Raw genomic sequence first — 115343 nt, 5'->3', positions numbered from 1 at the left:
CGGATGCACGAGGGCCCACACGACGCCGCGGTCCAGCAGCGACAGCCGGGCGACCGAGAACCACGGCGGCAGGGAGACCTCGTAGGACCCGTAGCCGTAGACGCAGCACGGTGCAGTGCCGTCGACGGGGGTGTCGACGTGACGGACGACGTCGACCGGCACCTTGGTGCCGTCGGCGGCCGTGGCCCATCGCCGGGTCGCGGTGTAGTCGCCGAGGTCGACGTTCGGGGTCGGCATCTGCTTCACGACGGTGATGTCGCCGTCGTCGAGCCCGACGTCGATCACCCGCGCCGGCGAGGTCAGGGACTGGTGCGTGAGACGGACGACGCTCGTCAACCACTCCTCGTTGTGCCCGAACTCGATGTCGTGGGGTTCGGGGTCGATGTCGAGCAGTCGGTCGGCCCCGTCGCCGGTGACCACCCGCACCTGCGGCTGAGCTTCGCGCCACTCGAGCAGCGCGAGATGGCCGGCGAACGGTTCGATCGTCACGATTCGGCGTCCCGGCTCGTGGGGCACGAGCTCGGTCCACTCGCCGGGGTCCCCGAGCGACGCCTCCATGACCCGGAAGTCGACCGCGTCGTCGTTGGTGAGGATCACGAAGCGGTCGACCCAGTGGTCGACGCGGTACTCGACGTCGGCGACCCGTGGCCGGACCACGGTCGGCGCCGATGTCGGCGCCGCAGCGGGGATCAACGCGAACTCCGACGACGTCTTGCTGACCGATCCGATCACGATCCACTGGCCGCTGCGCGTCGCCTCGACGCCGACGAAGAACCGCTCGTCGTCGTCGCGGTACACCTCGACGTCGTCGGACTGGCCGGTGCCGACCTCGTGGCGCATGACCCGGAACGGGCGTTCCTGGTCGTCGGGTGCCACGTAGAACACGAACCGACCGTCGGCCGACCACGCAACACCGGCATATGTCGTGTCGTGCACCTCGTCATCGAGGTCGACGCCGCGGCCGAGGTCGCGGATCCGGAGGGTGAAGTGTTCGTCGCCGGCCGTGTCGGCCGACCACGCCAGGCGGCCGTGATCGGGGCTGATCTCGAATGCCGCCAGGTCGAAGAAGTCGTGACCGTCCGCCTCGACGTTCTGATCGAGCAGGACGTCGTCGGTGGCCATCGCCGCCGTCCGACCACGGCTGTGGGTCGGATAGCTCTGACCCTCGTGGGTCTGCGATGCGTAGTACCACTCGCCCTTGCGCACCGGTGCCGACACGTCGTCTTCCTGGACGCGCGACCGGATCTCGCCGAACAACTCGTCGACGAGTGCCGCCCGGTCGGCGAACCAGGCGTCGCAGTAGGCGTTCTCCGCCTGCAGGTAGGCGATGGTCTCCGGGTCGTCGCGGTCGCGCAGCCAGGCGTACGGATCGTCGACCGGCCCGCTCGGGCGACCCCACCGGTGCGGGACCGTCCGGGCGATCGGTTCGGGCGGGCCGGATGGCGGGTCGACGTCGTGCACTGACCCGACGCTACGGCACCCGGGCGCGGGTCAGCGAGCAGCGTGAAAGCGTCGCGGTCAACACCGAGTGCCGGGAACCCGGAACCGACAGTTTGGCGCCCCGAAGCGTGTCAGCCGGCAGAGGTACAGTCTTACCAATGGCCGACAAGTACGAGACCCTCACCGCCGAAGAACTTGATGCCATGACGCCGGATCAGCGGGCCAAGGCGTTCCGTGACCGGATCGTGACTGACCCCGCCGAGATCCCCGAGGAGTTTCGGGGTCGGATCTTCGAGACCGCGAAACGACTCGGCGCCGAACGCGCCGATCAGAAGTGACGCGGCGCCGCGTCACCGTACTTCCCCAGTTCTTCGATCGCCTCGATCAACTACTTCCCGACGAACGATCTGCCAGCGGCGAGCCGTCCACGGCCGACTTCATGCTCCACGACCTGACCGCGATCATCGACACCCTCGCCGAAGACTACGAAGGCACCATGATCCCGGCGCCAGACACCCGCACCCGGATCATGGTCACCGCAGGAATGACCGTGCCCTTCGTCGCCGTCTACGCCGATCTCCGACCCGATGACACTGTCGAGGTCATCTCGTTGGACCTCGAACGCTGAGCACCCGACGACGTCCCCGCGGGGACGTTTTGCCGATTACTCGATGCGCAGACCGGAGATGGCCCGGCTGATCACGAGCTGCTGGATCTGTTCGGTGCCTTCGAAGATGTCGTGGATCTTTGCGTCACGGTGCCAGCGCTCGACGGGGTACTCGCGGGTGTAGCCGTAGCCGCCCAGGATCTGGATGGCCCGTTCGGTCACCCAGGTGGCGGTGCGGCCGGCCTTCATCTTGGCCATGGAGCCCTCGGCGTTCTTGAACTCGCCGTTCTTGCCCATCCAGGCCGCCCGCCAGATCAGCATGCGGCTGGCGTCGATCTCGGTCGCCATGTCGGCGAGCATGAACGCGATCGACTGGTTCATGATGATCGCCCGGCCGAACGCGTGGCGCTCCTTGGCGTACTCGAGCGAGTACTCGTAGGCGGCACGGGCGACGCCGAGCGCCTGGGCTCCCACGGCGGGGCGGGTCGCCTCGAAGGTCTGCATCGCAGCTTGGGAGTTGCCCTTCTCGCCACGGCGGACTCGGGCGAGGCGCTCGTCGAGCTTCTCCTTGCCACCGAGCAGACACGAGCCGGGGACACGGACGTCGTCGAGCACGACCTCGGCGGTGTGCGACGCACGGATGCCGTGCTTCTTGTACTTCTGGCCCATGGACAGGCCCTTGGTGTTGGGCGGCACGATGAAGCTGGCGTGGCCCTTCGTCCCGAGTTCGGGATCGACCACGCCGACGACGACGTGGATGTCGGCGATGCCGCCGTTGGTGATCCACGCCTTGGTGCCGTTGAGGACCCACTCGTCCTTGGCCTCGTCGTAGACGGCCCGGGTGCGGTAGCCGCCGACGTCGGAACCGGCATCGGGCTCGGACGCGGCGAACGCGCCGAGGGCGAGCTTCTCGGGCGTGCCGTAGCACTGCGGCACCCACTCCATGACCTGCTCGGGCGTGCCCGACGCAGCGATTCCGGCGGCGGCGAGTCCGGAGCCCATGATGGCCATGCCGATGCCGGCGTCGCCCCAGAACAGTTCTTCGATGGCGACCGGCATGGTCAGACCGGTGGGGTCGCCCATCATGCCCTCGGCCATGAACTCCCAGCCGTAGAGGCCGATCTCGGCGGCCTGTTGGACGATCGGGTACGGGAACTCTTCACGCTCGTCCCATTCCTCGGCCGCCGGCCGGATGACATCGACAGCGAACTCGTGGATCCACTTCTGGAGTTGGAGCTGGTCTTCATTCAGTTCGAGCGAGAACTCGGCCATGGGGGTCTCCTGGAGATGGGTGGTTACTCACCGGTAACAACAACGAGAGTACGGATCCGGACGGGATCTGGCAACCCCCCGATCCGGCCACCGGCGAGATCCTGCGCCATCGGACGGATTCCAGTCCCGAGCCAACTGCTTCACCTCATCTTCGCCCCGTTTTGTGCGATAGGAGTCCACGTGAAATCCCGACGACGAGACGAACCACGCTGGAGCGACCGCACTGCCATGGTCGCGTTCGTCGTCGCGCTCGCCGTCGCCGTCACTGCGGCCGTCGTGTTCCTCCTCACCAGCGGGCGCGACCTCGTCGACGGTGTCCTCTCGGTCGCGGCCCCGGCCATCGTCGCCGCTGCCGCCACGGCCATCGCCTGTCGATCACTTCTCAGCCGCCGCCATCGCGACCGTGAACGCGAGAGCAATCGCCGACTCTCGGCCGTGAAGAGCGAGCTGCACGACGAGAAGGTCGAACGGGCTGTGCTCCGCGAACTCGACGCCGCGCTCGACCTGGCACCCACCGAAGCCGACGCCATCGACATCGTGCGCGAGGCGTTCAAGAAGCACCTCTCCATGCAGCCGGTGGAACTCCACCTGGTCGACCCGATCGATCCGGTGCTGGAGCTCGCGGTCGCCACCGGCGATCATCAGACCAAGCAAGGCACCCGCAGCTCCCCGTGGGAGTCGCTCGCGGCCAGGACGAACACAACGATCGTCTACGACACCACCGACCGCCTCGACGTCTGTACCCACCTCGTCTCACGCCTGCACCAGCCCATGTCCGCGATCGCGATCCCGGTCAACGTGATGGGACGGCTCCTCGGCGTCATGTACGGCTTCGGTCCCGAGTGCGAGAAGCCCGGCCGCGACGACGTCAAGTTCCTCGAGGACGTCGCCACCCTGGTCGGCGCCCGATTGGCGATCCTGCGCGCCTCGATCTCCACCGCCGCCACCGCGGAGGACATCGACAAGCTGACCGGTCTCCCCGACCGCTCGGCCATGCAGGAACGCGTCCTGCGGATGCTGCGCGACCGCCAGCCCTTCACCGTCGCCGTCGCCGACATCGACCGCTTCAGCCGGCTCAACGAGACCGAGGGCCGCGAGGCCGGCGACCGGGCCCTCCAGCTCATCGCCCGGGTGGCCCGCAAGGCCGTGCGCCCCGGCGACGTCATCGGTCGCATCGGTGGCGACGAGTTCCTGTTCGTGCTCCCGCGCACCAGTCCTGAGGACGCCACCCGCGCCTTCGAACGACTGCGCGAGGAGCTCGTACTGGCCCAGTCGAACAGTGACGATCCCCCGTTCTCGTTGTCGATCGGCGTGATCGGATCGGCCTCCGGCGGCACGATAGAGGAGATCCTCCACCGCGCCGCCGGCGCCCTCGACCACGCAAGGACCCAGGGCGGCAACAGGGTCGTCGTCGCCCACACGACGAAACCGGCGCCGCCCGGCTGATCACTGTTCCAGAAGCGGACTCACCCGTTCGGCCACGACGTCGACACCGGTGTCGTTGTCCACCACCAGATCGGCCGCGGCCTCGTAGAGCGGCCGCCGGCGGGTGTCGATGGCCATCACCTCGGCATCGTCGAGCGGACGTCGGTGCGCCGCTCCAGCAGACCGGACCGCGACGTCGAGTGGCGACCCGTCGATCCACACGACCACCGCATGCTCCGCCATCGCCGATCGGCAGATCGGCGACTCGATCACCGAGGCCGACGCGCTGATCACCAGTGGCTCGGATTCTGCGAGTCGGGCGAGGAACACCTCCGCCTCGGCCTCGTGCAGCGCAGCAAGCCCCAGCTCGTCGAGAATCCCGGTGGCGTTCCGTCCGGTACCGGCCTCGAGTTCATCATCACCGTCGACATGGCGACGATCGAGCGCCGACGCGAGCGCGCGGCCGAGCGTTGACTTGCCCACCCCCATCTGCCCCACGATCGCCACATGCGGTCGGCGGTTCACCATCGCGACAGCGTGCCAGAAGGCCGGGGCGGATACCGTCACGTCCATGCGCTCCTCCACCGCTCGGCGAGTCGTGGCCATCGCACTTGCGATCGTCACGCTGGCCTCGGCCTGCGGGGAGAGCGAACCGGAGGCCGATGCCTTCACCCCCATCGCGGTCCGGGACTTCGACAGCCAGCCCGCGGAACTGCGCCACACTGACGGCCGCCCCTTGGTCATCAACTTCTTCGCCGAGTCGTGTGCGCCCTGCGTGGCCGAGATGCCCGCGTTCGACGCCGTCCACCGGGCCCTCGGCGACACCGTCGACTTCGTGGGTCTGTCCGAGGACGCCACCGCCGCAGCGGGACAACGCATCATTGCCGCCACCGGCATCAGCTACCCGACGCTCTGGGATGCCGATGGCTCGGCGCTCAGTCGCTTCCAGGCGATCGGGCTGCCGACCACCGTCTTCGTGACCGCCACCGGCGAGGTCGTCGACGTCCACACCGGGGTGCTCACCGAGGAGACGCTCACCGCGAAGGTCGACGAACTCGTCGATCGCGGTTAGCCGGGGTCAGCGCCGGGTCAGACGATCAGCCGCAGCGCGCCGACCGTGGCCGCGACCTGGAAGACACGGCCCAGCACGATCGGGTCGAAGCGGCCGATGTGGCGAGCGCCGACCCGGGTGCCGATCACCACGCCGGTACCGGCCAGCACGATCATCGGCAGGTGTTCGCGCCAGACGAACCCGGCCACACCGAACACGACGACCTTCACTGCGTGGTTGATGAACTGCACGAGCGAGAAGGTCGCCACGAAGCCCACATGATCGCTCGTCACCGTCCGAAACGCCGGCGCCAGCAATGGACCCGGGGCGCCGAGCGTCGGGTTGAGCAGACCGGCCACCGCGCCCACCAGGCTGAGCCGCCGCACTCCCCCACCCGGTGGCGCGAGCCACGCCGTGGCGGCCGGCCACCACACCGCGAGCAACGCGAAGACACCGACCACGGCCTTCCCGCTGTCGCGGGGAATGCCGTCGGCGATGAAGTAGCCGGCCACGGTTGCCGGAATCAGGAGCGGCAGGTACCACCGCAACAACGACGTGTCGGCGTCGTGGCGCATGGTGAGCGTGCGGGTGCCGTTGGACACCAGTTGCACCACACCGTGCGCGGGGATCGCCACCGCCGGATCGAGGAACTGGAGCATGACCACGAGCAGGACGACGCCACCGCCTGCCCCCGCCACCGCCGTGAGCGCCGCGGTGAGCACTGCGGCGACGAAGATCACGGCGAGCTCGACCTCGGACACAACTTGTATTTTACTTGTATGTTACTCAACTTGTCCATGACTGCGGTGCGCCATGGCACGAACGGAGGCGAATTCGTCCGAGGATGTCCGGAGCGAGCTGGCACACTGCCTCGGTGTTCAGTCGCCGAACCGCCATGGCCAACGGGGTCCGCCGGATCTTTCCGCTGTCGCTGATCGCATGGCCGTTCGGCATCGTCTACGGCGCCACCGCGGTCGACAAAGGGCTGAGCGATGCGACCGGCATCTTCGCCTCGTTCGCGATCCTCGCCGGCGCAGCCCAGCTCGCGCTCGTCGAACTCATCGACGACGGCGCCCCGTGGTTCGTGGCCGTCATCACTGCGCTCACCATCAACCTGCGCTTCGCCCTCTACTCCGCGTCACTCGCGCCGGCGTATCGCGACTTCTCGTCGCGGTGGCGGTTCGGGCTCGCCTACGTGATGGCCGACCAGACCGCCGTCATCTCGCTGCTCGAATTCGAGACGCAACGGGATCCCGAGTACCGGCGCTGGTTCGCGCTCGGCGCTGCGGCGTGGTTCGTGTTGCCGTGGTGGATCGGCACCACCCTCGGTGTGCTCGTCGGCGGCGACATCCCCGAGAGCTGGCAGATCGGCTTCACCGTGCCGTTGATGTTCATGGCGCTGCTGGTGCCGACGCTGACGACACGCCCGAAGCTGGCGGCGGCCGTCGTCGGGGCCGCGGTGGCGGTGGGCACCCGTGCCGCGCCGGGCGGCATCAACATCATGCTCGGCGCGCTGGCCGGCATCGCGGTGGGCGCGTACCTCTCCGAACGACTCGAGGCCGCGAGATGAGCCCGGTCGCCCAGATCGTCATCGTCGGGATCGGCACCTATCTCCTCCGGCTGAGCTTCGTGGCCCTGGCCGGCCGGATCGGCGAGATCCCGCCCCGGATCAACACCGTGCTGTCGATGATCCCGCCGGCGGTGCTGGCCGCCATCACCGCCAACGCCATCTTCTACGCCGACGACGGGTTCCGCGGCGTCGACGAATGGCACCTGACCATCGTCGTGGTCGCCCTGATCTCCTGGCGCACGAAGAGCGTCGCCCTCTGCCTCTTCATCGGCATGCCCGTCCTCTGGACCCTCGCCGCCCTCGGCTGAGCCAAAACCGCAACGGGCGTGCAGCACTGGGGTCAGACCCCCGTTGCATTCAGGGTCTGACCCCAACTGCAACGGGGGTCTGACCCCGAATGCAACGGTAGTCTCGGCGGTCTATGAGCACGTCCCGCATTCCCGAAAAGCCCGACCTCGCCGGCCTCGAGGACAAGTGGGATGCCGTATGGGACGAGACCGGGATCTACCACTTCGACGCGTCGAAGTCGCGCGACGAAGTCTTCTCCATCGACACACCGCCGCCCACGGTCTCCGGCTCACTCCACGTCGGCCACGTGTTCTCCTACACCCACACCGACACCGTCGCCCGCTACCAGCGCATGGCGGGCAAAGAGGTCTTCTACCCGATGGGGTGGGACGACAACGGGCTGCCCACCGAACGTCGCGTCCAGAACTATTTCGGTGTCCGCTGCGACCCCTCGCTCCTCTACGACCCCGACTTCACCGCGCCCGACGACGCCGGCGACCCCAAGGCCATCGCCAAACGCCCGACCGTCGCGATCAGTCGCCCGAACTTCATCGAGCTCTGCCACGAGCTGGCGGTCGAGGACGAGAAGATCTTCGAGGCGCTCTTCCGGCGGCTCGGCCTCTCCGTCGACTGGACCCGCACTTACGAGACGATCAACGACCACTCCCGGCGCATCAGCCAGCTCGGCTTCCTCGGCAATCTCGAACGGGGCGAGGCCTATCAGGTCGAGGCACCCTCGCTGTGGGACATCACCTTCCAGACCGCGGTCGCCCAGGCCGAGCTCGAGGACAAGGAGATGCCCGGCGCCTACCACAAGCTCAAGTTCGCCGGAACCGATGGCAACCCCGATATCTGGATCGACACCACGCGGCCCGAGCTGGTCCCATCGTGCGTCGCGCTGGTCGCCCATCCCGACGACGAGCGCTACCAGCCCTACTTCGACACGGCCACGGTCACGTCGCCGGTCTTCGGCGTCGACGTGCCGGTCCTCGCCCACGAGCTCGCCGACCCCGAGAAGGGCACCGGCATTGCCATGATCTGCACCTTCGGCGACACCACCGACGTCACCTGGTGGCGCGAGCTCGACCTTCCCGTCCGCACCGTCATCCAGCGCGACGGCAAGTTCGCCGACGAGACACCCGACTGGATCACCTCTGACACCGGCCGAGCCGCCTACCAGCGCCTCGCCGGTCTTCGCTCGAAGAATGCCCAGGACGAGATCGCAAAGATCTTCGCCGAATCGGGTGACATCGACGGCGAGCCCCGACCCATCACCCACCCGGTCAAGTTCTTCGAGAAGGGCGACAAGCCCCTCGAGATCGTCAGCAGCCGCCAGTGGTATATCCGCAACGGCGGCCGCGACACCGATCTTCGGGATGCGCTCGTCGCTCGCGGCGACGAGATCAACTGGGTCCCCGGCTACATGCAGTCCCGCTTCGCCAGCTGGATCGAGGGCCTCAACGGTGACTGGCTGATCAGTCGCCAGCGCTTCTTCGGTGTGCCCATCCCGCTCTGGTATCCGCTCGACGCATCGGGCGAACCCGACTGGGACGAGGCGATCACGCCCGAGCTCGACAGCCTGCCGATCGACCCGTCCACCGATGTCCCCCCGGGCTACACCGCCGAGCAACGCGGCGAACCGCTGGGGTTCATCGGTGAGCCCGACATCATGGACACGTGGGCCACTTCGTCGCTCACGCCCCAGATCGCGTGCGGGTGGCAGACCGACCCCGAGCTCTACGCCGCCACGTTCCCCATGGACGTCCGGCCGCAGGCCCACGACATCATCCGCACCTGGTTGTTCAGCACCGTCGTGCGGGCCCATTTCGACGAGGGCGTCGCCCCGTGGAGGAACGCCACGCTCTCGGGCTGGATCCTCGACCCCGACCGCAAGAAGATGTCGAAGTCCAAGGGCAACGTCGTCGTTCCCACCGAGCTGCTGGAGCAGTACGGCTCCGACGCGGTGCGCTACTGGGCGTCGTCGGGCCGACCGGGTACCGACACCGCCTTCGACGAGGGCCAGATGAAGATCGGGCGCCGACTGTCGATCAAGCTGCTCAACGCGACCAAGTTCGTGCTCGGCTTCGGCGACGGCGATTCGACGATCGACCCGGCGGCGATCACCGAACCGCTCGACCGGTCGATGCTCGACAAGCTGGCCGACCTCGTCGACGACGCAACGAAGGCCTTCGACGCGTTCGACTACGCCCGTTCGCTCGAACGCACCGAGGCCTTCTTCTGGTGGTTCACCGACAACCACGTCGAGCTCGTGAAGGCCCGTGCCTACGGCGAATTCGGCAACGACCGAGCGGCCTCTGCCCAGCACTCGCTGCGGCTTGCCCTCTCGACCCTGCAGCGACTGTTCGCGCCATTCCTCCCGTTCGTCAGCGAAGAGGTCTGGAACTGGTGGCACGACGGCTCGATCCACACGGCTGAGTGGCCCGCCTCGACCGATCTGCGCGCCGCCGGGGCCGGCACCGGCCCCGGGCCGAGTGACGTTGCCACCGAGGCGCTCGGCATCGTGCGTCGCGAGAAGTCCGAGGCGAAGCGCAAGCTCCGCACCCCGGTCACCTCGGCCACCTTCGCCGCCACGAAGGCGCAACTCGATCTCCTCGATCAGGTCATCGACGACGTCAAGGCCGCCGGCATGATCGAGTCGGTCACCACCGGCACCGTCACCGACCGCACCACGATCGAGGTCATCGCCGAACTGGAGCCCGAAGCCGAGGCGAGCTGATGGCCGCGGGTGACCGCGACCGCTGGAACCGGAAGTGGGCCTCGGCCGGTGTCGGCACGACGCACGGATCGAGGCTGGCCGAGCTGCTCGCGCCGTGGCTGCCGCCATCGGGCACGCTCCTCGAGATCGCCGGCGGCGCCGGATCGGACTCGATCGAATTCGCCCGGCGTGGCCTTCAGGTCACGGTCGCCGACATCAGCGACATCGCACTGGCCCAGGCCCGCGAGCTGGCGGGAACCGAGGGACTCGAACTCGACACACTCGAGATCGATTTCGAGGAGCAGCCGCCACCGGACGGGCCGTGGCAGGTCATCACGGCGGCCAACTACCTCCAGCGCGATCTCTTCCCGGCGATGATCCAGCGGCTCGCCCCGGGAGGTCTGCTGGGTGTGGTGATCGCCACGACCACGAACCTCGAACGCCACGAACGACCCGGTGCGCCGTTCCTGCTCGAACCCGGCGAGCTCCCCGGTCTGGTGGACGGCACGACGATCCTCCACCACTCCGAAGAGTGGCGGGGCAACGGCCGCCACGAGGCCCACCTCGTGGTGCGCGCCTGAGTCCGACCAGACGCTACTCTCGGCCCCTCATGTACCTCGATGACGACGTCGACCCGATTTCGCGAGCCGTGCAGCGAGCGCTCGAGGGTTACCTCGTGTTCTTCTACGATGCCTGGACCAGCCAGAACATCAACGGCATTTCCGGCGACTATGTCGAGTTCGGCTCGTGGGGCGGCAACACGATGAACATGGCCTACCAGGCCATGGTGCTCACCGGTCGATCCGATCGCCACATGTGGGCCTACGACTCGTTCGAACCGCTCCCCGAGGCCAAGGACGACCGCGACTACCACCCAGGGTGGCGACCCGGCGGTCCGATGGGCGGTGGTGGTGTCGGGAAGTTCTACGAGGCCTGCGACCGCCACGGCATTCCGCGAGAGGCCTACACGGCGACCGAGGGCTACTTCGATACCACCCTTCCCCGGCTCGGCACCGACGGCGACCCCACCGACATCGCCGTCTGCCTGATCGACTGCAACATGTACTCGAGCGCCGTGACGGTCTTCGAGTTCCTCGAGTCCCGCCTGAAGCACGGCATGATCCTGGCCTTCGACGACTACTACTGCTGGACGCCGACACGTATCTCCGGCGAGCAGTCGATCATGCTCGAGTTCGCCCGCGATCACCCCCAATGGCACTTCGAGCGCTATCGCGATTTCCATCGCGCCGGCACCTCGTTCGTCGTCCAACACAGCGACCAGATTCCACACCGACTCTGACGCTGGATCGGCGAACTCCTGGCGTAGCTTGACCCGACCAAGCGCTCGTGAAGGAGACGCCCGTGGCGGTGATCGAGGCGATCGGCCTTCGCAAGGAGTACGGACGAGGTGGCGCGACCGTTGCCGTGGACGATCTCGACCTCGTGGTCGAGGGCGGAGGTGTCCACGGCTTCCTCGGCCCCAACGGGTCGGGAAAGACCACGACGATCCGCTGTCTGCTCGGTTTGATCAAGCCCACGGCGGGATCGGTCCGCGTGCTCGATGCCGACGTCGCCGACCTCCACACCGTGATCCACCGGGTGGGTGCACTGGTGGAGACACCGAAGTTCTTCCCCACCTTCTCGGGCCGCAAGAACCTGCGGATGCTCGCGAGCGTGGCCGGCATCGGCGACACCCGCATCGACGAGGTGCTCGAGGTCGTCGGGCTCGACGACCGGGCCCGCGATTCGTTCGGCTCCTACTCGCTCGGCATGAAGCAACGCCTCGCCGTGGGTGCGACGCTGCTGCGTGATCCCGACGTCGTGATCCTCGACGAGCCCGCCAACGGGCTCGACCCCGCCGGCATCGTCGAGATCCGGACGCTGCTCCGAAACCTGGCCGCCGAGGGCAAGACGGTGTTCGTCAGCAGCCACCAACTCGGTGAGGTGCAGCAGACCTGCGACGTGCTGACCATCATCAACAAGGGCCGGGTCATCCGCAGCGGGTCCGTCGACGACGTCGTGCACAGCGTGAGCCGTGGCCGCCTGCGCGTCACGATCGACGATGCCGTCGCGGCGCTGGTGGTCCTGGCCGACGCCGGCATTCCCGCCCGAGCCGGCGGCGCCCCGCACACCCTCGAGGTCGACCTCGCCCCTTCCGAGGGCGCCCGGATCACCGAGACCCTGGCCCGGGCCGGCCTGTACCTGCGGGGCCTCGATGCGCCACAGGGTTCCCTCGAGTCCGCCTTCCTCGAACTCACGGCTTCCCAGAAGCCGAGTTCCGTCGACGACGAGGCGGCATCGTGAGCCGTCTCATCCGCACCGAATTCGCCCGCTTCCGTGGCCGTCGCATCGTCTGGATCACGGCCGGGATCGCCGGCGCGGTCATTCTGCTCGCATTCGGGATCAGCTTCACCCAGACCAGCAGCGAGGCCCCGACCGACGATGGTGCCGTCGAGCAGGCCGCCATTGCGACCGACGACTGCCTGTCCTACTTCGAGTCGCTGACCGACGAACAGTTCCAACGTGACTTCCCCGAGTTCGACGGGTTCGAACAGTCGGAGATCGATCGTCGCCTGCGGGAGGACTACTGCTTCAACGATCCGGTCTGGTTCCGCGGCGAGGACCAGCGCTTCTTCGCAACAGAGCTCCTCACCGAGGGCTACGCCGCCAGCTCGATCACCGACTGGAGCGAACAACGGCCCAGCTCGAATCGGGCCGACGACTTCACGATCGGCGCCGACCGTTTCCGCAACGCCAGCGAGGGGCTGGTCGGCATACTCCCCGCAGTTGCGACGTTCTCGCTGGTGCTCTCCGTGATCATCGGGGCGTCGTTCGTCGGCGCCGAGTACAAGTCGGGCACGGTCGAGAACCTGCTGCTCTGGGAACCGCGGCGAGGGCGCGTACTCACCGCCAAGTTCGTCGCCGGGTTCGTGTCATCGGCAGTGGTCACCACGGTCGTGCTGGCGTGGCTCGCCGGTCTGTTCCTGCTCCTGGCCGATCTCCACGGCACGACCCAGGGCGTCGACACCCGCTTCTGGGTCGACGTGATCTCGGTGATCCTCCGCGCCGCCCTGGTCGGTGGTCTCTTCTTCGTGATCGCCATGTCGGTCGCCGTCATCGCCCGCAACACGACCGCCTCGGTGGGTCTGATCCTCGGCTGGTTCGCGGTGTCGAACATCCTCATCGAATTGCTGGCCCGGAACTTCCGGCATTGGGAGCTCTTCACCAACGCCCTCGCGTTCATCAGCGAGGCCAATGTTCCCCGCTATGTGCGGCTGCGGGGTGAATGGCTCACGGTCTACGCCCACGACTATCTGCGCGGCGGGCTGATCGCCCTGGTCTGGGCGATGGTCATGGCGACGCTCGCCACCTGGCTGTTCGTTCGACGCGACATCGACTGAGCGCGGCGAGACCGGGCAGACTCGGCGGGTGATCGATCTCCGCTCTGACACCGTGACCCGACCGGCGCCGGCCATGCGCACCGCGATGGCCGAGGCCGAGGTGGGCGACGACGTGTTCGGCGACGACCCCACGGTCACCCGGCTCGAAGCCACGGTCGCCGAACGGCTCGGCAAGGAAGCGGCCGTGTTCGTCACCAGTGGGACCCAGTCGAATCTGTGTGCGCTGCTCGCCCACTGTGGGCGCGGCGACGAGTACATCGTCGGCGACATGGCCCACACGTATCGCTGGGAGGGCGGCGGCGGCGCCGTTCTCGGCGGCATCCAGCCCCAGCCCGTGCCGATGCTGGCCGACGGTCTGCCCGACCCGGCCGCCATCGCCGCGGCGGTCAAGCCGAAGGACGACCACTTCGCCCGCACCCGTCTGCTGTGTCTGGAGAACACCAAGGACGGCGCGGCCCAGTCGGTCGACCGCATGAACGAGGCGGTGGGCGTCGCTCGTGCCCACGGCCTCGCCGTGCACCTCGACGGCGCCCGCATGTGGAACGCGGTCACCGAGCTCGGCATCACCGGCGCCGAGCTGGCGGCCCCGTTCGACTCCGTGTCGCTGTGCCTGTCGAAGGGACTCGGCGCCCCGGCGGGATCGGTGCTGAGTGGCTCGGCCGCACTGATCGAGGAGGCCCGACACTGGCGCAAGATGCTGGGCGGCGGCCTCCGCCAGGTCGGTGTGCTGGCGGCGGCCGGCCTCCATGCACTCGACCATCACGTCGACCGGCTGGCCGATGACCACGCCAACGCCGCCCGGCTCGCCGAGGGCCTCGCCGAGATCGGCTCGGTCACCATCGTCGCCCGCAACACGAACATGGTGTTCCTCCGGATCGGCGACGCACCCGTGGACCTCGTCGACCAGCTGGCCGGTGCCGGCGTCCGCGTTCTCGCGTCGTCCAGTGGCGATGGTGGCGCCTCCGCCCGGCTCGTCACCCACCTCGATGTCGACGCCGCCGATGTCGAGACCGCGATCGCCCGCTTCGGCCGGATCCTCGGCTGACCGTGCGGCACGGCGGGTGTGCCGGGTTGATTCAGCGTCGGCGACCCGACGGGTAGATCACTCGTGGAGCACTGCCGCCAGCGGCGGCACGGCACGAATCGCCGACGAGGGCGCGACGATCACCTCGACACCGAGACGCAGCGCGAGGAAGAGCGCGGCGTCGGTCGACACCGCCTCCACACCCTTTGACCCGTCCGGCGCTTCGGGGCCGCTGCGGAACCCGCCGGCGAGGTCGAAGTACGCAGTCGGACGGTCATCTTCGAGGGTGTCGTCGCCGACGATCAGTCGCCGGACGCGCCCCTGCGACAACAGATCCAGGACTTCGTCACCCTCGACACCGCCGCCGCTCTTCACCGCCCCGCGAACCTCCTGCAAGACCTCGGTCATCTGCCGGGCCACGACATCGGCGATCAACGTGTCAGCCGCCGCGAGGAAGGCCTCGTGATCGCTCTGGCGAGACCCGGGCGCGTGGAGTACCGGGCGCAACCTCTCGGGAACGTGTTCCTCGAAGAACCCGACGGCTCGTACGTCGCCACCGACCACCAGCAACTCGACATCGGGATGGGCGGAGAGGATGTCGGCGACCACGTCCTTTGCGTTGTTCTCCCAGGCATTCTCGGCGATCTGTTGGAAGCGACGCTGCGACCATCCCCCCGGGTGGCTCCGTTGGATCCGGGTGTCGTCTCCCTCGCTCTCGTCGATGGCAACCACGGCGCCCGGCCCGGAGCGCAGGAACAGGTCGGCGCCGGTTCGGTCGAGGAGCACTGCGAGATGCGGTAGGTCGTGCTGCGTCGCCGCGATGGCGGGCAGGAGCTGTGGCAGCGGGCCCACCGCGACGTGATCGCCGTCGATGGGTCGGCGGGTCTCGTGCACCAGTACGAGTTCCTCATCGCGAGCGACGACGACGAAACCTTCGCCGTCACCGTGTTCGCAGTTCTCGAGTGCCGTCTCGATGGTCGCGATCGTCGCGGGCGACGCGCCGGCCTTGTCGAGCAGGCCCGCCACGTTGCGCCGTCGAATCGAGAACCGATCGTCGGCCTCGAGGTTGTCGCTGGGCGACGGCAGATACACGGTCGCGGTCCCTGCTCCGTGGTGCTCGAGCGCCTCGGTGAGCGCGACGGGGTGGTTGGTGATCGAAGTCGTGGTGTCCATGCGGGGGGCCTACCCGGTATGCGGCAGCTCCAATCAGGCCGGACCGGGCCCCCGGCGGATCCGGGTCTTTCCGTACATCGACCCGAACAAGAGTCGACCGTCGTCGTCGACCGTCACCCCGGCGCCGATGGTGTTGAACTTGGACCCGCCGAGCACGTAGTGGAATGCGGCCTCGCCGGTCTCCCAGTGCACCGCCTCGATGGTCCACTTCTCGTCGCGAACGCCACAGGTGTACACGAGTCCGCTCGCCTCGGCCACGAAGGGCACCGAGTTCGGCGACGACACCTCGTGGTTCACCCAGGCCTCGCGGAGCTCACGGGCGATCGGGTCCCACACGTACTTGTGCAGCCCGTGGGGCGTGAACTCGGGCTTGTGGCCGAGCATGAAGCAGAGCATGCGAACCCCCTGGGCAGGAAACCCGTCGGGGATCGTGGCCGGCTCGTTGTTGACCGTCATCGCGCCATAGCCCGACACCGTGATCGACTGCTCGGTCTGGATGGTCGGCAGGTCCGGGTCGCCCATGTTGGCGGGGCCGAGGCCGGCGATACGGCGATCGGGAGCGTTCGGGAGCTGCACCCAGTCGGCGGGGATGTCGTCGCGCCAGGCGAGGGTGATGTTGACCACCTCGTCGCCGTCGCCGAACACCACGAACCTGTCCTCGTCGGGACCGAATCCCATGAGTGAGGGTGTCGTGCCCGAGCCGGTGCCGCCGCCGTTGCGGTACGCGATGGTCCAGCCGCCGGCCGATTCGGCGTCGGTGAGCTCGGTGCCCGTCCAGCGCAGCTTGTGATGGTGGTCGTTGGACGAGCAGTAGATGGCGTTGTCGTCGTCCACGCACATGCTGGTGCGCATCCAGCCGTAGCCGACGCGACCGGCGGCCTCCATCTCGGTGCAGTAGCTCTCGGCGTGCTCGGCGCCGCCGGCCACCTGGATGGCGTGGTACTCGCTGAAGTCACGCGCGAGTACGACCACCCAGCCGCGGTCGGTCGACATCACGAGCCGACCGTCGAAGGTGATGTTCATCCCGACGAACGCGCCGGCGATGTGGTCGGGCTTGTACCAGCGGTCGCGCTCGACGATCGCCGACGTGCGATCGGTCGGGTCGACCTCGACATAGGCGACCGCGTGGTCCTTGCGCCCGAGGAAGAGCGTGTGGTCGCAGTCGAGCAGGGCGTAGACGCCGTCGAGCCCGGTCATGTACTTCATCGAGAGTTCGATGGCGTGCTCGATCGCCGGCCAGCCGTCCTTCTCGTCGAGCCCTCGCAGGTTCTCCTCGAGCTCGGACTGTGGCGAGCGGCCGCCACCACCGACGATCTCGTGGTCGGCCAACACCTCGAGCGTGTCGTAGTCGAGCTTGACGATGTTCTGCTTGCCGTTGCTCCAGATCGTGCGCTTGCCGTCGGGGTACGGCCCCGAGATCAGCCCGCCGAAGTGACAGGGGCCGAGCCACGCGTAGTCCACGTCGGTGGTCTCGTCGAGCACCTCGGTGGGGCCCTCCGGGCCTCGCCACGGCACGTTGTCCTGCTGATCGCTGCGCCCGTGGGCAACGCCGTAGGACGACGCGGCGAGATACGGGTTGGTGGGTCCGCTCTGCATCGGTCAGTCCTCGAACGGCTCGGCGTTGAACCCGACCCGGTGAACGACGCGGCGACCCTCGAAGTCGTTGAGCGCGTAGTGCTGCGTACGGCGGTTGTCCCAGACGATCACATCGCCCGCGGCCCACGTGTGGCGATAGGTGAACTCTGGGCGGTGCACATGGCGCTTGAGGAACGGCAGGATCGCGTCGCTCTCGTCGGGCGGAAGGTTCACGATGCCCCGAGTGAAGATGTCGTTGACATAGATCGACTTCCGGCCGGTGACCGGGTGGGTGCGGATCACCGGATGCACTGCGGCGACCGACTCGGAGATCTCGTGCCGGGCCCGGCGGTTCTCCAGCAACGTCTTCATTCCGGTGGAGAGCGCGTCGTAGGCCGCCTCGGTGTTGGTCCACATGGTGTCGCCGCCCACCGTGGGCTTGACCTGCATCGACAGCACGGCGCCGCTCACCGGATGGTCGGTGAACGTCTCGTCGGCGTGCCACTTGTCGGCCTTGTAGCCACCGGCGCTGTCGAAGACACAGACCAGATCGAAGTCGGGATGACGTGGGTTCTGCGGCTGGGGTGGCGCGGGCTCGCCGAACACTCCCGCCAGCGCGATCTGCTGCTCCGGCGTGGGCGACGCGGCGCGCAGCACCAGCACCCCGTGGGTGTGGAGGGCGGCGCGCAGGTCGGCGTGGAGACCCTCGTCGGAGAGCACCACGTCGAGCGGGACGAGCACCTCCGCAGCCAGCCTCCCGCTGAGCGGTTCGACGTCGAGACGAGCAGTGGGGGCAGGAGAGTCGGTCGTGGACATGTGGGTCACCTCGTGGCTGGGGAGCGGTGGGACGAAACGGTGATGCCGGCGACGAAGCCGGAGCTCGACGCCGAGCCTTCGGCTTGCTCGAAACCGTCGACGAGGTCGCGGATGACCTGGTCGGCGAGATCGAGATCGAGGTCGAGGAACGCCCGGCTGACCCGCCGGGTGACGGCATCGATCACACGCTCGTGGAACTCGGCACCGGGGTCGGTGAGCTGCACCAGACGGCCGCGGCCGTCGGCGGGATCGTTGCGCCGCTCGACATACCCGTCGGCCTCGAGGCGGCGCAGTGTTGCGGTGAGGCCTCCGCTCGTCTGCACGACGAAGGCGGCGATGTCGGAGGGGCTGGCCGACCGCTCTGGACGATGCATGAGCAGCGCCATGACCCGCACCTCCGCCGGCGTGGTGCCATGGGTCGCACAGACGTCGGTGACCGCGGCCTCGTTCAGTCGCGAGAGTCGCCCCAACAGGAGGGTGACAGTCGTGAGATCGGCCATGACCTCATGTAACTTTGCAGAAAGCTTTCTGTCAAGACAGATTCGCCACCTCACCGGTCTGCCGGCGACTACCGTGCGGCGGGTGATCATCGGACTCGACGTCGGAGGAACCAAGGCCCTCGGTCTCGCCATCGATGCCGAGACCGGCAGCGTGCGGGGTCGTGCACGCCGACCGAGCGCGGGAACGCCCGACGAGCTGATCGAGACACTGGGGTCGATCGTCGACGAGTTGACGGCTGACGAAGCAGCCACCTCGGTCGGGCTCGGCATCGCCGGCCTTGTCACCCGCGACGGCGTGGTCCGCTACTCCCCGAACCTCGCCGACCTCGTCGAATTCCCGGTGGCCGAGCGACTCTCGAGCGCCACCGGACTTCCGGTCCTGGCGGCCAACGACGCCAGCGCCGGCACCTGGGCCGAGGCGAAGCTGGGCGCCGGTCGCGGCGCCGACGACTTCGCCTATGTCGCACTCGGTACCGGGATCGGGGCGGGGTTCGTGATCAACGGTCGGCTCGCGCTCGGCGCCAACGGGTTCGCCGGCGAGGTCGGCCATGTCGTGATCGACCCGAACGGCCCGACGCACATCACGGGCCGGAACGGGCCGTGGGAGTACTACGCATCGGGCAACGCCCTCGGTCGTATGGGTCGGGAGGCGGCCGCCGCCGGTCGCTTCCCGGACGCCGTCGCCGACGTCGACCGTCTCGACGATCTCGTCGGTCAGCACGTCGTCGAACTCATGCGGGCCGGCGACGACGACGCCCGGATCGTCTTCGACGGTTTCTGTCGGGAAGTCGCCCGCGGCCTCGCCGATCTCGTGCTGACCCTCGACCCCGAGCGCATCGTCATCGGTGGCGGTCTCGTCGACATCGGCGATCCGCTCATCGCCGGCGTCACCCACTGGCTCGGGGAACTGCTCCTCGGCGCCGACCACCGCCCGATCCCCGACGTGGTCGCGGCGGAACTCGGTGCCGACGCCGCCGCCCTCGGTGCCGCTCTGCTCGCTGCGGAGAGATGAGTCCAGCTACTGATCGACGGCGACGCCGTCGATCAGGGTCTCGGCCACGAAGTGTCCCGTCGGGACGAACCGGAACCGCTCGAAGTCTTTCGTGAACTCGAGGTCGAGCGCCGATCGACCCGAACGATTCTTCTCGATGGAGAACACGACCAGTTTTTCGAACGCCTCGATCCGAGTGAGGTCGTAGGCCGTGTGCACCCGGCTCGTGCACAGCGCTTTCTCGTTCATCATGATGGCGATGTCGGCTTCATAGCTGAGCGACGCGGCCGATCGGAGGTGCTCGACACGCACTCGCCTGGACTGCAGGCCGGCGTCATCGACCGCGGCGATCGCCACGACCGCAGACGAGGTCGACATCGCGAGATCCTTCAGGCGGCCCGCCACGATGCGCGCACCATCCGCATCCCAACTCGAGACCGGCCCGGCGATGGGGACCTTCTGGACGTAGTCGATCACCAAGAGCTTGCGCTCCGCGTCAACCGACGCATACGCGCTCTCGAGTCGATCGAGATCCATCCTCAATCGTGCCGCGGGCAGGAGTACGAGGCGGTCGGCATACATCTCGACCCGCGAGATCGCGGCACGCACGAGCGGGTGCCGGCCGGCGTCGGAGTTTGCCGCGAACTCGCCGTTCAGCATCCCGGCCACGAGCGCCTCGGTCTCCATGTCGACCGGCCCGAGGTCGAACATGCCGATCTCCAATGCGATGAGCCGACCCAGAAGGGTCTGCTCGTCGTGCTCGTAGCTGGCCACGAACGCGGTCGCGCCGGACATCGCGACCGCTCGCGCCCACTGCAGCCCGGCGATCGTCTTGCCCACGCCGGGTCGTCCCCCGAGGAGGATGAGGTCGTTGCGGCGGAATCCGCCGCCGAGTACACGGTCCAGGGGATCGAACCCGGTCGGCAGCCTTGCCGTGTCACGCACCACCGTGAGTCCGTCCGTCGCCGGTCGCAGCAGCGATGCCACTGCGAAGTGACGCTCGACCTCATTGATGTCGTCCAGCAGGGCCATCAGCCACCGAACCCTTCCTGGTAGCGGATCACGGCGGGACCGATCAACACGATGAACAAGCACGGCAGCACACAGAGGATGAGGGGAAGGAGGATCTTCACCGGCACCTTGTGGGCTCGCTCCTCCGCTCGGAACTTGCGCTTCTCTCGGGCCTCGGCCGCCTGCGCCCGCAGCACCGAAGCGATCGGCAGGCCGTGGCGACCGGCCTGAGCCATCGAGTTCGCGAACGAGCGAAGATCGGGTGAGTCGGTTCGCTCGGCGAGCGCCTTCAGGGCACCATCGCGCGACAGGCCGAGCCGCATGTCCTGAAGCACACGAGCGAGCTGATCGGTGACCGGGCCGTCGGAACTCTCCGTCATCCGCTTCAGGGCGGAGTCGAACCCGAGACCCGCCTCCACGCTGATGGTCAACTGATCGAGCACGTCGGGCAGCTGGAGATCGAGCTGGAGCTCGCGGGCGCTCGCCTTGCCGCCGACCTGCAGATCGGGCAGGACCCAAGCCCCGAGTCCGGCGACCAGTGGGAAGATCACCGCCAGCGAGCCACCGAGAGCAATTCCCCACAGGCCGCCGGCGAGGACGGCCACGACCACGGCGATCGACTTGATCGCCAGGTAGCTCTCCACCTCGACCTGGAAACCGCCACGATCGAGGCGGCGGCCGACGTCATCGACATAGGCCTTCGGCAGCAGCGTGTTGCGCAGCTTCGGACGCCTCGCCGCAGCCAGCGGCCGGGTGAGCGCCGGGCCGAGATTCCTGCGGATGAGGGTGCTCTGCGAGCGGGTTGACGCCATCGTCCAGCCGAGGACGGGGATCGACAGGGCGATTCCGATGGCTGCGAGAGTGATGTGTATCGGCACAGGTGGCTCCTAGAACTGGATCTTCACGATCTTGCGCATCCACAACCCGCCGGTGACGATCAGGGCCAGCCCCGCCACGAGGGCGATGCGCCCGCCCGGACGACCGGTCAAGAGACCGACGTAGTCGGGATTCGAGAACGACATCCAGGCGAACATCCCCACCGGGAGGGCCAGCAGGATCACAGCCGAAACTCGACCTTCCGCCGACAGCGACGCCACCTGACGCCGGAGCGTGTTTCGCTGGCGGATCGTCTGACTGACATTGCCCAGCACCTCGGCGAGGTTGCCGCCGACCTCGTTGCTGATGGCCATGGCCTGGACCGTCCACGTGTAGTCAGGAGTGTCGATGCGCCGCGCGCTGGCCTCCATCGCTTCGACGAATCCCCGACCCAGGCGGACTTCACCGAGCACACGGGTGAATTCCTCGTTGGTCGGCCATTCGGTCTCGACCGCCACAGTGTTGACCGCCTGCATCACCCCGAATCCCGATCGCAGACTTCCGGCGATGAGCTGCAGGGTCGCGTCGAGCTGCTCCGTGAACAGCTTGCTACGACGCGTTCCTCGGGAATCGACCCATCCCAAGGGGCCGAGAACGCCGATAGCCCCACCGATGAGTAGTCCCAACACGCCGAACAGCCCAAGTCCGAGAAGGGCGAGAATTGCCGTACCGATGACCACGATCGAACCGAATTCACCGGGGCTGATCGACGTTCCCGCTCGATCGAGCCGCAACGCGAGCCCCATCTCCCGGTCGGGATCGCGACGCAGGAAGCGCTCCACCCCGCCGACGATCCGGCGACCGATCCCGGTCAACTCATGGCCATCGGGGATCCGCTGACGGAGTTCCGCGGCCAGGTTGCGTTGGCGCTGCCTCGGCGCGCTGGCGACGACGCCGGCGACGAAGAGTGCGACGGCAACGGAACCGACTCCGACCCAGAGGAACCACGACGGGACCGGATCTGCAGGATCCACCGGCACCGGAGCGCTCACGATCGGCTCGGTGACGACCGGTGGTGGGGGCGCCGTGATGGTGGCCGGGGGCGCGGCCAGCGAGGCAACGAGGTCGTCGTCCAGGTCGAGCAGGCGGGTGGCGACCAGCGCGAGGTCGCCTTGGTCGAAGCGGATCACGACCGATGCGTCATCCTCGACCGTCGAGTCCCAGCGAAGTGTGTACTGATTGACGATGCGCGACGCGACGTCGGAGTACACCGCTGCCAGCGCCACCGGATCTTCCGCCTCGACGACCGCGCCGCCACCCGAAACGAGTCGGGCGAGGGCCGCGACGTCCTGCTCGCCGGTCGTCAGCGAGACGGCATGCACGACGTCGAATCGTGCCGACGCCAGCGCGGCGGCATCGTCGAGCGCAGCGGCGCTCACGGTGTCGGCACCATCGCTCAGAACCACGAGTGCAGTACGCGCCTCGGCGTTCCCACCGACCTGGTCGGCGGCGGCGATCACACCGTCGTGGAGGGCGGTCTCGCCGCCGGCCCGCAGACCGTCGAGCGCGGCAGCGACGACGGCGCGATCCTGTGTGAGCGACGACGCGACGAGTGGTTCCGGACCGAAGCCGACGACGGCGAACCGGGTGTTGACCGGCAATTCGCCGACGAAAGCCGCAGCCGCTCGCCGAGCGGACTCGATAGCCGCACCGGCCATGCTTCCCGAGGTGTCGATGGCGAGGACGACGTCCAGGTCGCCGGCCGCAAGTGAGGTCACACTGGGGGTGACCACGGTGCCATCCTCGGTGACGGTGAAGGCCGAGGGGTCGAGGCCCTCGGCCGCTGCGGCGGGCAACGACACGATCGCTTCCACGGTCGGGAAGTCGACCACCGAGATCTCACCGCTCCCGAGCTCTGTATCTGCAGGAGAGTTCTGCGCGCCCGCTGGTGATCCGAACAGAGTCGCCAACACGAGAGCGGTCGCGCCGAGTCGACCCACGTGCCGTCTCACGACATTGTCCCATTGCCGTTGACGGCAGGTTCGACGTACGAATCGGTGATCGTTGCGGTCGTCTTCAAGCTCGCCTCGAACGAAGGTCGCAAGCCGGTGGGTTGGGCAGTCTCGAGAAGTCGGCCCTCCTCGTCCCGCTCACCGTGCGGATCGAGAAGGAAGAGCTCGTTGAGCTGAATCACCTGGCCCTCCATCCCCGACACCTCGGACACCTCGGTCACCCGCCGTGAGCCGTCGGCCATGCGGCTGACGTGGACGATGACATCGACCGCCGACGCGATCTGCTCCCGGATGGCGTGCAGCGGCAACTCCATTCCGGCCATCAGGATCATCGTCTCCAACCGGGCCAGCGCATCACGAGGCGAATTGGCGTGGAGAGTGGTCAGCGATCCTTCATGGCCCGTGTTCATGGCTTGGAGCATGTCGAGGGCCTCGGGCCCGCGAACCTCGCCGACGATGATCCGATCCGGGCGCATACGCAGGGCGTTGCGAACGAGGTCGCGGATCGTGACCTCGCCCTTGCCCTCGATGTTGGGCGGACGGCTCTCGAGGCGGATCACGTGACGCTGACGAAGTCGGAGCTCGACAGCATCCTCGATGGTGATCAGCCGTTCGGTGGTCGGCACGAATCCCGAGAGCACATTCAGCAGCGTCGTCTTTCCCGAACCGGTACCGCCGCTGACCAGCACACTGGCCCGGCCCCGTACGCACGAGTCGAGAAACGCAGCGAGGCGCGGACTCAGCGTGCGGAAGGCGATCAGATCCTCTGTCCGGAAAGGAACGACCGAGAACTTCCGGATCGTCATCATCGCCCCGTCGACGGACAGCGGTGGGACGATCGCGTTCACACGGGAGCCATCGGGTAGGCGGGCATCCACCATCGGCGACGATTCGTCGATCCGGCGTCCGACCTCGGACACGATGCGATCGATTACGCGCCGAAGGTGTTCGTGAGTCTGGAACCGCCGTCCGGTAGCTTCAACGACACCGTTGCGTTCGACATAGATCTCGTCGGTGGAGTTGACCATCACCTCGGTGACGTTCGGGTCCTCGAGGAACTGCTGGATCGGCCCGTAGCCGAGCACGTCCTCGGTCAGTTGACCGACGAGCTCCGCTCGTTCCTCGGGGGTGAGCGGGATCGACGTCTCACCCAGGAGCTCCTCGAGCCGCTCGACCACCAGGAGCTTCATCTGCTCCGCGCCGAGCGTCGGGTCGAAGATCCGACTGCCGAGTTGGGCGAACAAGAGGTCCTGGACGCTGGCCCGCATGGCGGCAAAGGGATCGGGACCGCTGACCGGGGTGGGCGTGTCGGCGACGGTGCCCGGGCTCGATGGCGGAGGTGGCGGAGCGAGCGACGCTCCCTGTGGCGCCGGGGAGGGCGTGGGCGGCGCGGCCGCGAGTCGGTCCTTCAATGTCATCGCCCGAACCTCCACGATCGATTGCTGTCGCTTGCCGGCATGATGCCGAGGTCCTCGGCGAACCGCTGGAACGACCGGGCGACATTGCTCCTCTGGTCGGCGAGCACCGCCGGCTCACCCAGGTTGAGCGCGCTGGGGATGGATCTCGTCGATGGCAGCGTCATGGTCGCCTTCAACCCGATCGTCTCTTCGATGTCGTTCACGGAGAGGCCCACACGGGCGTCGGCCCGGTTGAGAACCATGTGGTGTCGCCGCTTGTCGAGCAGCCCGAGTCGTCGAAGAATCGCCAGCTCCTTCACTGCAGCACGCACGCTCGGCACGTCGGTCGCCGTGACGAGGACGATGTCGGTCGCCACGTCGAGCACCGTGAGCGTGCGTTCGTCCAGCCCCGCTGGGGTGTCGACGATCACCACGCCGAACAGCCGCGAGAGAGTCTGCACCACCTCTTTGGCGGCCTCGGGGCTGATGTCGTCGGCCTCCTCCGGATGCTCCGGGGCGGCGAGCGCCAGAACCTTCGAGGAGTGGGGCGTCAGGAAGCCCTTCAGGACGGTCGGGGTGACCCCGGGGGCGACGGCGTTGAGCAACGAGTACTCGGGCTCGAGCCGAAACGCATAGCCGATGTCGCCGAACTGCACATCGAGATCGGCGACCACGACATCGTCGGGTCGCTGGAGCGCAACGGTCGCGGCGAGGTTCGCGGCGACAGTGGTCTTGCCGCTACCTCCCTTGGGGGACACCACTGCAAACACCCGACCCGCCGACGGCGAGGAGGGCACGTCGGACGCCGCTCCTCGCAGACGGCGACCGGCCTCGATCGCCCGTTCGAAGCACTCTCTGATCGTGGCACCATTGGACAGCGGTGCCACGATGTCACGAGCGCCGGCGTGGAGACTCTGGGGCCAGAGTTCGACCGTCGGGTTTGCCACCAGTATCGAACTCAGATGGGGCGCGGCGACATCGACCTCGCCGATGATCTTCAGGGCGTCGGACTCGGAGATGGCCGGGCCGACCACCACCAGATCGGGGTCGATCGAAACGATCTCCGCCACGGTCTCGGGATCGAAGCCACTCAGTTCCAGCTGGGTGATCGTGATCGGCGCGCCGCCGGCAAACGCGGCCTCCACGAAGGTGGCGAATTCGGACGTCGATCCGACCAGACAGATCCTGCTCACGATTCCTCCCCGCCGGTTTCGCCGTCGGCCGGGAGGGTGATGGTGCTCGGGGCGTCGCCACCGGGTTCCGGAGAATCCTCGAACACGGAGCCCCGATTCACGCCCGGGGCTTCGTCCGGTCCTCCGGCCGATTCGGGCTGGTAGGACATCCAGATCGTGCCGAACTCGGCGGTGAAGACCAGCCGCTCCACATCCTCGGTCTCGAGGGCCAGCGTGACCAGCAGGTTGCCCGTCGGAGTGAGGATCCCGGTGTCGATCGGGTTTCCGTCCGCGTCGAGCTGCTCCTGCGGCAGCTGTTCCACCTGCACCCTCGTCACCAGCACCTTGTGGAGCAGGAAGTGGGTTTCGGGGACCAGCTTCACATCAGGTCCGATCGACTTCAGTAGCTCGATCTGGGCCAGGAACTCGGCGGGTGGGCTGGTCTCCAGCACGCGGATCTGCTCGCTCGACACGCCATTGATCGACGCCTCGTCGAAGGTCGCCAGGACACCCACGGTGTCGCCGGGCTCCACCTGGCCGCCCAGCAGTCGTTGCGGTTCGAGCGACACCGTGACCTCGTGGAGACCGTCGGGCACCGACGTGAGGCGAGAACGACCCGAGTTGTACGAGGCTTCGTCGATCAGACGGTTCAACAACACCTGCTCACCGGGCACGAGATCGACCGCGGCAACCTTGCCATCGAGCTGGAGGAGGTCGGTGAGCACACCATCGACAACCGTGCTCGCCGCCACCTCGGTCGTGCCGATGGCGCTGCGAAGTTCGGCCTCGTCGGCACCGGCCGACACACCGTCCTCGACGACGAACACCTCCACGAGCTCGGCATCGGCTTGCGCCCGCTCGTCGGCGTCGTTGACGTAGCGAAGGATGACGACCGTTCCGAGGGCGGCGAGCAATGCCGCGACCGCTACCCCGATCAGACGCTTGTTCATGCTGACTCCTTGCAATCTCGAAGTTGGAAGATGGGCTCGGGCGACGGCGGAAATCGGGTCATGGTCAGCTCACCAACCAGATCGTCTTGGCGCCGAAATCGCTTTCGCCGGGGCCGAGCTCTCCGGGAAAGATGAACTCGGTGAAGTAGCCCTTGATGCAGGACTGGTTGTTCTTGCATTCGGCGGTGGACATGTTGATACGCCAGGACGGACCGCCGGGGAATCTGATGCCGGTGATGTGGAATGCGGCAAATCCTTCGATTCGGTAAGAAGCCGGCTGGCCGGTGCCGGTGACGTCGTTGTAGATGGGTAGCAGGACGGTCTGACCGGAGAGCCCCGGGCCGAGGAAGTCCGCCTGTGTGCAGTCGATCGAACCGTTGCCAGGATTCCCGTTGCCCGGATTGGCACCGACGAAGTTGTTCTCATCGATGACGGCTTGGCAAGGGCTGTCGATGTCGAGCCAGCCGAATCCGCCGGGAATGTCCTTGCCGGCGGGGCCGGCAGGGCAGGGCGACGTGGGGTCCTGCGGTCCGCCACTGTGGAAGGAGATGACGACAGGCGCACCGCTGAAGGGCGGGCCGGACGCAAAGTTGCTCCCGTTGGCGGTGGCGGTGTTGAACTCGCACAGGGAGGCGGTGAGCGGGATGCTCGAGCCGCTGCCGACCGAGCCCCAACTGGCCACGGCGACGGCGCTGACCTCCTTGCCGTCGAGTCCCACCACCCGGGCGAACGTGTAGTCGACGGTGGTCGTATCACCGTCGATGTTGGCGCCGGCGTCGTCGGTCGAAACCAACACGCGGACAGTGTTCGTGCCGGGAAACGTGATCCCCCCGCCGGGCACCCGGCTGGCGCCGTCGTTGGCATTGGGATCGGCATACGCCTCGGCAGTCGTATACACGGCACCGCAGGCGCCCTCCACACAGTCGCGGGCGATCGCCAACGCCGCGGCGTCGGCACCGTTCTGTAGTTCGGCGCGCTCCTGGTACAACCTGCTGCCGTCGATCACCAACGCCGCGATCACGGTGATGATCACCAGACACAGCGCCATCACGATCGCAACGGCTCCACGATCGTCGCTCAAACGCGGGTTCAGCCTCCGCATCGCATGACTCCGTCCTCGGAGAACGACCACGTGCCGGTGCCGAACAGCGGGATGTCGTAGTCGTGGTCGTAGTCGAGCGTGACGGAGACCGGATCACCGGGCACGCACGGGTTCGGGATGACGGTGACCGTGATGCTCCCGGGGTCGAGATTCGGGGCCGCGTCGCGAGCGGTCTGTGCCGGATCGCCGGAATCGAGAGCCGCGATGCGGACAGCCTCTCGGGCGGCGTGGGCCAGCGTGGTCTTCACGTGGTAGCCACGACCGAACTCGATGATGCCGAAGAGCAACAAGATCAGGATCGGCATGACGAGCGCGAACTCGACGAGCGCCGCTCCTCGCGAGCGTTCGTGCGTGGATGAGGTGATGGCGCTCACCAGTTCACGCTCGCCCAGAGTCCGGCCACGTCGACGCCGACGGCTTCCACCGTCAGCACGATGAGCGCCGCGATCAGCACGACCAGGATCGAGTACTCAACGGCGGTCGCGCCGCGCTCGGTCGTCGTTTCGCTGCTCTGTGATCGGAAGTTCGTCGTCATTCGAGATCTCCTGCATCGGGAACCTTCTCCATCTCGGTTCGAGATGGTTCACGGAAACGGGCGGTGGCCCGGCCCAGAGGACCGGGCCACGTGCCTTGCCGGCGATGTCTCGCCGGCCTAGCCGACGCAATCCTCTAGATCGCGTCAGCCACTGTTTGGAACGCCGCCTGCACATCGACGCCGACGGTCGTGACCACGGCCACGATGAAGGCAGCGATCAACGCCACGATCATTCCGTACTCGACTGCGGTGGCCCCGCGGTCGTCATTCATTCGGCCGGCTGCGATACGAGCGAACTCTCGCAGTGCCATGGTCATCTTCGTATTCCCGATCATTGTGGACCTCCCGTTCACGTCGTGGATCAGGTGGCCTCACAGGACCAGTCTTTCGGCGACGGAACATCCTCAATATTGGGGAACCTGCGCGCTGAGGTGGTCAATACAGGGGAAAGTTTTGTTGACGGCGAGTGAGTATTTCGACCACACTTCGTGAAGTCCGGGCGAATAATCAGGACATGCGGGAGGACGAAGTGGCGATTGACCCCGTGGAGGGTGCCGGCAGGCATCTCCACCGGTCGCGTTGGCGGCGCGAACAGGAACAGCGGTGGACCTATGGCCTCGGCGCGACCGTGCTCGCCGTCCTCCTCCCTGTCGCATTCGGCTACCCCGATCCGAAGGCCCACATCGGCGACCTTCACGGAGAGATGCTCGTGGCGATCGTCGCCGCCGTGCTCGGGGCCGCGCTCGTACTCGCCATCGCCGCGGCAATCCGCCGAAGCGCTCGGCCGGCTTGGTTCGGTGCCGCGATCGTCGTGCTGATGATCGGTCACCCCATTCTCGACAGCTCGTTCGCGTCGCTCCCCTGGGCTGCCACGCTTGTCCGCACCACCGCCGTCGCCGCCGTCGTTCTCCTCCGAGGGCTGAACCTCTATCATCTGTCGCTGCCGGCACGGGTCGTTCGTGACGCTGCGGCCGGGCTCGCGATCTTCTCCGTCATTCTCGAGCTCGACGGTCGCGCCGACAACGTCTGGCAGGCCGATGCCGCGACCCTCGCGCTGGCGACCGCGGTCGTCGCCATCGGGGGCTTCGACTTCATCCGGGGGCAGCGCAACACCGAGGGCGAGGTGGCCGCAATGGGAATGTGCGCACTCTCGTTCGGTTTCGGGGGCCTGCTCCTGTTGTCCAGCGGCGACGTCCAATTGACCGTGGGCGCTGCTTGTGTGTCGATCGTCGCTGCGATCTGTGCACTTGCAGCATCCACCGTCTCCGTGTTCGAGGCACTCGCCTATCGTGAGGCGCGGGTCGAGACCATCCGCCTATCCGAGGCCCTCGCGCTGACTCGCCTCCACACCCAGTCCTCGCGGCACGCCCAACTCGCACACGACCAGCGGGGCGCCCTGCTGGCCATCGAGGCGGCGGCGCGGCGCCTCCAGCAGAATCCCTCGGGCGACCTCGCCGCGGCCGTCGCCACCGAGGCATCGCGACTCCAGCGCACCCTCACCGACGAACTCGCCGAGCACCGGATCTTCGATCTCCATACCACACTCGAGCCGATGATCACCTGCATCCGGAGCCTGGGTCCGGCAGTGAGCGTCGTCGACCCGAGTGGCGTCGAGGTCTGGGGTTCGCCCGATGAGGTGGTCGAGATCGTCCGGACACTGATCGACAACGCGATTGCCCACGGCGAGGGTTCGATCACGGTCGAAATGTGCCGGGTCGGCGACCGGGGAATGATCGTGGTGGCTGACGAAGGGCCAGGTGTTCCTCTGGCCCTCCACGAGTCGATCTTCGACCGCGGCGTGACCACCGATCCCCGAAACCACTCCGGTCTCGGGCTGTCGGCGGCCCGCAGCGCCGCGGAACGAATCGGTGGCAGCCTTCGCGCGTCCACGGTGCGGCGCGCTGCCTTTGAACTCACGCTGCGCACTCATCCGCCCGAAGTACCACCCACTGTCGACGAGGAACATCTCGCGACACCGCTGGCGATCCCGCTGCGATCGCATGGCTGAGCCCTCGCCGTATGCCGCCGGCCGTGACGTGATCCGCCGATCCGTGGCGCCCCGAGCGAAGGTGATGGTGCTCGACGATCATCGGCTCCTGGCACAAATGTTGGTGGGTCACCTGGTCGAACGCGGTCACGAGGCCCTGACCATCGATGCGACCGATCGACGGCTGGCCGAGCGAGCGATCGAGACCCAGCCCGACCTGCTCCTTCTCGACGCCGTTTTCGGCGACGACGAAGACGCGGGCATGCAGATCCTTCTTCGCATGCGTGTCGAAGCTCCCGAGATCGACGTTGCGATCATCACCGGTGTCGTCGAGCGACTTCGTCATGCCGAGTTCCTCGATGCCGGCGCCTGCGCGGTGATCACGAAGATCGATTCGTTCGACCACGTCACCCATCAGATCGAGGACCTCCTGCACGGACGCGACCCCATGGGCGCTCGCCAGCGCGAGGAGCTTCGCGCCCTTCTCGACTCCCACCGGCGAGCGGAGGACAGCGAGGTCGACGCCTTGTCGTCCCTCACCTCCAGCGAACGATCGACGCTGGAGGGTCTCGTGGCGGGACAGTCGGTCCAGGAGATGGCCGAGGTGCGCACCGTCGCGGTCTCCACTGTCCGGTCACACGTCCGTGCGGTGCTCAGAAAGCTCGGAGTCCACAGCCAGATCGAGGCAGTGGCGGTCGCCGCCAACGCAGGGGTTCGACCCCGCCCGCAGCGATAGTCAGATGTGAGCGAATGCCGGACGGGGATTCCGCGGCGCCGGTTCTGTGGCGATCGCCGCCCAGGCATAGGCGCACACTGCCAGGTGTCGCAATCCCATGATCACGACGCCGCCCGATCCGATGGCGAAGCCCCGGGTGAGCAGGACCATGGCACCGAAGCCACTGACGATGCCGAGGATGAAGAGCAGGGGACCACTCAGTCCGGCGTGATCACGCTGCGCGGTGAAGACAACCGTCATCGCCATCGGCGGCGCGATCGCCAGCTCGATGATGACCGACCCATAGCTCCCCCGCATGATGTCGACCGCCATGTCGGCCGCCATGATCCCGAGCAGGGGCCCGAGGGACGCGATGGGGAGCAGCCGCATCAACATGCGCAGCCGGTACAACGCGATTCCGAGCATCCCGGGAAACTCCACAGTGCCTCCAACCTAGTCGTCATCGACTCCATCGGCCTGCCATGGAGCGATGTGAGCGGTCAGCCCTCCTGGTCGGCGTCGGGGTCCTTCTTGGCCCGGCTCGGACTCACCCGGGGCGGCTCGTTGGGCTGCTTCGGGTAGACGGGCGGCCAGGGCGCGTCCATCAGCCCGTTCGCCCAGTCGCGCTCGTGCCATTCCAGCAGCGCGTCGATCGACTGGAGGTCGTCGTCGATCCCGGCCCACGCATCGCCACGCTCGGCCACCCGAGCGGGCACCGTGGCGATCGTCAACTCCTCGGGCCGGACGTCGCTCACCTCGTCCCAGGTGATCGGGGTCGACACCTGGGCGCCGACACGCGGCCGAGCCGACCACGCGCCGAACACGGTCTTGTGCGGGGCGTTCTGGTTGAAGTCGACGAAGACGCGTTCCCCGCGCTCCTCCTTCCACCATTGGCAGGTGAGCAGGTCGGGACGGCGGCGCTGCAAATCACGGGCCAGGGCGACCGCGGCATAGCGCACCTGGTAGCTGTCCCACCTCGGCTCGAGCCGCACGTAGATGTGGATGCCCTTCGAGCCGCTGGTCTTCGGCCATGCGAGGATGCCCAGCTCGTCGAGGGCAGCTTTCACCTCGAGGGCGGCGGCCCGCACATCGTCGAAGTCAGTGCCGGGTTGGGGGTCGAGGTCGATGCGGAGTTCGTCGGCATGGACCGCGTCGTCGGCGCGATACGGCCACACGTGGAAGCCGAGACACCCCATGTTCACGGCCCACACGATGTGGGCCATGTCGTGAGCGATCAGCGCGTTCGACGTGGTGCCGTTGGGGGTGCTGACCAACGTGGTCCGCAGCCAGTCCGGTGCGCCCTTGGGCACCCGCTTCTGGAAGAAGCTCTTCCCGCTCGCCCCGTCGGGGTAGCGCTCGAGCAGCAGTGGCCGCCCGCCGACCGCCCGCATGAACGGCTCCGCCACGGCGAGGTAGTACTCGACGAGATCGAGCTTGGTCTCGCCCCGCTTCGAGAAGAACACCTTGTCGGGGCTGGTGACCCGCGATTCGACGCCGTCCACATCGAACAGCACGGGATCGGTGGCCATGGCGAGACGCTACCGGTTGGTCTGGCGTCGCTCGACCGCCAGGCTCACCGCGCCACCACCGGCCATCAGCACGCCGCCGACCACGCCGAGTCCCAGGTAGGACCATCCCGACACGAGTGCGCCCCCCAACAGCGGGCCGACGGCACGACCCGCCGCCATCGCCGCCTGGGCGTCGCCGGCCCGTTCCGCAGGATGGGCCGAGCGCTCGGCCAGCAAGGTGAAGATGCCGGGCACCCCGGCCCAGAACGCAAAGCCCCAGACCGTCAACACGAGCCACGCCATCCAGGCCTGAGTGATGATCGGCAGCGCGAGCGCACACGCGGCGGTCACCACCAGCCAGAGCCCGGCCCGAGGCCGCCGCCCCCGCCAGCGCGACGACGGCACGCTCGCCAATGCGTTGGCCGCGTAGATCAACGACAACACTCCGGGGCTCATACCCACCTCGTCGATGAGGATCACCCCGCTGTAGATGAACACCGCCGACCCTCCCAGGGTCAGCAGCGTCAACGAGGCGATCAGCGCAGTGGCCTGCGGTACGGCAACCGAACGGGCCGCCTTCTCCGGCGCAGCCGCAGCATCAGCGAAGTCGGGGGTGAACGCCAACGGCACCAGCGCGGCGACGGCGAGGACGCCGAAGACCCAGCGATCGTCGCCCGCTTCCAGGAGCAGGCCGAAGAGGGGTGAGGCGACGATCCCGGCCAACGGGCCGACCACGGCGATGTCGCCCTGTCGGTCCTCGTCGCCGAAGACCTGCGACCAGGCGAGCCAGGTCAGCACACCCAGCGCCATCCCGGAGAAGCCGCGGACCACGACGAACACGGGGAACGTGTCGGTCACGACGCTGGCCAGGTTCGCTGCCGACAGGACGACCAGCGCAAGGCGGAATCCCCGTGCACTCGCCACCATGAACCGGCCGGCCGACCACGACGCCAGCACGAACATGCCGAGCTGGGCGGCCGAGAAGATGCCCGCGGTGCCCGAACCGACATCGAACCGTTCCGCGATGGACGACAACGAAATCGGCGTGGCCACGAAGACCGCTGTCGAGACGGCGGCCGCCAGCAGCAGGCCCGGCGGGGCACCCATCCGAGCGGCACGGAGAAGCCGGAGAGGTGCCTGCACCCGGCCAGCCTAGGACGAACGCCGAGCGCGATCCGCTGCCAGGTGAGTCCGCTGCTCCCCCGCCCCCGCCCGCACCGCCGGTGCCGCCCGCCCCGGGCGCCACGCCCCCTCCGGCACCGCCGCGGGTCGCGCTCGGTGCCGAGGGCGCCGTCTCGGTGCCTGCGCCGACCGAGTCGCCGTCGCTGCTCCAGCGCGTTCCGAAGAAGCTGCTGATCGGTGGTGGCGTGATCGTGGTGCTGCTGCTCATCGGATGGTTCGCCGGTCGCGGCAAGACCAACGCCGACGACCTCCAAGCCGGCGACTGCTTCGAGGCGCCCACCGGCACCGACGACATCCGCGACGTGAAGGACCAGTCCTGCGACGGCCTCCACGAGGTGGAGATCCTGGTGGTCACGTCCCTGCCCGCCGGCGCCGCGTGGCCCGGCCTCGACCCGTTCGCGCTCAGCGACACCCCGGCCACCGACGCGTGTTTCGATGCCATCGACCCGACCCTTCTCAACCTCGACAACGTCCCCGACGACACGCTCGAGGGCCACTTCTACCCGGCCCAGGACGCGTGGGACGACGGCGACCGCAAGCTCCTCTGCTACGCCCAGTCGGCGACCGGCTTTCCCGGTCCGGTCATGAATCGGGAATAGCGGTACCGAAGGGAACGGGTTCAGGCCCCGGGCTTGAAGACCATCAGGTAGAGCGTGACGAGGAACATGAGTGTGATCAGCATGCCGCCGATCTCTGCTTTCCTGCCGACGGTGTCGTCCCCTGACGCGATGGCCTTCTCGCCCGGGATGACCATGGCGTGGAGCACACCGACCATTGCGAACCAGAGGACCGCGGCGGGCCAGAGCCAGCCGTCGCTCACCGAGTAGAGGAGCTCGTCGCCCACCTTCGACATCCCCGCCAGACCGAATCCGAGGAGACCGCCGATGATCAACATCGTGCTGTGGATCCGCATCGAACGCGTGGCGATGCCGGCGAAGATCGCCTGACGCACCGACGGATTGCCCTGGGTCTCGCGATCGATGAACGGATGGACGAACATCGGCGCGAACGCGGCGAACATCGTGAGGATGTGCACGAACAGCATGATGTTGTAGGGCGTGTCTTGGTAGGCAGCGAGCAGCATTCGGCGAGGATAGACCAGCCCTCCCGAGAAAACTGGGCCGAGCGCCGACGCCAGCCGTAGGCTCGATGCATGCCCGAGTATCGCTCCCGCACCACCACCCACGGCCGCAACATGGCCGGCGCCCGCGCTCTCTGGCGAGCCACCGGCATGGGCGACGACGACTTCGACAAGCCGATCATCGCCATCTCGAACTCGTTCACCCAGTTCGTGCCCGGTCACGTGCACCTGAAGGACCTGGGTCAGCTCGTCGCCCGCGAGATCGAAGCGGCCGGCGGAGTGGCCAAGGAATTCAACACCATCGCCGTCGACGACGGCATCGCGATGGGCCACGGCGGCATGCTCTACAGCCTTCCGAGCCGCGACCTCATCGCCGATTCGGTCGAGTACATGGTCAACGCGCACTGCGCCGATGCTCTCGTCTGCATCTCCAACTGCGACAAGATCACGCCCGGCATGCTCAACGCCGCGATGCGGCTCAACATCCCCACGATCTTCGTGAGCGGCGGCCCGATGGAGGCCGGCAAGACCAAGCTCGCGGGCGTGAGCGTCAAGCTCGATCTCATCAACCCGATGATCGCGGCCGGCGACAGCTCGGTGAGCGACGAGGACCTGCTCCAGATGGAACGGTCGGCCTGCCCCACGTGTGGCTCCTGCTCGGGCATGTTCACCGCCAACTCGATGAACTGTCTCACCGAAGCGCTCGGCCTGTCGTTGCCGGGCAACGGCACCACCCTCGCCACCCACGCCGATCGCGAACAGCTGTTCCTCGAAGCCGGCCGCCGCATCGTCGACATCGCCCGCCGCTACTACGAAAAGGACGACGACACGGTCCTGCCCCGCTCGATCTGCACGAAGGCGGCCTTCGAGAACGCGATGGTTCTCGACATCGCCATGGGTGGCTCGACCAACACCGTGCTCCACATCCTCGCCGCCGCCCAGGAGGGCGGGGTCGATTTCACGATGGCCGACATCGATCGCCTCAGCCGCAATTCACCCAACATCTGCAAGGTCGCCCCGAGCACCGAGAAGTACCACGTCGAGGACGTGCACCGGGCCGGCGGCATCATGGGCATCCTCGGTGAACTCGATCGCGGCGGGCTGCTCGACACCAGCCTCCCGACCGTGCACAGCGAGTCCCTGGCTGCTGCCCTCGACCAGTGGGACGTCATGCGCGACCCGAGCGCCGAGGTGACCGAGTTCTTCCGGGCCGGACCCGCCGGCATCCCCACCCAGGTCGCGTTCAGTCAGGCCGAGCGGTGGCCCACCCTCGACACCGATCGCGACGAGGGCTGCATCCGCACCGTCGCCAAGCCCTACAGCGCCGAGGGCGGACTCGCGGTGCTCTTCGGCAACATCGCCGAAAAGGGCTGCATCGTGAAGACGGCCGGCGTCGACGAGTCGATCCACGTGTTCTCCGGGCCGGCCCGCGTGTTCGAGAGCCAGGACGCCGCCTGCGAGGGCATCCTCGACGAGTCGGTCCTCCAGCCCGGCGACGTCGTCATCGTGCGCTACGAGGGTCCCCGTGGCGGTCCCGGCATGCAGGAGATGCTCTACCCCACGTCCTACATCAAGAGCCGTGGTCTCGGGAAGGAATGCGCGCTCCTCACCGACGGCCGCTTCTCGGGCGGCACCTCGGGGCTCGCCATCGGGCACGCCTCGCCCGAAGCGGCCGAGGGTGGTGCCATCGGCCTCATCGAGGACGGCGACATGATCGACATCGACATCCCGAACCGCTCGATCAACCTGCGCATCAGCGATGACGAACTGGCCGCCCGCCGCTTCGCCATGGATGCCAAGGGCGCCGACGGATGGCAGCCGGTCGGCCGTGACCGTGTCGTCTCCGCGGCGCTCCAGGCCTACGCCGCGATGACCACCTCGGCCGATCGCGGCGCGGTGCGCGACGTCAGCCAGCTCAAACGCTGAGCGAAATCACGTCGCCTCGAGATGATCTGGCCGCTGTTCGTCGCACCCCTGGCGTTCGTCGCAGCCTGGTCGTTCGACCGCCGCCGCCGCGTCTACGCCGATCTCGGCACCACACCAGCGGCCGCCGTCTACGCCGGCCGCAACGAAGTGAAGGGTCGGGCCTGGCACGAGACCCCCCTCTCGAGCCACCTCACGAACACGCCGTCGGTCTGGTGGACCTATCGGCTCGAGGAGGAGCGGCAACACACGCGCACCGTCACCGACACCGACAGTGAGGGGCGCACCAGCACCCGCACCGAGACCTACACGGAGTGGCACGAGATCGACACGAAGTCGGGCGCCCACCCGAGCGTGCACGTCGTCGACGACTCCGGCGCCATCGAGGTCGTGTTCGCCGACGCGTCGATCTCGCCCCGCACGCTGGCCAACGAGACCTTCCGCGACGGGGAGAAGAAGGGGTTTCTCGCTCGCCTCGTCAGCCTCGACGACCGCACCGGCCGCTACCGCCACACCGAGACGGCGATCGCCATCGGTGACGCCCTGTTCGTGGTCGGCGATGCCTCGATGCCCGGCGACGCAGCGGTGCCCCGGATCGATCACGGACGGCCGTTCGTGATCTCGACCCGACCGGAGGAATCGCACACCCGCCGGGCCGGCATCGCGGTGCCGATCTTCCTCGCCGGCGGCGTCGCCCTCGCCATCTGGGGCGCCGGCGGCATCGACGACCCGATCGCACTGCCGTTGACCATCGGCGCGCTCGCGCTGCTGCTCCTGTCCGCCGTGTCGCTCACGGTGTTCAATCAGCTCCAGTCGTTCGTCCAGCGGGCGGCGCGGGCCTGGAGTCTCATCGACGTGCAGCTCGCTCGCCGCCGCGACCTCATTCCCGCCCTGGCGACCGTGGCACGGGAAACGATGGCGCACGAACGCCACACCCAGGAGACCGTGGCGGTTGCCCGGTCCTCGGTGGTGGGCGATGTGCCCGACGCGGCCACGGTCGAGCGGGCCGACGCCGAGGTCCGCGAGCAGACCGATGCCATCCAGAAACTGCTGGTGGTGATCGAGGACCATCCCGAGCTCCGCGCCGACACCACGGTGCACCGACTTCAACAAGAGCTGGCCGACACGGAGAACCGCATCGCCGGCACCCGCGCCTTCTACAACGAGACGGTCACGTTGTTGCGCAACAAGCGGGGCACGTTCCCCGGGGTGTTCATCGCCCGCTTCGCCGACCCGCGGAACTTCGCGCTGTTCGGCGCCGACGGTTTCGAGCGCACCGTTCCCCAGGTCTCGTACGACTTCGGCGATCAGCCGCAGGGTTAGCCTCACCGGATGCGACTGACGACCGTCCGAACCGACACCGGCACCCGCGCCGCCCGGGTCGAGGGCGACGAGCTGGAGCTCCTCGATGCGAGCGACGTGGGCGAGTACCTCCGCGACGGGGGCATCGCCGCGGGCGACGACATGGCCCGACCGGCGGCCGACTTCGCGCTCGCGCCGCTCGTCACCCACCCGGGCAAGATCGTCTGCGTCGGCGTCAACTATCGCGATCACATCGCCGAGATGGGTCGCGACGTCCCGACGGCGCCGACCTACTTCGCGAAGTTCCGCCAGGCCCTCATCGGAGCCCGGGACGACATCATCCTCCCCTCCCCCGACGTGTCGACGCACATCGACTGGGAGGGTGAACTCACCATCGTGATCGGCCGTGAGTTGCGGCACGGATCGGCCCGCGAGGCGATGGCCGCGATCGCCGGCTTCACGGTACTCAACGACGTGTCGGTGCGCGACTATCAGCGTCGCACCACCCAGTTCCTGGCCGGGAAGACCTTCGAGGGCATGACTCCCCTCGGCCCCGATCTCGTCACCACCGACGAGATCGGCGACGGTTCGGGGCTCGCGATCTCCACCGAGGTCGACGGTGTGGTGAAGCAGTCCAGCAACACCAGCGAACTCGTGTTCAACGCCATCGACATCGTCTCGGACCTCAGCACGATCCTCACGCTCGAGCCGGGCGACGTGATCGCCACCGGCACCCCCGGCGGCGTGGGTGCGGCCCGTACCCCGCCGGAATGGCTGCGCGACGGGTCCGTTCTGCGCACGACGATCGACGGCCTCGGCGAATGCGTCAACACCTGCCGACCGGGGTGAAACCCGAGGAAGTGGTCGCCAGCTGCGAGAATGTTCGAATGGGTCTCTTCAGGCGAAGGAAGCGCGCAACGGTCGCTGAGCCCGTCGTCGAACCCCGGACGATCCCGGTGGCCTCTCCCGTCGAAGAGCGACGCAATCCGCCGCTGGAAGTCGAAGGACCGCCGCCACTGGTGGTGTTCGAGATGCTGGTCGACCGCGAATGGACTCGACTCGCCCGACCGGGCACCTGGTGGACGGCCGGGGAGCGGCTCGCCATCGCCGCCGACGCCCGGCGGGCCGCCGGCGGTGAACCACTCTCGGGAGTGCTGCCCGGGCCGGTCGAGGAAGCCACTCGTCGACTGGCGGTCGATGCCTCAACCGTGCGCGGCATCGACGTCGCCCGGTGGGAACACGAGGGCCTCGCCGGTTTCCCCTACGTCGAGGTCGTCGGCATCGTCAGTCGCGTGGTCGGCCTCGACGTGACCGCGTTCGGTCTCGACCAGAAGGCGCCACTCCTTCCCGAACCCGAGGCCGGCGAGCCGACCCGTCAGCGAGGCGAAGGAGCGGCGCTCACCACGGGCTGGGCACCGACCGTCGGACCAACCGACGCCGTCTCGTCGTTGAGTGCGGTGCCGGCCGAGGCCGAGGCGATGTTCGACCTCCAGCGATCGCTCTACCTCACGATCGACGAAATGGCCGAACCCCGGGTCGAACGCAACGGCCTCACCCGTGCCCAGATGGAGCTCGTCGCGGCGCGCACCGCCGCGCTCTGTCGCTGCGCACACGGGCTGCTCGAGCACACCGCGATGCTCCGCGCCGGCGCCTCGATCGGCAAGGCAACCCTCGTACCGGGCCCGATCGTCAGGGGTGTGGGCGACACGGGGATCCATCACGGCGCCGCCATAACTGCGTTCGTCGACGCGGTCGTGCTCCGCGACGAGGAGGAGATCGACGGTGCCCGCGCGACGCTCGAAGAGGCCCTCGGATCGGCGTCCACCGACCGCGTCGCGATGATCGCCGGCAACTTCTCGATGGTGAGCCGGGTTCTCGATGCCGTGGGCGCGCCCATCGATCCGCGCTTGGCGCCGCTCGCCGCCGAGATGGGCATCACCATTCCCGATCACCTCGCCGCCGGGCGCGGCCGGTCGGTGGCGCGCTAGGCGCTCAGACCACGTCGGCGAGGGCAGCGACGAAGCGGTCGTTCTCCTCCGTGGTCCCGATCGTCACCCGGATGCCTTCGCCCGGGAACGGGCGCGTCACCACACCCATACGCTCGAGACCGAGGTGGATGTCGTCGGTTCTCTCGCCGAAGGGCAACCAGACGAAGTTCGCGGTGGGATCGGGGAACTCGTGCCCGGCCGCTCGTAGGGCTTCCACGACGCGGCTGCGTTCGCGCTCGACCAGTGCCACTCGTTCGACGATCTCGGCCGATGCGTCGATCGCGGCGATGGCGGCGGCCTGGGCCAATGCGTTCACCGCGAAGGGGACGAGGGTCTTGTCCACGGCCACGACCACCTCGGGGTCGGCGATCATGTAGCCGACCCGCAGACCCGCGAGTCCGTGGGCCTTCGAGAAGGTCCGCAGCACCACGGCGTTGTCGTGGCGCGGCAGCACCTCGTGCACCGGGTCGCCCACCGCCGGGTCGTTGAACTCGCGATAGGCCTCGTCGATGACCACGAGTACCGACGACGGAACCGCATCGAGGAACTCCTCGAGCTGGGTGGTGGTGACGGCGGTGCCGGTCGGATTGTTGGGCGAAGCGAGAAAGACGAGCCGGGTCCGCTCGTTCACGGCCGCCGCCACCGCATCGAGGTCGAACGCGTGGTCCACCAGGGGAACGGTCACGGCCACTCCCCCGGCGAGCTGGGTGTAGACGGGATAGACCTCGAACGAGCGCCACGGATACACCACCTCGTCGCCGGGATCGACGTAGGTGAGGCAGATCTGCTGGAGGAGGCCGACCGAACCACACCCGACGGTCACCGCGGCCGGATCCACCCGCAGCGATCGGGCCAGCGCAACCCGGAGTTCGGTCGCCCGATGGTCGGCGTAGCGGTTGACGCCCTTCGCCGCCGCTTCGATGGCGGCCGCGACCGACGGCACCGGCGCCCACGGGGTCTCGTTGGACGCGAGCTTGATGGCGTTCGTGATCCCGTGTTCCGCCTCGGCCTCGGCCGCGGCCTTTCCGGGCCGGTACGCGGGAAGCGCGTCGACTGCGGGTCTCGGACGTGGGGTCACGACGTCAGTCCTGGGCGAGCGACTCGGCCAGGTCGCGCAGCTTGTTCTTGGCCACCTTGTCGAGGGTGGCCCGGGGGAAGTCGTCGACGAAGTGCACGGCCCGCGGCACCTTGAAGTCGGCGAGCTGGGCGGCACAGTGCTCGATGATGGCCGCGCCGTGCGCGGCCTCGTCCTCGGGGGCATCGGGGCCCCTGATGACGAACGCCACCGCCACCTGGTCGAGCATCTCGTGGCTGCGCCCGACCACGGCGATGTCGGCGATGCCACCGACGGCCCGACAGGTGTCCTCCACCTGTTTGGCCGACACGTTCTCGCCACCGACCTTTAGCAGGTCCTTGTCGCGCTCCTGGTAGAAGAACTGCCCGTTGCCGTCGACCATCACCATGTCGCCGGTGCGGAACCAGCCGTCGTCGGTGAATGCCTTGGCATTGGCCTCGGGGTTGTCGAGGTACTCGAGGAACAGCTGGATGCCACGGGTGCCACGCAACCAGAGTTCGCCGGTCTGTTCGGGACCACACATCTCGCCGCTGTCGGGGTCGACCACGAGCGCTTCGTAGCCCGGCGTCGGCCAGCCCATCGTGCGGTCGGGGAACGGGTGATGCAGGGGTGCGTGGATGGCGTGGATCACGGTCTCGGTCATGCCGTAGGCGGGCAGGATCCGCAGGTTCAGCATCTTCTCGAGCGCCGGCATGACCAGTCCGAACACGCCGACGCGAATCGTGTGCTCGGGCACCGCCTGCCCGCCGATGGCCTTGAACACGAACGGGATCAGCGAGATGTGGGTGACCGAATGACGCTCGACGACCTCCCAGAACCGGCTGGCCGAGAACTTCGGCTGCAGGACGATCGTGCCGCCGACGCCGAGCACGCTCCACAACGACCAGGTCTGGGCGTTGACGTGGAAGAACGGCAGATAGATGAGGTAGGTGTCGCCCGGGCGGAGGTCGATGTTGCGGGGTCCGACGCGGCTGGTCCAGATGGCGTTGGCGTGGGTGTGCACCACGGCCTTGGGGAGCGATGTGGTGCCGGAGGTGAACATCACCCCCACCGGCAGCATCGGGTCGGCCGGCCGCTCGGGCACCGACGAGGCGTCGCCGAAGAGCGACTCCCACGCGTCGAACCCGTCGGGCACCTCGGCGCTCGCCGGCTCACCGCAGTCGTCGTCGGTCACCACCAGCCAGCCGAGTTGCGGCGCCGCATCCTTCACGAGTGCCGCGTACTGCGGCTGGGTGATCGCGCCGACCGCCTTCGTGTGCGAGGCGAAGTAGGCGACCTCGTTGGCCACCGAGCGAGTGTTGGTGGTGACCCCCACCGCGCCGATGCGGGCGCACGCATACCAGGCCAGCACCATCTCGGGACAGTTGTCGGCGTGGATCAGCACCCGGTCGCCGAGCGACACCCCTCGGGCCACCAGACCGGCGGCGATGCGCAGCGTGTCGTCACGGAACTCGCGATACGTCCAGGTCCGGGTGTGCCCGTCCCGGGGTTCCCACACGAGCAACGGGGTGTCGGGTTGCGCGTCGACCCACTGGTCGATCAGGTGGGGCAGGTCCTGCTCCACCATCTGGAACCGTACGATCGCAGCCTTGTCCATTACGGCCTTGTCCATTGCGTTCTCCTCCTCGATCACGCTGATCACCCGAGGGTGACGACCTCACTGGTCGGCTGTTCCGGGTCCTCGTCGGGCAGCAGAAACCGCCAGAAGACCGTGCCGCGGCGATGCGCGTCGGTGTCGAGCCAGTTGGGGTGACCGGGGTCCTTGGCCGACACCCAGATCTCGAAGGTGCCGTCGTCCTCCAGCTGGATCTGCACACCGTTGAGCGAGCTCTGTCGACCGCGGTACTCGAGCGTCTGCATGTGCGCGTTCCACAACATGACGTTGACGAACACGCCCGGGGGGATCGTGCCCCGCATCACGAGCGCTTCGTCCGGACCGAGGTCCCACCGACACATCGCGTAGTGGATGTCGGCCGCGCCGGGAACGGGAAGTCCCGAATCGCGGAAGCTGAACGGCTTCGGGAGCACGTTGGGCTCGGTGGAGGCGAAGGGCACCCCGACGCCGCTCTCGCCGAAGCGACCCTGCCTGGTCGTGACCTGGCGCAGGAAGGCGAGACCCTCGTTCATCCGTTCGGCCAGGAAACCGTCGGTGAGCGATGGCGGCGGTGTGTCGACATCGAGGCACTCGATGTCGATGTCGACGTGCACCTCGCTGTCATTCTGGGCGGAGACCGGCAGCTGGAAGTAGCCACGAACGATGACGGCGATCGTGCCGGGATCGAGCTCGATCCAATCCCCGCCGTCGGCGTCGGCCTGATCGGCACTGATCGTGAGGGAGTAGCGGCCCTCGGCGTCGACGGTGAGGGCCCGATCGTTGATGTCGCCGAGCAACGGACCGGCCATGCCACCGTCGTCGGCCCGGCCGTGCAACGTGAACGACGTGTAGCACTCGTCGGTGATGTGTCCGGTCACCCGGTACTTCCGGCTGCCGTCGATGCGTGCGTAGTGGTAGATCGCGTCGGGGTTGTCGCCCTGGAGCTTGCGCCCGGGATCCACGATCGACACGAACCGGGGATGCTCAGGCTGCGCTTCCCAGTACAGCGCCGACATCGCTGCGAGCATCTGACCCACGTAGCGGATCGACTCGACCTGCTCGAGCGGTTCGATCCACCGGGCGGCGTCGAGGACATAGCCGTCGCGGATCTCGGTGAGGGCGGCGATCAGGTCATCGAGGGCGGCGGCGGCTTGTGGAATGGGATTGTCCGGCATGCGGCGAATACTGTCACGCGGTGCCCGAGAACCGCGAAGACGACCAGCAACTGATCGACCGCTTCGGCGGCCACGGCATCAACCGCGACAACGCGGCGCACTTCCGGGGCCGGCTGGAGCGCCGACTCCTCATGTCACGCTGCGGCGACTGCGGGCGCTGGCAGCACCCGAGCCGACCGATGTGTCCGGATTGCTGGTCGTGGAACATGACACCCGAGGAGGTGTCGGGTCGAGGCACCATCCATCTGCTCATGGAACTCCACCAGGGCCCGCCCGCCGAGGGAGTCGACTATCGCGACGGTCATCCGGTGGTGACGGTCGAACTCGAGGAGCAACCCGCCCTGCGGTTCACCTCCACGGTCACGGCCGACTTCCCCGACGACGATCTGGAGATCGGTGCCCCGGTGGAGCTCGAATGGATCGACCGGGACGGCACGCCGATGCCGGTGTTCCGCACGAGGTCGGCATGACGACCCGCAACCCGATGAAGGATCAGGTGGCCATCGTCGGACTCGGCTCGACCGGGTTCACCCGCGACGGAGACCGGTCACCGCTCGCCATGGCCCTCGCCGCCGCCACGGAGGCGATCCGCGACGCCGGCCTCACCGCCGCCGACATCGATGGCGTGGTGGCCACCAGCGAGCCCGGGGCCGACGGGCCCGAGGTCATCGCTGCTGCCCTCGGCATCACCGAGGCGACCCACCACACCAAACCGACGCCGGTCGCCATGTTCTCGCTGCTGGACGCGGCTCGGGCGGTGTTCACCGGCGCCGCCGACCACGTCCTCGTGGTGACGCCGGTGGTGATGGGGCCGTGGAACTCCCGACGAGCGGCCGACGACCCGTGGCGACGAGGCACCCGCAGTTCGATCCTGCCCATTCCCGAAGATGCCGGCAAGGCCGCGGCCTACGCCGCCTGGGCGAGTCGCTACATCCACGAGTACGGCGCGTCGAAGGACCCGTTCGCCCGGATCGCGATCAACTCGCGCACCAACGCGGCTCACAACCCGCTCGCCGCGATCGCCACGCCGCTCTCCTTCGGGGCCTATGACGCGGCCCGGATGATCCGCGATCCGCTCAACATCTACGACATGGACCTGCCGGTCGACGGAGCCGACGCGTTCGTGCTCACCACTGCGGAACGGGCTCGCGCGCTCCCTCATCACCCCGTCCTGATCCATGCGGCGACCTCGGGCATCGTCGGCAAGAACGACGAGGACCAGCTCGTTGGCCTGCACCGCACTGGCCAGCACGTCGTGGTCGAACAGCTGCGGCGACACAGCGACCTCTGGATCGACGACATCGACCTCTTCTATCCCTACGAGGGCTTCACGATCATCACCCTGGCCTGGTTCGAGAACTGCGGATTCTGCCCGCCCGGTGGCGCCGAATCGTTCCTTCGCGAACACTGGAACGACGACGCCCAGCGCATCGAGATCGACGGCCGCATCCCCGTCAACACCCACGGCGGATCGCTCTCCGAGGGCGCCACGCGCGGCACCGGCCATGTGCGCGAGGCTGTACATCAGCTCCGCGGCACGGCCGGACCCCGCCAGGTCGAGGGGGCGCAGGCCGCCCTCGTGACCCCTGGCGGCTTCTTCTTCAACCCCCAGGGCGCCGTCCTGCGACGGGCCTGATCCCCTCTGAAAGGGACGCGAATGCTCAGCGACGACCTCATCCTCATCAGCGTCGACGACCACATCTGCGAACCGGCCGACATGTTCACCGGCCACGTGCCGGGCCGCTACAAGGACCGGGCCCCACGGGTCGACACCGATCCCAACGGATTCCAGCAGTGGTGGTACGGCGAGGCATTGGGCCGCAATCTCGGCCTCAATGCGGTCGCCGGCAAGCCGCCCGAGATGTACAACGTGAACCCGAGCACCTACGCCGAGATGCGCCCGGGCTGCTATGACGTGCACGAGCGGGTCCGTGACATGTCGGCCGGTGGGCAGTTGGCCGGGCTCAACTTCCCGAACTGGCCGGGCTTCGCCGGCCAGGTGCTGAGCGAGGGCCCCGACCGCGACGTCAACCTCGTCATGATCCAGGCCTACAACGACTGGCACGTCGACGAGTGGTGCGCCGCCTACCCGGACCGTTTCATCCCCTGCGGCCTCGTGCCGCTGTGGGACGCCGAACTCGCGGCCGCCGAGGTCCGCCGCCTCGCCGCCAAAGGGGTGCGGGCCATCACGTTCTCCGAGAACCCCGCTGCGCTCGGTGTGCCGTCGATCCACTCCGGCTTCTGGGACCCGCTGTTCGGCGCGTGCAGCGACGAGGGCGTCGTGTTGTGCTGCCACATCGGCTCCTCGTCGAAGGGCATGAACACGTCACTCGACGCGCCCCAGTCGGTGCCGATGAACCTGTCGCCCGTGAGCACGATGTACACCCTCGCCGATCTGCTGTGGTCGGACCTCTGGCACAAGTTCCCCTCGCTGAAGTTCGCGCTCAGCGAGGGCGACATCGGCTGGATCCCCTACCTCCTCCAGCGAGCCGACCACGTCCAGCGCCGCCACCACGGGTGGACGGAACACACCTTTCCCGCGGGCATGACCAGCGCCAGCGACGTCTTCAAGACCCACATGCTCTGCTGCTTCATCGAGGATCCGGTCGGCATCGGCCTGCTCGACCAGTTCAACCTCGACAACGTGATGTGGGAATCGGACTTCCCCCACAGTGACAGCTCGTGGCCACTCGCCCCCGAGAGTCTGGCCGCGCAGTTCGCCTCGGTCGACGACGAGACCATCGCCAAGATCACCCATCGCAACGCGATGGCCCACTTCGATTTCGACCCGTTCTCCGTCCGGCCCGAGGAGCGGTGCACGGCGGCCGCGCTGCGGGCCGAAGCGAGCGACGTCGACACGGTCACCCATGTCGGTCGGGCCCCCGACCAGTCCGATCGAGAGTTCTTCCGGGAGTTGTCGACCCGGGCCCTGCGGGGCCGCAAGTAGTACGCGTCCCAGTCGGAGGCCGTCCCACTCGGAGGGATGCGTGCGCGACAGATAGTGGAATCTGCCTCGCCCGATGTCGGTTCGTCACGTTGCGGTGACTAGAACGTCGCGATGCGCAAATTCATCTTCCTGCTCGGCCTCCTGGTCGCGTTCGCCCTCGTGGCCGCGTCCTGTGGCGACGACTCGTCGGATTCCTCGGATTCCGACACCACGACCACCGAGACGGGTGACGAGCCCGACACCGATGAGCCGGATACCGACGAGTCCGACACCGACACGCCCGAGGACACCTCCGTCGACGGCGATGTCGAGCTGACGGCCTCCGCCCGTGGTATCACCGAAGACACCATCCGTATCGGTCTCGCCATGCCCGACGTCAGCGCCTTCAACAACAGTGGCGACCAGGCCGCCCGCTATCAGGTCGTGGTCGACGACATCAACGCCAACGGCGGCGTGATCGGACGCCAGATCGAGCTGGTCATCGCCGAGTGGGACCTCCTCGACACGACCGGCTTCGACGCCGCGTGTGTCGAGCTGACCGAGGACAACGAGCTGTTTGCCGTCGTCACCCGAACCCCGGCCGGCTTCGGCGCGATGACGTGCTACACGGAGCTGGGTGACACCCTCGTGGTCAACGGCCTCGATCTCCTCGACGTCGAGATCGCCCGGTCCGACAACCTGCTCTACAGCGTTCTCTCCGACACGTTCCAGGCGATGATCGGTGGCATCGATCAACTCACCGACGAACTCGCCGACGCCAAGATCGCGGTGACCGCCGCTGAAGAGGGCGGGGGCGGCGATCGCGCCGACCAGCTCACTGCCCACCTCGAGTCCCTCGGCCTCGATGTCGTCGCCACGACCGTGTCCAATGTCAGCTACTCCGACGACCCGACCGCCGCCCTCACCGAGTACGACCGGTTTGCCGAGGTCTGGAACAGCGAAGGGGTGACCCACGTGGTCGGCGTCGGCAACGGCGTGATCGGTGCGGCCTACGCGCTGGACAACAACGGCCTCGGCGACACCATGACGCTCATCACACCGATCATCGGCGTGCGCACGCTGAACAGCCTCGGCGCCGTGCTCGAGAACCTCGACATGATCGGGGTGGCCGTGCCCGACCCCGGCCTGGTGGCCGAGCAAGGGATCAACGGCATGCCGGAGTGCATCGCACTGATCGAGGAAGCGCTCGACGAGACCGTGATCTTCTTCCCGGAGGAGGAGGAGCTCAACGCGCTCTCCTCCACCTTCATGGCGTGCGCCTCGTTCGACTTCCTCACCGCGGCGCTCGAGGCCGTCGGGCCCAACCCCACCCGTGAGGACTTCGTTGCCCTCACCAGCGGTGGCTTCTCGTTCGAGATGACCAGTGCCGGCGCCGCGTCGACCGACGATGGCAAGGCCTACATGAACGACGACTCCGGCCTCGTCTACGACTGGGACGGTTCCGCATTCACCCTGCGGGGCTGATCGTCACCGTCGGCTGGCCGGCCGTCAGGCCGGTCAGCCGACCGACGCGATCCAGTCGAGCGCCGAGCGATAGTCACGAGCGACCGGCATCTCCGGGTATTTCTCGGGGAGGCCGTCGGGCGGGTGGATGAAGCTGGCGGCGTCGGCCGCGAGCAACATGCCCAGGTCGTTGTGCGAATCACCCATGGCGGTCACGTGGTAGTTGAGGGACTGGTAGCTCTCCACGGCCCGGCGCTTGGGATCGGCGACCCGAGGTGAGAACGAGACGACGCGGTCGTCCTCCACGCCCAGCCGGTGGCACAGGAGATGGGGTCGACCCAGCTGTTCCATGAACGGCTCGGCGAACTGCTCGAAGGTGTCGGACAGCAGCACCACCGGATGACGGCTCCGCAGTTCGTCGAGGAAGTCGCGAGCCCCGTCGAGGACGGTGAGCCCGCGAATCACGTCCTGGATGAACGACAACGTGATGTCATGCTGCGCGAGCACCTCGATCCGGTAGTCCATGAGGACCTGGTAGTCGGGTTCGTCGCGGGTGGTGCGGCGAAGCTCGTCGACGCCGGATTCCTCGGCCACGGCGATCCAGATCTCCGGGGTGACCACACCCTCCATGTCGAGTGTGATGACTCGTTGGCGGTCGGTCACGAGACCAACCCGGCGGCGAGGTCCTCGGCCAACTCGTCGCCATCGGCGAACGCGAGATCGTGGGCCCACGCCCGCTTGAGGTACAGATGGGCGTCGACCTCCCAGGTGTAGCCCATGCCGCCGTGCACCTGGACACAGTCCTTGCCGCACGCCGCGGCGGCGGTGGAGGCGAGGATCTTGGCCACCCCCACGCTTCGTTCGGGTGCACCGACACCGTTGCCGTCGAGCGTGGCACCGGCGGCGTAGACGGCGGCACGCAGCACCTCGACTCGGGTGATCATGTCGGCACACCGGTGCTTGACCGCCTGGAACCGGCCGATCGGCTGGCCGAACTGTTCCCGTTCCTTCGCGTAGGCGACGGCGAGTTCGGTGGCCCCGATGGCGACACCGAGTTGGAGCGCAGCGACGAGGAATGATCCGTGCAGCCGCCACTCGTCGGCCGCGTCGGCGTCGGCGATCCGGACGCCCTTCGGGAGGCCGGGGATCCGGCGCACGGGAGTGAGCGGGTCGAGCGGTTGCCGGGCGTCGGTGCCGACGAGTTCCTCGGCGGGCACCGACCAGAGTCCCTCGTCGTCGCTGATCACGATCACGTCGGCCCACACTGCGTGCTCGACATTTGCCGATCCCGAGGTGCGCTCGACCGTGGCGACCACGACGCTGCCGTCCGCGGCGCCCTCGATCAGACCGGCGGCCAGGGTGGTGGCGACCAGCGGGCCCGGCACCAGTCGGCGACCGAGCTGCTCGAACACCACGGCGGCTTCGGCCCATCCGAGGCCGACGCCACCGTCGGCTTCGGCGAGGCACAGCGAGAAGACGCCGGTGTCGGCGAGTTCACGCCAGCGACCTCGATCGAGGCCGCTCTCCTCCATCGCCCGGACGGCCTCGATGCCGAAGCGTCCCGCACACAGCGATGCCACCCCTTCGGCCAGAGCTTCCTGGTCCTCGGTCAGTTCGAAATCCATGTCAGCGATCTCCCCGCGGCAGGCCGAGCAGCCGTTCACCGACGATGTTGCGCTGTATCTCGGAGGTACCGGCGGCGATGGTCAGCGTGAGGGTGTAGAGGCGTTCGGCGACATGGTCCATGTCGCTGAGATCGAGCGTGTCGCCGATGGCGAGACCGGCGCGACCCAGGATCTGTTCGGCCAGGTCCGCCATGCGCTTGCGCACATCGGCGTAGGCGAGCTTGAAGACCGAGCCGCCGGGGCCGACGGAACCGGTCCGTTGGGCCTGGCTCACATTGCGTTTGGTGAGTGACCAGAGCGCGTCGAGTTCGGCGTCGAGCACGCCGAGCTCGCGACGGATGCCCATGTCGTCCCAGGCCGTGCCCGAGCGTCGCGTGACCTTCTGGGCCACGCGGGCGAGGTCGGCCAGCAGTCGCTGCGAGGAGATCACCTCGGAGATGAAAGCCGTGCCGCGTTCGAAGGAGAAGGTGACGTTGGTGACCCGCCAACCGTCGTTCTCGTCGCCGACCCGGTTCACCTTGGGAATGCGCACCTCGTCGAGGAACATCTCGGCGAACTCGCCCGAACCGAGAGCCGTCTCGATCGGTCGGATCTCGATGCCGGGGAGATCCATCGGCATGATGATCCAGGTGATGCCCTTGTGCTTCGGCACCTCGGTGTCGGTGCGCACGAGCAGTTCGCAGTAGTCGGCCACCTGCGCGAACGACGTCCAGATCTTCTGGCCGGTGACGACATAGTCATCGCCGTCGTCGACGGCTCGAGTGGCCAATGAGGCGAGGTCGGAACCTGCGCCCGGCTCGGAGAAGCCCTGGCACCACACGTGGTCACCCCGGAGAATCGGCGCCAGATGGGTGGCCCGCTGCTCGTCGGTGGCCTCGGCGATGAGGGTGGGCCCGGCGTGGAGCTGGCCGACGAAGTTCACACCGACATACGGCGCGCCGGCCCGCTCGGTCTCCTCGAGGAAGATGAGGTGCTCGGTGGGGGTGCTCCCCCGGCCGCCGAACTCGGCCGGCCAGTGGATCCCGGCGTAGCCGGCCTCGTGCAATCTGGCCTGCCACGCCGTGTCGTAGGCGCGCCGAGCGACCAGGTCGGTGTGGTCGGCCGGCAGCGGCGGAACGTCGGGGAGGGTGGAGGAGAGCCACGACCGCAGTTCGTCGCGGAAGTGCTCCTCTTCCTCGGTGTAGCGCAAGTCCATCGGCCGCTGATGGTAGGCGCGCCGAACCCTCGCCACGCAGCTGGGCACTTCGTGGTCATCAGCGCGTCAGAGTAGGTTCGCCGCCATGTCCGAGTCCCCACACGACGACGCCGACACCGTCGACATCCCCACCCGTTCCAGTCGCGATCGCAACGAGCTTCGCAGCGCCATGACCGCCTGGCTCACCTCCCGGCTCGGCGCCGATGCCGACGTCACCCTCGGGGAGGTCACGAGTCCCGATGGCAGCGGCATGTCCAGCGAAACGCTGCTGTTCGACGCCACGTGGACGGAGGGGGGATCCCGGGAAACCCAGGCGCTGGTCGCCCGGGTGGAGCCCGACGATGCCGACGTGCCGGTCTTCCCCACCTACGACCTCGAACTCCAGTACCGGGTGATGGACCTGGTCGGCGCCAACAGCAACGTGCCGGTGCCGAACACCCGCTGGTACGAAGCCGACCCGGGTCCGCTCGGCAAGCCGTTCTTCGTCATGGACCGGGTCAGCGGTCGCGTACCGGCCGACATCCCGCCGTATCTGATGGACGGGTGGCTCCTGCAGGCATCGCCACAGCAACAACGGGAACTCCAGGACCACACCGTGGGCATCCTGGCCGACCTCCACGGCATCGCGATCGACGGACTCGACGTCGAGTTCCTGGACACACCGGCGTCGGGCAGCACGCCCCTCGCCCGCCACGTGCAGTACCAGCGGAACTACTACGACTGGATTCGTGGCGATCGTCGGCATCCGATCATCGAGCGCACCTTCGCCTGGCTCGACGAGAACTGGCCCACCGATGAGGGTCCGACGGTGATCAGCTGGGGCGACAGCCGCATCGGCAATGTCATGTACGAGGCCGATGGATTCGCGCCGGTCGCCGCGTTCGACTGGGAGATGGCCGCGCTGGCGCCCCAGGAGATGGACCTCGCCTGGATGGTGTTTCTGCACACCTTCTTCCAGGAGATCGCCAACGCCCTCGAGATCCCCGGCATGCCCGGCTTCCTGCGGCGCGAGGACGTGATCGCCACCTACGAGACCCGATCGGGCCGTCGAGTGCAGAACTTCGAGTGGTTCGAGGTCTACGCGGCGCTACGGCATGCCATCGTCATGGCTCGCGTCCGTGAGCGCTCGGTGCACTTCGGGGAGGGCGAGTGGCCCGACGACATCGACGACGTGATCCCTCATCGCCATGTGCTCGAGCAGATGATCGACGGAAGCTGGTGGGACCGATGACCAACCCGCTCGGCCCGCTGCTTCCCGAGGACGAGGGGTTCACCCATCAGATCCCGGAGACGTTCGCCCAGGTCGCATCGAGCGATCCGTCGTGGACGGAGAAGGTCTGCGCCATGGCGATGGCCCGCGACGGCAGCCTCCAGATCGGCTTCGGGCTCGGCAAGTACACCAACCGCAACGTCATGGACGGCTACGGCGCAGTGAGCCGGGGCGTCGAGCAGTTCACCGTGCGGGCCAGCCGGCAACTCGAACCGCAGCCGACCACCACGATCATCGGACCCCTCCACTACGAGGTCGTCGAACCGCTGCAGAAGGTGCGGTTTCGGCTCGAGGCCAACGACACCCAGCCCATCGCGTTCGACTGGCTGTTCGACGCGGTCGTGCCTCCGTTCGAGGAGGAGCGGTCGTTTCGGCGCCGCGCCTATCGCACGGCCACCAACCTGGTGCGCTACCACCAGACCGGCGTGTGCTCGGGTTGGATCGAGGTCGACGGTGTGCGCACCGAGATGACACCCGATTCATGGGTGAGCACCCGTGACCACTCGTGGGGCGTGCGCTACGACGTGGGCACACCGCCCACCGACACCCAGCCCGGCGACGGCATTCCCGACGGCGTCGGGTTCCAGATGATCTGGTGCCCGGCCCTGATGCAGCGCGCCGACGGCTCCCACTACGCCCTGCACCTGCACTTCACCTGGCACGCCGTCGGTGACCACGGCCAGAAGATGGTCACGGCTCAGGTCGAACACTCCGACGGTTCGAGGGATCAGATCGTCGACATCGTCCCCCATCTCCGCTTCGACCCCGACAACCGGCGACTGCTCGGCGGCACCCTCGACTGTCGCATGGCCGACGGTTCGGCCCGGCCGATCACGATCGAGGTCATGGGCGACACCGGTGTGCATCTCGGTGCCGGTCTCTACTTCGGGTTCGACGGTCACCACCACGGCGAATGGCGGGGCGTCGACCACATCGACGGTGAACACATCGCGGACTGCAGCACGCCCGAGATGGCCCGTCGACTCCACCAGATCCGCGACACCGCGGTGCGCCTCGTCGACCCGGTCGGCGAGGCCGAGGGGTGGGGCAACTGTCAGCCGATCGCCAGCGGCCCGTGGCCCGATCTCGGCCTGGGCAACGAGTCCTGGATGTGAGACGGGCACGGGTCAGCCCTTGAGGCGCGCCTTCGCCTCCTTCTTGAAGACCGTCAGCTGCACCCGTTCCTCGCGCTCCTTGTAGAAGTCGTCGAGGGGATAGCAGCCCGAGATCAGCCCCCCTCGAGGTGCGGTGGTGCAGTCGGAGAACGTGCGACACAACAGCCGTCGATCGAGGCTTCGGCCGGCCATGACGTCCGCCGGCATGTGCGGGTAGGAGAGGATCATGCGGCCGAGCCCGATCGAGTCGGCCGCGCCCGCGGCCACCATGGCCTGGCCGACGTTGGGCAGCCACTCCTGGAGATACGAGAGGCCGGCGCCGACGATGCGCATCCCCGGGTGGTGGTTCGTCACCTCGGCGGTGGCGGCGATGATGCGGGCCACCCCGACCAACGGATCCTCCGGCGGCTGGTAGCCGTCGGAGGGCGGGAAGAACGCAGGGCGCTGCGCATGGGGCACGTAGTACGGGCTGCCGACGGTGGCGCACACGAGGCCGACGCCCAGCATGTGGAGCACGTCGAGCAGCGCATGGGTCTCGCGGAGATCGATGCCGTGACCGGTGCCGTCACCACCGAACGCATACGGGTAGTCGCCGGTGGTCTCGGGCGTGCCCACGCCGCCCTCACCGGGCACATGGGGCACGAGGTCGAAGAACGACAATCGGATCCCCACACCGAGGCCCGGCGCCCTGGCCCTGATCCCCTCCACCACCGAGCGGACGAACTGGGTGCGGCCGAGGAGGTCGCCGCCATAGCGGCCGGGCCTGTCGTGGGCGCTGAGGAACTCGTGGCCCAGATAGCCGTGGCAGGCCTTCACGTCGACGAAGTCGAAGCCCGCCTGATGGGCGAGCACGGCGCGATCGATGAACTGCTCGACCAGTTCGTCGATCTCGTCATCGGTGAGGATCTCACCATCGGCCGACCCGACCCGACGGTCGAGCAGCGGATGACGGTAGAGGGTGCGGGGCGCAGGCCCCGACGCATCGGGGCGGGCGTAGCGTCCCGAGTGGGTGAGCTGGAGCACGGCCACCTGGCGAGGGTCGAGCAGCTCGCGTAACGCTGCGATGTCGTCGACGGTGGTCTCGTCGAGCACGAGTTGGCGGGGGTTGGCCTTGCCGTCCTCGCGCACCGCCGTGGCCTCACCCCACACGAGGCCGGTACCGCTCGACGCAAAACGCCCCCACCGGCGACGGACGAGATCGGAGGGACGTCCGTCGGGTTCGGCGTCCCAGCCCTCCATCGGCAGCACGGCCCATCGGTTGGGGGCGAACCGGGTGCCGGCGCTGCCGTCGGTGATCGTCATCGGCGCGGCGAGCACACCAGCCGGGTCGATCTCGTCGTCGATCGGGATCTCCACGCCGAGTGAGGCCAGATGATCCCGGAACGCGCCGACATCGGTCAGCTTCTTCACCTGGGTGAACCGTGGCATCAGAGCACTCCCAGTCGTTCACCGATGTCACGCAGGACCGCTCGGTCGGACTCGGGGCGGCGGGGCGCGCCGTCGGGGACGTTGTCGGAGGACGCCCAACCTCGGAGCTCGAGGAACATCGCGGCATCGTGGCGATAACCGGGTACCGGCGGTCGGAAGGTGAAATGCCCCAGGTACTGCAACATGTCGTTGAGTTCGTAGAACCCCGGATCGCCGTCGCGCCACAGACGATCGCGACGAGCGAAGAGGTCGGGGGCGAAGGTCGACAGGCCGAGGAGATAGTCCGACCCGTACATCACCATGTCGATGCCGAGATCGTTGCCCGTCATCACCTTGAAGTCGGGGCGCACCGCATCACGCAGCGCGAGGCGTGCCCACTCGAGCTCCCGGCTGAGCGACGAGTGCTTGGCGCCCACGCACTGCGGGATGTCGAGCAATTCCCGGTAGGTGTCGAGTGAGAAGATCCGGCCGTAGGGGACGAACATCGGGCCGAGTTCGAAGCCGAGGAACTCGTCGAGACCGGCGCCGATCGAGGCGAGGGCCTCGATCCACTCGCCCTCGGTGCCTTCGTTGAGGCCGTGACTCGGGAAGATCACGGGGGTTCCCCCGCGGTCGGCGATGTCGGTCGCCGCCGCCAGATACGCGCCGACGTCGACCGGATCGCCCGCGTGGTCGGCGACGAAGGCACCGGCTGCGAACCGGCCGCCCGTCACCTCTCGCGCCAGGTCGAGCACGCGCAACTTGGTCGCCGCGTCGAGGAGCTGCACGTAGCCGGTGTCCATGTTCACCCCCGGCACCAAGCCGACCTCGTGGGTACGGGCGATGTGGGCTTCGGTGGCCGCCCAATCGATCCCACCCTCGGCCGTGTGCGGCAACAGCACCGCCGACATCCCGGTGATCGCCCGTCGCGGCCGGAGCATCGACGTGACATCGAGATCGACTCTGTCGAGATCAGCCACTCTGGTCTCCCCACCCACCCCGCATGCCACCGTCGATGGTCACCTTGCGCTCGGCGAACAGCCAGCGCCCGTCGACGCAGCGGTAGCGGTCGATGTAGCGGCCCCAGTGGTCGAGTCCGCGGTCGGTCAGCACCTGGTAGTAGCACCGGCTGGACGCCGTGTCCCGCGACTCGAGATCGATCTGGAGGGTGGCCGTGAAATGGCGGATGAAGCGGGCCCGAGCGGACTCGCCGCCACCGGTCTTCGCCGCCGCGCCGGCGAACATCGCCTCGATCTCGGGGAGCCCGCGATGCGAGCCCGACGGAATGTGCATCACTGCGTCGGGAGTGAAGAGCGCGAGCACCGGTCCGAACCTACCGGCGTCACCGTTGGCGTTGTAGCGGGCGACCAGGTCACGGATCTGTTCGCGGGCATCGAGTTCCCATTGCTCCATCCGCTTTGACTATCACGTCGCGTTCGATCCAGGTCACCCGTCCGCTCCCACTAGCGTCACCCTCCATGACCCGAGTCGAGCGAAGATGAAGCCCTACCCCGCACCGATCGACGGTCTCGCAGTGACACGCGAGGGCGGCGTCGTCGGGGTCGAGATCAACCGTCCGGCGCGACGCAATGCCGTCACCGACGAGATCGTGCAGGCGTTGATCACGGTCGTCGAGGCGGCCGGTTCCGACGACGATGCCCGGGTGATCCACCTTCACGCCGCCGGCGACCATTTCTGTTCCGGGTTCGACCTCGCCGGCCGGTCCAAGCCCGACACGCCACCGCGAACCGGCTCGACCCAGCGCCGGATGCGCTGGCAGGTGAACGAACTCATCCCGACGATGCTCGAGACACAGACGCCGATCGTCGTGTCGGCCCGCGGCGCGGCGATGGGCCTCGGACTCGGCCTCGTGCTCGCCGCCGACTTCGCGATCGTGGCCGACGACGCTCGGCTCTCGGCGCCGATGGTGCGGTCCGGGTTCACCCCCGACAGCGGCATCTCCTGGCTGGTGCCCCGCCTCGTCGGCGTGGCCCGGGCGAAACGACTGCTGATGCTGGGCGAAGAGATCGACGGCGTCACTGCGGCCGAATGGGGCCTGGTCCACTCATCGGTCGACGCCGATCGGGTCGAGGAAGACGCGACCGCTTTGGTCCAGCAGCTCTCGACGAGCGCCACCGTCGCCGTCGGTCTGGCCAAGGGGCTCGTCCACCGCTCGCTGACGGCCGAACTCCCACGGCACCTCGCCGACGAGGCCATGGCCATCGAGTTGTCGAGCCGTTCCGGCGACTTCAAGGAGTCGAGCCGAGCGCGACGCGAGCAGCGGCCCCCGGACTTCGACGGGCGCTGACGCCCGCTCCGTCTGGACCCGACGTTTGTAGGCCTGCCGGAACGGGTAGCAACTGCCCCGGGTTCGGCTGCGGCACCAATCCATCGAGTCCGCCGCTCCGAACCGCTTACGCGGAGGTGAGAAATCTCATTTGCGCTGCGCCTTCGGCAACCCCGCTGTCCGCGCCTTTCCACAGGAGACCACATGCCACGTAAAAGAGCAGCGCTGATAGCAGCGCTTGCGCTCGCGGCGAGCGTCGTCAGCATCACGCCTTCCCAGGCCGCTGACCACCTCGAAGCACCGCTCGCGCAAGCAGACGGACGAACTGACATCAACGACCTGTACGCGTTCCAGTCACCGGAGGATCCGTCGAAGACGGTGCTCGTGATGACCGTGAACCCGGCAGCCGGTGCCCTCAGTCCGACCACGTTCGACCCCTCCGGCACCTACGAGTTCCACGTCGACACCGACGCGACGCTCGGTGGCGACGACGACGCCTCGAAGGACAAGACGATCTCGATCGACTTCGGTACCCCCAACGCCGGCGGCGACCAAGCCGTCACCGTTTCCGGCGCGGTATCGGGCAGCGGCACGACGGGCACCGAGTTCTCGTTGGACGACGGCGGAACCGCCATCGCCGGCCTCTACGACGATCCGTTCTTCTTCGACTTCGCCGCGTTCCAAGGCACGGTCAAGGGAATGGGCTCCGCGCAGTTCTGTGAGCTCGAGGGCGACACCACCGGTGTCGACTTCTTCGCAGGCTTCAATGTGAGCGCCATCGTTCTCGAGGTCGATTCCGACTCGATCACCGACGCCGGCACGAACATCGGGGTCTGGGCCGAGACCGGCAGGGACGGCATCGACCAGGTCGACCGCATGGGTCGTCCGGCAATCGCGACGGTTCTGGTTCCCGACGGTGCCGAGGACGCGTACAACGCTGCCGATCCCGACAACGACCAGGCGAACTTCGCCGATGCCGCTTCGGCTTCGCTCGAAGCGCTGAGCGCGTTCGGTGGCGACACCGGCTACACGCCTGCTGAGGCCGACGCCTTGGCCGATGCGTTCCTGCCGGACATCTTGACGATCGACGTCAGCAACCCCGCCGGCTATGGCGCGCCGTTGAACGGTCGTGGCCTCGCCGACGATGTCATCGACATCTCGCTGCCGGTTGTCACCGGTGACGCGAGCGCCGTTGGTGGCCCCAACGTCGGTACGGTCACACTCACGACCGACTGTGTCGATGCCAACGACAAGCCGTTCTCGGACTCGTTCCCGTATCTCGCAGCCGCCAACGCTTCCGCTCCCGCGGAAACGACGACGTATGCGCTGATCCTCGAGAACCTCACCGATGCACAGCCCTTCTCGCCGCCGGTCGCGGTGACGCACAACGCCGGTCTCCCGACCGCCGTGACGGTCGCCGAACTCGGTGCCGAGGCAAGTGACGAGCTCAATGCAATCGCCCGCGACGGCGACCCTGCACCGCTCGTGGCTGCGCTCGAAGCCGAAAAGGTGTTGTCGCCGGCGATCATCACCGACGTCGTCGACCTCGGCCGACCACTGCCGCCGTCCGACACTCGCATCAGCGGGTTCGCGGACCGCGCCGTCTACACCATCGATGCTCGCCCCGGCGATGTCTTGTCGGTGTTCGGCATGCTCATCTGCACCAACGACGGCTTCACCGGCCTCGACCGCGGTGAGCTCCCGGACCAGTCGGAGACCTTCAGCTTGAGGGGCTACGACGCCGGTAGCGAGGAGAACACCGAGATGTCCGAGGACATCGTCGATGCGTGCTCGGACCTCGGTCCGGTGGTTCTCGACGGTGATCCCGATGGCAACGACGACTCCGCTGCGGTCGACACCGACCCGGTCGGCGTCATCGCCGCCCATCCCGGCGTCGACGGCACCGTTGGCGACCTGCTCCCCGCCCATGGCTGGGACGAGCCGGCTGCTTCGTTGACCGTGGTCAAGATCGTCGATGCCTTCGGCGACGACACCGGAGATCGTTTCGAGCCGGAGATCAACCTGCTTGCGGCCGCATCGATCACCACGGGCACATCACCCACCACGTACGAACCGGACGCCCCGGTGACGCGTGGTCAGATGGCGACCTTCATCAGCCGTTCACTCGGGTTGCCGGACGCTGGCCCCAGCCCGTTCACGGACATCGCCGGCAGGTACTACACCGACCACATCAATCGGCTCTACGCCGCCGGTATCACCACCGGTACATCTCCGACGACGTTCTCGCCGGAGGAGCCGATGACCCGTGGCCAGATGGCAGCGTTCCTCAACCGAGCGCTGAAGTTCCCGGCCGCGTCGAGCGGTCCGTTCACCGACACCGGCGGTAGGTACTACACCGCCGACGTCAACGCCCTGTTCGCCGCCGGTATCACCACCGGCACCTCGAGCACGACGTATTCACCGAGCGACACCGTCACCCGAAGCCAGGAAGCCGGCTTCCTGACGAGGGTCCTCGGCGCCCGCCCGATCACCAGCTGATCGGCACGCTCGGGGCCCAGCGAACGCCCGCCCGTTCGCTGGGCCCCTCCTGCCCCCTCCCACTTCTCGCTCGCCATCCCCTCCCCTCTCTCGAAGGTTTCTCGACATGAGTCGGTCCGTCCGCTTCCTCCTCCTCTCCGGCCTCGCGGTCATCGCTGCCGGCCTCGTCATCGCTCTCGGTTGGGCACGCCTCGGCGACTCGCCGACCTCAGCGTCGGCCGACGCCGATGACGCCGTCGACGCCGATGACGCCGTCGACGTCGAAGACACGCCGACCGCGCCTCCGGCGTCGGTCGATGCTGTCGCGCCCATCGATCCGGTCGATCCGCAGTCGCTCGGCATCAGCCTCGAGATCGACAACACCCGCGCGCCGCTCGCCGAGGTCGCCGAGCAGTTCCGAACTCGCGTCGCGGCGGCACCCGACGACCACGTCTCGCTCACCCTGCTCGGCTCCGTGTTGCTCTCCCAGGCGAGGGAGGACGCCGACCTCGACCTCTACTCCGAGGCCGAGGCGGTCGCCGAACAGGTGCTCGAGCTGGCACCCAGCAGCACGGATGGCCAGCTCCTGCTCATCAACGCACTCGCCGCCCGCCACGAGTTCGCCGCCACCCTCGAAGCCAGTTCGGAGATACTCGAACGCGAGCCTGACAACGTCGACGCGCTCGCGGCATTGGGTGACGCCCAACTGTCGCTCGGCGACACCGCCGCCGCAGAGGCCACCTTCACGAAGCTCGCGGAACTCGACCGCAACGCCGGCGTCGTCTCGCGACTCAGCCGGACCGCGTACCTCGACGGCGACACCGCTCAGGCCGCCGACTTGGCCGTCGAGTCGCTCGAACTGGCCCAAGGTCTCCCGCTGCGTCCGTCCGACGCGGCCTTCTACTGGTTCCAGCTCGGCTACGTGCTCTTCGAAGGCGGCGACGTCGAAGGATCCGCGGCCGCGCTCGAGAACGCTGTCGGAATCGCGCCGGAACACCCGGGGGCCAACGAACTGCTGGGTCGGGTGCGTTCCAGTCAAGGACGTTTCGACGAGGCGATCGCGATCTACGAAGGTCTGCTCGCACGAGGACCCGCCGCGGACCTGCACGGAGAACTCGCCCGTCTCCTTCGCCTCGGAGGCAACGACGCCGATGCCGACACCCAGGTGCAACTCGGTCTCGACCTCGCGGCCGAGACCATGGACTCCTACCCCGCTGAGCGCCGACATCTCGCGTCGTTCCTCGTGGACCACGACCCCGAAGCAGCCGTGCGTCTCGCAGAGACCGATCTGGCCGAACGACAGGATGCCGGCGCCTACGACATGCTCGGATGGTCGCTTCACGCGGCCGGACGATCGGCCGAGGCCGATCCGCTGATGCAGCAGGCGGTGGCGAACGGGCCCATGTCCGCCGAGCTCTTCCACCGAGCCGGCGTGGTCGCCGCTGCGGTCGGCGACGATGAGCGGGCGATCGGCCTGCTCGACGCTGCGTTGACGCTCAACCCGACGTTCGACCCCATCGACGCCCCGCAGGCCGAAGACCTGCTCGACGAACTTCGGGGTTGATCCGCACGGGGTTGATCCGCACGGGGTTGGTCAGCGAGGAGCGAAGCGTTGGCCGGCGTCGAGACGCAGGCAGCCGCCGTTGAGCATCGGATTGTCGATGATGGCGAGCGCGAGCTTGGCGTACTCCTCGGGCCGGCCGAGACGCTTCGGGAACGCAGCGTCCTTGGTGAGCGCGTCGGCGAACTCGTCGGGGATGCCCTTCGTGAGACCGGTGGCGAAGAGGCTCGGGGCGATGGCGTTGACCCGAATGCCGAGCGACCCGAGATCCCGTGCCATCGTGAGGCACATCCCGGCGATCCCGGCCTTGGCCGCGGTGTAGGCGACCTGCCCGATCTGACCCTCGAAGGCGGCGATCGACGCGGTGTTGATCATGACACCACGCTCGCCGTCCTCGTTCGGCTCGTTCTCGCTCATGATCGCGGCGGCCAGGCGATTGATGTTGAACGAGGCCACCAGGTTGAGGTCGACGACACGACGAAAGTCGTCGAGTGGATGGGGCCCGTCCTTCGACAGTGTGCGCTTGGCCACGCCGCCGCCGGCGGTGTTGACGACCGCGTCGAGCCCACCGAGCGACGCGGCGGCCGCGGCGAGCACCGTCTCAGTGCCGTCGAAGTCCGTCACGTCACAGGCATGAAACGTGGTACCGCCGCCGATCTCGGTGGCGACTGCGTCGCCGTCCGACGAGGCGAGATCCAGGATCGCCACCGTGCCGCCACCCGCGACGATGGCCTCGACCGTCGCCCGGGCCATGCCCGACGCGCCACCGACCACCACGGCTCGTAGTCCCTTGATCTGCATGTTCGCTCTCCCCTGCGTTCGGCAGGAATCATCGCGCGGCCGCCTTTCTACGGACGAATGCGGGCGCAGTAGGGTCACCGCCCATGGGCACAGCACCGTGGGCAACCATTCCCGAACTGATCGACGACGCCGCCGCTCGATTCGGCGACAACGAGGCAATGGTCGACGGGGACGTCCGCTGGAACTTCGTCGAGTTCCGCGACGAGATCCGCCGCGCCGCCCGCGCGCTGATGGCGAGCGGCGTCGAGAAGGGCGACACCGTCGCCGTCTGGGCCCCGAACATCTGGGAGTGGGCCGTGGCCGCCCTGGGCGTGCACGTGGCCGGCGGCGTGGTCGTGCCGGTGAACACCCGCTGGAAAGGGCGGGAGGCCGAGTACGTCCTGGGCAACAGCGGCGCCAAGATGCTCTTCACGGTCACCGACTTCCTCGACACCGACTACGTGGCTGCATTACGAGACGCGAACGTGCCCCCGACGCTCGAAGAGATCGTGGTCATGCGGGGCGCGGTGCCGGAGGGCACCACCTCGTTCGCCGCTTTCCTCGCCCGAGCTGATCAGGTCGACGACGCCGCACGGGCTGAACGCACCGCCACTGTGACCGGCGAGGACCTCTGCCACATCATGTTCACCTCGGGTACCACCGGCGACCCGAAGGGCGCCATGCTCGGCCACTCGGCGATCTGCCGTGCGTATCTGTCGTGGGCGAGCGTGATCGGCCTCGATCAGGATCGCTACCTGATCATCAACCCCTTCTTCCACTCCTTCGGCCTCAATGCCGGCATTCTCGCCTGCTTGATGACCGGCTCGACGATCCTTCCTCACCCCGTCTTCGACGTGCCCTCGGTCATGAAGCGGATTCCCGAGGAACGCATCTCGATGCTTCCCGGTCCGCCGGCCATCTATCAGACCATCCTCAACACCGAGGACCTCGACCAGTGGGACATGAGCTCCCTTCGGCTCGCGGTCACCGGCGCGGCGGCGATTCCCGTCGAGATGATCGTGCAGATGCGCGAGCGACTCGGCTTCGAGAAGGTCGTCACCGGCTACGGCCTGACCGAGTCGTCGGGCATGGCCACGATGTGCCGCCACGACGACGACCCGGAGATCATCGCGAAGACCAGCGGCCGCGCCGTCGACGACGTCGAGGTCGAGATCCACGACCCCGACGGCCACGAGGTGCCCCGCGGCGAGCCGGGTGAGATCGTCGTCCGCGGCTACAACGTGATGAAGGGCTACCTCAACGACCCCGAGAAGACGGCCGAGACCATCGATGCCGACGGATGGCTCCACACCGGCGACATCGGGGTGATGGACGAGGCCGGCAACATCGACATCACCGACCGCGTGAAGGACATGTTCATCAACGGTGGATTCAACGCGTATCCCGCCGAGATCGAGAACCTGATGATGAACCATCCCGGCATCGGTCAGGTCGCCGTGGTCGGGGTGCCCGATCAGCGCCTCGGCGAGGTCGGCTATGCCTTCGTGATCCTCGCCCCCGGCGCGACGCTCGACGCCGACGAGCTCCGCACGTGGTGCCGCGCCGAGATGGCCAACTACAAGTGCCCCCGCTACTTCGAGTTCGTCGACGCCCTCCCCCTCAACGCGAGCGGCAAGGTCCTCAAGTACGAGCTCCGCGACCGCGCCACCGCCACCCTCTAGTTGGGACGTTGGGGTCAGACCCCCGTCCCAACTCAGTCGGGGATGACCTCGTCGAGGCGACCGTTGTCGACGTCGTAGACGAAGCCGCGGATGTGGTCCTTGTAGGCGATGAAGGGCGACAGCCGGAGCCGTTGCATCGACTGGCGTGTGTCGACATAGGGGTCGGCGAACGACTCGAGCGCCCACTGAGGACGCACACCGAGTTCGTCCTCGAGCTCCTGGTTGAACCCAGCTTCGGTCACCTTCTGCAGACCACAGTCGGTGTGGTGGACAAGGATGATCTCGCGGGTGCCCAGCGCCCGTTGTGACAACGTGAGCGAACGGATCACATCGTCGGTGACGACGCCACCGGCGTTGCGGATGATGTGGGCATCGCCCTGGTCGAGACCCAGGATGCCGAAGATCGGCATGCGGGAATCCATGCATGCCACCACGGCGACATGGCGTCGCGGGCTGACCGGCAGACCGGCGTGAGCGAAGCCCGCCGCCCACTCGGCATTGCGGGCCACGAACTGGTCGGCACTCGGTTGGAACACGTCGTCAGTCATCGCTCCAAGATCTATCGCAAACCGGACCGTGATAGGACATGGGCCATGAGTGGAGTCATGGACGGAATTCGCATCCTCGAGGTCGCCGATCACACCTTCGTGCCCGCGGCCTCAGCGATCCTGTCGGACTGGGGCGCCGACGTGGTCAAGATCGAGCACGCCGTGCGCGGCGACGCGGCGCGCGGTCTCGGCCAGAGTGGCGCGGTCGACCTGTCGGGCGACGTGCACGCGATCATGGAGCACGCCAATCGCGGCAAACGCAGTCTCGGCCTCGACCTGCAGCATCCCGACGGTCTCTCGGTGCTCCATCGACTCATCGCCATCAGTGATGTGTTCCTGGTCAACAAGCCCCCCACAGTGCGCGAACGGCTGCAGATCACCGAGGCCGAGGTACGCGCCCACAATCCGTCGATCGTCTACGCGGCCGGCACGGCGTGGGGGCCGAAGGGCCCCGAGGGCGACCGCGGCGGCTACGACATGACCTCGTTCTGGTGCCGATCCGGGGCGGCGATGGGCGCATGGTTCGTCGACGACGAACGCATGCCCAACCAGCCGGGGCCGGCCTACGGCGACTCGATGGGCGCCATGACCATCGCCGGCGGCATCAGCGCCGCGTTGCTGAAGCGGGAGCGCACCGGCGAGCCCCAGTCGCTCGAGGTGTCGCTCCTGGCCACAGGCATGTGGGCGATGGCATCGGGCATCGCCATGAGTCATGTCAACGGATCTGCGTGGCGGCCCTTCGACCTCAGCGGCATGACCTTCAACCCGCTGCTCGGCACGTTCCCCACCGCCGACGGGCGCATGATCAACATCACCTGCCTTCAGCCGCTGAAGTACTGGCAGAGCTTCTGCCGGGTGATCGGACGCGAGGAACTGATCGGCGACGAGCGCTTCTCGACGCACGAGAGCCTCACCGCGAACGCGGCCGAGGCCAAGGCGGTGGTCGACGAGTTCATCGTCACCCGCACCCTCGACGAGGTGCGTCGCGATCTGGCCGACTTCGACGGGCAGTGGACACCCGTGCTCGACTCGCTCGAGATCATCGACGACCCCCAGTCCGTCGCCAACGACTACGTCCAGGACCTCGAGAACGCGGCCGGCGTGCCGTTCAAGCTCGTGACCACACCGGTGCAGTTCAACGGTTCAGCGTCGCCGGTCGGGCGCGCACCGGGTTTCAACGAGCACGGCGACGAGATCCTCACCGGCGACCTCGGCATGGACATGGAGGACGTGATCGACCTCAAGGTGAAGGGCGCGGTCACCTAGCCGCTCACGCCGGGAGTCCGAGGATGCGGGCCGCATTGCCCCGCAGGAACGGCTCCCAGACATGGTCGCGGAACGGCACGTCGTCCATCTCCGCGAAGATCCGGTCGAGCTCCAGTGCAAACGGGTGGTAGCCGCCGTAGAGCACCTTCTCGGTCCCTCGTGTGTTGGCGTAGTCGATGATCGCCGCGGGGTAGTGCTTCGGCGCAAAGGCCGATGTCGAGTAGTGGAGTCCCGGCCACTTGAGCATGAGCTTCACCGCGAGCTCAGCCCATGGCTCGGCGCCGTGACGCAGCACCATGACCAGCTCCGGAAAGTCGTACATCACCCGGTCGATGCCCTCGACGAGTTGGCTGATCATCGGGACCCGTGGCCCCGGCACACCCGCCGTCACGAAGAAGGGGAGGCCGAGTTCGACGCAGGTCGCATAGACCGGATACCAGTGCGCGTCGTCGATGGCGAGCGGTGGTGAGGTGCCGGCCGGGAACGCGCCGACCGCCCGCACGTCGTGGGCGGCGCGATCGGTGCGGATCTGACGCACCGACCCCATGACGTCGTGGACGTCGACCTGGGTGGCGAGCACGAACCGGTCGGGAAATGCGACCGCCGCCGGGATGGCCGCAGGATGGCCGAGCGTGATGAGTCCCACGCCGACCCCGTTCGCGTCCATCGCCGCCAACGTGCCGGCGATCATCGCTCTCTCGTCGTCGTCGACCCCGGAGGAGGCAGGGATGTCGCGATACATGTAGTCGGCCGGGTGATCGACGCCTCGCTGCGACGGGCGGACGTTGGCCGGGTTGCGATCGACATCGGCCGGCGAGCGGAACCCGATCAGCGTGTCGATCGCGGCGACGTCCCTCGGGCGACTCACGGTCGGTTACGCAACGCGAGCGAGATGGGCCTCGACCGCAGCCAACCACTCGGCCTGATGAGTGAGCTGGGGCGAGTGATGGGCACCGTCGATGATCACGCACTGTCCGTCGCCGAGCTCGTCGGCCATTTGCTGGGCCTGATCGACGAACGGGTGGTCGTGCTCACCGGCGATAACCGTAACCGGAATGTCGATGTCGCCGAGCAGGTGATCGACCGGTTGGAGTTTGTCGGCGAAGAGCGCAAGTCCGAGCGCCCGACACGCCATCGGGTCGAAGGCCGAGCTCAACTCCGCCTTGCGAGCCTGCCAGTCGGCGGGGGTGGCGGACTCGATCAGCGGTGTCTCGGCAGTGACGGGGCCGCCATCCATCGAGGTGTCCACGGTGATCGACGAGAAGTAGCCGACGATCATCTCGGCGACGGCCGGGTCGTCCGTACCGAACTTCCCCGCCGTCGTGTCCATCAGGATCATGGAGTTCAGCAGGTCGCGTCGGGCGAGGGCGAAGCGCAGAGCGACCGCGCCACCCATCGAGTGGCCGAGCATGTCGACCGGACCGTCGATCGTGTGGGCGAGCCAGTCGATGACGTCGTCGAGAATATGGTCGACCGTGTAGGTGGCCTCGTCGAGCGAGTTCGTCGACCGACCGTGGCCGCGATGATCGATGGCCAGCACCCGCCGATGCTGGGCCAGCGTCGGGATGTGCAGCGCGAAGTCGTGGGCCGAACCGGAGAAGCCGTGGATCAGGACGAGCGGTGGTCCGTCGCCACTCCCCCATTCGTCCCAGGCCAGGCTGAATCCCTCGACCTCGAACGTCTTCGTCAGATCCGGCAGCGACATGTCCTCAACTCTCGTTCACCAGCGGGACGACCTGCTCGGCGAAGGCGTCGATCTGGTCGAGGTACTCGGGCAGGTCGCGGGCCCGGAACTTCAGATGGATGGTGTTGGCCCCCACTTCACGGGCCGCCCGGATGTCCTCGGCCAGCGGCTCGACGCCGCCGGTCAACGCCATCACACCCTCGGGCACGTCGCCCAACAGGTACGCCCACGGGGGCATGTAGCCGATGTCGAACCCGGCGTCGGGTCGACCAGCGGCGGCCGCCGACGACCGGATGGTGTCGACGATCTCGCCGTACTGCTCCTTCTGGTTCCCCATCGGGATGTAGCCGTCACCGACTCGCCCGGTGCGACGCCAGGCCGCCTTTCCGCTCCCACCGATCCAGATGGGCAGGTCGCCGGCGGGCTGGGGCGCCACGCCCACGTCGGCGTACGAGTAGAAGTCGCCCTCGTGGGAGACGTAGGTGTCGGCGAAGGCCCCGCGCACGGCATCGAGCGTCTCGTCCAGTCGCTTGCCCCGGGTGCTGAAGTCGACGCCGAGCGCCTCGAATTCCGCCTCCACATGGCCGGCGCCGGCGCCGAGGATGGCCCGCCCTCCGGACAGATGGTCGAGGGTGCCGAACGCCTTCGCGGTCTGCAGCGGATGGCGATAGGCGGCAATCCACACGACCGACAGGAGCCGTACGTCCTTCGTGTGCGCGGCCAGGAACCCGAGGGTCGCAACGGTGTCGTACCAGGTGGTGGTCATCCGCGACGCGTACTCGTTGTCGGGAATCGCGACATGGTCACAGACGCCGACGAAGTCGTAGTGCTGCTCGTCGCAGCGCTTGGCGATCGCCACGAGATCGTCGACCGAGGCGGCGTCCTCCCAGGGGTCGACCAGGGTGCGGGTCAGGGTCTGGATCGGCAGCTGGATTCCGTGGGTCCAACCGTCGCCGGCGTTGATCGCGCTCACTTGTCGTCCCTCTTGCTCTCGCGCTGGTGTTCGGTGATGGCTTCCTCGGTGATGACGGTGAACTCGGCGGCCCGCGGGTAGCCGACGTACGGGGTGGCCTGGATGAGCACCTCGCGGAGCTCGTGCTCGTCGAAGTCACCGCGCCGCAACCCCGCCAGACACTGGATCTTCCAGGTTTGTGTCCCACCGATGGCGGCGATGACACCCATGATGATGAGCCGCCGATCGCGCACGTCGAGCGCGTCGCGGGTCCACACCGCACCGAAGAGGTCCTCGGTCATGATGTCGGCGAAGTCCATGAAGCCCTGCGGCACGACCGGCACGACGCCCTGGTAGACGTCCTCCATCTTCGCGGCCCCGCGGGCCCACTTCTCCGGATCGACCTGATGGGGCATCTCAGCTCTCCTCCTCGTTGGCGGGCATTCCGTAGACGAGTCGCATCGAATCGCGCACCGTCTCGACGACCGGCATCGGCCGACCCGACTCCCGACCGAGACTCGCAGCGAGTTCGAGGTCCTTCTCGGCGAGATAGATGTTGCTGTCGAGGAACGAACCGAAGTCGCCGACCTTCGTGTCGGCCGCCATCGTGACGAGCGGGAAGAACCGCTCGGACAACGTCCCCAGTTGGCCGACGTGACGCCAGGCCGCGAGCAGTTGCTCCGGGTCGCTGCCCTCGCTCACCACGACCTGGTGGGCCGCACTCACGGCGGCTTGCTGGAAGTAGGTCATCACGTTGAAGGCGACCTTCATGGCCATGCCCGCGCCCACCGGCCCGGCCTCGAACACCGCACCGCCACAGCAATCGAGCACGCTGCGGGCGACATCGGTGAGACCGCCTTCGGGCACGCCGACCATGATCGACAGATCGCCGACCTCCGCCGCCGCCGCCCCGCCGGCCACACCGGCGTCGAATACGGCGACACCCCTTTCAGCTGCGAGCACGGCGAGATCGCGCACGGTGTGGGGATGCACGGTCGAGTGCACCGCGATGGTCGCACCTGCGGCACACGACTCGAGGATGCCCTTCTCGCCGGTGACCACCTCCATCACGGCGGCATCGTCGGGCACGCAGATGCTGATGTGGGCGCACTCCCCGGCGAGCGCCGCGCCCGACGCGGCGGCCACCGCGCCCTTGGCGACCGCGGCAGCGACGGCGTCGGTGCTCAGGTCGAACACCCTGAGGTCGAATCCGCTCTCGGCCAGGCGCCCGGCCATGGCTCCGCCCATCGCACCCAATCCGATGTATCCGACCGTCGCGCCCACGCCTGCTCCTTCGAGAGTGTCCGCCGTCAACGTAGTTCCCGCGGCCCGCCCGCCGGGAATCAGTCGCCCATGGCCCGCTCCCCCACTTCCACACCGCCAAGTTGGGACGGGGGTCTGACCCCAGCGTCCCAACTGCGGTTTCGTTTCGGGAGGTGGTTCGCGGCAGACTGTGCACATGAGCTCCCCCGAGACCTCTCACCACACATCCTCGAGCCACGACTCCTCTCACCACATCGTGATCAGTGCGGACACCCACTGCGGTGCCGACCTGCTGGGGTATCGGCCCTACCTGGATGCGAAGTACCTCGACGAGTTCGACCGTTGGGCCGCCTTCATGCAGGAGGACCACGAGCGCCGCAAGGAACTGTTCAAGGACATGGAGCGCACCCCCATGGAGGTGGGTGTCGACGGTGATCCCGACGAGTTCGGATATCGCAACTTCGACTCGGCCAAGCGGCTGCGCGAGCAGGAGGAAGACGGCGTGATCGCCGCGGTCCTCTTCCCCAACACGCAGCCCCCGTTCTCGCCGCCCGCCGCCACGTCGTTCGAAGCGCCGCCCTACAGCGACAACTTCGAGAACCGCTGGGCCGGCCTTCGTGCCCACAATCGCTGGCTCGCGGACTTCGTGAGCGAAGCACCCGAACGTCGGGCCGGCATCATCCAGATCTTCCTCGGCGACGTCGAGGGTTCGGTCAAGGAGATCGAGTGGGCGGCCGAGCAGGGCCTGCGCGGGGGCATCCTCGTGCCGGGCGCCCCGCCCGACTCGCCCTTCGAGCCGCTGTACTCGGCCGCCTACGAGCCGATCTGGGCCGCCGCGGCCGCCGCCGGCATGCCGCTCAACCATCACGCCGGCGGCGCCACACCGAACTACGGCAACCACTTCCCCGCGTCGCTCGCCATGTTCATGCTCGAGGTGCAGTGGTGGACGCAGCGGGCCCTGTGGCACCTGATGTTCTCCGGCGTGTTCGAGCGCTACCCGGACATGCCCTACGTGATCACCGAGACCGGTACCGCCTGGGTGCCCGACACGCTGGCCAAGCTCGACAGCTTCCACCACCGGATGAAGCACTCGAAATACGGCTCCGAGTCGATCTTCGGTGGCCAGGCCGTCGCCCAGATGTCGCTCACCCCGTCGGAGTACTTCGAACGCCAGTGCTACATCGGTGCGTCGTTCCTTCGCCCAGCCGAAGCCGAGATCGCCCGCGAGGTCGGCATCGATCGCGTCATGTGGGGGTCGGACTATCCCCACATCGAGGGCTCGTACCCCCACACCCACGAGCACCTGCGGCTGACCTTCGCCCAGATGACGCGTGAAGAGACCACGACGATGCTCACCGACAACGCCGCCAAGATCTACAACTTCGATCTCGACGCGTTGCGGCCCCTCGCCGAGCAGTTCTGTCCGACGAAGGAGTTCGTCGAGACACCCATCGACTATGCCGAAATACCCGAGCGGGCCAAGGGCTGCCCGGGCATGAACCCCCTCAACCAGGTGCAGGAGGTCGCGTGAGCGACGACGGATCAACCCCAGACGGCAGCGCTCCCGACGAGATCGCCGACATCGACATCGAGGGCACCGTCGCCGTCGTCACCGGCGGCGCCGGCGGCATCGGCAAGGGCATCGTCGGTGCCCTGCTGCGAGCCGGGTCCTCGGTCGTGATCGCCGACATCGAAAACGACACCATCGACGCGACCGTCGAGGAGTTCTCGGCGATGGGTACCGCCGGCGCGACCGTCTCGGGCGTGCGCACCGACATCACCGATGAGGCCTCGGTCAAGGCGCTGGCCGACCAGGTCTACGAACGGCACGGCAAGGTCAATCTGCTCTACAACAACGCCGGGGTCACCTCCGGCGGCGGCGGCAAGCCCTGGCAACAGGAGCCCAACGACTGGCGTTGGTGCTTCGGGGTGAACGTCTTCGGCACCGCGATCTGCACATCGGAATTCGTGCCCCGCATGCTCGAAGGCGGCGAACCGGGTCAGGTGATCAACACCTCGTCCGGCGACGGAGGCTTCGCGCCGGTGCCCACCGCATCGGTCTACGCCGCCTCGAAAGCCGCAGTGAGCTGCTTCACCGAAGCACTCCACCACAATCTCGTGATGGAGGACACACAGCTCCGAGCATCGGTGTTCTACCCCTCCGGAGGATTGCAGCGCACCGGTCTGTTCACCGCCAGTCGCAACCGTCCCGACGAGCTCCAGCGCGTCGGTCAGGGCACCGGCCGAAAGAGCATGACCTTCGACGAGATGAAGTCGATGCTCGAGAAGTCCGGACGCGTGGTGCGGGAAGCCGACCTCGACGCGCAGGGCGATCACGTCGTCGCCGAGACGGCGGCCCGGCGCTACATCATCACGATGGATCTCGGCGACACCGTGGCCCTGCTGCATCGCCGCGCCGACGCCGTCGGCGCGCTCGACGTGCCACCCCACCACGGCATGCCCATCTGAGGACCCGGCTCGCTCAGAGCGTCTTCGGACGATTGACGAACCGCTTGGCCGTCGGGCTGTAGAACCAGCCACCACCGGCCTTCGTGCCGCCGTCGACCGGGATGTTGTGGCCGGTGACGAACGACGACATGTCGCTGGCCAGGAACAGCGCGACGCGCGCCGGGTCGTCGGGCCACCCGAGCCGGCCGACCGGCGCCCACGATTCCCACAGGTCGTCGGCATCCTCGTAGCCGGTGAGGTAGTCGACCTGTGGTGTCTGGGTGACGTCGGGTCCGATGCCGTTGGCCCGAATCCCCTTGCGGCCGTAGCCGGCCGCCAGGCAGGTCGTGAAGTGCGCCATGGCCGCCTTCATCGCGCCATAGACCGGGTCACCCGGATAGCCCCGCATTCCCTCGACCGAGTGAAGGTTGACGATCGACGCGCCACCGTTGGCGATCATCGACGGGAGAAAGGCCTGGGTGACCTGCACCGCGTGCAGGAAGTTGACCTCGTACATCTCGTTCCACGACTCGGGCGTCGAGTCATGGAAGCGCAGGATGGGGCGATAGTCGCCCACGTTGTTGACCAGCACGTCGGGGGCCGGGTGGTCGGCGAGCACGGCATCACGAAGGCGTTGCACGTCGTCCATGCGGCGGACGTCCACGACGTGGGCCCGCGCCGTGCCACCGGCCCCGGTGATGTCGGCCACCGCCTGTTCGGCCCGGGCCGGGTCGATCTCCGCGACCTCGACGATGGCACCGTGCTCGGCGAAGAGCCGGCTGATCGCACCACCGATGCCGTCGCCGCCACCGGTCACGACGGCGACCCGCCCGTCGAGGAGCCGGTTCCAGTCCTCGATGGGCGGGACCTGCGCGGGTGTCTGGCTGGTCATGGGGCTCCTTCCGAGGCGACCGCCTTGAGCAGTGCCCTCGTCCGTTGTTTCTCTTCGGGGTTGGTACCGACCTCGACCGCAGCGAAGTCGGTGGCGCCGGCGGCGGCGACGACCGCGAGTTGCTCACGGACCGACGACTCGTCGCCGACGAGGCAGACCTGGCCGGGGTCCTCCACTCCCTCTCGGTCGAGCATGGCGCGGTACGTGGGCAGCGACCCGTAGCCGGCCAGGTTCGTTGCGTGGCGTTCCCGCACGCCCTGCTCGTCGTCGGTGACGGTGACGATCAGGCTCGCCACGATGCGCGGCGCGGGTCGCTCCGCCTTCTCGGCCGCGGCCCGCAGGGTCGGCGCGATGTGGTCGCGGATCGTGCGAGGTCCGGTGAGCCAGGTGATCGTGCCGTCGGTCTGCCGCCCGGCGACGCCCAACATCTGTGGACCCAGCGCACCGAGCAGTACCGACGGTCGGTGCTCGGTGAACATCGCGTAGCGACCGTTGGCTGCGTGGATCTCGCCGTCGTAGTCGACCTGGCCGTCGTCGAGCATCGCCCCGAGGACGGACAGGTAGTCGATCGCATGGCGAATCGGCTTCGCCCACGTCATCCGCAGTCGTTTCTCGACCACCGCCTGATGGGAGAGGCCGACGCCCAGGGTCAGCCGGTCGCCGATGAGGGCGACAGTGGTGAGTGCCTTCGCGGCGAGCGTGTGCGGCGGGTAGAGCCAGGTCGGGATGACCGCCGTGCCCATCTCGATCCGCGGCGCGGCCTCGGCGACGGCGCCGAAGATCGTGAGGGCATCGAGATAGCCGGCCTGGGGAAGCCACCAGTGCGCGAACCCGTCGGCGTCGCACTGCCGGGCCGACTCGAGCACCGGCTCGAGCGAGTCGATCATGGTGGTGTTGGAGTAATTGATACCGATCCGCATGGGCGGCCTACCGTACGGCCCATGCCGACCCCGCACGAGAACGACGTGGCCGAGATGATCGCCTACACGGCGATCCGGCGACTCCAGAACCGCTACGCCGACATCGTCACACGACGCGACTGGCCCGAACTCCACGAGATCATGCGACCGGACTGCGTCGTCACGGTCGATGTCATCGACCGAGCCATCGACTTCGACGGACCGCAGGCCATCGGTGACTTCATCGGCGACCAACTCCGGCAGTTCGACTTCTTCGAGTTCGTCATCCTCAACACGGTGATGGAGATCGACGCAGCCGCCGGCGAGGCGGGAGCGCGCATGTACATGCAGGAGGCCCGCCAGTTCATCGCCGGCGGCACCCGGGCCGACGTCTACGGCGTGTACCACGATCGGTTCGATCGAGACGACGACGGCCGCTGGTGGTTCGCCCGGCGCCGCTACCAGTCCTACGCCCGCACCAACGTCGGTGACGAGACCGACGACCTCACCGTGTTCCCGCTGCCCGAGATCGGGCTCCGCGACATCGGCTGATCCGGACGGGCGGGACGACTACCAGTCGGTGGCGAGACCGGCGAGAAGCCTGGGCATCCACAGGTCGTAGATGCCGGCGTCGCCGTAGCTCTCGTTGTTGAGCACCACGATGCTCATCAGCTGCTGCACCGCCAGCGCCCGATAGGTCGAGTCGATCACGGTGCGGAGTTGTCGTCCATCGGTCGTCACACCCTGACCGGCGAGCGCGGCTTCGTAGTCGGCGACGAGGCCGTTGCGATCGTCGGCCTGCTCGACGGTGAGACAGCTCGACAGCAGATAGCCGACGTCGAATCCCGGGTGGGCATTGCCCGTGAGCGCCCAGTCGAGCAACACCGGCTGACCGTCGTCGCGGAACAAGATGTTGTCGGAGCGAGGGTCGCCGTGGATGAGCGTGAGTGGCTCGTTGATGATCGCGACATCCTCGGCGAAACGGTCGAGTGACTCGCGTATCAACCCGACCTGTTCGTCGGTGAGCCAGTCGCGCCACCGAGTCTGTGCCATCGGCAGACAGCGCTTGTGACCGACCGTGCGGTAGAGGCCGGGCGTGGTCGTGAGGATCGGTCGAAAGGCCGGGTCGCCGGCGAGGGACGGGTCGTCCCAGAACTCGGCGTGCACCGCGGCCAGTGTCTCGAGGGCCCGGCGCACACCATCGACGCTCGGCGGCTCCGTCATGTCGTGGACCGTGGTCGCCGCGCCGAGATCCTCGATCAGCAGCGCGTAGCGACGGGTGGTGGCCCGCATGAATTTCGTGACGTCGTAGGTGACCGCGAGCTGCACTCGATCGGGCAACGCGTCGATGAGCTTCGACATGCGGGGACCGGTGCTGCGGGCCCCCTTCTCGTCGAAATCGGCGCCGAGAAAACCCGGCACCGGACAGGGCATCCGGTGCGCGAAGTGTCGGTAGAACCGGATCTCACGGGCATAGGCGTCGAACTGCTCGAGCATCCCCCGGGTCTGACGGTCACTCGTCGGGAACTTCGCGATCACCGACGCCGGCCCTTCGCCGTCCCCGTCGTAGTTCAGCGTCACCCTCACCGTGTCGCCGGTGAATCCGGTGCCGCCGCCGCCCAGATCGGAGACCACGACCGCCGTCACTTCTCCGGCGGGGAGAACGCCGGCGGATCGCATCGTCTCGGTGACCCACTCGGGCGTGATGTCGGCCGGCGAGGAAGGGATGAAGGTCGGCACGAGTGCGAAGGTTAATGGTTCGCCTACCGTGACCCTCATGAGCGCAGCGCCGCCACCCACCATCCAGACCGTGACCGGGCCGATCGCCCCGCACGAACTCGGCCGTACCCTGATGCACGAACACCTCGCCATCGGCTACCCGGGATGGGAGTCGGCCACCGACGAGCCGTTCGACCGAGCCGAGGCGACACGGGTCTGCGTGGACCATGTCGAGCGACTCAAGGCGCTCGGCTACTCCTCGATGATCGACCCGTGCCCCAACGACCTCGGCCGCGACATCGAGTTGATGGTCGCCGTCGCCGAGGCCACCGGATTCAACATCATCTGCGCGACCGGGCTCTACAAGGAGCACGAGGGCGGCCACGCGCACTGGGGTTTCCGAGCCCGCTTCGAGGACATCAGCGCGGTGATGACCGACCTCTTCATCGCCGAGTTGACCGAGGGCATCGGGACGACAGGCGTTCGCCCCGGCATCATCAAGGTCGGCACGGGCCTCGGCTCGATCACGACGCACGAGTCCGCCGTGTTCGCCGCCGCCGCACGGGCATCGGTGGCAACCGGGGTTCCGGTCACCACCCACACCGAGGACGGCACCCTCGGCGACCTCCAACAGACGGTGCTGGTCGAGGCCGGCGTACCGGCCCGTCGCATCGTCATCGGTCACTCCTGCGGGTCGACCGACACCGACTACCACCTGCGCATCGCGGGCGGCGGTAGCTATCTCGGGTTCGACCGATTCGGCATCCCCACCGTCGCCGACGACGACCGCGCCGCGGCCCTCGCCCGTCTCGTCGCGGCCGGCGCCGGCGACCGGATCGTGGTGTCACACGATTCGGTCTGGTGCTGGAAGGGCAACCCGTGGCCGGTCGCCCTGCGCTCCCGCATCGCCGAGCAGTTCGTGCCCACCCGATTCGACGAGGAGATCGTCCCGAAGCTGACCGACCTCGGCGTGGGCGACGACGACATCCACCGACTCACCCACGACAACCCGCGACACTTCTTCGAAGGCGTGGGTCTCAGCAGAGACGGCGCGTCGCTTCAGTCCTCCCCGCCGGACGGCGCGTGACCTCGCCACGCGACCGTCCGGTCGCCGCCGACACCGTCGGACTGCTCGAAGGGCTCACGACCACCCGGTCGATCCGGCGCTACACCGACGATCCGGTCCCCGACTCGGTGCTGCGGGACATGCTCTTCGCGGCCACCCGGGCGCCCAGCGGATCCAATCGGCAACCGTTCCGGTTCATCGTGTTGCGAGACGGTCCGGTCGCGGCCGAAGCGAAGGCCCTCATCGGTCAGGGCGCCCGCACCGTGTGGGCGGCCAAACGAGCCCGCGAAGGGTACGACCGCGGATCGGGCAACGACCCGGACTCCCCCAAGGCTCGTATGGCCCGCTCGATGGAGCGCTACGTCGACGAGATCGACCGGGTCCCCGTGCTCGTGCTGCCCTGCCTGGTCCGGGTCCGTCCACCGAACCCGACCGAGGGCGCATCGATCTACCCCGCGTGCCAGAACCTGCTCCTCGCGGCACGAGGACTCGGCTACGGCGGGGTGCTCACGATGTGGCACGCCCACGTGCACGACGAACTCGCCGCGCTGCTCGAGCTTCCGGACGACGCGACGATCGCCGCCACGATCACCCTGGGCAGGCCCGAGGGGTCACACGGACCCGTTCGTCGGGTGCCGCTGTCCGAGCTCGTCTACGAAGGGGTGTGGGGCTCCCCGGCCGATTGGGCCGTCGACCCCGCCGGCACCCGGCACACCCGAGCGGGTCCGCCGAGCGCCCCCGATGCTCAGAACTCGTAGCGCTCGATCTGATAGTCGAGACCGAGCCGGAGCATGACCGAGTCGTCGGCCGACCAGCCGAGGAAGAGGGCGGGGTTCCATGCGGCAGCCGTGGTGCCGACCACAGTGCCGTCGGCGGCGTCGATGTAGATGCTGTCGTCGTTGCCGTTGCCCGAGACGAAGTACGTGCCGGCCGTGCTCTCCCACAACGTGTCGCGGATGTCGGGTGCGGGCAGGGACCCTGGCTGCAGAAGTGACTCGCGCGGCTCGAAGTAGTCGACCCAGGTCGTCGCGCCGACCGCTCGCACCTGGTCGCCGAAGGCCAGGGCGGTCGATTCGCCGGCGGCCATTTCGGCACCATCGAGGGCGAGAAGTTCGAGTGGACCGTCGGGATCGGGGTAGTGCGCCACCAGAACCTCGCCGGTCCCGGGTCGAGCCCAGATCGACTCGACGTCGGTCACGGTGCCGGGGGCGGTGCGCACCATCTCACCGGTGTCGGGATCGGTCCGGCACACAGCGCTCTCGTTCTCGACGATCGAGTAGGCGTAGCCGGCGATCAGATCGACTTCGGTCGACCGACAGTCGTACTCGAAGGGCTGGGCCGGGAACTCGTCGAGCGTTTCGCCGTCGAAGCTGTGCCAGAGCAGGTCGACCTCGTCGACGGCCACCACACGATTGTCGGCCATCCAGTAGAGCGGGCGAATGCCGATCGCATCGAACGTTGTCTCCGCGCCGGCCTCACCCGTCAGGGCGTCGTAGAGCCGAATCGTCACGGGCTCGCCGAGGGCTTCCTGCAACGACACGGCGATCGTCGCGCCGTCGGGGGAGACGGCCAACGAGTTGATCAGTTCGCCGTCGTCGATGGGGAAAGTGGCGACCGGAGCGAGTACATCCGCGGCCTCGGTCGGGTCGGCGTCGCTCCCGCCGTCGGTGGTATCCGGCGGCGCATCGAGTGTCGTGTCGGTCTCGCCCCCATCGGTGGACGTATCGATCGGCGGCGCGCCCGACGGCTCGTCGGACGAATCGCCACACGAGGCTGCGGCAACGCAGAGCGCCGCCGCGACGGCGATCACCAGGAGCGGGCTTCGGTTCGTTCGTTTCACTGGCCACCTCGATCATCGGCAAGACCCGGCGACGCAGCGCCGGGACACTCGCGGCCCGCCATCATGTTCGACAGCTCGAAGGGGTTTCGCCATACGTCATTCGACGTAGATAGCGTCGGCGGACCGTGGCCCTCGATCCTGACGACACTCTTGCCGTGCTGGACGCGGCCAACCTCCTGGTGGCGACACCGGTGCCCGACTTCGCCGACGTGCTCGCCCTGCTGCGCCGACTCGTCCACTGCACCAGTGCCTCGTTCAACGACCTCGCCTGGGCCACGGGCGACTTCCGGTACGTCATGGTGCCGGTGCCCGACGAGGCGTTGATGGCTCGGCTCAAGCCCGCCTTCGACCGCAACATGCACGAGCATCCACTCATCGACGACCTGGGTGGCCCCATCGGCCACGGGGCCCAGCGGTTCTGTGACGCCGACGACGACATCATCGGGACCACGTTGTACCGGGAGTTCTACCGGCCGATGGGGGTCCGCTACCAGATGGTCATGTCGCTGCCCTCGCCGTCGGACGTCACCGTGGGCTACGCCCTCAACCGGTCCCCGGACGAGGGCGAGTTCAGCGACCGCGACGTCGAGGTACTCAACTCGCTGGAGGGCCACCTCGCCATGCACCACCGCATGGTCCTGCACGACGACCGGTCTCGGGCGATGGCGGCCGAGGCCGACCGCGATCGCTGGGCGGTGGTCACCGTGCGTTCCGACGGCGTGATCGAGGCGACTTCGTCGGCCGAACTCTCGTCACCGTTGCGAGCGGGCGAACGGATGCCCGAGGAAGTCGTCGCACTGCTGCTGGGGACCGACGGGATCGACGAGGACGATGCGGCGGCGACGAGTCACGACGTCGTGATCGGCGGCGACATCTGGCGTTGTGTCGTGCACCCGGTCGTGTGCGGTCCCACGGTGGTCGCCGTGCGACGAATCGAACCGACGGAGCTGGACACCGCGCCGCTGCGCGACCTGGGGCTCACGCAACGCCAGGCCGAGATCGCGATCGCGCTGGCGGAGAGCGGCGGCACGAACGCACAACTCGGCCGGAGCCTCGATGTCGCCGAGGGAACCGTGAAGAAGCACCTCGAGAGCGTCTTTCGCTCACTCGGTGTCGACAGTCGCACCGCGGCGGTGGTCGCCCTCCGTCGACTGCTCGGCTGAGCGGACCTCAGAAGGTCTCGCCGACGAGCCTCTCGGACATCGTCCACAGCCGCTCGGCCGCGTCGGGGGCGACCGCGTAGGCCGCAGGGTCACCGAAATCGGCGTCGTCGAGGTAGCGGCCACCGACTCCCTCGAGGGACGGCGACACCGCAGCGAAGACCGAGGTGGCCGCGCCCTGCTCGATCGACTTGAACCGGGGAAGTCCGCCGCCACTGCCCTCCCCGGCCCGATTCGAGGCGCGGGCGCCGAGTTCCTCCATGTCCCGCTGGTCCATGTGGCGGGCCAGGTCGGTCATGATCATGCCGGGGTGCACTGCGTTGGACCGGACGCCGTCGGTGGCGACGCGGGCCTCGAGCCCGACGGTGAACAAGATGTTGGCCGTCTTCGACTGCCCGTAGGCCTCGAACTTGTCGTAGGGGCGGGCGTCGAAGTTCGGGTCGTCCCACACGATGTCGCTCATACCGTGGCCCGCGCTGGAGAGGTTCACGATCCTGCTCGGCGCCGCCGCTCGCAGCGAGGGCAGCAGGTGATTGGTGAAGACGAAGTGCCCGAGATGGTTCGTGCCGAACTGGGTCTCGAACCCGTCGGCGGTTCGCCCCTCGGGCGTGAACATCACACCGGCGTTGTTGATCAGGATGGAGATCGACGGGTGTCGCTCTGCGATCGCGTCAGCGGCGACGCGAACGGTCGCGAGATCGCCGAGGTCGAAGGCCTCGAACTCGAGCGATGCGTCGGGATGGGCCTCGACGATCGCCTCCATCGCCGCCTCGCACTTCGCCGCCGTCCTTCCACAGACGACGACATGGGCCCCGGCCGAGGCCAGGGTACGCGCCGTCTCGCGACCGAGGCCCGTGGTTGCGCCGGTGACCACCGCCACGGGGCCGTGCAGGTCGACTCCGGCGATCACGTCGTGCGTCGTCGTTTCGAATGCCATTCGTGAGGTTTCCGTTCATCGGGCAACGATGCGTTGTTTAGCACCGCACGGCTAGGAACGAAACGAGGGCGACGAGTAGTGTGCGCCTCTGCATCTCCGCCCATGGGGACGCATCGAGGGACAGGGCCCGGGGGATTCGAGGGTGAGCGATTCGCAAACAGACGCGGGGTCGGCGAGGTCGCTGACGGCATCGGTGCTCGACGAGGAGGCATCCCGGCAGGCCGCGCAGGCCGCCCGCTCGAAGGAGGTGCTCTTCGCCGACGACCTCCTCCCCGGCGTCGGGTCCGAGGAGATGACCCTCAAGGAAGGCTTCGCCAAGGGCGGCTCCTACACCTTCCTCGTGCTGCTCGCCCTCAACTCCCTCGACGAGCTCGAGAGCGCGGCGGTCAACATCCTCGGCCCGGACATCGGCGAGACCTTCGGGGTCTCCGATGGCGCCATCACGCAGATCTCGGTGGCCTCGATCGTGTTCTTCGTCCTCGGCGCCGGCCCCATGGGCTACCTCGCCGACCGCTACAAGCGCGGACCGATCGTCGCGATCGCGAGCATGGGCTTCGCGATCTTCGCCTTCCTCGGCGGCCTCGCCGTCAACGCCTTCATGTTCTTCTGGACCCGCTTCTTCACGGGCATGTCCAAGGCGAACACCATCACCGTCCACTCGACATTGCTCGCCGATGCGTACCCGATCGCGATCCGCGGTCGGATGTATTCGCTCAACGCCGCGGTCGGGCGCGTCTTCAACGCGGCCAGCCCTGTACTCGTCGGCGCGATCGCGGTGTGGGCGGGCGGCGTCGAGGGCTGGCGATGGGCCTACCTGCTCCTGGGCATCCCCGTCGCCGTACTGGCGATCCTCGCCTTCGCCATCCCCGAACCGGAGCGAGGTCAGTGGGAGAAGAAGGACGTGCTCGGGCACAGCTTCGGCAGCGACGTCGACGAGATCCCGATCTCCGTCGGCGCCGCGTTCAACCGCATCTGGCGCATCGACACCGTCCGCTCCATGACGATCGGCCTGGCGGCGATCGGCTTCGCCCTCTTCCCGGCCGGCTCGATCCAGTCCTTCTACCTCGAGGAGGAGTTCGGGCTCGATGCGCTCGAACGCGGCTACGCGGTGGCGCCCACCGGCGCGCTGATCATCCTGTTCCTCCCCTTCATCGGCAGCCGCTTCGACCGAACGTTCCGCAAGGCGCCCGATCGCGCCCTTCGCATCGTCGGCTCGCTCCTCATCCCGGTCGGCATCCTCATCCCCATCCAGTACGCGATGCCCAACGTGTGGCTGTTCGCCATCCTTGCCACGCTGTCGGGCACATTCCTGGGCGCCGCGTTCGCGATGATCCAGCCGTCCGTGCAGGGCGTCGTCCCCTACCGACTCCGGGGCATGGGCACCGCGATCATCACCTTCTTCATGGTGGCGATCGGCGGCCTCGGCGGCGGCCTGCTCAGCGGATTCCTGCAGGACGAGTGGGGCGAAAGGTTCGCCATCACCTCACTGGCCATCGTCGCGATGCCGATCGGCGGTTACAACATCATCAAGGGAAGCCGGGCGATCCGCCGAGACCTCTCGCTCGTCGTCGAGGAGCTCCAGGAGGAGCAGGCCTACTTCGATCTCGTGTCCAACGACGTCGACATCCCCGTGATGCAGGTCAACCACATCGACTTCAGCTATGGCCAGGTCCAGGTCCTCTTCGACGTGTCGTTCGACGTCGCCAAGGGCGAGACGCTCGCCCTGCTGGGGACCAACGGTGCGGGCAAGTCGACGATCCTCAAGGTGATCGCCGGTCTGGAGACCCCCGAGCGCGGCGTGGTGCGCTACCACGGCAAGACCTGCACGTTCGCCAGCCCCGAAGAACGGGCCAAGCGCGGCATCCAGATGCTGCCCGGCGGCAAGGGCGTGTGGCCCAGCCTGACCATCGGCGACAACCTCGAGGTCGGCGCCTACCAGTACCGCGACGACCCCGCCGACGTCCGCCGCCGTATCGCTCGGGTGCTCGAGATGTTCCCGGCGCTCGCGGATCGGCTCGACGAACGAGCCGGTGATCTGTCCGGCGGCCAGCAGCAGATGCTGGCGCTCGCCCGCGTCATGCTGCACGAGCCGGACCTGCTGATCATTGACGAGCTGAGTCTCGGACTGGCGCCCACGGTGGTGCAGGACCTGCTCACTCACATCGACAGCCTGCGCGCGGCCGGACAGACGATGATCATCGTCGAGCAGTCGCTCAACGTCGCCCTGGCCGTGTCCGACCGGGCGATCTTCCTCGAGAAGGGCCAGGTCCGCTTCGAGGGCTCCGCCCAGGAGTTGGCCGAGCGTGACGATCTCGCTCGCGCCGTCTTCCTCGGCAAAGAAGGCGGCTGATGGACGCCACCCTCGGCACCACGATGTTGCTCGGCGCGTGGGTCACGCGCCAGATCCTCTTCTGGACGATCGTCCAGGGCCTGGTCTTCGGGCTCCTGGCCATGGGCATCGTGCTCATCTACCGCTCCACCCGGGTCATCAACTTCGCGGTGGGCAACATGGGCCTGCCCGGCGCCGCACTGTTCGCCCTGCTGATGATCAACTGGGGTTGGCCGTTCTGGCCGGCACTGGCCCTTTCCCTGATCGTCGGCGCCCTGCTCGGCTTCGTCACCGAGGTCACGGTCGTCAAACGGCTCTTCCATCGACCGCGCATCGTGTTGCTCATCGCCACCGTGGCCATAGCCGACTTCTGGCGCGCGATCGTGTTGTTGGCGTTCCCCGAGATCGAGGGCTCCCAGACCCGCTATCCCGCGGCCATCGGAAAGAGCTGGGACGGCGTCGGGGGCGAATTCTCCGCACTCGAGTTCCTCGGCGTGGCCGAGGACGACGGCATCCTGATCAAGGGCCCCGAGGTCCAGATCCTTCTCGTCGTCCCGATCGTCGCCATCCTGCTGGGGCTCATGATGAGCCGCACCACCTTCGGCAAGTCGATCACCGCCTCGGCCGACAACCCGGAGCTGAGCCGTCTCTCGGGCATCAATCCCCACGTGGTCTCCACCGTCGTGTGGACGCTCGGCGGCTTCATCGCCACCCTGTCGATGATCCTGCTCAGCAGCGGCAAGGCGGCGACGGGCATCGAGAACCTGGGCCCGTTCACCCTCACCAATGCGCTCGCCGCGGCGGTCATCGCCGGTATGCGCTCGTTTCCCCGCGCGATGGCCGGCGGCATAGCGATCGCCCTGGCCGACAACATCTTCGGTTTCAACTTCACGCGAGACCCCGGCCTGTCCACGCTGCTGGTGTTCATCGCCGTCATCGTGGCGCTCTACTGGCAGAGTCGAGGCAACAACGACGAATCGCCGCTGAGCTTCGCGCCGAAGATCACACCGCTGCCCGTGCATCTCCAGCGGGTGTGGTGGATCCGCCACATGCCGAGGATCGCCATCGGCTTCCTCTTGGTCGTCGTGGTCCTGGCCACCCTGCACCACGAGACGTTGTTCGAGTGGGCCGACCGGTTCATCTGGTTCTGGGACATGCCACCGGACCGGATCAAACCGTCGCAGTTCTTCCTCTACAGCACCATCGCCGCCTTCGCGATCGTCACCGCCTCGCTCACGGTCATCACCGGCTGGTCGGGCCAGGTCTCGCTCGCCCAGATGGCCTACGCCGGCATCGGTGCGCTGAGTGCTGCGGCGTTCAACCGTGGCGTCGAGCTCGACATCGGCTACGGCAGCAACCGACTCCTCGACGTCGAGTGGAGCGGCATCCCGACGATCCCGTCGATCATCCTGGCCGTGTTCTTCACCGCCGGCGTCGCGGCCATCACCGGCATCGGCGCGCTCCGGGTGCGCGGCATCATGCTCGCGATCTCCACGTTCGCCTTCGCCATCGCGGCCGAGAAGTACATCTACCAACGTCCGTTCTTCAGCAACAACGAGAGTTCGGTCACCTTCGAACGCGGCTGGCTCTTCGGGTGGGACCTGCAGGACCAGCGCACCTTCTTCTACTTCTCGGTGGGTTGTCTCGCCCTCACGATCCTGGTCGTCGGGCGACTCCGGCGGTCGGGTGTCGGCCGGTCGATCATCGCCGTGCGTGACAACGCCGACACCGCGTCCGCCTACACCGTGTCGCCCGTACGGATGAAGCTCACGGCCTTCGCGGTGGCCGGTGGCATCGCCGGTCTCGGCGGGGCGATCTTCGGCAACGCCACCCGGCAGATCCGTTTCAGCGAGGCGCACTTCCAGATCGCCGACTCGCTACAGGTGGTCAACATGGTCGTCATCGGTGGCCTCGGGTCGGTCATCGGCCCGGTCATCGGCGCATTCTGGGTGAAGGGACTGCCCACGCTCTTCCCCGACAACACCCTGATCAGCCTGCTCACCAGCAGCATCGGCTTCCTCTTGATGCTGATGTACTTCCCGGGCGGCTTCGTCCAACTCTTCTACCGCGTCCGTGACGGCATCGTCGCCCGGGTCGAGCCCCGCTACGAGCACTTGAGGGTCGGCCGCTCAGCGACCGCTCCCGACGCACTCCGACGGGGCGGCGAGGCCACCACTCCGGCCCCCGACCGGACCTCGCCGATGGTCGAGTTCGTCCTCAGCGGCATCACGATCGTCCTGAAGGTCGCGAGCATCGGTGTCACCGCCTACACCGCCTACGACCACCTCCTCGGCGACGGCGACAACGGCTGGTTCGGCATCTACATGGCCCTCGCCGCCGTCTCGGGTGTCTGGGCCCTCGCGGTGCTCGTCGAGATCTCGCAGACCTCGGCTGCCCACCTCGGTTCGCGCGGCACCAAGGCCGGTTACTCGCTCTACCTGCTCCTCGAGCCGGTGATCCCGTTCCTGTGGCCCGCGCTCATCACCCGATGGTTCCACCGTGACGTCGCCGCTGCCGCGCCCCGTCCTGCTCGCGAGTATCCGAACCTCAACGTCTCGGCCGCCGGGCGGTCGGTCACCCTCGCCACCCATGACGTGAGCGTCCGCTTCGGCGGAAACGTCGCGGTGTCGGGCGTCAGCATCGAGGTCGGCAAGGACGAGATCGTCGGGCTGATCGGCACCAACGGTGCCGGCAAGTCCACCCTCATGAACGCGATCGGCGGCTACGTGCCCGCCGCGGGCGGGATCGAACTGCTGGGCCGAAACGTCGAGTCGCTCGGCTCGCCCGTGCGCGCCACGCTCGGCCTGGGCCGCACCTTCCAGGCCGCCACGCTCTTTCCCGAGCTCACGGTGCGCGAGTGCATCCAGGTCGCGCTCGAAGGCCGGCATCGCTCGTCGTTCGCTCGCAGCGCGCTCTTCCTCGACATGGCCACGGAACGCCGCAAGCGCAGCGAAGCCAACGAGCTCATCGACTTCCTGGGCCTCGGTCGTTATGCCGATTCGTTCATCTCCGATCTGTCGACCGGCACCCGACGCATCGTCGAGCTCAGCGGCCTCCTCGCCGTCGATGCCGACGTGCTGTGCCTCGACGAACCGACGGCCGGCGTCGCCCAGCGCGAAACCGAGGCATTCGGGCCGCTCATTCAGGAGATCCGTCGGGAAATGGGTGCCTCGATGCTCATCATCGAACACGACATGCCGTTGATCATGAGCATCAGCGATCGGGTGTACTGCCTCGAGGCCGGGTCGGTGATCGCGGAGGGCGATCCCGAGACCGTGCGCAACGACCCACTCGTCATCGCGAGCTACCTCGGCACCGACGACCGGGCGATCGACCGCAGCGACAACTGATCCGCTCCCGCCGGCCGCACCGGCGAGCTCGACATTCTTCTCGGTCGATCACCACTCTTCGCGTTCTACCTGCCAATATGTCGAACGACGAAGGGAGCCGATATGCGGCGGATGGCAGTGGCACTGATGGTTTTGGCGTTGGTGGGCGCCGCATGTGGCGGAGGTGACAGTAGCGACGCCATCGCCGGCGGCGACACGTCGAGTACGACCGTGGGCGACGACGGCACCACCACGGCAGCGGCCGACACCGATTTCCAGATCTCCGATGTCGAAGCCTCGGTCGTGCAGATCCAGGGACAGGGCACCTTCGTCGACTCGGGCGGCGCGGCGGCCTTCAACGTCGGCTTCACCGGCACCGGCTTCGTCATCAGCGAGGACGGTCTCGTGGTGACCAACAACCATGTCGTGCAGGGCGCCGCCACCCTCGCGGTGAGCTTCTCCGACGGCGATCCGATGAACGCCAGGATCCTCGGCGTGAGCGAGTGCAGCGACCTCGCGGTCATCGATCTCGATGGCGACGGCTACACACCCCTCGAGTTCCGCGACGACGAGGTCACGGTCGGTATCGAGGTCTTCTCGGCCGGCTTCCCGGCGTCCGACGAGATCGACTTCGACAACCTCGACTACACCCTCACCAACGGCATCGTCGGCTCGGTCAACGCCAGCGGCGAGACCTCGTGGGCCTCGGTCGACGGTGTGCTCCAGCACGACGCCCGCATCCTCGGTGGCAACTCCGGCGGCCCGCTCGTCGACGAGTTCGGCGATGTCGTCGGCGTCAACTACGCCGGCAACGACCAGTTCGACACCAACTTCGCCATCGCCGCGCAGGACGCCCGCCCGGTCCTCGACCAGCTCATCGCCGGCCAGGACGTCGACTCACTGGGCATCAACGGCACGGCACAGCTCTTCGACAACGGCCTCTCCGGCATCTTCATCGCCAGCGTCGAGAGCGGCTCGCCCGCCGACGACGCCGGCATCGAGCCCGGCGACGTGCTGATCACCCTCGAGAACCTCGTGCTCGCCACCGACGGCACGATGAGCGACTACTGCGACGTGCTGCGCACCCAGGGTGCCGATGCAACCATGGACATCGAGGTCTATCGTCCCTCGCTCGACCTGGTCCTCACCGGTCAGGTCAACGGCGAGGCGATCGAGGTGCCGCTCATCACCCAGACCGTCATCGAGGAAGGCGGCGAGTCCATGGGTGACACCAGCGGCGACGTCGGCAGCGGCGAGGCGCCCTACACCTACGTCACGGCCACCGACGATTCGGGCCTGATCTCGGTGTCGATCCCCGCCTCGTGGAGCGACGTCGACGGTTCTGCCAACCCCGACTTCGGACCGAGCATCTGGGCGTCGCCCGATCTCCAGGGTTATCTCGACAGCTGGGAAGTCCCCGGCATCATCGTCGAGTCGGCCCCCGACCGTCCGGCCTCGGACATCGACCTCCTCCTCCAGGAGCGCAACTTCTCCGAGGTGTGTGAGGATCTCGGGGCCGAGCCCTACGACGACGGTCTCTACGTGGGCACCCTGCAGATCTACGGCAGCTGTGGCGGCACCGAGACCTACTACATCATCCTCGCGGCAGCCCCGGTCGATGCGGACTATCTCGTGCGCGTCGAGGTCCAGGCCCCGTCGCAGCGAGACCTCGAAGCCGCCGATCAGGCCCTCAACACCTTCATCGCCAACATCTAGGTTCGCTCCGCCATGAACCGCCCCTCCATCGCCCAATCCGGCATCGCCGACTACGCCGCAGGGCACAGTCAGCAGCCGGACTCGGTCCTGACCGCACTGATCGCGGCCACGACCGAGCGGGCTGGAGGCGCGGCGATGATGCAGATCGGGCCCGATCAGGGCGCGTTCATGCACATCCTCGTGTCCACGCTGCAACCGTCGTTCGCGGTGGAAGTCGGCACCTTCACGGGGTACTCGGCCATCTGCATCGCTCGGGGCCTGGCCCCGGGCGGTCGTCTGCTCTGCTGTGACGTGAGCGAGGAATGGACCTCGATCGGGCGCGAACACTGGGAGATGGCCGGCATCGCCGACCGCATCGACCTCGAGATCGCGCCCGCCATCGAGACACTCGAGGCGCTCCCGGCCGAGCCGGCGATCGACTTCGCCTTCATCGATGCCGACAAGCCCGGCTATCGCAGCTACTACGAGGCGATCCTCGAGCGGTTGGCGCCCAACGGCGTGATCCTCATCGACAACACCCTCTGGTCCGGTGCCGTGCTCCCCGACTCCGGCTCCGGCTCCGACGACGAGAACACGACGGCCCTGCGGGAGCTCAACGACTTCCTGGCCACCGACGACCGCGTCGACGTCGCACAGCTCACCATCGGTGACGGCGTCACGATGATCCGCCGCCGCTCCCCATAACCCCGTTGCAACGGGGGTCAGACCCCCGTTGCAGTTGGGGTCAGACCCCCGTTGCGCTCGTGGGATGCCTAGACCGACGCTTCGTCGTCGTGCGCCTCGGCCGGCGGATGGGTGACGACCGAAGCGGGGTCGGGCGCCGGCGGTACCGGATGGTCGCCCTGGTGGCGGAGCCAGACCGTGCGCTGTGAGAACGGGATCTCGATGCCCGCCGCGTCGAGGGCGTTCTTGAGCCGCATGCGGAGCTCGCGTTCCACCCTCCACTGCTCCGACGGTTCGGTCTTGACGACCAGTCGGATGGCGACGGAGTCCGAGCCCAGACTCTGGACGCCCCACACCTCGGGGCGCTCCATGACCTCGTCGCCGCCCCACCGCCCGTCGTCCCACAACTCGTCGGCCACGCGCTGGATCACGCCCTGGGCGAACTCGATGTCGGTGTCGTAGGCCACCTCGACGTCGATGAGCGCTCGCGACCAGAGCTGACTGAAGTTGCCGACCCGGGTGATCTCGCCGTTGGGCACGTGCCACACCGTTCCCTGAATGTCTCGGATGGCCGTCGAGCGGAGTGAGACCTTCTCGACGGTGCCGGTGGCCGGCCCGATGTCGATGATGTCGCCGACCCCGTACTGGTCCTCGATCAGCATGAACAGTCCGGACAGGAAATCGCGCACCACGGACTGCGCACCGAACCCCAGGGCGATGCCGCCGATGCCGGCGCCGGCGATCAGCGGGGCCAGGTCGATGTCGAGTTGGCCGAGCACCAACAGCGAGGCGATCGACCACACGCCGGCGGCGGCGAGGCTCCGCAGGACGAGCCCGATCGTCTCGGCTCGGGCCGACGCCCGCTTCTGTTCGGTCTCCTCGATGAGCAGCCGGCCGGGGCCCCGCTCGCGTAGGGCCTGGAAGCGCTGATCGGTCGGCGACGCGGCCACCCGCCTCACGAACCGGCCGATGACACGCTGCAGCACCCGGGAGGCCACCCAGGCGAGGATCACGATCAAGACGATCCGGATGGGGCGGTCGAGGAGCCACTCCGCCGCCCGGGCGAGGGTCTCGCTGTCCGTCCACTCGAAGACCTTCTCGCAGAGGAACGAGGCATCTTCATCGCCACAGGCATCGGCAACGGCGGGTTCGGCGGCCTGGAAGGAGGTCATGCCCGCGAAACTACGGCGGGACCCTGCACGGCCGGTGGACCGGACCAGATATCTCGCAGATCTAAGATTCTTGATACTCTGTGCCCGCATGCACCAGTTTCGTATGGGCGAAGCCGCCCGACTTCTCGGCGTGAGCGTGGACACCGTCCGCCGTTGGGCCGACCAGGGCCGGTTCGAGACCTCCCGCACCGAGGGCGGCCATCGCGAGGTACTCGGTACCGAACTGGCCCGAGTCGCCCTCGAACTGGGCGAGCAACCCGATGAGGGCGCAGCGTCGGTCTCGGCCCGCAACCGATTCCCCGGGCTCGTGACCCGGGTCGTACGCGACAAGGTGATGGCGCAGGTCGAGATCCAGGCCGGTCCCCACCGGATCGTCTCGCTGATCTCGTCCGAGGCAGTCGACGCGCTCGGGCTCGACGTGGGGTCGCCCGCCGTCGCGTCCATCAAGTCGACGAACGTGGTCATCGAGACACCATGATCTTCACGACACCGCTGCGGCGCGGGCTGGCCGGCCTCCTGGCCACCCTCACGCTCCTGACGCCAGGCTGCGGCGACGACACCGGCACGGTGGCGATGGTGCCCTCGTCGTTGACCGGCGTGACCGAACCGGTCGACGACGCGCTCGGCACCGAGACCGCCTGGGTGATCGCCGGCAGCAGCCGTCTCGTGCGCCAACTCGCCGACGGGGCCCGAGCCGACGTGCTGATCACCGCCGACGCCGAGACGATGCGGGACGCCGTCGCCCGAGGACTCGTCGAGGGCGAGCCCGTCGTCATCGCCGGCAATCGGCTCGTCGTCGCCCTCGCCCCCGGCAACCCGGGCCGACTCGACGACCTGGCCGACCTCGAGGACCCCACCCTCCTCCTCGGGGTGTGCGCCGCCGAAGTACCGTGCGGACGCCTGGCCGCCGAGGCCGAGACCGCGCTCTCGATCGACGTCGCCGTCGACACCGAGGAGCCCAACGTGCGAGCCCTCGCCCTGAAGATCGAAACCGGCGAGCTGGACGCCGGGCTGGTCTATGCCACCGACGCCGCCGACCTCGGACTCGAGACCCTTCGCGCCGCCGAGCTGGATCCGTTCGTCACCGAGTATCTCGCCGTTGCCGTGCACGGTTCCGCCCACGAGATCGTCGACTTCCTCCGGTCGCCGGCCGGCCGTCGACTCCTGTCCGACGACGGGTTCATCGTCTCGTGACCGCACCGCCGAGGCGCACACCCCTCCCGATCGCCATCCCTGCGGTCGTCGGTGTGGCCCTGCTCGCGCTGCCGGTGGTGGGACTGCTCCAACGCGCCCCGTGGTCGACGATGGCGACCCGGCTCACCTCGCCGGAGATCCTCGACGCCGTCCGGATCTCGTTGATCGTCTCGCTGAGCGCCGCGCTGGTCTGCATCGTCCTCGGCCTTCCGTTGGCGTGGGTCCTCGCCCGCCACGACCATCCCCTCATCAGCGCGCTCCGGGTCCTCGTCCTCCTCCCGATGGTGCTGCCGCCGGTGGTCGGCGGCACCGCGTTGTTGTTCGCCCTCGGCCGTCGCGGACTCTTCGGCGAATGGCTCGACCGCGGGCTCGGCGTCACGCTCCCCTTCACCACCGCCGGCGCCGTGGTGGCGGCGTCGTTCGTGGCCCTCCCCTTCTTCGTCACCACGGTCGAGTCGGCATTGCGAGACGGCGGCGTCGACCTCGAAGAGGCAGCCGCCGCCACTGGCGCATCGCCGTGGCGGACCTTCGTCCACGTGACCCTGCCGGTGTTGCGACCGGCGGTGGCCGCCGGCGTGGCGCTGTCCTGGGCTCGGGCGCTCGGTGAGTTCGGGGCCACGATCACCTTCGCCGGCAGCCTCGGCGGCCGAACCCGGACGCTGCCGGTCGAGACCTTTCTCGCCCTCGAACAGGACCCGGAGACCGCAATCGCCGTGAGCGTGCTGCTGCTGGCGGTGAGCCTCAGCGTGCTCGCGGTGCTGCGGGGCCGGTGGCTCACGCGATGATCTCGGTCCACGGCCGCTCGACCCGCGGCGAACTCGCACTCGACATCGACCTCGAGATCGGCGCCGGCGTGACATTCGTGGTCGGTCCGAACGGCGTCGGGAAGTCGACGCTGCTCCGGCTCATCGCCGGTCTCGAGGCGCTGGACGACGGGACCGTCGAGCTCGACGGTCGGATCGTCGACGCCCCCGCCGACGGCCGGTTCGTTCCCGCCCACCAGCGCCCGATCGCCATGGCGTTCCAGGATCACCGTCTGTTCCCCCACCTGTCGGTACTCGACAACGTCGCGTTCCCGGCTCGGCGGCGGGGCGAGCGGGCCCGTCCGGCCCGCGCCGCCGCTCGTTCCCACCTCGACGCAGTGGGACTCGCCGACCTCTCCCGACGCCGGCCGGCCGAACTCTCCGTCGGACAACGCCAGCGAGCGGCGCTCGCGAGAGCCCTGGCCACCCCCGCCGAGGTGCTGCTGCTCGACGAACCACTCGCCGCGATCGACGAAGCCGGCCGCGCGTTCATCCGCGATCGGCTTCACGGCGCGACGCACCAGACGGTCGTGTGGGTTTCTCACGACCAGGCCGACATCGACCCGGGGGCGGCGCGCATCTCCTTCGACGGCACTGTGGTGCGCAAGACTCTCCGGTCATGACCTCCGACACGACCGGCGCACTCGACCCCCTGGCCGGGTTTCGGCTCGACGGGCGCGTCGCCGTCGTGACCGGCGCCAGCTCGGGGCTCGGCGAGCGCTTCGCCCGGGTGCTCTCGGCCGCCGGGGCACGGGTCGTGGTCGCCGCCCGCCGCGCCGACCGGCTCGATGCCCTCGTCGCCGCACTCCCCGATGCCCACGCGGTGCCCATCGACCTCACCGCGCCCGGAGCCGGCGACGACCTCGTCGACGCCGCGCTCGCGCACTACGACCGGATCGACATCGTGGTGAACAACGCCGGGGTGAGCTCCGCCGTACCGGCCCTGGACTTCGACGTCGAGAGGTTCCGCCGCGAGATCGAGATCGATCTCGTGGCGCCCTACGGCGTGGCTCGTGCTGCCGCGAAGTGGGCCATCGACGCCGCGCACCCGCTCAGCATCATCAACATCGGCTCGGTGCTCGGCGAGGTCGCCGGCGGGCGGCTGCGGGTCCCGGGCTACGCGGCGGCCAAGGGCGGGATCCACAACCTCACGAGAGAGCTGGCCTCGGAGTGGGCCCGCAAGGGCGTGCGGGTCAACGCCATCGCGCCGGGATGGTTCGAGACGGAGATGAACGGCGAGATGTTCCGCGACGACCGTTCCTCGGCCTACATGGTCGACGGCGCACCGATGGGCCGCGCCGGTGTCGAGGGAGAACTCGATGGCGTGCTGCTGCTGCTGGCATCCGACAGTTCCTCGTTCATGACCGGCACCGTCATCCCCGTCGACGGAGGATGGACGGCGGTGTGACCACGGCCTACCGTGACCGTCCGATGTCACTGCTGCGCACCGTCTCGTTGTCCGTGTCGTTCGGCGGCCTCCGGGCGCTCGACGACGTCGATCTCACCGTCGACGCCGGCGGCATCACCGGGCTGATCGGTCCCAACGGCGCGGGCAAGACCACGTTCATCGATGCCATCACGGGAATGGTGCCCACCGAGGGACAGGTCGAGCTCGACGGCCGCGACATCAGTGGGCTCAGCGCCAACGAGCGAGCCCGCCTCGGCCTGGTTCGGACCTTCCAGACCCTCGAACTCTTCGAGGACCTCACGGTCGAGGACAATCTCGCCGCCGCCGCCCACCGGGCCCCGTGGTGGCAATTCGTCCTCGATGCGCTCGTGCCCCGCCGCACCACCCCACCGGAACCCGCCGTGGAAGCCGCCCTCGAGCTTCTGGGCGTCGCCGACGACCGCCATCGTCTGCCCGCCGATCTGAGCCATGGACGGCGCCGACTCGTCGGGGTCGCCCGCGCGCTCGCCGCCGACCCCAAGGTGCTCCTTCTCGACGAGCCGGCCGCCGGCCTCGACTCCGCCGAGAGCCTGGCCCTGGGCGACCGGCTGCGGGCCATCGCCGCCACCGGGGTCACGGTGATCCTCATCGATCACGACATGGGCCTCGTGCTCGACGTCTGCGACCACATCCACGTCCTCGACTTCGGCATGGTGATCGCGTCCGGCACCCCGGACGAGATCCGCGCCGACCCGGCCGTCGTGAGCGCCTACCTCGGCCGCGCGGCACAGACATGACGGTCCTGCGACTCACCGGTCTCGACGCCGGCTACGACGGGGTGGCCGTGGTCCGCGGCCTCGATCTGACGGTGGAGGGCGGCGAGGTCGTGGCCCTGCTCGGACCCAACGGCGCGGGCAAGACCACCACCCTTCGCACGATCTCCGGACTCCTACCGATCATCGGTGGCGAGATCGACGTGCTCGGTGGGCCGACCGACAGTCGTCACCCGTACCGTGTCGCTCGGCGAGGGGTGGCCCATGTCGCCGAGGACCGATCCCTTTTTCCGGGGCTCACGGTGAAGGAGAACCTGCGCCTCGCGCCCGGCCTGAAACGACGTGATCGCCGAGCCGCCTACGACCGTGCGGTCGACGTCTTCCCCGCCCTTGCCCCCCTGCTCGACCGCAAGGCCGGTCTCCTGTCGGGTGGCGAACAGCAGATGCTGGCGGTCGCCCGCGCGATTGTGACCGAACCCGACCTGCTGCTCGTCGACGAGATGAGTCTCGGGTTGGCGCCGGTCATCGTCGAGGAGATGCTGCCCGTCGTCCGCCGGGTCGCCGACGAGCTGGGAGCCGCCGTGGTCGTCGTCGAACAACACATCCATCTGGCGCTCGAACTCGCCGACCGTGCCGTCGTGATGGTCAACGGCCAGGTGGTACTCGACGGCGACGCGGCCGAGCTCCGAGCCGACCCCAGTCGCATCGAAGCCGGCTACCTCGGCTGACGGGGACGAGCCTCAGATCACGCGATCGACATCGGCCCAATAGGGCTCGCGAAGCTCACGTTTGAGGATCTTGCCCGTGCCGGTACGAGGCATCTCGGCGATGAAGTCGATCGACCGGGGACGCTTGTAGCCGGCCAGGAGGATGCCACACGAGGCCATCAGGTCGGCCTCGACGCCCGCGGTGTCGACGACGTTCTCGGCGACCTGCACGACTGCCTTCACCTCTTCGCCGAACTCGTCGTTGGGCACCCCGATGACGGCGACGTCCACGACGGCCTCGTGGTCGGCCAGGACCGCCTCGATCTCGGCGGGGTAGATGTTGACCCCACCGGAGATGATCATGTCGATCTTGCGATCGGAGAGCCACAGGTAGCCGTCGCCGTCGAGATGGCCGATGTCGCCGGTCGTGAAGACACCCGGCTCGAGGTGTGCCGCCGCGGTCTTGTCGGGGTCGTTGTGGTACTCGAAGTCCGCACCCATCGCGCTCTTGAAGTAGAGGGTGCCGGTTTCGTCGGCACCGAGATGGTTGCCGTCGTCGTCCACGACGAACACCTCCATCGTCGGCAGCGGCCGACCGACGCTGCCCCCACGAAGAAGCCAGTCCTCGGCCCGGATGGTCGAGATGAACGCGCCTTCGGTCGAGCCGTAGTACTCGTGCACGAGCGGCCCCACCCACTCGATCATCGCCTTCTTCCACGGGGGTGGGCAGGGCGCGGCGCCGTGCCAGAGCGCAGTGAGCGATGAGCCGTCGAAGCTCGAGCGGACCGTCTCGGGAAGGTCGAGCATCCGCTTGAACTGGGTGGGCACGAGGTGGGTGTTGGTGACGCCGTGGGCATCGACGAGCCGAAGGGTCTCGGCCGCATCGAACTTGTGCCGCATCACCACGGTCGAGCCGTTGACGAGGGGCATGAAGCTGAACGCCCACTGGGCCGAGTGGTAGGCCGGGCCCGCCAGGAGCGTGGTGCCATCGGCCGGCACGAACTCATTCATGCTGGCGCTGATCAGCGAGAAGATCTCGCTCGGAATGCCCTGCCCACCGGAGAGCATGCCGCGCACGCCCTTGGGCCGACCGGTGGTGCCCGAGGTGTAGAACATCGGCCCGCCGAGGAGCTGCTCGGTGAGCGGTGTGTCGCTGCCGTCGGCCACCAGCGTCTCGTAGGCGTCGAGGCCGGTGCGGTCCGCGTCCGTGCCGGCAACGACCGAGAACTCGATCCCCGCGGCACGAGGATCGGCGAGTGCCGTCGTCGCGACGTCGGCGAACCGCTCGCCCACGACGAGCGCCCGGGCACCCGAGTCCTCGATCACGTAGGCCAGCTCGTCGGCCACCCAGTGCCAGTTCACGGGGACGACGGTGAACCCGGTGTGGGCCGCGGCGAGAAGTACCTCGTAGAGCTCACGACGATTGCCCATCATGACGGCGATCGTGTCGCCCGAGCCGATGCCTCGAGCGGCGAAGCCGTTGGACAACCGGATCACCCGGTCGCACAGCTCGGCCCAGGTGGTGGTGCCGTCCTCGTCGATGAGCGCCGGACGGTCGGGGTGAGCGGCCGCGTGGGACTCGAGAAGGATGGCCATCAGCCGCGAGCCATCCAGTTGCCGTGGGCGCCGTAGGGCACCCGTCGGGGGGTGAACACCCGGGCGACCGGGTCACCGCCGAAGTCCTGCGCATCGATGATGCGCAGCTCACTGCGATCGGCCTCGGGGTCGTAGGTGTACAACATGATCCAGCCGTCGTCCTCGGCGCCGCCGTCGGTACGAGGAACGAACAGAGGCTCACCGCCCGTGACCGCGCCCATGTCGTGTACCTCGGGCACACCGGTGCGGAGGTCGTACTTGTAGACCTCCGTTCCCATGCTCGGATTGTCGGGCGTCGTGCCCAGCTGCATCGTGTAGCCGAAGGTGGCCTCGAGTCCGAGCCGTCGGTCGTCGACCCGGGCGAAGTCGGACTTGCGGTCGTCGAGTTGCTCCTGTGCAACCTCGCCGGTGACAGTGTCGATCGTCCAGCGCCAAAGGCTCGCCTTGGCTGAAATATCGTCGAAGCCACCGGCCATGGCCCGCTCGGAACGACAGACGGTGAGCACGATGCGGGGTCCCTCCTCGTGGGCGTTGACCGGATGGAAGACGTAGCCCGGCTCGATCTCGAACCAGCGCACGTCGGCATCGGTGCCGGTGCGGGGCATCACGCCGAGGCGGGCTCCGTGCTCGGGCCGCCACCCGAACGGCGCGTCGCCGTTCACGGCCGCATCGAGGTCGAAGCACACGGGGAGGTCCATCCAGATGACATGGTTCCGGGTGATGTTGAAGTCGTGCATCATCACCCCGCGGGGGAGGGCGATCGGTTCGGACTGCACGAGTGCACCGCCGGCATCGAAGCGGTGGTAGCGCAGGAACTCGGGGCCGACGACGTCGTAGCCGAACGCCAGCATCTCACCGGTGACCGGGCAGATCTTCGGGTGAGCCGTGAACGCTCCCGGGATCTGCCCGCCGAACGTCTGATGTCCGATCGTGTCGAGGTCGGCATCGAGTTCGTAGGCGCCGTGCGCCTCCTCGAGCGCGAGGTAGCGGCCGGCATGACGGACGATGTTGGTGTTGGCCGGCGAGTCCTGGGGCTTCATCGACAACGCGCCCGTGCCGGCCTCGAGCACGGGCGTGCGCACATAGCGATTCCGGTACGACGCCTTCCCTTCCCGGAGGTCGACGGCATGGATCATGCCGTCGCCGAAGAACCAGTGATCGCTCCACCCGGAGACCGGGTTGAACCCGTTGCGCATGTAGACGCCGTCGAGCGCCTCCGGGATGACGCCCTCGACCTCGAGATCGGCCTGATCGAGTTCGTCCTCGATGGGCCCGAAGTTCCCGCGGAGATGCCACGGCAACTCACGGGCCTCGCCCTCGGCGGTCTGCGGATCGGTCGTCGTCATTCGTCCCCCTCGGTTCGACCCGAACCTATCGCGGGTGGTTAACACTGTTAAGTCGATCAGCGCTATTGTCCGGCGACGAACCAGGAGGGGGACCCGGTGAAGCGACAGAGGCTATTGATCGTCATTGCGGTGTGCGCACTGATCGGCGCCGCGTGCAGCGAGCCCGAGACCGATGCAGGCAACGACACCACGACCACCGGTGAGGGGTCGACCACGTCGGCCGACATCGGGTCGGATGGGTCCGACGACGGTCCACCAGACGACACCGCACCGGGCGAGGACACACCGGACGACACGACACCGGCGGGCGACGGCAGCTCCATCGTCGAACGCCTTGCCGGCGAGGAATGGTTCCTCGGCACGATCCCGGCGCTGCCCGTCGCGGCCGACGACGCACTCGAACCGATCCGCATCGGGATGATCAACCAGGAGAACACCCCGGCCGGCTCCTACCCGGAACTGCGCTTCGCCGCGGGCGCCGCCGTGACGTTCATCAACACCGAGCTGGGCGGGGTCGACGGTCGTCCCCTCGAACTCGTCCCCTGCATCACCGACTTCAGTGTCGAGAGCTCCCAGGCCTGCGCGCAGGAGCTCGTCCTCGAGGAGGTCGTCGCCCTCGTCGGCGGCATCGACGTCCTCGCCCAGGGCGCACTCCCGGTGCTCGAACAGAACGGCCTTCCGATGGTCGGCGGCATTCCCGCCGGACTCGCCGAACAGCGCAGCCCCTCGTCCTTCTCGTTCTCCGGCGGCACCGCCGGCGGCATGGCCGCCTTCATGGCCCACGCCGCCGAACAGGGCCACGAGAAGGCGTTCATCGCCTACGGCGAGTTCGAGGCGTTCCAGATCGCGGCCGAAGACTACGGCGCCCGGGTCGGCGAGGATCTCGGTCTCGAGGTCAGGCTCCATGCCTTCCCGCTGTTCGGCGCGGACTACACGAGCGTGCTGAACGACGCGAAGTCCTTCGGCGCCGACGCCGTGGTCATCAACGCGGCCGATGCGGCATGCGTTCCCGTGATGGAGGGCTTCCGTGACTTCGGCTTCGAGGGAACGCTCTACCTCTTCGGCGCCTGCGCGGCCGACGAGATCATCGCCGCAGCGGGCGGCGTCACCGACGGCGTGGTCTTCAACGGCGAAGGACCTCCGGACCGCGGCGACCCCGAGGGCACGGTGTTCAATCTCGCGTCGACCGAATACAACGAGGGCAACGCCCAGGCCGCCGGCACGGTGGCCTTCCGCGGAATGATGAACCTCTACGCCGTGCTCGTCGAGCTCGGCGGTGACCAGATCAGCAGCGAGGGCATCATCGAGATCCTCGAGAGCTCCGTCGACCGCGAGAGCTTCTGGGGTCACCCGTACACGTGCGACGGCGACCAGGTGCCCGGCCTGCCGTCGCTGTGCGCACCGCAGCAGGCGCTGTTCACGTTCGACGCCGACAACAACATCACGTTCGTCACCGACTGGATCGACACCGTGGCGTTGTTCGAGAGCGCCTTCGCCGAATAGCCGACGCGAGCGCAACCCGTGACCACCCTCTTCTCGAACCTCCTGCTCGGGCTCGGCGTCGGCGGGGTGATCGCGGCCCTCGCGATCGGCGTGGTGGTCACCCATCGCGCCAGCAATGTCGTCAACTTCGCGCACGCCGCGATCGGCACCTATCTGGCGCTCGTGTACTACGAGTTCCGGGCCACCGGCGACATCGTCCAACCCCTGCTCCTCCCCTTCGTACCCGCTCGCTTCCACCTGCTCGACCGACCGGTCGTGGTCAGCGCACTGATCGTCACCCTGGTGATCGCCGCGCTCGTGGGCCTCGCCACCTACTGGCTGCTGTTCCGGCCACTGCGGCTGTCACCGCCGTTGGCCCGGGTTGTCGCGTCGCTCGGTCTGATGACCTATCTCATCGGCGTCATGCAGGTGCGCTTCCCCACCAACGGGGCGGTGAGCAATGTGCTCGAGGGACCGTTGCCCAACGATCTCGTCACGTTCGGCAACGTCAGCATCAACGCCGACCGCTATCTCCTCGCCGGCGGCGTCGTCGCCGCCGCCATCGCCATCAGCCTGATGGGGAAGTTCACGAACTTCGGGCTGGCCACCCGTGCCAATGCCGAGAACGAGACCGGTGCGGTCCTGCTCGGGATCCATGCCGACCGCATCAGCGCGTTGAACTGGATGCTCGCCTCGGTGCTGGCCGGCGCGGCGATGATCCTTGCCGCCCCGATCCTCAACAACCTCGACCCGCCGACCACGAGTCTGCTCGTGGTGCCCGCCCTGGGTGCCGCCCTGCTCGGCCGTTTCAGTTCGATCGGCATTGCCGCGGCGGCCGGCATCGGCATCGGCATGCTCATGTCGGAGATCCAGGCCGCACAATCCGAATGGGATGCGCTCAAGGGCATCGGCCTCCAGCAGGGGCTGCCGTTCATCATCGTGCTCATCGCCCTCACGCTGCGCAGCGATCGCACGGTCGGGCGGGGCGACCTCCCGTCGAGTCGACTCCCACCGGCCCCGTCGCCACGACTCACGATGCCCGTCACGCTCGCCTTCGTCATCGCGGGCGTCGTCGGCCTCTTCACCCTCGAGAGCGACTGGCGCAACGCCATCATCCTGACGTCGATCGCCAGCATCATGGCGCTCTCCGTCGTGCTGTTGACCGGGTTCGTCGGCCAGATCTCGCTGGCCACGTTCGCCCTGGCCGGCACGGCCGGATTCACGATGGTGAAGGTCGGTTCGCTGTGGGGACTCGGGTTCCCGTGGGCCCCGCTGCTCGGCACCCTCGCCGCCGTCGCGCTCGGCACCCTCGCCGGACTTCCCGCCATCCGCATCCGTGGGCTCACGCTGGCGATCGCCTCACTGGCGGCGGCCATCGCCATCGAGGAACTGCTGTTCAAGTGGAACTGGCTCAGCGGCGGCCTCGGGGGCGCCCAGGTCGACCCGCCCCGACTTCCCGGCATCGATCTCCAGATCTCGGCCCCCGGCGCCCTCTTTCCTCGCAAGGAGTTCGGGTTCCTCGCCCTCGGGCTCCTGCTCTTCGCCATGTACGTCGTGGTCAACCTCCGACGCAGTCCCACCGGCCGGCAGTGGTTGGCCGTGCGGGCCAACGAGCGAGCGGCCGAGGCCATCGGGATCTCCGCCCCGCAGGTGAAGCTCTCCGCCAACGCCGTCGCCGCGTTCCTCGCCGGTATCGGCGGCACCCTCACCGCCTACCAGAGCGGATTCGTCTCGGCCTCGAGCTTCGCGTCGTTGAAGTCACTCGTGCTCGTCGCCATGACCTACCTGTCGGGCATCGCCGCGCCCGCCGCAGCCCTGGTCGCCGGCGCGCTCACCGAGAAGGGACTGCTCACCGTCGGCATGGATCGGCTCGACGACGACGCATCCCAGTACCAGTTCGCGGTCAGCGGTCTCTTCCTGATGATCGCCGCAATCCGATTCCCGTCGGGCATCGTGGGTGCATCGTCTCGTGTCGCGAGACGGGCGAGGACCCGATCATGAACCCGACCAACACCAGCAGTCCCCGCCCGGCCCTCAACGCAACGGGCATCGTCGAGGAAGCCATCGCGTTGATCCGCGAGCTCGGCGTCGACGCACTCTCGATGCGGGCGCTCGCCATGCGCCTCGGCGTCACGGCACCAGCGCTCTACGCGCACTTCACGAATCGGGACGCGCTGCTCCGAGCGTGCGCCCAGGTCGGCTACGACGAGCTCGACACCCGATTCCACAAGGGCGAGCCGGCCTCGGCGATGGACATGATCTGGGTTTCGAGCCGGAGCTATGTCACGTACGCGATCGAGGAACCCGAGCTCTTCTCGCTGATGTTCCTCTATCGCCCCGACGCGATCGAGATCGCGGTCGACGCCGACATCGAACACGGCGGGGCCACGACGGTCTTCGACTCGATGCTCGCCAACCTCGCCACTGCGATCGACGACGGCCACCTCCGACCGGCCGACCCTCTTCGCTACGGCCTCGCGCTCTGGGCCGCCGTCCACGGCGTCGCCACCGTCGCCGGTCTCGCCCCCGGAATCGACACCGACGCACTGATCGAAGACGTCGTCGGCGGCCTGCTCGCCGGCTGGCGGGCCTGACGCACCGGACCCGGCGGAGGGCGGCGGCGGTGGAGCGCACCTCCTCCCCCATGGGTGCGCACCACCGCCCCGCGTTCCCGAGCACCCCGGAGGGGTCTCGGTGACCGTGTGTCACGCCGGCGGCAGCATTCATTCGGACGTGACGGACGCCATATGTTGCGCTACTTCTCAGATCGGGTCAAGGCCTCCGACATCTTCCGGACATCTTTCCGGAGATCAGGACAGGGCAGCACGCAGGAACGACAACTGCAGCAGCAGCAGGTTCTCGGCCACCTCCTCCTGCGGTGTCATGTGGGTGACACCCGACAGCGGCAGGACGGTGTGGGGTTGTCCTGCCTCGAGCAGGGCCCGGGACAACCGCAGCGTGTGCGCGGCCACGACATTGTCGTCGGCCAACCCGTGGATCAGCATCAGCGGCGGCAGCGCGCCGGGTGCCACCCGGGCCACGTCGGGCGTGAGATCGCTGCGCACGTAGTTCTCGGGTTCGACATCGGGGTGACCGAGGTAGCGCTCGGTGTAGTGCGTGTCGTAGAGCCGCCAGTCGGTGACGGGGGCGCCGGCGACGGCGGCATGGAAGACATCGGGTCGACGGAGCACCGCGAGCGCGGCGAGGTAGCCGCCGAACGACCAGCCCCGGATCGCCACCCGGTCGAGGTCGAGACGGGGCTCCAGGACGGCCGCGGCGTGGAGGGCGTCGATCTGGTCCTCCAACACCGGCGCGGCCAGGTCGCCGCGCACCTCGCGCTCGAAGGCCGGCCCACGGCCGGGGGTGCCTCGGCCGTCGGTGACGAGCACGGCGAAACCCTGGTCGGCGAACCACTGGGACGCGTGGAACAGCGAGCGGGCCTGCTGCACCCGTTGGGCATGCGGACCCCCGTACGGATCGAGCAGCACTGGCAGGCGGGCATCGTCGGCCGCGTCGGCCGGGAGTAACAGGGCGCTCTCCAGCCGCCGTTCGCCGAGCTGGACGAGGCGGACGCGCAGGGTGACCTCCGGGGTCTCCGAGAGGTCGTGCAGCCGACCGACCACCGCACCGCCGGCCACCACGGTCGCCGTCGCCCGGTCGAACGCCATGCTGCGACTCACCCGCACCGAGGTCGTTCCACCGGCGACCATCGAGTGCACACCGTCCCGTTCGGTCTGCCACTCGACCTCTCCCGTCCACGACACCAGAGCGATGTCGACCGAGGTGGGCTCGCGCGACGCGGCGACGAGCACACCCTCGTCGGTCGCCTCGATGACCCGACGCACCTGCATCTCGTCGTCGGTGACCGCAGCACCGTCGACACAGAGGCGACGAGCCGCACCCCGGTCCTCGACCGTGATCAGTCGACCATCGTGGCGGGTCGGTGTACCGGGAATCAGCTCGGTCCACTGCGGGTCGTCGAACCGATACTGCTCCTCGATCGTGGCCGTCGCCGGGTCGACGAACAGCACTGCGGTGACCCGCTGGCTGCGATCCTGCACCGTCAGCCAGATGCCGTCGTCGTCCCAGAACGCGTCGGCCAGGTACTCCCAGCCGCCGCTCGCCCAATCGATGTCGAGTCGGCCGTCACCCTCGACATCCACGATGGCCAGACCGACACGAGCGTTCGCCGTACCGGCCGCCGGGTAGCGCACCGGCGTGGGTACCAGCGCAGGGGTGACCGGCGCGGCGATCCACCATTGCCCCACCGGCGCGACGTCGACCCGCTCGACCAGCACGCGACGGCTGTCGGGGCTCCACCAGAAACCGCGGGTGCGCCCCATCTCCTCGCCGGCCACGAACTCGGCCGAGCCCCAGCTCACGGTGTCGCCGCGCTCGCCGATCACCGATCGGTCGGTGCCGCGGACCACGGCGCGGAGTTCCGGGCCACTGACATAGGCAACGGTTGCCCCATCGGGCGACAGCCGGGGGTCGAACACCCCTTCCGCTGCGGGCAGCAGCGCCACCTCGCCCGTGGGCACGTCCACCCGCGCGAGTTGGCCACCGATCGCGAAGACGGCGACGTCGAGTGGGTCGGTGGCATCGAAGGCCACGATGCCGCCGCCTGATTCGCGGGCCCGTTCGCGTCGGGCCCGTTCCTCCGGTGGCAGGTCGCCATCATCGGCGCCGAGGGCGGTGGCGTCGACCACGAGCCGCTCCGACCCCGAGGCGACGTCGAACTCCCACAGGGAATTCACCGGGTCGACGGGTCCGGCCGAACGCAGGAACAACACCCGGCGACCGTCGTCGGCCACGCGGATGTTGCGCGGCGCGCCCAGGGTGAACCGCCGGGTGACGGCCTGGCGACGCGGGAAGGAAGACGACGAACTCATGGGCGTATGGTGGCCCGTCCGAGCCGATGAGGGAAGGAGACCGCCGATGACACCCGTGACCGGACCGATTCGCTGGGGCATCGCGGGCACCGGCGGCATCGCCGCGAGCTTCGTCAGCGACTTCGCCCGACTGGACACCGGCAATTCCGAGATCGGCGCCGTCGGCTCACGGTCGAGGGCATCGGCGGACGCGTTCGCGGCGACGCACGGGATTCCCCGGGCCCACGGCACCTATGAGGAGCTCGCCGCCGACCCCGAGATCGACATCGTCTACGTCGCCGGGATCCATCCCGTCCATGCCGAACAGGCGGTGATGTTCCTCGACGCCGGCAAGCACGTGCTCGTCGAGAAACCGCTGGCGCTCGACGCCGGCGAGGTCGACACCATGATCGCGGCCGCCGAGCGGAACGACCGCTTCCTGATGGAAGCGATGTGGATGCGCTTCAACCCGGCCCATGTGGAGATGGTTCGGAGGATCGAGGCCGGGGCCATCGGCGAGGTACGGCGGGTCATCGCCGACTTCTCGTTCGCCCTGCCGTTCGATGCCGATCACCGACTGTGGGACCGCCGCAAGGGCGGCGGCGCACTGCTCGACCTCGGAATCTATCCGCTCACGCTCGCGTGGTGGCTGCTCGGCCCGCCCACCTCCGTCGATGCAACCGGCCACGTGGCCGACACCGGCGTCGACGACGAAGTCGCCATGTTGTGCGGCTGGGAGGGCGGCGCCACGGCGCTGCTCACCGCAGGCCTGCGGCTCGACGGCACGCTGGCGGCACGCATCGAGGGCACGAAAGGCACGATCGAGCTCCCGCTCCCCGCCCACTGCACCGACCGGATGACGCTGCGCTACGCCGGCGAGAGCGAGGAGATCACGGCCGAGCCGGCGGGTCTGCATCACCAGGTCGTCGAGGTGCATCGATGCCTGCGAGCCGGCGAGCGGGAGAGCCCCCGGATGCCATGGGCGACGAGTCGCGCGGTCATCGAACGCTTCGATGCCATCCGCGCCACGCTCGGCGTGCGCTACGGCGCCGATTGATCGTCGGGCAGGACGGTCTGGACGAGCTCGACGACCCCGTCGCTCACGAGCATGCCGCGGCCGGGCACGGGCATCGGTGCGAGACGGGCCGGGAACTGCTGGCCGAGTAGGTCCCCGTCGATCGGGTCGGGGCGAAGCAGCAGACCCGCCCGCGAGCTCTTGATGTCGGCCGCCCAGTGCCCGTAGGCGGATCGGAAACGGTCGGCCCGCCCCGTCACCACGAGATGCACCCCGGCAGGGGGTGTCGTGGCCAGACGGCCGAGGATCCCGGTCGGGTCGTCGAGATCGACCGCATCGTCGACCAGGACGAGCGCGGGACCCTCGATGGCGGCCAGCCGAGCCTCGATGTCGGTGGGCGAGGCGGCGTCGAGACCGCTGCGGTCGGCCAGCGCCCGGCCGACGACGATGCACGCCGCGCCGGCCGCCCGGGCCAGGGTGGCCAACGCCGTGGTCCGCCCCGACCGCGGCGGTCCGAGCACCACCGCGTGCTCGCCGCGGTGCAGGACCAGATCGGCGAGTGCGAGGTCGCGATCGCGAACTGCGAACCGCAGTCGGGCAGTGGACCCGTCGAGCACCACGAGCGGGGTGGCCTCGGACCATCGGATCTCGGGGCGAAGTTCGCCGACCTCGTGCGGTGGCAGTCGCGGCAACGGGTCGTTGCGTCGGCCGTCGGCGGCCCGCGCGACGGTGGCGCCGTCTCGGACGACCTGGATCACCGCCCCATCGGTGGCCCGCACCGCCCGCCCCGGCGGGAACCGGTCGGCCGACGACTTGACCCCGAACCGCAGCGCATCCGACTGGTCGGTCCCCCGCTGGATGAGCACGGTGCCCGCAGTGGCGGTGAGGGCCGGCGGAAGGTCGGCGGCGCGTCGCAGCGAGACCGCCACGGTGATGCCGACGGCCGGTCCGTCGGCCCAGATCCGGTGGAAACGATCGTGGATGGCCGGCTCTCGAACCGGGTCGTGGGACCGGGCGAGACCGCCGAGGTCGTCGACCACGAGGAGGATCCGCGGATCATCGATCCCGATACCGGCGCCACGCCGGCGACCCACCTCGTCGTCGAGCCAGCGCACGAGGCGATGCCGGCGCACACCGTCGGAGGGACCGACCACCGTGCCCGTGCTGGGCAGGTCGGCCAGGGCCGTCAGCGCGCCCGAATCGAGATCGAGCACGTGGACGTGGGGCGCGTCGGTTCCCTGCCCCCGGGTGACGGCCAGGGCCGCCGTCGCCAAGGTGGTCGTGGTGCCGGCGCCGGGACCACCGATGACCACGAGGTGTCCGTCGTCGAGTGTCCAGCCCTCGTCGCGTCGACATTGCTCGTCGGGGCAGTCCACGAGAAACCACTGGCCCGGCGCGGCCGCGCGCCGGTCGTCGCGGCGGAGGTCGTCGGGCAGCGGTGCCGGCCACGGCGAGCGGGTGCGACGCCCGCCGCGGGCTTCGTGGGCGCCCACGATCGTCCCGACGAGACGCCGCAGGTCGGTCGGCGTACCGTCGTCGACGACGCGATCGGGGCCGGTGTGCACGACGACGCCCGCCCGTTGGTCGGCATGGCCGGTGACGAACGCCGCCTGGAACGGGACGAGGTCGCCGGGCCCGAACCGGACGACGGCCCGCCCGGGGCGATCACGGGGGATGGCAGAGGCGTCGGGCGAACCGATCACGTCGATGGAGTCGCCGCGGTCCGTGACCCGCAACGCGACCCGGCATCCGGTGTTCGCCCGGATGTCGTCGGTGACGACGCCGGCCGGACGTTGGGTGGCCAGCACCAAGTGGACGCCGAGACTTCTTCCCCGCTGGGCCACGCCGACGAGCGAGGACAGAAAGTCGGGAAGGTCGGCGGCCAAGGATGCGAACTCGTCGACGATCACCAGCAGCCGTGGCAGGGGCTCAGCCGCCGCATCGCCCGCCGTCGCGGCCCGAAAGGAGGCCATGTCGTCGGCCCCTACCGCTCGCAGCCGCCGCTCGCGATGACGCAGCTCGGCCTCGAGGCAGCGCAGGGCGCGCGCCGCGAGTTCGGCGTCGAGGTCGGTGACCAGTCCGGCGACGTGTGGGAGTTCGGCACAGCAGTCGAACGCCGCGCCGCCCTTGTAGTCGACGAGCACCATCGCGACATGGTCAGGATCGGCCGTGGCCGCGACGCCGGCCACGATCGAACGCAACAACTCCGACTTGCCCGACCCCGTGGTCCCGCCCACGAGGACGTGGGGGCCATCGGCCACGAAGTCGAGTTCGACCACACCCTCACCGTCGGACCCGATCGGCGTGTGCAGATGGGCGGTGCCGTCGGCCTGCCGCCAGCGTCGTTCGATCTCACCGATGTCGTCGCCCGAGATGCCGAGCAGTCGCAGCAGTGGCGCCGCAGCCGGCACACCGGCGCCGGCGATCGGGAGCTCGGGATCGTCGAGCCGGGCCAGGCGCCGGGCGCCGTGTTCGGCCACTGCGGCGGACACGCCCCAGCCGAGGACCGGTCGGCCGCGCTCGGCCCGCCGCGGATCGGTGAGGGTGAGCCGACCGAGGGCATCGGCCCGCACCACCAGGTCGCATCGGGCCGGAAGGCGGTGTTCGTCGGACACCAGCACCACGGCGGCCGTCGACGGCCGCGCCAACGCCGATCGGCCGACGGTGCCGCGACCCTGGAACGGATCGTCGCCGTCGAGCAGGACGAGGCAGGCCCGGTCGTCGCCACCCGTCATCAACCCGACGGCGGCCGACACCTCGAGGGTCTGCAACAACGCCACGCCCCGACGTCCGGTCGCGTGGTCGGCCGTGTGGGGTAGCCATGTGGCCCACCGCCAGTCGATCGTGTGGTCGGCCGCAACCAGTACCGAGAGATCGGCGGGACCGTGATGGGTCGCCATCTGGAGCAACAGCGATCGAGCCACGGCCATGGTGGCCGACCGATCGCCGACCAGCCCGACGACCCGTCCGGGTGACAGGTCGACGGCGACCGGCACATCGGGCATCGGTGGCGCAGCGGCCACCATGGCCACCGCTTCCGGGGCCGCCACGTCGCCGTCGGACGGATGCAGCGGCACCGAGAACGGCTCGTCGGCCACACCGATCGCAACCGAGAACGCGTCGAGATGATCGGGGCGCCGCTCCCACAGCCGTACCGAGGGCTGCTCGGCTCGGCGCACCACCTCGGCGGGGTCGGGATGCAGCGCCCGTCGTCGGAGGATCTCGTGATCCCGAGCGATGCCGATCTGCCCGTCGAGCGCGCCCATGGCGGCCTCGACGTCGGCCACCGCTCGACGGTGGGCGCGGCGAGAACGGCGCCGTCGCTCCCACCAGGTGCCGATCGTGAGCACCGGGCCCAACGCGGCGAACACCGCCATGAACGGCGAGAACAACACGGCGACGACGGCGCCCGCCACGATCGGAAGGACGATGCCGGCGATCGACAGCGGCTCACCGGCCGGTGGGGCGGGGGCCGATGCGGGCACCCCGAGCGGTGTGGCCTCGGCCATCGGGACCACCCGAGGCGGACGGTTGAACGGAATCGTGCCGCCACGAGCACCGAGACCATGGACCACCGCCGCCGGGCGATCATCGCAGTGCGCACGCACGGCCAGGCGGCTGGTGCCCGCCCGGACCACTGCACCGGGCGCGAGTTCGACGGAGCCGAGAAGCGGATGGCCCTCGACGGCGGTGCCGTTGCGCGAACCCAGGTCGCGGAGCCGTCCCTCGCGAAGGAGGAGGTGAGGACCCGACATCGCCGCGTCGTCGACACACAGGTCGCAGCCGTCGTCCCGACCGATCGTGAGACTACCGTCGGCGCCGACCGCGACTCCGGCCCGGATGCCGCCGATGACGACGACGGTCCGGGCCGGAGGGGTGGTGGTGGCAGGCTCGGCCGTCGTGTCGACGACCGAGCCCTCGCAGATGGTCACCGCCGACAGGGGGACGTCGGAGGTGACCGGAGCACCGTCGATGACGGGCTCGAAGGGTGAACGTGTCGATGCGGACCCTGTCGATGCGGACCCTGTCTCGGGGGTGAGCGCCGTGACGAGATCGCCGACGGTGCGGGTCGGGTCGTCGATGTCGATCTCGACGACCCGGTCACCGCCCGCCGCTCGGTGCACGATGCGCATCGCTCCCCCGACCGACCGGGTGACCGTCAGACGGTGTCGAGGGCGGTGACGCCGGCCTGGAGTTCACGGCCGATGAAGGCCGAGTGTTCGCCCAGGGTGTCGACCAGGTTCACCAGGTTGGGCCGGAACTCGGTGTCCCACAGTTGGCGGAACCGATCGGCCCGACTGCCCTGCCAGGTGGTGCCATCGACACCGCCCTGGATCGCCCGGATCACGTCCTGCACCGCCTGGCTCTGCTGACCGAATGTCGCGGCCAGTTGCTCCATCTGTGACTTGCTCATGACCAGCATGTCGCCTGCCATCGTCGCCTCCTCTGTTCGCGCACTTCACGATTTGTGAGTGCATCTCATAGGTTCTCACCCTGCCAGTGGGCGCAACCAAAAGCAAGGGATCCTTGCAAACAACGAAGGCGCGGCCTGCGCCGCTACTGGGCCGCGGCGCGCTTGACCGCGGCCAGCGGGTCGGCCCGGAAGGCCTCGACCGACGCCTGATGGCCGGCCAGCGCCTGGAATTCCTGGCCGGCGCGCATGGCGGCGCGCCCACCCTGCACGTCGAACTGGCGATGCACCATCCGCTTGAGGATCTGCGACAGGTCGGTGGCCACGCCGGCGATTCGCTCGGCCACGGCGAGCACCTCGGCATCGAGACGGTCGGCGGGGTAGGCCCGGTTCGCCCACCCCATGCGGGCCGCCTCGACACCGTCGATGGCGTCGCCGGTCAACATGGTCTCCATCGCGTGGCGCATGCCCATCAGCGGCTCGTGGTACTGCCAGTCGGGCGGCGACGCCACCCGCACCACGGGATAGGAGATCTTCGCGTCGTCGGCGACGTAGACGAGGTCGCAGGCCGATGCGAGCTCGGTGGCGCCCGCCATGGCGTAGCCGTGGACCTGGGCGATCACCGGCTTGGCCAGGTCCCAGATCGAGAACCATCCGTCGGTGGCCTGACGGGCCCACTGGCCGTCGCCGGGCGCCGACGGATACGGCGGATCTTCCATCAGCGCGCTGCCGAGGTCGTAGCCGGAGGAGAAGCAGACTCCGGCGCCCCGGACGATCGACACGCGCACGTCGTCGTCGTGGTCGTGGGCGTGGAGCACGTCGAACAGCTGGGTGCGCAACGGCGTCGAGATCGCGTTGCGCTTCTCGGGCCGGTTCAGGGTGACGTAGCGGACGAACGGCGCCGCCTCCTCCACCGTGATCAGTTCACTCGGGTCACTGCTCATTCGGCTGCTCCTTCGTCTCGGGTTCCGGCCATCTCGGCCGCGACCGCCAGCCCCTCGTCGGAGTCGGTGCGCACGGTCAAACCGTTCACCCCCGGCGGGATCACCTCGTGCCAGCGGGACCGGACGCGGTCGACCGGACCGAAGAGGGCGCCGGCATCGATGTACTCGTCGGGCACCGCCGCGATCGCCTCGTCCTTGCGGCCCGCCAGCCACAGCTCCTGGATGCGCTCGGCCGCCTCAGGAAACCCGCGGCGGGCCATGGCGTCCTTGTGGAAGTTCTTCGACTCGCTGCCCATGCCGCCCACGTACATGCCGGTGAGCGGCTTCTTGGCGTCGATCGCCGCCTGCACGTCGTCGGTGATCTCGATCGTGATCCCGCCCATGATGTCGAAGTCCTCGGGTCGACCACCGCGGCGGGCCCATCCCTTCTCGAGATTCGGCCCGTGGATGTCCCAGCCATCGGCGCCGTAGCCCATGGGCAGCCAGCCGTCGCAGATCTCCGCGGCCAGCGCGGTGTTGAGCGGCGCGCCCGCCGCGATCCAGATCTCGATGTCGCCGGCCGGATGCAGGATCGATTTGAGCGGTTTGCCCTGCCCGATCGACCCGGGACCGGTGAACGGCAGCGAGATCTCGGCGCCGTCGTGGGTGACGGGCTCCTCCCGGGCGATCACCTTGCGCATGATGGCCACATAGTCACGAAGCCGGTTGACCGGCGAACCCCAGGGCTGGCCGTACCATCCCTCGACGATCTGCGGACCCGACACGCCGAGACCGATGATCACCCGCCCCCCGCCGGCGAGCGCGTCGATGGTCATCGCCTGCATGGCCGTGGCCGCCGGGGTGCGGGCCGCGATCTGCACGATGCCGGTGGCCAGCTTGATGCGGCTGGTGTGGGCTGCGAGATACGCCAGCGGCGTCATGGCGTCGCAGCCGTAGGCCTCGGCCGTCCACACCGAGTGGTAGCCCAGCGACTCGACGAGCTTCACCCGTTCGACCGGCACCTCGAGAGTGGCGGCGCGATAGAGGTCGAGTCCGAATCCGAGCTTCATGGTCGGACCCTATTCCGGCGGACGGGCCCGGACGATATCCACCCTCGGCGGGTCGGCCGGTAGCGTCGCCCACGATGACTGAGCCCCCCGCTCCCCGCCGCTCGGCGCCCCCCGCTCCCCGCCGCTCGGCGAGAGAACTGTTCGACCGTCGAGACGAAACCCCCCGCACGGCCGAACGCGCCTACGGCGAGGGGATCTACCGGCGGCGCATCCTGGTGCGCCTCGACGGCGATCGTTGCTGGGGCGAACTCGAGGACGACTTCCATCACTTCCGGGTCGAACTCCACCACGACGAGAACGAGGTCGTCGACGTGATCGGCGCGGGTGTGCGATCGCCGTGGACGGCATGTCTCGATGCCGGCCGGCCACTGCAGGCCATGGTCGGCACGCCCCTGACCACCGGGCCGCTGGCCCTGTCTGCTCTCGACGCTCGCCAGAACTGCACACACATGTTCGACCTCGCCGGGCTCGTCGTCACCCACGCGGCGCGCGGGGTCGACGGCGACCGGCTCTACGACATGGCCGTCGACGACCAGCGAGGTGAGGCCCGTGAGCGCCACGCCCGTCTCTGGCGCGACGGCACGGCGGTGCTCGAGTGGCATCTCCACGAGCGAACGGTCATCGGGCCGGCCGAGTGGGTCGACGCACCGCTGTGGCAGGGCTTCATCCCGTGGGCCGGACGCGAACTCGACGACGACCTCGGCGAAGCGGCCGTGGCCCTCCGCCGGGCCTGCGACATCAGCGCCGGCCGCCAGCAGGACCTCGACGACGTCGCCAACGCGGCCGAGCTGCTCCACGTCATGAGCGGCATCTGCCATGCGTTCCAACCCGCCGTCGCGCCGGTGGCCCTGCGCCGCAAGGGCTCGGGGCGCGACTTCACCGACCACGAAGACCTTCTCCTCGCCGATTTCGACCAACGGCAGTGACAGAGAGCCCGCTGCTGGACAACCGCCTCCTCGGCGAGGGCCGCCGACCGGTCGTGGTGGCGGTCATGTCGCTGATCGCGATCGCGTCGTACAACAACCTCTCGGCCACCGCCGCCCTGCCCGACATCGGCGACGACCTCGGCGACATCGGGCTGCTCCCCTTCGTCATCACGCTCGAGCTGCTCACCTCGGCCGTCGCCGTGCTCGCCGCAGGCGCGGTCGTCGACAGCCTCGGCGCCCGCCGGGTCTATCGCGTCGCGACCGTCGGCTTCGTGGTCATGTCGCTCACCGTCGCCGCCGCCCCGACCATGCCCCTGCTGCTGGCGGCGAGAGCCGTGCAGGGCATCTTCGCCGGTGCCCTCATGACCGTCGGCGTGGCCAGCATCGGCCTCGCGATCCCTGCCCGGCTGCGACCGAAGGCCTTCGCGTTCACGTCCTCGGTGTGGGGCGTGATGGGCGTCGCCGGCCCCGCGATCGCTGCGATCTTCGTGGCCACGGTGGGTTGGCGGGCGATCTTCGTCGTCAACGTGCCGGTGACGGTGATCGCCGCCGCGCTGGGATGGCATCGCATCCCCGACCGCCAGGACGGCGCGCCGGCCCACCGCGTCGACCGGGTCGGGCTCGCCCTCGTGGCCGCCATCACCACGGCGGCCCTCGCGCTGGCGACCTATTCGCCGGTGGTCATCGCCATTGCGCTGGCCACGCTCGCGCTCGCCGTCCCGCTCTACGTCCGCTGGGCGCACCGCACGCCCGACCCGGTCGTTCGTCTCCCCCATCTGCTCGAACCCCGCTACCGCACGGTCCACGTGACTTCGATGGCGGTGTTGGCCGGGGGCGTCGGCGCGAACTCGTTCCTCCCGCTCTATCTGCGCACGACCCGAGGCCAGAGCACCGGGGTGGCCGCCTTCGGCGTGATGTTCCTCACCGTCGGTTGGACGGCCAGCGCCTATGTCGCGAGCTGGCTGCAGGAACGATGGCGTGGCGAATGGGTGAGCCTGCTGGGATCGGCCATCGCCACCACCGCCGTCGTGTTCACGGCCGCGTGCGTCCACCTCGACGCACCCGTTCCGGTGGTCTACGCAGCGTTCTTCTCGCTGGGGGCCGGCGTCGGCATGGTCACCTCGACCGGCGCCGCGCTGCTCCAGTCGCGGACGCGCCCGGCCGAGATGGGTCGCGTCACCGGCGCCCACCAGTTCCTGCGCACGATCGCCCTCACGCTCGGCATCGCCGCCGTGGGTGCGATCACCCTCGCCGTCGTCGACGCCCGCACCGGCGACATCGAATCGGTGCGAGACCTGCTCTCGGGCGACGACGTCGCCGTGCCCGTCGACCTCCTGGATTCGATCAGTGACGGTTACGCGATCGCGATCGCCGCGCTGGCCGTTGTGGTGGCCGCCTCGATCCCGAGCGCGCTGCGCCTCGTGCGCACCCGGGACCAGGCACTAGCATCCGCCCCGTGAAAGCCCTCCGCTTCAGCCGCAAGGAAGCCCGCTATGCCGCGGCGATGGTGGCATCCCGCTTTCGTCCGGGTTCGGGTGCCGCAGTCGGCCCACTCGACCTGATCGACGACGACCCGCCGGAGATCCCGGCCGCCGGCTGGCAGCGGGTCTACCCGCGACTCACCGGCATCTGCGGCAGCGACCTGTCGACCATCGACGGGCACAGCTCCCGCTACTTCGAGGACTTCGTCTCGTTCCCGTTCGTGCCCGGTCACGAGATCGTGGGTGACATGGCCGACGGTCGCCGTGTGGTCATCGAACCCGTGCTCGGCCACGCCGCCCGCGGCTTCGAACTGCCCTTCCCCGGCGCCGCACCCGGCGACGGCAACGACTACCGCCACCTCACCTGCGGTCATCTCGAACCCGGCATCCAGATCGGCTTCTGCGAGAGCACCGGCGGTGGTTGGGCCACCGAGTTCATCGCCCACGACAGCCAACTCCACGACGTGCCCGAATGGATGAGCGACGAGCTCGCCGTCACCATCGAACCCGTCGCCGGCGGCGTCCACGCGGCCCTGCGAGCCGGCGTGACCGACGGCGACACCGTCGCGGTGATCGGAGCCGGTCCGATGGGCCTGGTCACGGTCGCCGCCCTGCGCCACCTGACCGATCCGGGTTCGATCGTCGTGGGTGCGAAGTATCCGGCGCAGCGCGAGCTGGCCGCCGAGTTCGGCGCCGACGTGATCACGGCGCCGGGTGAGCTCACCCGCGCCGTGCGGCGGGCCACCGGCTCGTTCATGATCGGCGAGCGTCTCTCGGGCGGGGCCGATGTCGTCATCGACGCCGTCGGGTCCGAGGCGTCGATCACCCAGGCGATCGGGCTCTGTCGACCCCGTGGCCGCGTCGTGCTGTTGGGAATGCCCGGTCACGTCGCCATCGACCTCACCCCGCTCTGGCATCGCGAGACCGAGCTCGTCGGCGCGTACACGTACGGCACCGAGACCACCAGGGACGGCCGTACCGCGTCCAGTTTCGCGCTGGCGCTCGAACTCGCCGGCAAGGTGGCCTTCGACAGGATGATCTCGGCCACGTATCCCCTCGATCGCTACGTCGATGCGATCGATCACGCCGCGAATGCCGGGGGACGCGGGGCCGTCAAGATCGCCTTCGACCTCCGTGACGAAAAACGACGCGGTCTTCCCGGCGGCTAGTTGTGATGACCCGGGACGTTGTCCCTGGCGGTTTGGGGTGGGTGGTCCCCCGGTGAGGTGAGCCCTCCGAGTGAGGCTGTGGGTCTTCGACAACTCACTACGTCACTCCGGAGGGCTCGTGATTCACGCTAGGACGCAACAC

Annotated in this window: 106 protein-coding genes (1 of these 106 running past the window's edge); 55 read left to right on the top strand and 51 right to left on the bottom strand. The window is 68.3% G+C overall.

All coding sequences use genetic code 11. The annotated features are described in order from the left end of the window. Positions 1 to 1461 carry the 5' portion of a S9 family peptidase gene (locus RIB98_09005; protein ID MEQ8841108.1) on the bottom strand. Its footprint begins 588 nt before the window's first position, so 1461 of the gene's 2049 nt are visible here — the first part of the coding sequence; it begins with the start codon at positions 1459 to 1461; its stop codon lies off the left edge, out of view. Positions 1462 to 1598: 137 nt separating this feature from the next. Here RIB98_09005 and RIB98_09000 point away from each other — a divergent pair, with 137 nt between their 5' ends. Both RIB98_09000 and RIB98_08995 read left to right on the top strand, forming a co-directional pair. Then, positions 1599 to 1778 carry a hypothetical protein gene (locus RIB98_09000; GenBank protein ID MEQ8841107.1) on the top strand — a complete coding sequence of 60 codons (180 nt, stop codon included), beginning with the start codon at positions 1599 to 1601 and terminating at the stop codon, positions 1776 to 1778. Then, positions 1775 to 2068 carry a hypothetical protein gene (locus RIB98_08995; protein ID MEQ8841106.1) on the top strand — a complete coding sequence of 98 codons (294 nt, stop codon included), beginning with the start codon at positions 1775 to 1777 and terminating at the stop codon, positions 2066 to 2068. Before RIB98_09000 ends, RIB98_08995 begins: the two co-directional genes overlap by 4 nt. Positions 2069 to 2104: 36 nt before the next feature. Here the strand turns inward: RIB98_08995 and RIB98_08990 are convergent, their stop codons facing one another. Then, the gene (locus RIB98_08990; GenBank protein MEQ8841105.1) at positions 2105 to 3319 is read right to left on the bottom strand and encodes an acyl-CoA dehydrogenase family protein; all 1215 of its coding nucleotides are present in this window, start codon (positions 3317 to 3319) and stop codon (positions 2105 to 2107) included. 180 nt (positions 3320 to 3499) lie between these two features. Between RIB98_08990 and RIB98_08985 the strand changes: the two genes are divergently transcribed. Next, positions 3500 to 4765 carry a sensor domain-containing diguanylate cyclase gene (locus tag RIB98_08985; GenBank protein MEQ8841104.1) on the top strand — a complete coding sequence of 422 codons (1266 nt, stop codon included), beginning with the start codon at positions 3500 to 3502 and terminating at the stop codon, positions 4763 to 4765. On the opposite strand, the gene RIB98_08980 is transcribed toward RIB98_08985, so the two are convergent. Then, complete coding sequence (locus RIB98_08980; protein MEQ8841103.1) at positions 4766 to 5311, bottom strand: shikimate kinase; 546 nt, start codon at positions 5309 to 5311, stop codon at positions 4766 to 4768. It abuts the gene before it with no gap. Between the two features lie 4 nt (positions 5312 to 5315). Between RIB98_08980 and RIB98_08975 the strand changes: the two genes are divergently transcribed. After that, the gene (locus RIB98_08975; protein MEQ8841102.1) at positions 5316 to 5816 is read left to right on the top strand and encodes a TlpA disulfide reductase family protein; all 501 of its coding nucleotides are present in this window, start codon (positions 5316 to 5318) and stop codon (positions 5814 to 5816) included. Positions 5817 to 5833: 17 nt separating this feature from the next. On the opposite strand, the gene RIB98_08970 is transcribed toward RIB98_08975, so the two are convergent. After that, positions 5834 to 6556 (bottom strand): TSUP family transporter, encoded by a 723-nt coding sequence (locus RIB98_08970; protein ID MEQ8841101.1) that lies wholly within the window; start codon positions 6554 to 6556, stop codon positions 5834 to 5836. A 113-nt stretch (positions 6557 to 6669) separates the two neighbouring features. Here RIB98_08970 and RIB98_08965 point away from each other — a divergent pair, with 113 nt between their 5' ends. From RIB98_08965 to ltaE, 8 genes are all read left to right on the top strand, one after another. Then, the gene (locus tag RIB98_08965) at positions 6670 to 7365 is read left to right on the top strand and encodes an AzlC family ABC transporter permease (protein MEQ8841100.1); all 696 of its coding nucleotides are present in this window, start codon (positions 6670 to 6672) and stop codon (positions 7363 to 7365) included. Then, entirely contained in the window at positions 7362 to 7673 is a 312-nt protein-coding gene (locus RIB98_08960; GenBank protein MEQ8841099.1) for an AzlD domain-containing protein, read from the top strand. Before RIB98_08965 ends, RIB98_08960 begins: the two co-directional genes overlap by 4 nt. A 113-nt stretch (positions 7674 to 7786) precedes the next feature. Beyond that, the gene (gene valS / locus RIB98_08955) at positions 7787 to 10390 is read left to right on the top strand and encodes a valine--tRNA ligase (GenBank protein ID MEQ8841098.1); all 2604 of its coding nucleotides are present in this window, start codon (positions 7787 to 7789) and stop codon (positions 10388 to 10390) included. Next, positions 10390 to 10950, top strand: coding sequence for a class I SAM-dependent methyltransferase (locus RIB98_08950; protein ID MEQ8841097.1), 561 nt, complete (start codon positions 10390 to 10392; stop codon positions 10948 to 10950). Before valS ends, RIB98_08950 begins: the two co-directional genes overlap by 1 nt. A 29-nt stretch (positions 10951 to 10979) precedes the next feature. Then, positions 10980 to 11669, top strand: coding sequence for a TylF/MycF/NovP-related O-methyltransferase (locus RIB98_08945; GenBank protein MEQ8841096.1), 690 nt, complete (start codon positions 10980 to 10982; stop codon positions 11667 to 11669). Between the two features lie 47 nt (positions 11670 to 11716). Next, positions 11717 to 12673, top strand: a complete 957-nt coding sequence (locus RIB98_08940) for an ATP-binding cassette domain-containing protein (GenBank protein MEQ8841095.1) — start codon at positions 11717 to 11719, stop codon at positions 12671 to 12673. Continuing rightward, the gene (locus RIB98_08935) at positions 12670 to 13770 is read left to right on the top strand and encodes an ABC transporter permease subunit (protein MEQ8841094.1); all 1101 of its coding nucleotides are present in this window, start codon (positions 12670 to 12672) and stop codon (positions 13768 to 13770) included. Before RIB98_08940 ends, RIB98_08935 begins: the two co-directional genes overlap by 4 nt. A 28-nt stretch (positions 13771 to 13798) precedes the next feature. Beyond that, positions 13799 to 14815: a low-specificity L-threonine aldolase gene (gene ltaE, locus RIB98_08930; protein MEQ8841093.1), complete on the top strand. Its 1017-nt coding sequence runs from the start codon at positions 13799 to 13801 to the stop codon at positions 14813 to 14815. A 57-nt stretch (positions 14816 to 14872) separates the two neighbouring features. Here ltaE and RIB98_08925 read toward each other — a convergent pair whose 3' ends face one another. From RIB98_08925 to RIB98_08910, 4 genes are read right to left on the bottom strand one after another with little or no spacing between them, the layout of a single operon-like run. Further along, positions 14873 to 15967, bottom strand: a complete 1095-nt coding sequence (locus RIB98_08925) for a Vms1/Ankzf1 family peptidyl-tRNA hydrolase (protein MEQ8841092.1) — start codon at positions 15965 to 15967, stop codon at positions 14873 to 14875. 33 nt (positions 15968 to 16000) lie between these two features. Then, complete coding sequence (locus RIB98_08920; GenBank protein MEQ8841091.1) at positions 16001 to 17563, bottom strand: hypothetical protein; 1563 nt, start codon at positions 17561 to 17563, stop codon at positions 16001 to 16003. Between the two features lie 3 nt (positions 17564 to 17566). After that, the gene (locus RIB98_08915; GenBank protein ID MEQ8841090.1) at positions 17567 to 18358 is read right to left on the bottom strand and encodes a TauD/TfdA family dioxygenase; all 792 of its coding nucleotides are present in this window, start codon (positions 18356 to 18358) and stop codon (positions 17567 to 17569) included. Between the two features lie 5 nt (positions 18359 to 18363). Beyond that, positions 18364 to 18858, bottom strand: coding sequence for a MarR family transcriptional regulator (locus RIB98_08910; protein ID MEQ8841089.1), 495 nt, complete (start codon positions 18856 to 18858; stop codon positions 18364 to 18366). Positions 18859 to 18940: 82 nt separating this feature from the next. Here RIB98_08910 and RIB98_08905 point away from each other — a divergent pair, with 82 nt between their 5' ends. Beyond that, positions 18941 to 19870, top strand: a complete 930-nt coding sequence (locus RIB98_08905) for an ROK family protein (protein ID MEQ8841088.1) — start codon at positions 18941 to 18943, stop codon at positions 19868 to 19870. Positions 19871 to 19876: 6 nt separating this feature from the next. Here RIB98_08905 and RIB98_08900 read toward each other — a convergent pair whose 3' ends face one another. From RIB98_08900 to RIB98_08855, 10 genes are all read right to left on the bottom strand, one after another. Continuing rightward, positions 19877 to 20881: a DnaB-like helicase C-terminal domain-containing protein gene (locus RIB98_08900; GenBank protein MEQ8841087.1), complete on the bottom strand. Its 1005-nt coding sequence runs from the start codon at positions 20879 to 20881 to the stop codon at positions 19877 to 19879. Next, positions 20881 to 21738, bottom strand: coding sequence for a type II secretion system F family protein (locus tag RIB98_08895; GenBank protein ID MEQ8841086.1), 858 nt, complete (start codon positions 21736 to 21738; stop codon positions 20881 to 20883). Before RIB98_08895 ends, RIB98_08900 begins: the two co-directional genes overlap by 1 nt. A gap of 9 nt (positions 21739 to 21747) precedes the next feature. Then, positions 21748 to 23568 carry a type II secretion system F family protein gene (locus RIB98_08890; GenBank protein ID MEQ8841085.1) on the bottom strand — a complete coding sequence of 607 codons (1821 nt, stop codon included), beginning with the start codon at positions 23566 to 23568 and terminating at the stop codon, positions 21748 to 21750. Between the two features lie 116 nt (positions 23569 to 23684). Continuing rightward, positions 23685 to 25106 (bottom strand): CpaF family protein, encoded by a 1422-nt coding sequence (locus tag RIB98_08885; protein MEQ8841084.1) that lies wholly within the window; start codon positions 25104 to 25106, stop codon positions 23685 to 23687. Continuing rightward, a complete protein-coding gene (locus tag RIB98_08880; GenBank protein MEQ8841083.1) occupies positions 25103 to 26278 on the bottom strand; it encodes a P-loop NTPase in 1176 nt (391 codons plus the stop codon). The genes RIB98_08885 and RIB98_08880 overlap by 4 nt, the downstream gene beginning before the upstream one ends. Next, positions 26275 to 27207, bottom strand: a complete 933-nt coding sequence (locus tag RIB98_08875; GenBank protein ID MEQ8841082.1) for a hypothetical protein — start codon at positions 27205 to 27207, stop codon at positions 26275 to 26277. Before RIB98_08875 ends, RIB98_08880 begins: the two co-directional genes overlap by 4 nt. A 64-nt stretch (positions 27208 to 27271) precedes the next feature. Next, positions 27272 to 28288 (bottom strand): pilus assembly protein TadG-related protein, encoded by a 1017-nt coding sequence (locus tag RIB98_08870; protein MEQ8841081.1) that lies wholly within the window; start codon positions 28286 to 28288, stop codon positions 27272 to 27274. Between the two features lie 8 nt (positions 28289 to 28296). After that, positions 28297 to 28683 (bottom strand): pilus assembly protein, encoded by a 387-nt coding sequence (locus tag RIB98_08865; protein ID MEQ8841080.1) that lies wholly within the window; start codon positions 28681 to 28683, stop codon positions 28297 to 28299. Next, the gene (locus RIB98_08860) at positions 28680 to 28844 is read right to left on the bottom strand and encodes a Flp family type IVb pilin (GenBank protein MEQ8841079.1); all 165 of its coding nucleotides are present in this window, start codon (positions 28842 to 28844) and stop codon (positions 28680 to 28682) included. Before RIB98_08860 ends, RIB98_08865 begins: the two co-directional genes overlap by 4 nt. Positions 28845 to 28978: 134 nt before the next feature. Then, a complete protein-coding gene (locus tag RIB98_08855; protein ID MEQ8841078.1) occupies positions 28979 to 29155 on the bottom strand; it encodes a Flp family type IVb pilin in 177 nt (58 codons plus the stop codon). A gap of 203 nt (positions 29156 to 29358) precedes the next feature. Between RIB98_08855 and RIB98_08850 the strand changes: the two genes are divergently transcribed. After that, positions 29359 to 30852: a sensor histidine kinase gene (locus tag RIB98_08850; protein ID MEQ8841077.1), complete on the top strand. Its 1494-nt coding sequence runs from the start codon at positions 29359 to 29361 to the stop codon at positions 30850 to 30852. Beyond that, complete coding sequence (locus RIB98_08845; GenBank protein ID MEQ8841076.1) at positions 30845 to 31567, top strand: LuxR C-terminal-related transcriptional regulator; 723 nt, start codon at positions 30845 to 30847, stop codon at positions 31565 to 31567. Before RIB98_08850 ends, RIB98_08845 begins: the two co-directional genes overlap by 8 nt. On the opposite strand, the gene RIB98_08840 is transcribed toward RIB98_08845, so the two are convergent. The 3 genes from RIB98_08840 to RIB98_08830 all read right to left on the bottom strand — a co-directional run bounded on the left by RIB98_08840 (position 31568) and on the right by RIB98_08830 (position 34197). Then, positions 31568 to 31972 (bottom strand): hypothetical protein, encoded by a 405-nt coding sequence (locus RIB98_08840; protein MEQ8841075.1) that lies wholly within the window; start codon positions 31970 to 31972, stop codon positions 31568 to 31570. A gap of 74 nt (positions 31973 to 32046) precedes the next feature. Beyond that, complete coding sequence (gene ligD, locus RIB98_08835; GenBank protein MEQ8841074.1) at positions 32047 to 33075, bottom strand: non-homologous end-joining DNA ligase; 1029 nt, start codon at positions 33073 to 33075, stop codon at positions 32047 to 32049. 9 nt (positions 33076 to 33084) lie between these two features. Continuing rightward, positions 33085 to 34197 (bottom strand): hypothetical protein, encoded by a 1113-nt coding sequence (locus RIB98_08830; protein MEQ8841073.1) that lies wholly within the window; start codon positions 34195 to 34197, stop codon positions 33085 to 33087. Positions 34198 to 34352: 155 nt separating this feature from the next. Between RIB98_08830 and RIB98_08825 the strand changes: the two genes are divergently transcribed. After that, on the top strand, positions 34353 to 34835 hold the full coding sequence (locus RIB98_08825; GenBank protein MEQ8841072.1) for a septum formation family protein: 483 nt from the start codon (positions 34353 to 34355) through the stop codon (positions 34833 to 34835). 20 nt (positions 34836 to 34855) lie between these two features. On the opposite strand, the gene RIB98_08820 is transcribed toward RIB98_08825, so the two are convergent. Further along, entirely contained in the window at positions 34856 to 35320 is a 465-nt protein-coding gene (locus tag RIB98_08820) for a hypothetical protein (GenBank protein ID MEQ8841071.1), read from the bottom strand. A gap of 69 nt (positions 35321 to 35389) precedes the next feature. Between RIB98_08820 and ilvD the strand changes: the two genes are divergently transcribed. From ilvD to RIB98_08800, 4 genes are all read left to right on the top strand, one after another. Further along, positions 35390 to 37243 (top strand): dihydroxy-acid dehydratase, encoded by a 1854-nt coding sequence (ilvD, locus tag RIB98_08815; protein ID MEQ8841070.1) that lies wholly within the window; start codon positions 35390 to 35392, stop codon positions 37241 to 37243. Between the two features lie 21 nt (positions 37244 to 37264). After that, a complete protein-coding gene (locus RIB98_08810; GenBank protein MEQ8841069.1) occupies positions 37265 to 38563 on the top strand; it encodes a LemA family protein in 1299 nt (432 codons plus the stop codon). A 9-nt stretch (positions 38564 to 38572) separates the two neighbouring features. Next, positions 38573 to 39391, top strand: coding sequence for a fumarylacetoacetate hydrolase family protein (locus RIB98_08805; protein MEQ8841068.1), 819 nt, complete (start codon positions 38573 to 38575; stop codon positions 39389 to 39391). Between the two features lie 107 nt (positions 39392 to 39498). Next, positions 39499 to 40530, top strand: a complete 1032-nt coding sequence (locus RIB98_08800; GenBank protein MEQ8841067.1) for an alkylhydroperoxidase-related (seleno)protein — start codon at positions 39499 to 39501, stop codon at positions 40528 to 40530. Positions 40531 to 40534: 4 nt separating this feature from the next. On the opposite strand, the gene hisC is transcribed toward RIB98_08800, so the two are convergent. The 3 genes from hisC to RIB98_08785 are packed head-to-tail and all read right to left on the bottom strand — an operon-like array spanning position 40535 to position 44374. After that, entirely contained in the window at positions 40535 to 41608 is a 1074-nt protein-coding gene (gene hisC / locus RIB98_08795) for a histidinol-phosphate transaminase (GenBank protein MEQ8841066.1), read from the bottom strand. A gap of 4 nt (positions 41609 to 41612) precedes the next feature. Then, positions 41613 to 43217: a class I adenylate-forming enzyme family protein gene (locus RIB98_08790; GenBank protein MEQ8841065.1), complete on the bottom strand. Its 1605-nt coding sequence runs from the start codon at positions 43215 to 43217 to the stop codon at positions 41613 to 41615. A 26-nt stretch (positions 43218 to 43243) separates the two neighbouring features. Then, entirely contained in the window at positions 43244 to 44374 is a 1131-nt protein-coding gene (locus tag RIB98_08785) for a DUF1214 domain-containing protein (GenBank protein MEQ8841064.1), read from the bottom strand. A 20-nt stretch (positions 44375 to 44394) separates the two neighbouring features. Here RIB98_08785 and RIB98_08780 point away from each other — a divergent pair, with 20 nt between their 5' ends. From RIB98_08780 to RIB98_08765, 4 genes are all read left to right on the top strand, one after another. After that, positions 44395 to 44844, top strand: coding sequence for a zinc ribbon domain-containing protein (locus tag RIB98_08780; GenBank protein MEQ8841063.1), 450 nt, complete (start codon positions 44395 to 44397; stop codon positions 44842 to 44844). Beyond that, a complete protein-coding gene (locus tag RIB98_08775; GenBank protein MEQ8841062.1) occupies positions 44841 to 46010 on the top strand; it encodes a hypothetical protein in 1170 nt (389 codons plus the stop codon). The genes RIB98_08780 and RIB98_08775 overlap by 4 nt, the downstream gene beginning before the upstream one ends. A 21-nt stretch (positions 46011 to 46031) precedes the next feature. After that, the gene (locus RIB98_08770) at positions 46032 to 47321 is read left to right on the top strand and encodes an amidohydrolase family protein (GenBank protein ID MEQ8841061.1); all 1290 of its coding nucleotides are present in this window, start codon (positions 46032 to 46034) and stop codon (positions 47319 to 47321) included. Positions 47322 to 47432: 111 nt separating this feature from the next. Beyond that, entirely contained in the window at positions 47433 to 48785 is a 1353-nt protein-coding gene (locus tag RIB98_08765; GenBank protein ID MEQ8841060.1) for an ABC transporter substrate-binding protein, read from the top strand. 33 nt (positions 48786 to 48818) lie between these two features. Here the strand turns inward: RIB98_08765 and thrH are convergent, their stop codons facing one another. The 3 genes from thrH to RIB98_08750 are packed head-to-tail and all read right to left on the bottom strand — an operon-like array spanning position 48819 to position 51584. Next, a complete protein-coding gene (gene thrH, locus RIB98_08760) occupies positions 48819 to 49427 on the bottom strand; it encodes a bifunctional phosphoserine phosphatase/homoserine phosphotransferase ThrH (GenBank protein MEQ8841059.1) in 609 nt (202 codons plus the stop codon). Beyond that, positions 49424 to 50389: an acyl-CoA dehydrogenase family protein gene (locus tag RIB98_08755; GenBank protein ID MEQ8841058.1), complete on the bottom strand. Its 966-nt coding sequence runs from the start codon at positions 50387 to 50389 to the stop codon at positions 49424 to 49426. Before RIB98_08755 ends, thrH begins: the two co-directional genes overlap by 4 nt. 1 nt (position 50390) lies before the next feature. After that, entirely contained in the window at positions 50391 to 51584 is a 1194-nt protein-coding gene (locus RIB98_08750; protein ID MEQ8841057.1) for an acyl-CoA dehydrogenase family protein, read from the bottom strand. Between the two features lie 85 nt (positions 51585 to 51669). Here RIB98_08750 and RIB98_08745 point away from each other — a divergent pair, with 85 nt between their 5' ends. Continuing rightward, positions 51670 to 52815, top strand: a complete 1146-nt coding sequence (locus RIB98_08745) for a phosphotransferase family protein (protein ID MEQ8841056.1) — start codon at positions 51670 to 51672, stop codon at positions 52813 to 52815. Then, positions 52812 to 53969, top strand: coding sequence for a hypothetical protein (locus RIB98_08740; protein ID MEQ8841055.1), 1158 nt, complete (start codon positions 52812 to 52814; stop codon positions 53967 to 53969). Before RIB98_08745 ends, RIB98_08740 begins: the two co-directional genes overlap by 4 nt. A 12-nt stretch (positions 53970 to 53981) precedes the next feature. Here RIB98_08740 and RIB98_08735 read toward each other — a convergent pair whose 3' ends face one another. Genes RIB98_08735 through RIB98_08725 form a run of 3 tightly spaced genes read right to left on the bottom strand, consistent with a single transcriptional unit; the run spans position 53982 to position 56789 of the window. Beyond that, complete coding sequence (locus RIB98_08735) at positions 53982 to 55397, bottom strand: NADH:flavin oxidoreductase (GenBank protein ID MEQ8841054.1); 1416 nt, start codon at positions 55395 to 55397, stop codon at positions 53982 to 53984. Next, a complete protein-coding gene (locus RIB98_08730; GenBank protein MEQ8841053.1) occupies positions 55397 to 56356 on the bottom strand; it encodes a dihydrodipicolinate synthase family protein in 960 nt (319 codons plus the stop codon). The genes RIB98_08735 and RIB98_08730 overlap by 1 nt, the downstream gene beginning before the upstream one ends. Further along, positions 56349 to 56789: a nuclear transport factor 2 family protein gene (locus RIB98_08725; GenBank protein ID MEQ8841052.1), complete on the bottom strand. Its 441-nt coding sequence runs from the start codon at positions 56787 to 56789 to the stop codon at positions 56349 to 56351. Before RIB98_08725 ends, RIB98_08730 begins: the two co-directional genes overlap by 8 nt. Positions 56790 to 56874: 85 nt before the next feature. Here RIB98_08725 and RIB98_08720 point away from each other — a divergent pair, with 85 nt between their 5' ends. The 3 genes from RIB98_08720 to RIB98_08710 all read left to right on the top strand — a co-directional run bounded on the left by RIB98_08720 (position 56875) and on the right by RIB98_08710 (position 61705). Beyond that, positions 56875 to 57684 (top strand): enoyl-CoA hydratase/isomerase family protein, encoded by an 810-nt coding sequence (locus RIB98_08720; protein ID MEQ8841051.1) that lies wholly within the window; start codon positions 56875 to 56877, stop codon positions 57682 to 57684. Positions 57685 to 57867: 183 nt separating this feature from the next. Beyond that, positions 57868 to 60162, top strand: a complete 2295-nt coding sequence (locus RIB98_08715) for a DUF4331 family protein (protein ID MEQ8841050.1) — start codon at positions 57868 to 57870, stop codon at positions 60160 to 60162. Positions 60163 to 60268: 106 nt separating this feature from the next. Then, positions 60269 to 61705, top strand: a complete 1437-nt coding sequence (locus tag RIB98_08710; GenBank protein ID MEQ8841049.1) for a tetratricopeptide repeat protein — start codon at positions 60269 to 60271, stop codon at positions 61703 to 61705. Positions 61706 to 61735: 30 nt separating this feature from the next. On the opposite strand, the gene RIB98_08705 is transcribed toward RIB98_08710, so the two are convergent. After that, positions 61736 to 62503, bottom strand: coding sequence for an SDR family NAD(P)-dependent oxidoreductase (locus RIB98_08705; protein ID MEQ8841048.1), 768 nt, complete (start codon positions 62501 to 62503; stop codon positions 61736 to 61738). A gap of 83 nt (positions 62504 to 62586) precedes the next feature. Here RIB98_08705 and RIB98_08700 point away from each other — a divergent pair, with 83 nt between their 5' ends. Continuing rightward, positions 62587 to 64164, top strand: a complete 1578-nt coding sequence (locus RIB98_08700; GenBank protein ID MEQ8841047.1) for a FadD3 family acyl-CoA ligase — start codon at positions 62587 to 62589, stop codon at positions 64162 to 64164. A 32-nt stretch (positions 64165 to 64196) separates the two neighbouring features. On the opposite strand, the gene RIB98_08695 is transcribed toward RIB98_08700, so the two are convergent. After that, positions 64197 to 64712 carry a carbonic anhydrase gene (locus tag RIB98_08695; protein MEQ8841046.1) on the bottom strand — a complete coding sequence of 172 codons (516 nt, stop codon included), beginning with the start codon at positions 64710 to 64712 and terminating at the stop codon, positions 64197 to 64199. Positions 64713 to 64757: 45 nt separating this feature from the next. Between RIB98_08695 and RIB98_08690 the strand changes: the two genes are divergently transcribed. Continuing rightward, positions 64758 to 65978, top strand: coding sequence for a CoA transferase (locus RIB98_08690; protein MEQ8841045.1), 1221 nt, complete (start codon positions 64758 to 64760; stop codon positions 65976 to 65978). Between the two features lie 4 nt (positions 65979 to 65982). On the opposite strand, the gene RIB98_08685 is transcribed toward RIB98_08690, so the two are convergent. From RIB98_08685 to RIB98_08665, 5 genes are read right to left on the bottom strand one after another with little or no spacing between them, the layout of a single operon-like run. Then, a complete protein-coding gene (locus RIB98_08685; GenBank protein ID MEQ8841044.1) occupies positions 65983 to 66846 on the bottom strand; it encodes an amidohydrolase family protein in 864 nt (287 codons plus the stop codon). Between the two features lie 6 nt (positions 66847 to 66852). After that, positions 66853 to 67683, bottom strand: a complete 831-nt coding sequence (locus RIB98_08680) for an alpha/beta hydrolase (GenBank protein ID MEQ8841043.1) — start codon at positions 67681 to 67683, stop codon at positions 66853 to 66855. 4 nt (positions 67684 to 67687) lie between these two features. Beyond that, complete coding sequence (locus RIB98_08675) at positions 67688 to 68635, bottom strand: TIGR03619 family F420-dependent LLM class oxidoreductase (GenBank protein MEQ8841042.1); 948 nt, start codon at positions 68633 to 68635, stop codon at positions 67688 to 67690. Next, positions 68632 to 69030 carry a carboxymuconolactone decarboxylase family protein gene (locus RIB98_08670; protein ID MEQ8841041.1) on the bottom strand — a complete coding sequence of 133 codons (399 nt, stop codon included), beginning with the start codon at positions 69028 to 69030 and terminating at the stop codon, positions 68632 to 68634. The genes RIB98_08675 and RIB98_08670 overlap by 4 nt, the downstream gene beginning before the upstream one ends. A 1-nt stretch (position 69031) precedes the next feature. Further along, positions 69032 to 69898, bottom strand: a complete 867-nt coding sequence (locus RIB98_08665; protein MEQ8841040.1) for an NAD(P)-binding domain-containing protein — start codon at positions 69896 to 69898, stop codon at positions 69032 to 69034. A 175-nt stretch (positions 69899 to 70073) separates the two neighbouring features. On the opposite strand from RIB98_08665, the gene RIB98_08660 reads away from it, so the two are divergent. Both RIB98_08660 and RIB98_08655 read left to right on the top strand, forming a co-directional pair. Further along, entirely contained in the window at positions 70074 to 71408 is a 1335-nt protein-coding gene (locus RIB98_08660) for an amidohydrolase family protein (protein ID MEQ8841039.1), read from the top strand. Further along, positions 71405 to 72346 carry an SDR family NAD(P)-dependent oxidoreductase gene (locus RIB98_08655; protein MEQ8841038.1) on the top strand — a complete coding sequence of 314 codons (942 nt, stop codon included), beginning with the start codon at positions 71405 to 71407 and terminating at the stop codon, positions 72344 to 72346. Before RIB98_08660 ends, RIB98_08655 begins: the two co-directional genes overlap by 4 nt. Positions 72347 to 72359: 13 nt before the next feature. Here the strand turns inward: RIB98_08655 and RIB98_08650 are convergent, their stop codons facing one another. Then, positions 72360 to 73217, bottom strand: coding sequence for an SDR family oxidoreductase (locus RIB98_08650; protein ID MEQ8841037.1), 858 nt, complete (start codon positions 73215 to 73217; stop codon positions 72360 to 72362). Continuing rightward, positions 73214 to 74137: a TIGR03564 family F420-dependent LLM class oxidoreductase gene (locus tag RIB98_08645; GenBank protein ID MEQ8841036.1), complete on the bottom strand. Its 924-nt coding sequence runs from the start codon at positions 74135 to 74137 to the stop codon at positions 73214 to 73216. Before RIB98_08645 ends, RIB98_08650 begins: the two co-directional genes overlap by 4 nt. Before the next feature lie 21 nt (positions 74138 to 74158). On the opposite strand from RIB98_08645, the gene RIB98_08640 reads away from it, so the two are divergent. Next, positions 74159 to 74668 (top strand): nuclear transport factor 2 family protein, encoded by a 510-nt coding sequence (locus tag RIB98_08640; protein ID MEQ8841035.1) that lies wholly within the window; start codon positions 74159 to 74161, stop codon positions 74666 to 74668. Positions 74669 to 74686: 18 nt separating this feature from the next. Here RIB98_08640 and RIB98_08635 read toward each other — a convergent pair whose 3' ends face one another. Then, positions 74687 to 75856: a phosphotransferase gene (locus RIB98_08635; GenBank protein MEQ8841034.1), complete on the bottom strand. Its 1170-nt coding sequence runs from the start codon at positions 75854 to 75856 to the stop codon at positions 74687 to 74689. Between the two features lie 37 nt (positions 75857 to 75893). Here RIB98_08635 and RIB98_08630 point away from each other — a divergent pair, with 37 nt between their 5' ends. Together RIB98_08630 and RIB98_08625 are read left to right on the top strand one after the other, a co-directional pair. Continuing rightward, positions 75894 to 76922, top strand: coding sequence for a hypothetical protein (locus RIB98_08630; protein ID MEQ8841033.1), 1029 nt, complete (start codon positions 75894 to 75896; stop codon positions 76920 to 76922). Further along, positions 76919 to 77659, top strand: coding sequence for a nitroreductase family protein (locus RIB98_08625; protein ID MEQ8841032.1), 741 nt, complete (start codon positions 76919 to 76921; stop codon positions 77657 to 77659). Before RIB98_08630 ends, RIB98_08625 begins: the two co-directional genes overlap by 4 nt. Here the strand turns inward: RIB98_08625 and RIB98_08620 are convergent. Then, complete coding sequence (locus RIB98_08620) at positions 77647 to 78741, bottom strand: hypothetical protein (protein ID MEQ8841031.1); 1095 nt, start codon at positions 78739 to 78741, stop codon at positions 77647 to 77649. The two genes, RIB98_08625 and RIB98_08620, sit on opposite strands and share 13 nt — an antisense overlap. Before the next feature lie 125 nt (positions 78742 to 78866). Between RIB98_08620 and RIB98_08615 the strand changes: the two genes are divergently transcribed. Then, positions 78867 to 79904 carry a helix-turn-helix transcriptional regulator gene (locus RIB98_08615; GenBank protein MEQ8841030.1) on the top strand — a complete coding sequence of 346 codons (1038 nt, stop codon included), beginning with the start codon at positions 78867 to 78869 and terminating at the stop codon, positions 79902 to 79904. 7 nt (positions 79905 to 79911) lie between these two features. On the opposite strand, the gene RIB98_08610 is transcribed toward RIB98_08615, so the two are convergent. Further along, positions 79912 to 80838 (bottom strand): SDR family NAD(P)-dependent oxidoreductase, encoded by a 927-nt coding sequence (locus tag RIB98_08610; protein ID MEQ8841029.1) that lies wholly within the window; start codon positions 80836 to 80838, stop codon positions 79912 to 79914. A gap of 142 nt (positions 80839 to 80980) precedes the next feature. On the opposite strand from RIB98_08610, the gene RIB98_08605 reads away from it, so the two are divergent. The 4 genes from RIB98_08605 (at position 80981) to RIB98_08590 (ending at position 88896) form a co-directional block, all read left to right on the top strand. Further along, the gene (locus RIB98_08605) at positions 80981 to 83188 is read left to right on the top strand and encodes an MFS transporter (GenBank protein MEQ8841028.1); all 2208 of its coding nucleotides are present in this window, start codon (positions 80981 to 80983) and stop codon (positions 83186 to 83188) included. Then, positions 83188 to 86517, top strand: coding sequence for a branched-chain amino acid ABC transporter permease/ATP-binding protein (locus RIB98_08600; protein ID MEQ8841027.1), 3330 nt, complete (start codon positions 83188 to 83190; stop codon positions 86515 to 86517). The genes RIB98_08605 and RIB98_08600 overlap by 1 nt, the downstream gene beginning before the upstream one ends. A 111-nt stretch (positions 86518 to 86628) precedes the next feature. After that, positions 86629 to 88212: a PDZ domain-containing protein gene (locus RIB98_08595; GenBank protein ID MEQ8841026.1), complete on the top strand. Its 1584-nt coding sequence runs from the start codon at positions 86629 to 86631 to the stop codon at positions 88210 to 88212. Positions 88213 to 88224: 12 nt separating this feature from the next. Next, complete coding sequence (locus tag RIB98_08590; protein MEQ8841025.1) at positions 88225 to 88896, top strand: O-methyltransferase; 672 nt, start codon at positions 88225 to 88227, stop codon at positions 88894 to 88896. 68 nt (positions 88897 to 88964) lie between these two features. On the opposite strand, the gene RIB98_08585 is transcribed toward RIB98_08590, so the two are convergent. Continuing rightward, a complete protein-coding gene (locus RIB98_08585; GenBank protein ID MEQ8841024.1) occupies positions 88965 to 90047 on the bottom strand; it encodes a mechanosensitive ion channel family protein in 1083 nt (360 codons plus the stop codon). Between the two features lie 88 nt (positions 90048 to 90135). Between RIB98_08585 and RIB98_08580 the strand changes: the two genes are divergently transcribed. Genes RIB98_08580 through RIB98_08550 form a run of 7 tightly spaced genes read left to right on the top strand, consistent with a single transcriptional unit; the run spans position 90136 to position 94932 of the window. After that, positions 90136 to 90525: a TOBE domain-containing protein gene (locus tag RIB98_08580; GenBank protein MEQ8841023.1), complete on the top strand. Its 390-nt coding sequence runs from the start codon at positions 90136 to 90138 to the stop codon at positions 90523 to 90525. Further along, a complete protein-coding gene (locus tag RIB98_08575; GenBank protein MEQ8841022.1) occupies positions 90522 to 91241 on the top strand; it encodes a substrate-binding domain-containing protein in 720 nt (239 codons plus the stop codon). Before RIB98_08580 ends, RIB98_08575 begins: the two co-directional genes overlap by 4 nt. Next, a complete protein-coding gene (locus RIB98_08570) occupies positions 91238 to 92026 on the top strand; it encodes an ABC transporter permease (protein ID MEQ8841021.1) in 789 nt (262 codons plus the stop codon). The genes RIB98_08575 and RIB98_08570 overlap by 4 nt, the downstream gene beginning before the upstream one ends. Further along, on the top strand, positions 92023 to 92667 hold the full coding sequence (locus tag RIB98_08565) for an ATP-binding cassette domain-containing protein (GenBank protein ID MEQ8841020.1): 645 nt from the start codon (positions 92023 to 92025) through the stop codon (positions 92665 to 92667). Before RIB98_08570 ends, RIB98_08565 begins: the two co-directional genes overlap by 4 nt. Beyond that, positions 92664 to 93452, top strand: coding sequence for an SDR family oxidoreductase (locus RIB98_08560; protein ID MEQ8841019.1), 789 nt, complete (start codon positions 92664 to 92666; stop codon positions 93450 to 93452). Before RIB98_08565 ends, RIB98_08560 begins: the two co-directional genes overlap by 4 nt. A gap of 23 nt (positions 93453 to 93475) precedes the next feature. Then, complete coding sequence (locus tag RIB98_08555) at positions 93476 to 94228, top strand: ABC transporter ATP-binding protein (GenBank protein MEQ8841018.1); 753 nt, start codon at positions 93476 to 93478, stop codon at positions 94226 to 94228. After that, complete coding sequence (locus tag RIB98_08550) at positions 94225 to 94932, top strand: ABC transporter ATP-binding protein (GenBank protein MEQ8841017.1); 708 nt, start codon at positions 94225 to 94227, stop codon at positions 94930 to 94932. The genes RIB98_08555 and RIB98_08550 overlap by 4 nt, the downstream gene beginning before the upstream one ends. 12 nt (positions 94933 to 94944) lie before the next feature. Here the strand turns inward: RIB98_08550 and RIB98_08545 are convergent, their stop codons facing one another. Next, positions 94945 to 96507: an AMP-binding protein gene (locus tag RIB98_08545; GenBank protein ID MEQ8841016.1), complete on the bottom strand. Its 1563-nt coding sequence runs from the start codon at positions 96505 to 96507 to the stop codon at positions 94945 to 94947. Further along, the gene (locus tag RIB98_08540) at positions 96507 to 97853 is read right to left on the bottom strand and encodes a carotenoid oxygenase family protein (protein ID MEQ8841015.1); all 1347 of its coding nucleotides are present in this window, start codon (positions 97851 to 97853) and stop codon (positions 96507 to 96509) included. Before RIB98_08540 ends, RIB98_08545 begins: the two co-directional genes overlap by 1 nt. A 96-nt stretch (positions 97854 to 97949) precedes the next feature. On the opposite strand from RIB98_08540, the gene RIB98_08535 reads away from it, so the two are divergent. The 3 genes from RIB98_08535 to RIB98_08525 are packed head-to-tail and all read left to right on the top strand — an operon-like array spanning position 97950 to position 101929. After that, the gene (locus tag RIB98_08535) at positions 97950 to 99356 is read left to right on the top strand and encodes an ABC transporter substrate-binding protein (GenBank protein MEQ8841014.1); all 1407 of its coding nucleotides are present in this window, start codon (positions 97950 to 97952) and stop codon (positions 99354 to 99356) included. Positions 99357 to 99374: 18 nt separating this feature from the next. Further along, positions 99375 to 101336, top strand: a complete 1962-nt coding sequence (locus RIB98_08530; protein ID MEQ8841013.1) for an ABC transporter permease — start codon at positions 99375 to 99377, stop codon at positions 101334 to 101336. Then, positions 101333 to 101929, top strand: a complete 597-nt coding sequence (locus RIB98_08525) for a TetR/AcrR family transcriptional regulator (GenBank protein MEQ8841012.1) — start codon at positions 101333 to 101335, stop codon at positions 101927 to 101929. Before RIB98_08530 ends, RIB98_08525 begins: the two co-directional genes overlap by 4 nt. Positions 101930 to 102145: 216 nt before the next feature. Here RIB98_08525 and RIB98_08520 read toward each other — a convergent pair whose 3' ends face one another. Beyond that, positions 102146 to 104227, bottom strand: a complete 2082-nt coding sequence (locus RIB98_08520; GenBank protein MEQ8841011.1) for a prolyl oligopeptidase family serine peptidase — start codon at positions 104225 to 104227, stop codon at positions 102146 to 102148. Between the two features lie 46 nt (positions 104228 to 104273). Between RIB98_08520 and RIB98_08515 the strand changes: the two genes are divergently transcribed. Then, positions 104274 to 105263 carry a Gfo/Idh/MocA family oxidoreductase gene (locus RIB98_08515; protein ID MEQ8841010.1) on the top strand — a complete coding sequence of 330 codons (990 nt, stop codon included), beginning with the start codon at positions 104274 to 104276 and terminating at the stop codon, positions 105261 to 105263. On the opposite strand, the gene RIB98_08510 is transcribed toward RIB98_08515, so the two are convergent. The 4 genes from RIB98_08510 to RIB98_08495 form a co-directional block, all read right to left on the bottom strand. After that, on the bottom strand, positions 105248 to 109354 hold the full coding sequence (locus tag RIB98_08510; protein ID MEQ8841009.1) for an FtsK/SpoIIIE domain-containing protein: 4107 nt from the start codon (positions 109352 to 109354) through the stop codon (positions 105248 to 105250). The two genes, RIB98_08515 and RIB98_08510, sit on opposite strands and share 16 nt — an antisense overlap. Positions 109355 to 109380: 26 nt before the next feature. Then, on the bottom strand, positions 109381 to 109656 hold the full coding sequence (locus RIB98_08505; GenBank protein MEQ8841008.1) for a WXG100 family type VII secretion target: 276 nt from the start codon (positions 109654 to 109656) through the stop codon (positions 109381 to 109383). A gap of 122 nt (positions 109657 to 109778) precedes the next feature. Continuing rightward, complete coding sequence (locus RIB98_08500; protein ID MEQ8841007.1) at positions 109779 to 110576, bottom strand: enoyl-CoA hydratase-related protein; 798 nt, start codon at positions 110574 to 110576, stop codon at positions 109779 to 109781. Beyond that, positions 110573 to 111625, bottom strand: coding sequence for an LLM class F420-dependent oxidoreductase (locus RIB98_08495; protein ID MEQ8841006.1), 1053 nt, complete (start codon positions 111623 to 111625; stop codon positions 110573 to 110575). Before RIB98_08495 ends, RIB98_08500 begins: the two co-directional genes overlap by 4 nt. A gap of 74 nt (positions 111626 to 111699) precedes the next feature. Between RIB98_08495 and RIB98_08490 the strand changes: the two genes are divergently transcribed. Genes RIB98_08490 through RIB98_08480 form a run of 3 tightly spaced genes read left to right on the top strand, consistent with a single transcriptional unit; the run spans position 111700 to position 115201 of the window. Continuing rightward, complete coding sequence (locus RIB98_08490) at positions 111700 to 112551, top strand: hypothetical protein (protein MEQ8841005.1); 852 nt, start codon at positions 111700 to 111702, stop codon at positions 112549 to 112551. Next, positions 112548 to 114011 (top strand): MFS transporter, encoded by a 1464-nt coding sequence (locus RIB98_08485; GenBank protein ID MEQ8841004.1) that lies wholly within the window; start codon positions 112548 to 112550, stop codon positions 114009 to 114011. The genes RIB98_08490 and RIB98_08485 overlap by 4 nt, the downstream gene beginning before the upstream one ends. After that, positions 114008 to 115201, top strand: coding sequence for a zinc-binding dehydrogenase (locus RIB98_08480; protein ID MEQ8841003.1), 1194 nt, complete (start codon positions 114008 to 114010; stop codon positions 115199 to 115201). Before RIB98_08485 ends, RIB98_08480 begins: the two co-directional genes overlap by 4 nt. Positions 115202 to 115343 lie beyond the last annotated feature (142 nt).

The organism is Acidimicrobiales bacterium (assembly GCA_040219515.1).
Classification (GTDB): Bacteria; Actinomycetota; Acidimicrobiia; order Acidimicrobiales; family Aldehydirespiratoraceae; genus JAJRXC01.
Note: the sequence above shows the minus strand (reverse complement) of the source record. Positions and strands in the feature narration are given on the sequence as shown.

Excerpts from the sequence above, each read along its gene's own strand:
- RIB98_09000 (MEQ8841107.1), top strand. The coding sequence starts at position 1,599 with ATGGCCGACAAGTACGAGACCCTCACCGCCGAAGAACTTGATGCCATG.
- RIB98_08990 (MEQ8841105.1), bottom strand. The coding sequence starts at position 3,319 with ATGGCCGAGTTCTCGCTCGAACTGAATGAAGACCAGCTCCAACTCCAG.
- RIB98_08975 (MEQ8841102.1), top strand. The coding sequence starts at position 5,316 with ATGCGCTCCTCCACCGCTCGGCGAGTCGTGGCCATCGCACTTGCGATC.
- RIB98_08960 (MEQ8841099.1), top strand. The coding sequence starts at position 7,362 with ATGAGCCCGGTCGCCCAGATCGTCATCGTCGGGATCGGCACCTATCTC.
- valS (MEQ8841098.1), top strand. The coding sequence starts at position 7,787 with ATGAGCACGTCCCGCATTCCCGAAAAGCCCGACCTCGCCGGCCTCGAG.
- RIB98_08950 (MEQ8841097.1), top strand. The coding sequence starts at position 10,390 with ATGGCCGCGGGTGACCGCGACCGCTGGAACCGGAAGTGGGCCTCGGCC.
- RIB98_08945 (MEQ8841096.1), top strand. The coding sequence starts at position 10,980 with ATGTACCTCGATGACGACGTCGACCCGATTTCGCGAGCCGTGCAGCGA.
- RIB98_08925 (MEQ8841092.1), bottom strand. The coding sequence starts at position 15,967 with ATGGACACCACGACTTCGATCACCAACCACCCCGTCGCGCTCACCGAG.
- RIB98_08920 (MEQ8841091.1), bottom strand. The coding sequence starts at position 17,563 with ATGCAGAGCGGACCCACCAACCCGTATCTCGCCGCGTCGTCCTACGGC.
- RIB98_08915 (MEQ8841090.1), bottom strand. The coding sequence starts at position 18,358 with ATGTCCACGACCGACTCTCCTGCCCCCACTGCTCGTCTCGACGTCGAA.
- RIB98_08910 (MEQ8841089.1), bottom strand. The coding sequence starts at position 18,858 with ATGGCCGATCTCACGACTGTCACCCTCCTGTTGGGGCGACTCTCGCGA.
- RIB98_08900 (MEQ8841087.1), bottom strand. The coding sequence starts at position 20,881 with ATGGCCCTGCTGGACGACATCAATGAGGTCGAGCGTCACTTCGCAGTG.
- RIB98_08885 (MEQ8841084.1), bottom strand. The coding sequence starts at position 25,106 with ATGACATTGAAGGACCGACTCGCGGCCGCGCCGCCCACGCCCTCCCCG.
- RIB98_08875 (MEQ8841082.1), bottom strand. The coding sequence starts at position 27,207 with ATGAACAAGCGTCTGATCGGGGTAGCGGTCGCGGCATTGCTCGCCGCC.
- RIB98_08860 (MEQ8841079.1), bottom strand. The coding sequence starts at position 28,844 with ATGACGACGAACTTCCGATCACAGAGCAGCGAAACGACGACCGAGCGC.
- RIB98_08855 (MEQ8841078.1), bottom strand. The coding sequence starts at position 29,155 with ATGGCACTGCGAGAGTTCGCTCGTATCGCAGCCGGCCGAATGAATGAC.
- RIB98_08850 (MEQ8841077.1), top strand. The coding sequence starts at position 29,359 with ATGCGGGAGGACGAAGTGGCGATTGACCCCGTGGAGGGTGCCGGCAGG.
- RIB98_08845 (MEQ8841076.1), top strand. The coding sequence starts at position 30,845 with ATGGCTGAGCCCTCGCCGTATGCCGCCGGCCGTGACGTGATCCGCCGA.
- RIB98_08840 (MEQ8841075.1), bottom strand. The coding sequence starts at position 31,972 with ATGCTCGGAATCGCGTTGTACCGGCTGCGCATGTTGATGCGGCTGCTC.
- ligD (MEQ8841074.1), bottom strand. The coding sequence starts at position 33,075 with ATGGCCACCGATCCCGTGCTGTTCGATGTGGACGGCGTCGAATCGCGG.
- RIB98_08820 (MEQ8841071.1), bottom strand. The coding sequence starts at position 35,320 with ATGCTGCTCGCTGCCTACCAAGACACGCCCTACAACATCATGCTGTTC.
- ilvD (MEQ8841070.1), top strand. The coding sequence starts at position 35,390 with ATGCCCGAGTATCGCTCCCGCACCACCACCCACGGCCGCAACATGGCC.
- RIB98_08810 (MEQ8841069.1), top strand. The coding sequence starts at position 37,265 with ATGATCTGGCCGCTGTTCGTCGCACCCCTGGCGTTCGTCGCAGCCTGG.
- RIB98_08805 (MEQ8841068.1), top strand. The coding sequence starts at position 38,573 with ATGCGACTGACGACCGTCCGAACCGACACCGGCACCCGCGCCGCCCGG.
- RIB98_08790 (MEQ8841065.1), bottom strand. The coding sequence starts at position 43,217 with ATGGACAAGGCCGTAATGGACAAGGCTGCGATCGTACGGTTCCAGATG.
- RIB98_08785 (MEQ8841064.1), bottom strand. The coding sequence starts at position 44,374 with ATGCCGGACAATCCCATTCCACAAGCCGCCGCCGCCCTCGATGACCTG.
- RIB98_08775 (MEQ8841062.1), top strand. The coding sequence starts at position 44,841 with ATGACGACCCGCAACCCGATGAAGGATCAGGTGGCCATCGTCGGACTC.
- RIB98_08770 (MEQ8841061.1), top strand. The coding sequence starts at position 46,032 with ATGCTCAGCGACGACCTCATCCTCATCAGCGTCGACGACCACATCTGC.
- RIB98_08765 (MEQ8841060.1), top strand. The coding sequence starts at position 47,433 with ATGCGCAAATTCATCTTCCTGCTCGGCCTCCTGGTCGCGTTCGCCCTC.
- RIB98_08755 (MEQ8841058.1), bottom strand. The coding sequence starts at position 50,389 with ATGGATTTCGAACTGACCGAGGACCAGGAAGCTCTGGCCGAAGGGGTG.
- RIB98_08750 (MEQ8841057.1), bottom strand. The coding sequence starts at position 51,584 with ATGGACTTGCGCTACACCGAGGAAGAGGAGCACTTCCGCGACGAACTG.
- RIB98_08745 (MEQ8841056.1), top strand. The coding sequence starts at position 51,670 with ATGTCCGAGTCCCCACACGACGACGCCGACACCGTCGACATCCCCACC.
- RIB98_08740 (MEQ8841055.1), top strand. The coding sequence starts at position 52,812 with ATGACCAACCCGCTCGGCCCGCTGCTTCCCGAGGACGAGGGGTTCACC.
- RIB98_08735 (MEQ8841054.1), bottom strand. The coding sequence starts at position 55,397 with ATGCCACGGTTCACCCAGGTGAAGAAGCTGACCGATGTCGGCGCGTTC.
- RIB98_08725 (MEQ8841052.1), bottom strand. The coding sequence starts at position 56,789 with ATGGAGCAATGGGAACTCGATGCCCGCGAACAGATCCGTGACCTGGTC.
- RIB98_08720 (MEQ8841051.1), top strand. The coding sequence starts at position 56,875 with ATGAAGCCCTACCCCGCACCGATCGACGGTCTCGCAGTGACACGCGAG.
- RIB98_08715 (MEQ8841050.1), top strand. The coding sequence starts at position 57,868 with ATGCCACGTAAAAGAGCAGCGCTGATAGCAGCGCTTGCGCTCGCGGCG.
- RIB98_08710 (MEQ8841049.1), top strand. The coding sequence starts at position 60,269 with ATGAGTCGGTCCGTCCGCTTCCTCCTCCTCTCCGGCCTCGCGGTCATC.
- RIB98_08705 (MEQ8841048.1), bottom strand. The coding sequence starts at position 62,503 with ATGCAGATCAAGGGACTACGAGCCGTGGTGGTCGGTGGCGCGTCGGGC.
- RIB98_08700 (MEQ8841047.1), top strand. The coding sequence starts at position 62,587 with ATGGGCACAGCACCGTGGGCAACCATTCCCGAACTGATCGACGACGCC.
- RIB98_08695 (MEQ8841046.1), bottom strand. The coding sequence starts at position 64,712 with ATGACTGACGACGTGTTCCAACCGAGTGCCGACCAGTTCGTGGCCCGC.
- RIB98_08690 (MEQ8841045.1), top strand. The coding sequence starts at position 64,758 with ATGAGTGGAGTCATGGACGGAATTCGCATCCTCGAGGTCGCCGATCAC.
- RIB98_08680 (MEQ8841043.1), bottom strand. The coding sequence starts at position 67,683 with ATGTCGCTGCCGGATCTGACGAAGACGTTCGAGGTCGAGGGATTCAGC.
- RIB98_08670 (MEQ8841041.1), bottom strand. The coding sequence starts at position 69,030 with ATGCCCCATCAGGTCGATCCGGAGAAGTGGGCCCGCGGGGCCGCGAAG.
- RIB98_08660 (MEQ8841039.1), top strand. The coding sequence starts at position 70,074 with ATGAGCTCCCCCGAGACCTCTCACCACACATCCTCGAGCCACGACTCC.
- RIB98_08650 (MEQ8841037.1), bottom strand. The coding sequence starts at position 73,217 with ATGACCAGCCAGACACCCGCGCAGGTCCCGCCCATCGAGGACTGGAAC.
- RIB98_08645 (MEQ8841036.1), bottom strand. The coding sequence starts at position 74,137 with ATGCGGATCGGTATCAATTACTCCAACACCACCATGATCGACTCGCTC.
- RIB98_08640 (MEQ8841035.1), top strand. The coding sequence starts at position 74,159 with ATGCCGACCCCGCACGAGAACGACGTGGCCGAGATGATCGCCTACACG.
- RIB98_08630 (MEQ8841033.1), top strand. The coding sequence starts at position 75,894 with ATGAGCGCAGCGCCGCCACCCACCATCCAGACCGTGACCGGGCCGATC.
- RIB98_08610 (MEQ8841029.1), bottom strand. The coding sequence starts at position 80,838 with ATGGCATTCGAAACGACGACGCACGACGTGATCGCCGGAGTCGACCTG.
- RIB98_08600 (MEQ8841027.1), top strand. The coding sequence starts at position 83,188 with ATGGACGCCACCCTCGGCACCACGATGTTGCTCGGCGCGTGGGTCACG.
- RIB98_08595 (MEQ8841026.1), top strand. The coding sequence starts at position 86,629 with ATGGCAGTGGCACTGATGGTTTTGGCGTTGGTGGGCGCCGCATGTGGC.
- RIB98_08590 (MEQ8841025.1), top strand. The coding sequence starts at position 88,225 with ATGAACCGCCCCTCCATCGCCCAATCCGGCATCGCCGACTACGCCGCA.
- RIB98_08585 (MEQ8841024.1), bottom strand. The coding sequence starts at position 90,047 with ATGACCTCCTTCCAGGCCGCCGAACCCGCCGTTGCCGATGCCTGTGGC.
- RIB98_08580 (MEQ8841023.1), top strand. The coding sequence starts at position 90,136 with ATGCACCAGTTTCGTATGGGCGAAGCCGCCCGACTTCTCGGCGTGAGC.
- RIB98_08575 (MEQ8841022.1), top strand. The coding sequence starts at position 90,522 with ATGATCTTCACGACACCGCTGCGGCGCGGGCTGGCCGGCCTCCTGGCC.
- RIB98_08565 (MEQ8841020.1), top strand. The coding sequence starts at position 92,023 with ATGATCTCGGTCCACGGCCGCTCGACCCGCGGCGAACTCGCACTCGAC.
- RIB98_08560 (MEQ8841019.1), top strand. The coding sequence starts at position 92,664 with ATGACCTCCGACACGACCGGCGCACTCGACCCCCTGGCCGGGTTTCGG.
- RIB98_08555 (MEQ8841018.1), top strand. The coding sequence starts at position 93,476 with ATGTCACTGCTGCGCACCGTCTCGTTGTCCGTGTCGTTCGGCGGCCTC.
- RIB98_08550 (MEQ8841017.1), top strand. The coding sequence starts at position 94,225 with ATGACGGTCCTGCGACTCACCGGTCTCGACGCCGGCTACGACGGGGTG.
- RIB98_08545 (MEQ8841016.1), bottom strand. The coding sequence starts at position 96,507 with ATGGCCATCCTTCTCGAGTCCCACGCGGCCGCTCACCCCGACCGTCCG.
- RIB98_08540 (MEQ8841015.1), bottom strand. The coding sequence starts at position 97,853 with ATGACGACGACCGATCCGCAGACCGCCGAGGGCGAGGCCCGTGAGTTG.
- RIB98_08525 (MEQ8841012.1), top strand. The coding sequence starts at position 101,333 with ATGAACCCGACCAACACCAGCAGTCCCCGCCCGGCCCTCAACGCAACG.
- RIB98_08520 (MEQ8841011.1), bottom strand. The coding sequence starts at position 104,227 with ATGAGTTCGTCGTCTTCCTTCCCGCGTCGCCAGGCCGTCACCCGGCGG.
- RIB98_08515 (MEQ8841010.1), top strand. The coding sequence starts at position 104,274 with ATGACACCCGTGACCGGACCGATTCGCTGGGGCATCGCGGGCACCGGC.
- RIB98_08510 (MEQ8841009.1), bottom strand. The coding sequence starts at position 109,354 with ATGCGCATCGTGCACCGAGCGGCGGGCGGTGACCGGGTCGTCGAGATC.
- RIB98_08505 (MEQ8841008.1), bottom strand. The coding sequence starts at position 109,656 with ATGGCAGGCGACATGCTGGTCATGAGCAAGTCACAGATGGAGCAACTG.
- RIB98_08500 (MEQ8841007.1), bottom strand. The coding sequence starts at position 110,576 with ATGAGCAGTGACCCGAGTGAACTGATCACGGTGGAGGAGGCGGCGCCG.
- RIB98_08495 (MEQ8841006.1), bottom strand. The coding sequence starts at position 111,625 with ATGAAGCTCGGATTCGGACTCGACCTCTATCGCGCCGCCACTCTCGAG.
- RIB98_08490 (MEQ8841005.1), top strand. The coding sequence starts at position 111,700 with ATGACTGAGCCCCCCGCTCCCCGCCGCTCGGCGCCCCCCGCTCCCCGC.